Origin of the sequence: Paraburkholderia sp. CHISQ3 (assembly GCF_030464945.1) — a bacterium.
Taxonomy (GTDB): Bacteria; Pseudomonadota; Gammaproteobacteria; order Burkholderiales; family Burkholderiaceae; genus Paraburkholderia; species Paraburkholderia megapolitana.
Window position 1 is genome coordinate 1 of sequence record NZ_JALPRG010000002.1, and the last position, 115,343, is coordinate 115,343.

At 61.8% G+C, this 115,343-nt stretch carries 93 protein-coding genes, 3 tRNA genes and 1 pseudogene (1 of these 97 running past the window's edge); 38 read left to right on the forward strand and 59 right to left on the reverse strand.

The window, feature by feature from the left end; all coding sequences use genetic code 11:
- The 11 genes and pseudogenes from M0D65_RS03690 to M0D65_RS03740 form a co-directional block, all read right to left on the reverse strand.
- Positions 1-655 (reverse strand): annotated as a pseudogene (locus M0D65_RS03690) (ABC transporter permease); the annotation flags it as partial.
- On the reverse strand, positions 609-1,661 hold the full coding sequence (locus M0D65_RS03695; protein ID WP_266251211.1) for a microcin C ABC transporter permease YejB: 1,053 nt from the start codon (positions 1,659-1,661) through the stop codon (positions 609-611). The gene M0D65_RS03695 and the pseudogene M0D65_RS03690, both read right to left, overlap by 47 nt.
- Positions 1,662-1,669: 8 nt before the next feature.
- Positions 1,670-3,604 carry an extracellular solute-binding protein gene (locus M0D65_RS03700; protein WP_245811748.1) on the reverse strand — a complete coding sequence of 645 codons (1,935 nt, stop codon included), beginning with the start codon at positions 3,602-3,604 and terminating at the stop codon, positions 1,670-1,672.
- A gap of 245 nt (positions 3,605-3,849) precedes the next feature.
- Complete coding sequence (locus M0D65_RS03705; protein ID WP_091020205.1) at positions 3,850-6,582, reverse strand: TonB-dependent receptor; 2,733 nt, start codon at positions 6,580-6,582, stop codon at positions 3,850-3,852.
- Positions 6,583-6,933: 351 nt separating this feature from the next.
- Entirely contained in the window at positions 6,934-9,696 is a 2,763-nt protein-coding gene (locus tag M0D65_RS03710) for a TonB-dependent siderophore receptor (protein WP_266251220.1), read from the reverse strand.
- Positions 9,697-10,053: 357 nt separating this feature from the next.
- Complete coding sequence (locus M0D65_RS03715) at positions 10,054-10,629, reverse strand: helix-turn-helix domain-containing protein (protein ID WP_091020201.1); 576 nt, start codon at positions 10,627-10,629, stop codon at positions 10,054-10,056.
- 221 nt (positions 10,630-10,850) lie between these two features.
- Entirely contained in the window at positions 10,851-12,056 is a 1,206-nt protein-coding gene (locus M0D65_RS03720) for a tetratricopeptide repeat protein (RefSeq protein ID WP_266251223.1), read from the reverse strand.
- A 10-nt stretch (positions 12,057-12,066) separates the two neighbouring features.
- Positions 12,067-12,498 (reverse strand): biopolymer transporter ExbD, encoded by a 432-nt coding sequence (locus M0D65_RS03725; protein WP_266251225.1) that lies wholly within the window; start codon positions 12,496-12,498, stop codon positions 12,067-12,069.
- Positions 12,499-12,559: 61 nt separating this feature from the next.
- Positions 12,560-12,985, reverse strand: coding sequence for a biopolymer transporter ExbD (locus M0D65_RS03730; protein WP_091020194.1), 426 nt, complete (start codon positions 12,983-12,985; stop codon positions 12,560-12,562).
- A 13-nt stretch (positions 12,986-12,998) separates the two neighbouring features.
- Positions 12,999-13,943, reverse strand: a complete 945-nt coding sequence (locus M0D65_RS03735; RefSeq protein ID WP_266251227.1) for a MotA/TolQ/ExbB proton channel family protein — start codon at positions 13,941-13,943, stop codon at positions 12,999-13,001.
- An 80-nt stretch (positions 13,944-14,023) separates the two neighbouring features.
- A complete protein-coding gene (locus tag M0D65_RS03740; RefSeq protein WP_091020190.1) occupies positions 14,024-14,719 on the reverse strand; it encodes an energy transducer TonB in 696 nt (231 codons plus the stop codon).
- Between the two features lie 1,291 nt (positions 14,720-16,010).
- On the opposite strand from M0D65_RS03740, the gene M0D65_RS03745 reads away from it, so the two are divergent.
- The 7 genes from M0D65_RS03745 to M0D65_RS03775 all read left to right on the forward strand — a co-directional run bounded on the left by M0D65_RS03745 (position 16,011) and on the right by M0D65_RS03775 (position 27,705).
- Positions 16,011-17,096: a porin gene (locus M0D65_RS03745; RefSeq protein WP_091020188.1), complete on the forward strand. Its 1,086-nt coding sequence runs from the start codon at positions 16,011-16,013 to the stop codon at positions 17,094-17,096.
- A gap of 767 nt (positions 17,097-17,863) precedes the next feature.
- Positions 17,864-21,127, forward strand: coding sequence for an aminotransferase class I/II-fold pyridoxal phosphate-dependent enzyme (locus M0D65_RS03750; RefSeq protein WP_266251230.1), 3,264 nt, complete (start codon positions 17,864-17,866; stop codon positions 21,125-21,127).
- A 215-nt stretch (positions 21,128-21,342) separates the two neighbouring features.
- The gene (locus M0D65_RS03755) at positions 21,343-23,166 is read left to right on the forward strand and encodes a carbamoyltransferase C-terminal domain-containing protein (protein ID WP_266251232.1); all 1,824 of its coding nucleotides are present in this window, start codon (positions 21,343-21,345) and stop codon (positions 23,164-23,166) included.
- Positions 23,163-24,518 carry a cytochrome P450 gene (locus M0D65_RS03760; RefSeq protein WP_266251234.1) on the forward strand — a complete coding sequence of 452 codons (1,356 nt, stop codon included), beginning with the start codon at positions 23,163-23,165 and terminating at the stop codon, positions 24,516-24,518. Before M0D65_RS03755 ends, M0D65_RS03760 begins: the two co-directional genes overlap by 4 nt.
- Positions 24,515-25,300: an SDR family oxidoreductase gene (locus tag M0D65_RS03765; protein ID WP_266251236.1), complete on the forward strand. Its 786-nt coding sequence runs from the start codon at positions 24,515-24,517 to the stop codon at positions 25,298-25,300. The genes M0D65_RS03760 and M0D65_RS03765 overlap by 4 nt, the downstream gene beginning before the upstream one ends.
- Positions 25,301-25,346: 46 nt before the next feature.
- On the forward strand, positions 25,347-26,318 hold the full coding sequence (locus M0D65_RS03770) for an alpha/beta hydrolase (protein ID WP_266251238.1): 972 nt from the start codon (positions 25,347-25,349) through the stop codon (positions 26,316-26,318).
- Between the two features lie 52 nt (positions 26,319-26,370).
- Positions 26,371-27,705 (forward strand): LLM class flavin-dependent oxidoreductase, encoded by a 1,335-nt coding sequence (locus tag M0D65_RS03775; RefSeq protein WP_266251240.1) that lies wholly within the window; start codon positions 26,371-26,373, stop codon positions 27,703-27,705.
- Positions 27,706-27,803: 98 nt separating this feature from the next.
- On the opposite strand, the gene M0D65_RS03780 is transcribed toward M0D65_RS03775, so the two are convergent.
- Positions 27,804-28,121: a hypothetical protein gene (locus M0D65_RS03780; RefSeq protein ID WP_266251242.1), complete on the reverse strand. Its 318-nt coding sequence runs from the start codon at positions 28,119-28,121 to the stop codon at positions 27,804-27,806.
- 315 nt (positions 28,122-28,436) lie between these two features.
- On the reverse strand, positions 28,437-29,354 hold the full coding sequence (locus M0D65_RS03785) for a LysR substrate-binding domain-containing protein (RefSeq protein WP_266251244.1): 918 nt from the start codon (positions 29,352-29,354) through the stop codon (positions 28,437-28,439).
- Positions 29,355-29,544: 190 nt separating this feature from the next.
- On the opposite strand from M0D65_RS03785, the gene M0D65_RS03790 reads away from it, so the two are divergent.
- From M0D65_RS03790 to M0D65_RS03810, 5 genes are all read left to right on the forward strand, one after another.
- Positions 29,545-30,483, forward strand: a complete 939-nt coding sequence (locus tag M0D65_RS03790) for an amino acid ABC transporter permease (protein ID WP_266251246.1) — start codon at positions 29,545-29,547, stop codon at positions 30,481-30,483.
- Complete coding sequence (locus tag M0D65_RS03795; RefSeq protein ID WP_266251247.1) at positions 30,480-31,283, forward strand: amino acid ABC transporter ATP-binding protein; 804 nt, start codon at positions 30,480-30,482, stop codon at positions 31,281-31,283. The genes M0D65_RS03790 and M0D65_RS03795 overlap by 4 nt, the downstream gene beginning before the upstream one ends.
- Positions 31,284-31,332: 49 nt before the next feature.
- Positions 31,333-32,655, forward strand: a complete 1,323-nt coding sequence (locus tag M0D65_RS03800) for an LLM class flavin-dependent oxidoreductase (protein ID WP_266251249.1) — start codon at positions 31,333-31,335, stop codon at positions 32,653-32,655.
- A gap of 72 nt (positions 32,656-32,727) precedes the next feature.
- Positions 32,728-33,228, forward strand: coding sequence for a flavin reductase family protein (locus tag M0D65_RS03805; protein WP_266251250.1), 501 nt, complete (start codon positions 32,728-32,730; stop codon positions 33,226-33,228).
- A 63-nt stretch (positions 33,229-33,291) separates the two neighbouring features.
- Positions 33,292-34,206 carry an ABC transporter substrate-binding protein gene (locus tag M0D65_RS03810; RefSeq protein ID WP_266251252.1) on the forward strand — a complete coding sequence of 305 codons (915 nt, stop codon included), beginning with the start codon at positions 33,292-33,294 and terminating at the stop codon, positions 34,204-34,206.
- A 79-nt stretch (positions 34,207-34,285) separates the two neighbouring features.
- Here the strand turns inward: M0D65_RS03810 and M0D65_RS03815 are convergent.
- The 15 genes from M0D65_RS03815 to M0D65_RS03885 form a co-directional block, all read right to left on the reverse strand.
- A tRNA-Pro gene (locus M0D65_RS03815) sits at positions 34,286-34,362 on the reverse strand.
- Positions 34,363-34,446: 84 nt separating this feature from the next.
- A complete protein-coding gene (locus M0D65_RS03820; RefSeq protein ID WP_091020157.1) occupies positions 34,447-34,848 on the reverse strand; it encodes a MerR family transcriptional regulator in 402 nt (133 codons plus the stop codon).
- A 43-nt stretch (positions 34,849-34,891) separates the two neighbouring features.
- Positions 34,892-35,302 carry an integration host factor subunit alpha gene (locus M0D65_RS03825; RefSeq protein WP_091020155.1) on the reverse strand — a complete coding sequence of 137 codons (411 nt, stop codon included), beginning with the start codon at positions 35,300-35,302 and terminating at the stop codon, positions 34,892-34,894.
- A gap of 68 nt (positions 35,303-35,370) precedes the next feature.
- Positions 35,371-37,803 (reverse strand): phenylalanine--tRNA ligase subunit beta, encoded by a 2,433-nt coding sequence (pheT, locus tag M0D65_RS03830; RefSeq protein ID WP_266251255.1) that lies wholly within the window; start codon positions 37,801-37,803, stop codon positions 35,371-35,373.
- A gap of 76 nt (positions 37,804-37,879) precedes the next feature.
- Positions 37,880-38,893, reverse strand: coding sequence for a phenylalanine--tRNA ligase subunit alpha (gene pheS, locus M0D65_RS03835; RefSeq protein ID WP_266251257.1), 1,014 nt, complete (start codon positions 38,891-38,893; stop codon positions 37,880-37,882).
- A gap of 159 nt (positions 38,894-39,052) precedes the next feature.
- Positions 39,053-39,412, reverse strand: a complete 360-nt coding sequence (rplT, locus tag M0D65_RS03840; protein WP_006052502.1) for a 50S ribosomal protein L20 — start codon at positions 39,410-39,412, stop codon at positions 39,053-39,055.
- Between the two features lie 29 nt (positions 39,413-39,441).
- Entirely contained in the window at positions 39,442-39,639 is a 198-nt protein-coding gene (gene rpmI / locus M0D65_RS03845) for a 50S ribosomal protein L35 (protein ID WP_006052501.1), read from the reverse strand.
- Between the two features lie 252 nt (positions 39,640-39,891).
- The gene (gene infC / locus M0D65_RS03850) at positions 39,892-40,413 is read right to left on the reverse strand and encodes a translation initiation factor IF-3 (RefSeq protein ID WP_091020146.1); all 522 of its coding nucleotides are present in this window, start codon (positions 40,411-40,413) and stop codon (positions 39,892-39,894) included.
- 50 nt (positions 40,414-40,463) lie between these two features.
- The gene (gene thrS / locus M0D65_RS03855; RefSeq protein WP_266251272.1) at positions 40,464-42,371 is read right to left on the reverse strand and encodes a threonine--tRNA ligase; all 1,908 of its coding nucleotides are present in this window, start codon (positions 42,369-42,371) and stop codon (positions 40,464-40,466) included.
- Positions 42,372-42,626: 255 nt separating this feature from the next.
- A tRNA-Val gene (locus tag M0D65_RS03860) sits at positions 42,627-42,703 on the reverse strand.
- 110 nt (positions 42,704-42,813) lie between these two features.
- The gene (locus M0D65_RS03865) at positions 42,814-45,054 is read right to left on the reverse strand and encodes a bifunctional (p)ppGpp synthetase/guanosine-3',5'-bis(diphosphate) 3'-pyrophosphohydrolase (protein ID WP_266251274.1); all 2,241 of its coding nucleotides are present in this window, start codon (positions 45,052-45,054) and stop codon (positions 42,814-42,816) included.
- 53 nt (positions 45,055-45,107) lie between these two features.
- Positions 45,108-45,461, reverse strand: a complete 354-nt coding sequence (locus M0D65_RS03870) for a RidA family protein (protein WP_091020139.1) — start codon at positions 45,459-45,461, stop codon at positions 45,108-45,110.
- A gap of 73 nt (positions 45,462-45,534) precedes the next feature.
- Positions 45,535-46,455 (reverse strand): alpha/beta fold hydrolase, encoded by a 921-nt coding sequence (locus tag M0D65_RS03875; RefSeq protein WP_266251277.1) that lies wholly within the window; start codon positions 46,453-46,455, stop codon positions 45,535-45,537.
- Positions 46,456-46,801: 346 nt separating this feature from the next.
- A complete protein-coding gene (locus M0D65_RS03880) occupies positions 46,802-47,443 on the reverse strand; it encodes a CoA transferase subunit B (protein ID WP_266251279.1) in 642 nt (213 codons plus the stop codon).
- A 2-nt stretch (positions 47,444-47,445) separates the two neighbouring features.
- Entirely contained in the window at positions 47,446-48,150 is a 705-nt protein-coding gene (locus M0D65_RS03885; protein ID WP_091020131.1) for a CoA transferase subunit A, read from the reverse strand.
- Between the two features lie 248 nt (positions 48,151-48,398).
- Between M0D65_RS03885 and M0D65_RS03890 the strand changes: the two genes are divergently transcribed.
- Entirely contained in the window at positions 48,399-48,944 is a 546-nt protein-coding gene (locus tag M0D65_RS03890) for a LuxR C-terminal-related transcriptional regulator (protein WP_096717071.1), read from the forward strand.
- Positions 48,945-48,987: 43 nt separating this feature from the next.
- Here M0D65_RS03890 and M0D65_RS03895 read toward each other — a convergent pair whose 3' ends face one another.
- Together M0D65_RS03895 and M0D65_RS03900 are read right to left on the reverse strand one after the other, a co-directional pair.
- Entirely contained in the window at positions 48,988-49,419 is a 432-nt protein-coding gene (locus M0D65_RS03895; protein ID WP_091020129.1) for a thioesterase family protein, read from the reverse strand.
- 54 nt (positions 49,420-49,473) lie between these two features.
- Positions 49,474-50,253, reverse strand: coding sequence for an SDR family oxidoreductase (locus M0D65_RS03900; protein ID WP_091020126.1), 780 nt, complete (start codon positions 50,251-50,253; stop codon positions 49,474-49,476).
- A 188-nt stretch (positions 50,254-50,441) separates the two neighbouring features.
- Here M0D65_RS03900 and M0D65_RS03905 point away from each other — a divergent pair, with 188 nt between their 5' ends.
- Positions 50,442-52,115, forward strand: coding sequence for an electron transfer flavoprotein-ubiquinone oxidoreductase (locus M0D65_RS03905; protein ID WP_266251288.1), 1,674 nt, complete (start codon positions 50,442-50,444; stop codon positions 52,113-52,115).
- Positions 52,116-52,191: 76 nt separating this feature from the next.
- Here the strand turns inward: M0D65_RS03905 and aroC are convergent, their stop codons facing one another.
- From aroC to M0D65_RS03920, 3 genes are all read right to left on the reverse strand, one after another.
- Entirely contained in the window at positions 52,192-53,292 is a 1,101-nt protein-coding gene (gene aroC, locus M0D65_RS03910) for a chorismate synthase (protein WP_266251290.1), read from the reverse strand.
- 116 nt (positions 53,293-53,408) lie between these two features.
- Entirely contained in the window at positions 53,409-55,346 is a 1,938-nt protein-coding gene (locus M0D65_RS03915) for an MFS transporter (protein ID WP_266251292.1), read from the reverse strand.
- A gap of 204 nt (positions 55,347-55,550) precedes the next feature.
- A complete protein-coding gene (locus M0D65_RS03920; protein ID WP_096718531.1) occupies positions 55,551-56,009 on the reverse strand; it encodes a CBS domain-containing protein in 459 nt (152 codons plus the stop codon).
- Positions 56,010-56,254: 245 nt separating this feature from the next.
- On the opposite strand from M0D65_RS03920, the gene M0D65_RS03925 reads away from it, so the two are divergent.
- The 3 genes from M0D65_RS03925 (at position 56,255) to M0D65_RS03935 (ending at position 58,876) form a co-directional block, all read left to right on the forward strand.
- Positions 56,255-57,586: an O-acetylhomoserine aminocarboxypropyltransferase gene (locus M0D65_RS03925; RefSeq protein ID WP_266251297.1), complete on the forward strand. Its 1,332-nt coding sequence runs from the start codon at positions 56,255-56,257 to the stop codon at positions 57,584-57,586.
- Positions 57,583-58,413, forward strand: coding sequence for an alpha/beta fold hydrolase (locus tag M0D65_RS03930; RefSeq protein WP_266251299.1), 831 nt, complete (start codon positions 57,583-57,585; stop codon positions 58,411-58,413). The genes M0D65_RS03925 and M0D65_RS03930 overlap by 4 nt, the downstream gene beginning before the upstream one ends.
- Positions 58,414-58,555: 142 nt before the next feature.
- Positions 58,556-58,876, forward strand: coding sequence for an Mpo1-like protein (locus M0D65_RS03935; protein WP_266251301.1), 321 nt, complete (start codon positions 58,556-58,558; stop codon positions 58,874-58,876).
- A 49-nt stretch (positions 58,877-58,925) separates the two neighbouring features.
- Here M0D65_RS03935 and M0D65_RS03940 read toward each other — a convergent pair whose 3' ends face one another.
- Positions 58,926-60,278 carry a YihY family inner membrane protein gene (locus M0D65_RS03940; RefSeq protein ID WP_266251303.1) on the reverse strand — a complete coding sequence of 451 codons (1,353 nt, stop codon included), beginning with the start codon at positions 60,276-60,278 and terminating at the stop codon, positions 58,926-58,928.
- A gap of 95 nt (positions 60,279-60,373) precedes the next feature.
- Between M0D65_RS03940 and wrbA the strand changes: the two genes are divergently transcribed.
- The 4 genes from wrbA (at position 60,374) to M0D65_RS03960 (ending at position 63,800) form a co-directional block, all read left to right on the forward strand.
- Positions 60,374-60,976, forward strand: a complete 603-nt coding sequence (wrbA, locus tag M0D65_RS03945) for an NAD(P)H:quinone oxidoreductase (protein WP_091020105.1) — start codon at positions 60,374-60,376, stop codon at positions 60,974-60,976.
- The gene (locus M0D65_RS03950; protein ID WP_266251307.1) at positions 60,973-61,410 is read left to right on the forward strand and encodes a DUF2069 domain-containing protein; all 438 of its coding nucleotides are present in this window, start codon (positions 60,973-60,975) and stop codon (positions 61,408-61,410) included. The genes wrbA and M0D65_RS03950 overlap by 4 nt, the downstream gene beginning before the upstream one ends.
- Before the next feature lie 64 nt (positions 61,411-61,474).
- The gene (locus M0D65_RS03955) at positions 61,475-62,920 is read left to right on the forward strand and encodes an FAD-binding oxidoreductase (RefSeq protein ID WP_266251309.1); all 1,446 of its coding nucleotides are present in this window, start codon (positions 61,475-61,477) and stop codon (positions 62,918-62,920) included.
- 37 nt (positions 62,921-62,957) lie between these two features.
- On the forward strand, positions 62,958-63,800 hold the full coding sequence (locus M0D65_RS03960; protein ID WP_266251311.1) for a metallophosphoesterase: 843 nt from the start codon (positions 62,958-62,960) through the stop codon (positions 63,798-63,800).
- Between the two features lie 34 nt (positions 63,801-63,834).
- On the opposite strand, the gene M0D65_RS03965 is transcribed toward M0D65_RS03960, so the two are convergent.
- Positions 63,835-63,990, reverse strand: a complete 156-nt coding sequence (locus tag M0D65_RS03965) for a hypothetical protein (protein WP_266251313.1) — start codon at positions 63,988-63,990, stop codon at positions 63,835-63,837.
- Positions 63,991-64,121: 131 nt separating this feature from the next.
- Entirely contained in the window at positions 64,122-65,060 is a 939-nt protein-coding gene (locus M0D65_RS03970) for a LysR family transcriptional regulator (RefSeq protein WP_266251315.1), read from the reverse strand.
- Positions 65,061-65,215: 155 nt separating this feature from the next.
- On the opposite strand from M0D65_RS03970, the gene M0D65_RS03975 reads away from it, so the two are divergent.
- From M0D65_RS03975 to M0D65_RS03990, 4 genes are read left to right on the forward strand one after another with little or no spacing between them, the layout of a single operon-like run.
- On the forward strand, positions 65,216-66,787 hold the full coding sequence (locus M0D65_RS03975; protein WP_266251317.1) for an efflux transporter outer membrane subunit: 1,572 nt from the start codon (positions 65,216-65,218) through the stop codon (positions 66,785-66,787).
- Between the two features lie 12 nt (positions 66,788-66,799).
- Positions 66,800-69,004 carry an FUSC family protein gene (locus M0D65_RS03980; protein WP_266251319.1) on the forward strand — a complete coding sequence of 735 codons (2,205 nt, stop codon included), beginning with the start codon at positions 66,800-66,802 and terminating at the stop codon, positions 69,002-69,004.
- Complete coding sequence (locus M0D65_RS03985) at positions 68,994-69,194, forward strand: DUF1656 domain-containing protein (RefSeq protein WP_091020089.1); 201 nt, start codon at positions 68,994-68,996, stop codon at positions 69,192-69,194. The genes M0D65_RS03980 and M0D65_RS03985 overlap by 11 nt, the downstream gene beginning before the upstream one ends.
- A gap of 13 nt (positions 69,195-69,207) precedes the next feature.
- Positions 69,208-70,068, forward strand: coding sequence for an HlyD family secretion protein (locus tag M0D65_RS03990; RefSeq protein ID WP_266251322.1), 861 nt, complete (start codon positions 69,208-69,210; stop codon positions 70,066-70,068).
- Positions 70,069-70,095: 27 nt separating this feature from the next.
- On the opposite strand, the gene M0D65_RS03995 is transcribed toward M0D65_RS03990, so the two are convergent.
- A complete protein-coding gene (locus tag M0D65_RS03995; RefSeq protein WP_266251324.1) occupies positions 70,096-71,775 on the reverse strand; it encodes a methyl-accepting chemotaxis protein in 1,680 nt (559 codons plus the stop codon).
- 325 nt (positions 71,776-72,100) lie between these two features.
- Here M0D65_RS03995 and M0D65_RS04000 point away from each other — a divergent pair, with 325 nt between their 5' ends.
- Positions 72,101-73,354: an MFS transporter gene (locus tag M0D65_RS04000; RefSeq protein WP_266251326.1), complete on the forward strand. Its 1,254-nt coding sequence runs from the start codon at positions 72,101-72,103 to the stop codon at positions 73,352-73,354.
- A 216-nt stretch (positions 73,355-73,570) separates the two neighbouring features.
- Positions 73,571-75,472 (forward strand): propionate--CoA ligase, encoded by a 1,902-nt coding sequence (locus M0D65_RS04005; RefSeq protein ID WP_266251327.1) that lies wholly within the window; start codon positions 73,571-73,573, stop codon positions 75,470-75,472.
- On the opposite strand, the gene M0D65_RS04010 is transcribed toward M0D65_RS04005, so the two are convergent.
- Together M0D65_RS04010 and M0D65_RS04015 are read right to left on the reverse strand one after the other, a co-directional pair.
- The gene (locus M0D65_RS04010) at positions 75,469-76,296 is read right to left on the reverse strand and encodes a 5'-methylthioadenosine/adenosylhomocysteine nucleosidase (protein WP_266251329.1); all 828 of its coding nucleotides are present in this window, start codon (positions 76,294-76,296) and stop codon (positions 75,469-75,471) included. The genes M0D65_RS04005 and M0D65_RS04010 overlap by 4 nt on opposite strands.
- Positions 76,293-78,644, reverse strand: coding sequence for a UvrD-helicase domain-containing protein (locus tag M0D65_RS04015; RefSeq protein ID WP_266251330.1), 2,352 nt, complete (start codon positions 78,642-78,644; stop codon positions 76,293-76,295). Before M0D65_RS04015 ends, M0D65_RS04010 begins: the two co-directional genes overlap by 4 nt.
- A gap of 235 nt (positions 78,645-78,879) precedes the next feature.
- On the opposite strand from M0D65_RS04015, the gene M0D65_RS04020 reads away from it, so the two are divergent.
- The gene (locus tag M0D65_RS04020) at positions 78,880-81,747 is read left to right on the forward strand and encodes a valine--tRNA ligase (protein ID WP_266251332.1); all 2,868 of its coding nucleotides are present in this window, start codon (positions 78,880-78,882) and stop codon (positions 81,745-81,747) included.
- Between the two features lie 46 nt (positions 81,748-81,793).
- Entirely contained in the window at positions 81,794-82,675 is an 882-nt protein-coding gene (gene galU / locus M0D65_RS04025; protein ID WP_266251334.1) for a UTP--glucose-1-phosphate uridylyltransferase GalU, read from the forward strand.
- Positions 82,676-82,807: 132 nt separating this feature from the next.
- Here galU and M0D65_RS04030 read toward each other — a convergent pair whose 3' ends face one another.
- Together M0D65_RS04030 and M0D65_RS04035 are read right to left on the reverse strand one after the other, a co-directional pair.
- Positions 82,808-83,368, reverse strand: coding sequence for a bacterioferritin (locus tag M0D65_RS04030; protein WP_266251336.1), 561 nt, complete (start codon positions 83,366-83,368; stop codon positions 82,808-82,810).
- Between the two features lie 181 nt (positions 83,369-83,549).
- Entirely contained in the window at positions 83,550-83,726 is a 177-nt protein-coding gene (locus M0D65_RS04035; RefSeq protein WP_091020219.1) for a DUF1328 domain-containing protein, read from the reverse strand.
- A gap of 302 nt (positions 83,727-84,028) precedes the next feature.
- Here M0D65_RS04035 and M0D65_RS04040 point away from each other — a divergent pair, with 302 nt between their 5' ends.
- Positions 84,029-84,166 carry an entericidin A/B family lipoprotein gene (locus M0D65_RS04040; RefSeq protein WP_091020066.1) on the forward strand — a complete coding sequence of 46 codons (138 nt, stop codon included), beginning with the start codon at positions 84,029-84,031 and terminating at the stop codon, positions 84,164-84,166.
- Positions 84,167-84,293: 127 nt separating this feature from the next.
- Here M0D65_RS04040 and M0D65_RS04045 read toward each other — a convergent pair whose 3' ends face one another.
- Positions 84,294-85,085, reverse strand: a complete 792-nt coding sequence (locus M0D65_RS04045) for a DUF4397 domain-containing protein (RefSeq protein ID WP_266251339.1) — start codon at positions 85,083-85,085, stop codon at positions 84,294-84,296.
- A gap of 343 nt (positions 85,086-85,428) precedes the next feature.
- On the opposite strand from M0D65_RS04045, the gene M0D65_RS04050 reads away from it, so the two are divergent.
- Positions 85,429-87,459 (forward strand): NADPH-dependent 2,4-dienoyl-CoA reductase, encoded by a 2,031-nt coding sequence (locus tag M0D65_RS04050; protein ID WP_266251341.1) that lies wholly within the window; start codon positions 85,429-85,431, stop codon positions 87,457-87,459.
- 36 nt (positions 87,460-87,495) lie between these two features.
- On the opposite strand, the gene phoR is transcribed toward M0D65_RS04050, so the two are convergent.
- From phoR to M0D65_RS04105, 11 genes are all read right to left on the reverse strand, one after another.
- A complete protein-coding gene (gene phoR, locus M0D65_RS04055; RefSeq protein WP_266251343.1) occupies positions 87,496-88,812 on the reverse strand; it encodes a phosphate regulon sensor histidine kinase PhoR in 1,317 nt (438 codons plus the stop codon).
- Between the two features lie 136 nt (positions 88,813-88,948).
- Positions 88,949-89,650 (reverse strand): phosphate regulon transcriptional regulator PhoB, encoded by a 702-nt coding sequence (gene phoB, locus M0D65_RS04060; RefSeq protein ID WP_091020058.1) that lies wholly within the window; start codon positions 89,648-89,650, stop codon positions 88,949-88,951.
- A 32-nt stretch (positions 89,651-89,682) separates the two neighbouring features.
- Positions 89,683-90,387: a phosphate signaling complex protein PhoU gene (gene phoU / locus M0D65_RS04065; RefSeq protein WP_266251345.1), complete on the reverse strand. Its 705-nt coding sequence runs from the start codon at positions 90,385-90,387 to the stop codon at positions 89,683-89,685.
- 58 nt (positions 90,388-90,445) lie between these two features.
- Positions 90,446-91,294, reverse strand: coding sequence for a phosphate ABC transporter ATP-binding protein PstB (pstB, locus tag M0D65_RS04070; RefSeq protein WP_096717128.1), 849 nt, complete (start codon positions 91,292-91,294; stop codon positions 90,446-90,448).
- A gap of 15 nt (positions 91,295-91,309) precedes the next feature.
- Entirely contained in the window at positions 91,310-92,206 is an 897-nt protein-coding gene (gene pstA / locus M0D65_RS04075; protein WP_091020052.1) for a phosphate ABC transporter permease PstA, read from the reverse strand.
- On the reverse strand, positions 92,203-93,204 hold the full coding sequence (pstC, locus tag M0D65_RS04080) for a phosphate ABC transporter permease PstC (RefSeq protein ID WP_091020050.1): 1,002 nt from the start codon (positions 93,202-93,204) through the stop codon (positions 92,203-92,205). Before pstC ends, pstA begins: the two co-directional genes overlap by 4 nt.
- Positions 93,205-93,319: 115 nt before the next feature.
- Positions 93,320-94,351 carry a phosphate ABC transporter substrate-binding protein PstS gene (pstS, locus tag M0D65_RS04085; protein WP_091020048.1) on the reverse strand — a complete coding sequence of 344 codons (1,032 nt, stop codon included), beginning with the start codon at positions 94,349-94,351 and terminating at the stop codon, positions 93,320-93,322.
- 295 nt (positions 94,352-94,646) lie between these two features.
- Positions 94,647-96,005, reverse strand: coding sequence for a phosphoglucosamine mutase (glmM, locus tag M0D65_RS04090; protein WP_266251349.1), 1,359 nt, complete (start codon positions 96,003-96,005; stop codon positions 94,647-94,649).
- Positions 96,006-96,048: 43 nt separating this feature from the next.
- Complete coding sequence (gene folP, locus M0D65_RS04095; RefSeq protein WP_266251351.1) at positions 96,049-96,936, reverse strand: dihydropteroate synthase; 888 nt, start codon at positions 96,934-96,936, stop codon at positions 96,049-96,051.
- Between the two features lie 111 nt (positions 96,937-97,047).
- Positions 97,048-98,940, reverse strand: a complete 1,893-nt coding sequence (gene ftsH / locus M0D65_RS04100; RefSeq protein WP_091020041.1) for an ATP-dependent zinc metalloprotease FtsH — start codon at positions 98,938-98,940, stop codon at positions 97,048-97,050.
- A gap of 179 nt (positions 98,941-99,119) precedes the next feature.
- On the reverse strand, positions 99,120-99,782 hold the full coding sequence (locus M0D65_RS04105; RefSeq protein WP_266251353.1) for an RlmE family RNA methyltransferase: 663 nt from the start codon (positions 99,780-99,782) through the stop codon (positions 99,120-99,122).
- Positions 99,783-100,017: 235 nt separating this feature from the next.
- On the opposite strand from M0D65_RS04105, the gene M0D65_RS04110 reads away from it, so the two are divergent.
- Entirely contained in the window at positions 100,018-100,554 is a 537-nt protein-coding gene (locus M0D65_RS04110) for a YhbY family RNA-binding protein (protein WP_266251354.1), read from the forward strand.
- A 55-nt stretch (positions 100,555-100,609) separates the two neighbouring features.
- On the opposite strand, the gene M0D65_RS04115 is transcribed toward M0D65_RS04110, so the two are convergent.
- From M0D65_RS04115 to gloB, 6 genes are all read right to left on the reverse strand, one after another.
- Positions 100,610-101,125, reverse strand: coding sequence for a DUF4149 domain-containing protein (locus tag M0D65_RS04115; protein WP_266252021.1), 516 nt, complete (start codon positions 101,123-101,125; stop codon positions 100,610-100,612).
- Positions 101,126-101,133: 8 nt separating this feature from the next.
- Positions 101,134-101,610, reverse strand: a complete 477-nt coding sequence (gene greA, locus M0D65_RS04120; RefSeq protein WP_091020036.1) for a transcription elongation factor GreA — start codon at positions 101,608-101,610, stop codon at positions 101,134-101,136.
- A gap of 152 nt (positions 101,611-101,762) precedes the next feature.
- The gene (carB, locus tag M0D65_RS04125) at positions 101,763-105,017 is read right to left on the reverse strand and encodes a carbamoyl-phosphate synthase large subunit (protein ID WP_096717148.1); all 3,255 of its coding nucleotides are present in this window, start codon (positions 105,015-105,017) and stop codon (positions 101,763-101,765) included.
- A gap of 102 nt (positions 105,018-105,119) precedes the next feature.
- A complete protein-coding gene (gene carA / locus M0D65_RS04130) occupies positions 105,120-106,283 on the reverse strand; it encodes a glutamine-hydrolyzing carbamoyl-phosphate synthase small subunit (protein ID WP_266251355.1) in 1,164 nt (387 codons plus the stop codon).
- 482 nt (positions 106,284-106,765) lie between these two features.
- Positions 106,766-108,460 (reverse strand): transglycosylase SLT domain-containing protein, encoded by a 1,695-nt coding sequence (locus M0D65_RS04135; RefSeq protein ID WP_091020029.1) that lies wholly within the window; start codon positions 108,458-108,460, stop codon positions 106,766-106,768.
- 155 nt (positions 108,461-108,615) lie between these two features.
- Positions 108,616-109,419 carry a hydroxyacylglutathione hydrolase gene (gloB, locus tag M0D65_RS04140; RefSeq protein ID WP_266251356.1) on the reverse strand — a complete coding sequence of 268 codons (804 nt, stop codon included), beginning with the start codon at positions 109,417-109,419 and terminating at the stop codon, positions 108,616-108,618.
- A gap of 19 nt (positions 109,420-109,438) precedes the next feature.
- On the opposite strand from gloB, the gene M0D65_RS04145 reads away from it, so the two are divergent.
- The 6 genes from M0D65_RS04145 to M0D65_RS04170 all read left to right on the forward strand — a co-directional run.
- Positions 109,439-110,269, forward strand: a complete 831-nt coding sequence (locus M0D65_RS04145; protein WP_266251357.1) for a class I SAM-dependent methyltransferase — start codon at positions 109,439-109,441, stop codon at positions 110,267-110,269.
- Positions 110,266-110,712 (forward strand): ribonuclease HI, encoded by a 447-nt coding sequence (gene rnhA, locus M0D65_RS04150; protein ID WP_091020025.1) that lies wholly within the window; start codon positions 110,266-110,268, stop codon positions 110,710-110,712. The genes M0D65_RS04145 and rnhA overlap by 4 nt, the downstream gene beginning before the upstream one ends.
- 91 nt (positions 110,713-110,803) lie before the next feature.
- Positions 110,804-111,556, forward strand: a complete 753-nt coding sequence (dnaQ, locus tag M0D65_RS04155) for a DNA polymerase III subunit epsilon (RefSeq protein WP_266251358.1) — start codon at positions 110,804-110,806, stop codon at positions 111,554-111,556.
- A 47-nt stretch (positions 111,557-111,603) separates the two neighbouring features.
- Positions 111,604-111,678, forward strand: a tRNA-Val gene (locus M0D65_RS04160).
- A gap of 445 nt (positions 111,679-112,123) precedes the next feature.
- Positions 112,124-113,941, forward strand: coding sequence for a type VI secretion system baseplate subunit TssF (tssF, locus tag M0D65_RS04165; protein ID WP_266251359.1), 1,818 nt, complete (start codon positions 112,124-112,126; stop codon positions 113,939-113,941).
- A 172-nt stretch (positions 113,942-114,113) separates the two neighbouring features.
- On the forward strand, positions 114,114-115,343 hold the 5' portion of the coding sequence (locus tag M0D65_RS04170; RefSeq protein WP_266251360.1) for a type VI secretion system Vgr family protein. The gene runs 888 nt beyond the window's last position; only the first 1,230 of its 2,118 coding nucleotides appear in the window; it begins with the start codon at positions 114,114-114,116; the stop codon falls past the right edge of the window.

Below are 115,343 nucleotides of genomic sequence, written 5' to 3' on the forward strand. Positions count from 1 at the left end.
AGGCGAAGATGATCAGCAGGTAGAGGTCTGGCATCGAACTCCAGATCTCGATCAGGCGCTGGCCGATCAGGTCGGTGCGCCCTCCGTAGAAGCCCTGCACCGCCCCTGTCAGCACGCCGAGCAATACCCCTGACACCGTCAGCGCAAGCGCCATCAGCACCGACAGCCGGAAGCCGTACAGCAGGCGCGAGAGCACATCGCGCCCAAACTGGTCGGTCCCGAGCCAGTTGGTGGCCGAAGGCGGCGCCGGAAACGGGTGCGCGGCGAAGTAATCGATGGTGTCGTAGTGGTAGTGGTTCGGCGGATAGATCGCGAAGTTACCCTTCGATTCGAGCCGCGAGCGGATATACGGATCGAGGTAGTTCGCGCGCGCCGGGAAGTCGCCGCCAAACACCAGCTCCGAATAGTCCTTCACGATCGGAAAGTAGTAATGCCCTTCATAGCGCACGACGAGCGGCCGGTCGTTGGCCAGCAGCTCGCCAAACAGGCTGATGACAAACAGCGCACCGAAGATGATGAGGCTCCAGTAACCGAGCCGCTGCTGTCTGAAGCGCCACCACGTGCGCCGCCACGGGGAAGGTGACGGTGCCTGGGTGACGACCGCGGACTCAGTGGTCCATGCGGTTGAACTGGATGCGGGGGTCGACGAGGACATAGCAGACGTCAGCAATAAGTTTGGTTACGAGGCCGATCAGCGTGAACAGGAACAGCGAGCCGAGCACCACGGGATAGTCGCGGCGGATCACGGAGTCGTAGGACAGCTGACCCATGCCGTTGAGCGAGAAGAGCGTTTCGATGAGCAGGTTGCCGTTCAGGAAGGCACCGACGAAGGCGGCGGGCAGACCCGTCAGCAGCGGAATGGCCGCGTTGCGCAGCACGTGCTTCCACAGCACGTCGCGCTCGGCGGCCCCCTTGGCACGCGCGGTCAGCACATATTGCCGGCCGATCTCCTCGAGGAAGGTGTTCTTGGTGAGGATCGTGACGATCGCGAAGTTGCCGACCACCGATGCAGTGACCGGCAACGCGATGTGCCACAGGTAGTCGAGGATCTTGCCCACGACGCTCAGGTCGCTGAAGTTGTCCGAGACGATGCCGCGCATCGGGAACACCTGCCAGAACGTGCCACCGCCGAACAGCATGATCAGCAGCACGCCGAGCACGAAGCCGGGAATCGCGTAGCCGGCGAGTACCAGTACGCTCGTTACCGTGTCGAAGCGCGAGCCGTTGCGCACCGCCTTTGCGATCCCGAGCGGCACCGATATCAGGTAGGTGAGCAGCACCGTCCATAACCCGAGTGTGATCGACACGGGCAGCTTGGAGCGGATTACGTCCCAGACGCTGTCATGCTGGTAGTAGGACTGGCCGAGGTTGAAGGTCGCATAGTTCTTCAGCATCAGCACGTAACGCGTGAGCGGCGGCTTGTCGAAGCCGAACTCTTTCTTGATCTGTTCGATCTGCTGAGGGTCGACGCCCTGGCTGCCGTGATAGCCACCCCCGCCCGCCCCCGCCTCTCCGCCACGGCTGGTGCCGTGGCGGAGTTGCATCATCACCTGTTCGACCGGCCCACCCGGCACGAACTGTGTGACGACGAAGGTCAGTGTGACGACGCCGAGTAGCGTGGGCACCATTAGCAACAAACGTCTGAGTATGTAGGTGAGCATGCTGTTCCTCAGTGAGCAGCGGAGCCAGAAGCGGCGGCGGCTGTGGCCGCGGCGCCCGGCGTCTTTGCCGGCTTCAGGTACCAGTAGTTAATCACCCAGTCTTCATACTGGTACGAATTGGGCACGACTTTCGGAAAGCCCAATGTATTCTTGTAGCCGATCCGCGCGCCCGGCGAGTAGTACTGCGGCACAAGGTAATACGAGTAGATCATCACGCGATCCAGCGCGCGCGTCGCCGCTTCCAGATCGTCAAGCGTGGTGGCGCTCAGTGCGGATTTGATCAATGAATCGACGGCTTTCGACTTAATGCCAGGATAGTTCTCCGAGCCCGGTTGCGACGCCGCTGCGCTGCCGAAGCGGCGCGTCAACTCGATACCGGGAATCGTCACCGGCGGGTAGATAAAGGTGGTCATGTCGTACTCGAAATTGTCGAGCCGCTTCTGGTACAGCGCACTGTCGATTTCGCGGAAGTTCGTCTGGATGCCGAGATTGCCGAGCGCCTGCATGTACGGCAGCGTCAGACGGTCCATCCCGGGCTGGTCATCCATGAACTCGATCGACATCGCTGTACCGTTTGCATCGCGCAGCGCGCCGTCGCGATAGTGCCAGCCGGCCTGCGCGAGCAGATCGCGCGCCTGCTTCAGATTGTCGCGCAGCGAGTGCGGGGGAATCGTGTCGGGCTGCTTCAGCATCGGGCCGAAGGCCTCGGGCGGAATACTGCCGCGCAGCGGTTCGAGCAACGCCAGTTCCTTCGGTCCCGGCATACCGGTCGCGCCGAACGGGCTCGCTTCCCAGTAGCTGTTGGTCCGACGGTACTGACCGTAGAACATCATCCGGTTCATCCAGTCGTAATCGAACGCAAGACCCAATGCGCGACGCACGCGTGGATCCTTGAACATCGGCTTGCGCAGATTGAACAGAAAGCCCTGCATCTGGGCCGGGCCGTCGTCGAATTCGCCCTTCTTCAACAAGCCGTTCTTGAAGTTCTTGCCGACGTATTTGCGCGCCCACTGCGTCGCGCTGTATTCGACATCCACATCGTCGTTGCCCGCCTTGAAGGCTTCGAGCTTCGTGTACTGGTCGAGATAGAGCCTGAAATTGATCCGCTCGAAACGGAACATACCGCGCCGTGTCGGCAGGTCCGACGCCCAGTAGGTCGGATTGCGCCGATACGTGATCGCCTTGTCGTTCTTGCGTGCTTCGATCAGATACGCGCTGCTCGCGATCGGCGGCGACGTTGCGATCTGGTCGAACGGCGGGCGCGTGCCGTCGGCGCGCATGCCCCACTTCGGCGAGAAGACCGGAAGATCGCCGGCGATTAGCGGTCCGTCGCGCTCGGCCTGCTTGAAGTCGAAGCGAATCGTGCTCTTGTCGATCACCACGGCACGCTTGATCACGGAGAACTGCGCACTAAAGACCGGTGAGGCTTGCGGACTTTCCAGCGTATCGAACGAATACTTGACGTCGGCCGCGGTAATCGGATCGCCGTTCGAAAAACGGGCGGCCGGATTGATGTGGAATGTCGCCGAGGTCAGATCGGGCGCGACTTCGACGTCGTTTGCGATCAGTGCATATTCGGAGGCGAGTTCGTCCCAGCTGCGCTGCATCAGCGTGTCGAACATCAAGGTCTTGATGTACGGCGCAGGCGACCCCCGCACCAGATACGGATTCAGCGAGTCGTAGCTTTGCGCTTCGTCGTAGTTCTGAAAATTCAGTGTGCCGTGGACCGGCACGTCGGGGTCCGCGTAGTCGAAGTGGGTGAAACTGGCGGGGTATTTGGGCTGATCGTACTGCGAGATGCCGGAGCTCGCGTGAGCCGCAACTGGTACGACGCCGAGTAGCGCCAGCGCCGTCAGAGCGGTCACCAGCGCCGGGGCAAAACGCCCACGTGCTACGGTTGCAGGCCGCGTGTGTGACGGCCGGAACTTCACGAATTTCATCATCTGCCTGCTTGAAGACGCATACCGGCTTGTGGCCGGAGTGCGGTTCGTCAACGACGCGACGGCAACCGGAGGGTTGCCGCTTGAGTCACTTGGGTGTCCGACTGCGGCACCTTACTGCGGCGCTTCGATCTGCGCGCCATGCTGCTGAAACAAGACGATCGCTCCGTGTCTCAACGCGCGAGACCGGAGCGATCTGTTCATTACACAACTACGCGACTACACAACTACGCCACAAGCTCAAAGGCCTAGAACTTGTAGGTTGCACCGATCTGTACATAACGGCCGATATACGTGTACAACGACTGGTCGTAACCGGTTTGATCGGTGGTGCTGAGCCACAACGGATCGTACGGCGGCGCCCGGTTGAAGATGTTATTGATACCGCCGTAGATCGTCCAGTGTTTGAAGCCGTTGTAGGCGACGTTCAGGTTGAACTCGCTATACGACGCGGTGGAATAGTTCAGACCCAGTGCGTTCGAGTACGGCCCCGTGTATTGCCATTGCAGATCCGCCGTGAACTGATGGTACGCCCAGGACAGATCCGTATTGCCCTTCCAGCGCGGGAACGAACCGCCAAACGGCTGCGAGAGCGTCAGGTCATTACCCGCACCGTCGACCGTTGAAGACAGACCGCCAATCCCATTCATCTTGAAGTGCCACACATACGTCCAGTCAGCCGACAGCTTGAACGTACCTACCTTGGTAGGCAGCGACTGTGAGAACGTCGTTTCGAAGCCGTCCGTATCGAACGAACCGAGGTTCTCGTATGTGTTCAGCATGTACGCGATCGAACCATCCGGGTTGAGAACCGTACCTGCCGGATCGATCGTGGTGCCGATCGCTTTGTCGACGTGAATCTTGTACCAGTCGAAGCCGACGTCGGTCGTACGCGTCGGCGACAGTTCGAAGCCGATGTTGTAGTTCTTCGTTTTTTCCGGTTGCAGCGCCGGGTTGCCTCGGGTCACGACGGTTTCGTTCTGACCGTTCGGGCCGACTGGCTGGATGCCGAGGTTCGACGAATTCGTGTTCTCGAGGAATTCCGGTGCGCGGAAGCCTCGGTTATACGATGCGTACGTGGTCAACTGCTGAATCGGCTGGAACCGCAGAGCAAAACGTGGTGAGAACGCACCGCCAAAGTCGCTGTAATGGTCGTATCGACCCGCCTGACTAAACGTCAGCATCTTGTTGATCAGCGGAATATCGATCTGGTAGTAAGCCGCGGCGATGTTGCGTTCACCGTCGACCGTCTGGAGATTAGGATTGAGAATTCCGCCATTCATCGTGGCGCCGTCTTCTTCGATCAGTTCGCTTTCATGCAGGAACTGCGCACCCAAACCCAGGCCGACATCGCCCGTCGGTATGTGGAACAGGGACGGCGTCGACAGGGTTGCGTCGAACGCATCGAGCTTCGAAATACCGAGGTTGCTCGACTGCGTGAGTGCACCGTTCAGACCGTTCGGCGTCGCGGACGGATTCCCAAAGTTATACGTGCCGTTTTGCAGCACCGCCGTCAAGCCGGTCGGGTTGAACACACCGTTGGTCGTATTGCTGACGGTACTTTGCGAATGGGTGTACCCGGTGTTCCAGTCCCAGTCATCTCCGTACAGCGAGAAGGTGCCCTTCACGCCCGTGCCCGCACGCCAGAAGTTCGAATTCGTCTTGACGTTGATCGTAGTCGGAACAGAACCGAAGAACTCCTGCGGAACGCCGGTCGTGTTGTACGGATTGTTTGCCGGCACCAGCGACGTATACGGGCTGACCGTTTTGGTAACCGGGTTGTACTGGAGAAAGTTGCCGATTGCCGCGTTGAAATCGCTCGTGGTCGTCGTGTTGTAGCTTTCCCACAAGTCGGCGTACGCGGTCGTCTGGTCGTTGATCTTGAAGTCGGCGTGGACCTTGGCGTTATAGCGTTCGGTCATCGGTTGAATCGATGTGTCTTCGGCCGTATTCTTCAGGCAGACATTGCCTGAGCTGACCGAGGCTCTCTGACTCGCGATGATGCTGCTCGTGTACGGCGCAAGCGTGCCGCCGGCGCAACCGAACGGTACCGACGCAGCACCCGTCGTCGGGTTAAGGAAATACGTCGGGTACTGGATACTGCCGCCAAACGGCTTGTTGCTGAAATCTTCGTTCTTTGTCGTGTCGCGATCGGCCAGCGTAAAGCCGTTTGACTTGTAATAGCTGGCCGTTGCCGTGACGTTGAAACCGTCCGACGCCAGGTTGCCGAAGCCGCCCAGAATGCCGAACTTGGTCGTACCCGCACCGCCTTGCGTTGCACCGCCATAGCCGCCGTCGAGCTGCAGGCCCTGGAAGTTGTGCTTGGTGATGATGTTGACGACACCGCCGATAGCGTCCGAGCCGTACTGCGACACCGCACCGGTCTTCACGACTTCGATGCGATCGACGATGTTTAGCGGGAGCGTATTCAGGTCGAAGAACTGGTCGGTGCCGTTGACAGCAAATGCGAACGGCGCAACACGCTGACCGTCGACGAGCACCAGCGTGTACTTTTCACTGAGTCCGCGCAGTGCGATACCGGCACCGCCCGCGGCAAAGCTATCGTCGTTGGCTTCACCCCAGCTATTTGCCGAGTTGGCCGAAATGGAGCGCACATAGTCGGACACACTCTGCGCACCCGAATCCTGGATCTGCTTCGGGGAAATGACCTGAACCTGCTGGAACCCGGTCTTGTCAGCCTGTCGAATCAGCGAGCCGGTCACTTCGAACGTCTTCAACTGCTGGACTTTGCCCGTGGGCGTCGCAGTGCTCGTCGCAGCGCTCGTAGTAGTGTCCGCCGGTGTCGCTGTCCCGGACGAGGCAGCCGATGCGGCCGGTGCAGCCGCCGCGGGCGCAATCGCAGTGCCTGTCGGCACAGCCGGCTGACTCTGCGCAAACACAGGCCCGGCTACTGCAGCCGACAACGCCAGCTCAGCCCAGATTATTCGTTTAACGGCTAACGCCAATGCACGCTGTTTCATTTTTCCCCTCTTGCTTGTCAGTAGGGCCACGCCTATATATGTGAGGAGAGCTCTCGTGGATCTCTCCCATCGATTGACTACGGTCTCGCACTGCACCCATCTACAGCATCTTGCTTACCCGCCAGGCACTACATACCTAAACGCCACCAGAGCGACACTGCTTGCATCCGCAGCGCGACCGCTGGAATTTCATGGTTCTTATTGTTGTTCTGGTCGGAGCATGTCGCGACGACGCCAGTCGCTATCGGCGCGCAGACTCGAGTTATCGTCGGATCAAAAAAAGATCGCTCCGGTACCGCAGACCAAAGACTACGAAACCGGAACGATCGACCCTAAACCTGCCACGACGCCTTAGAACTTGTAAGTAGCGCCAACCTGTGCAAAGCGCCCGATGTACGTGTACAGCGACTGGTCGTAACCGTTTTGATCGAGCGTCGAGTTAGCAAACAGTGGATCGTACGGAGGCGTGCGATTGAAGATGTTGTTGATGCCGCCGTAGATCGTCCAGTGCTTGAAGCCGGTATAGGACATGGTCAGATTGAACTGGCTGTACGAGCCAACGCGGCTTGGCAATGCCGGATCCGGCTGCGCGTTCTGCGCGTACGGTCCTGTGAATTGCCACGTCAATGCCGTATCGAACTTGCGATATTCCCAGTCCAGTGTCGTGTTGCCTCTGAAGCGCGGGAAGCTGCCGCCGAACGGTTGCGTGATCGTGTAGTTGTTGCCGGCGCCGTTGATCGGACCCGAAGGCAAACCGAGCTTGAACTGGTTGACGTACGCCCAGTCGCCCGACAGCGTGAACGTACCGACCTGCGTCGGCAGCGCCTGACGGAACGTGGCGTCGAAACCGTTGGTGTCGAGGTAGCCGAGGTTCTCATACGGGAACACCTCGTAGAGAATCTGACCGTTGGCCGGATTCGTGACGATCTGCTGCGGCGTAAGCGCCTCGCCGATCACGTGGTCGACGCGGATCTTGTACCACTCGAGACCGAGGTCGGTTGTACGGGTCGGCGAGATCTGGAAGCCGAGGTTGATGTTGCGCGTGCGCTCAGGCTGAAGGTCCGGGTTGCCCGACGTAATCGTCGTGACCGGACCGTTCGCAAGCTCCTGAATACCCAACGACCGCGACGTGGCGTTCTCGACGAACGTCGGTGCGCGGAAACCGCGGTTGTACGAAGCGAACATCGTCAGCGCCTGAACCGGCTGATAACGCAAGGCAAAGCGCGGCGAGAACGCACCGCCGAAATCGCTGTAATGGTCATAACGTCCGGACTGGCTGAACGTCAGGTTGTGGATGATCGGAATGTCGATCTGGTAGTACACGGCCGCGACATTGCGATTACCTTGTACATTTTCCAGATCCGGATTGGCGATCTCGCCGGTCAGATATTCGGCGCCCTGACCGAGGAATTCGCTTTCGTGCAGGAACTGTGCGCCGAAACCGAGGCCGACATCGCCTGCCGGCAGATGGAACAGGTTCGGCGTGGAAATCGTTGCGTCGACGGTATCGAGCTTCGAGATCCCGATGTTGTTCGCCGTCGTGTACAAACCGTTCAAGCCGTTAGGCGTCGAGGACGGATTAGCGAAGTTGTAGATGCCGTTCTGAAAGACGTTGCTCAGTACGTTCGCATTCAGGACGTTCGAGTAGGTATTGGACACCTCGCTCTGCGAGTGGCTGTACGACGTCGCCCAGTCCCAGTCGCCATACGGCGCGGTGAACGAACCCTTTACGCCGGTAGAAAACCGGAAGTAGTTGGCGTCCGTTTTCTCGGTCGCGGTGTTCGGGAAGGCATAGGTGAGTGCCGTCGGAACACCGTACGGGTTGTACTGGTTGCTTGCCGGCACCGTATTGTTGAACGGAGTGAGTGCGCCACCCGGCCCGAGCAACAGCGTCGGCGTCTGCGGGCTACCGGTGACGTTGTTCCAGAGGCCGTCGTTAGTCGTTGTCTGGTTGTGGCTTACCCAGATATCGGCGAATGCAGTCGTAGTGTCGTCGATCTTGAAGTCACCATGAACCTTCAAGCTTAGACGCTGCGCTTCAGGAACGATCGACGTGCTGTTCGCCGTGTTGTATCCGCAAACCGTCCCGCCCTTCGTGCTCGAACCGAGGAAGTTGCTCCCTGCCGGTTGCACGGATCCACCGAACGGGCAATTGCTCAGCGCCTGTGCGTTGCCATTAGGCAGGTTCCAGTACGACGGCGCGAGCAGCGAAAAGCCGCCCGGCTGATTCGTGAAGTCCTGGTTCTTCGTCGAGTCGCGATCGGCCAGAGTCGACCCCGCGTCCTGGTACACGCTACCGGCAACCGTGATGTTGTAGCGGTCCGCGTTAAGGTCGCCGAAGCCACCCAGCACGCTGAACTTCGTCGTGCCGTTGCCACCGCCGCTAGCAGCCGTGCCGCCATAGTTGGCGTCGAGTTGCAGGCCCTGGTAGTTGTGCTTCGTGATGATGTTGACGACACCAGCAATAGCATCCGAACCGTATTGCGACACAGCGCCCGTCTTGACGATTTCGATCCGGTCGATGACGTTGAGCGGCAACGTGTTCAGGTCGAAGAAGTTATCCGTGCTGTTCGAAAAGAACGCAAACGGGGCGACCCGTTGACCGTCCACCAGCACCAGCGTGTATTTTTCGCTGAGGCCGCGCAGCGCCATACCGGAGGCGCCAGCGGCGAAGTTGCCGGACTGGCCTTCGCTCCAGCTGTTAGCCGAGTTGGCGGCCGTGTCGCGCAGGAAGTCCGCGACTGTCGAGGCACCGCTCTTTTGAATGTCTTTAGCCGTGACCGTTTGAACCGCCTGGAATCCCGTCTTGTCCGCCTGACGGATCAGCGAGCCGGTCACTTCGAAAGTCTTGAGCTGTTGAACCTTACCGCCACCCGCCGCGGTACTTGTTGTACCGGCTGCCGCTGGTGCGGTCGTCGCGGCGCTTGCGGCCGGAGCCGTTGTCACGCCGGAGGCTGCAGCGGGCGCTGCCGCTGCGGGAGCAGCCGTGCTTTCCGTTGGCGTTGCGGTAGCCGGCTGGCTCTGTGCAAACACCGGTACAGCAACAGCCGCCGATAAGGCCAGTTCGGCCCAGATTATTCTTTTGATGGCCAACGCCAATGCACGCTGTTTCATTTTCCCTTCTCGCTTGTCAGTAGGGCCACGTCAGTATGTGAGGGGAGGCCCATGGCCCCACCACTTGATTGGCGGCGATCGCGCGCCGCGCTTCATTGAAGTTGCCCCACGTACCTGCCGCTTGCCACACCCCTGTGTGCGGAGAGATAAACAGGACACTTCAGTTTTTTAAAATCGCACTACTAAGTTATTACAAAATACCGATTAATTTCTTTCTAATGCATTTCTATATTGCTTAAATGCCAGCTAGCATGAGTCCTTTATCCACGACTTTTCGTAGTGGAAATCGTCACAACATTAAGGAATGCTTTCATGATGGCGTGATACAACAACTGGTTCTGCGCACTTTGGCTAGAACTAGAACAATCCCGGTGTCCCTACCCACACGAGCACGGCCTCTTCGCCGGCAGTATTCGACCACGCGTGCGGCACCGTCGATTCAAAGTGCGCGGTGTCCCCTGCTTCAAGTACGAACGTCGTATGTTCGAGCGTGAGCGATATCTGGCCGCTCATCACATACAAAAACTCTTCCCCTGCCCGCGTCGTCACTTCCGACGACGTTTCTCCGACCGGCATCCTGACCAGAATGACTTCCAGCTGGCTACCGACCGATAAATTCGTCAGCCGTCCAAACAGGTTGCCGGTGCCGGCGAATCCAAACAGCTTTAGTTCTTTGCCCCGACGCACCGATCTCGCTTCGGTCGGTGTGTCGATGAAGTACTGCACCGTAACGCCCAGCGCGTCGGCAATGCCGACCAGCGAGGAAATAGACGGTGTTGCGTGACCGCGTTCTATCTGCGACAGAAACGATTTCGAAATGCCCGCTGCCGTAGCTGTTTCATCCAGCGTCCACTTAAGTCTCTGACGGAGTGCACGGATCTTTTCGCCTAATGCTGTCGTAACTTGTGTCTTGTTATCGAATGGCAAAACCATAGCAAGTCAGAATCCCGTAGTCAAAATTTGTTTGGCATAGCAAAGTAAATTCCATCGAGCGTAATGTCCCGGTCAGACCCTACGAGAGATGCTTTGCACTCGTCTCTGGCAGAAACCGGATGCTCCGGCTGCTGGAGAGACTCACGGGAAATCTGAAGTCGTCTTCCTCCACTCAATAAGCGGGTTGGTCCGCGTAGTCGCGGACCAACAGACCGCCGCTCTTATTTCGATGCGACCAGTATCCACAAACGCGCAAGATCAGCCGAACCGTCGTCGCCCTTGACCGCACGAAACGCCTGGATCGCCTTGGCCTTCTGGCCCGCGATGTAATACGCCACGCCCAGATGCAGTTGCGCCTGATCCGGGTGATCGAGACCGCCCTTCGCAATCGCCGCTTCCATCGCGGCCAGACCCTGTGCTGCCTTTCCTGCGAATACGAGGTTAAAGCCCGCATCGATCGGATCGACCGGGTTGGCAGGATCGGCCGGCGCCGCCGCGCGCTTCGCGGCCAGTGCCTGCAGGCGCTTCTCGCGATCCGCACCGGCGTCGTGGCCGAGTACGCCGGAAGTAAAACCCTGGTCGATGACCTGTTTAGCCTCTGCCGTTGTGCCCGCAACGATCGACAGTTGCGTCATTTCCATGTAGTCGTCGGGCGTCGTCAGCGCATTGGTCGCGCGGCGCAGCCGGTACGTATCGATGTCCAGCGCCGACGCATAGTGCGACTTGCTGCGGATCGCGTGGAACAGATCGTCCCAGTACGACTGCTTCGGGTAATACGCCACCAGCTTTTCGAGCGCGCCGCGATAAGACGTGTCGTCCTTGACGCGCTGCGCGCAGGTCGCGAGCAACTGGAGCTGCGATTCGTCGGGCGCGTGGCCCGCACGCGCCGTCGCGTCGATACCCGGTCGAACCAGATTGACGACGCTCGTGCAATCGTTCGACAGGTAGTAGGACTGCACCAGCAGAACCCGCATATCGGGATCGGTGCCGCCCGCCTTCTGATATCGCTGCGCAACCCTGATTGCCTGCGCGTAGTTCTTTTGCTGGAAGTAGATTCCGGCGAGCGCCGCTTCGGTGCGCTGCTCGTCAGCGCCCTTTAACTGGCCCGAGCTCAGCAGCGACTCATAGGCCTGCGCGGCCGTGGCGTTATCGCCCGCTGCCGCCGCTGCGGCACCGCGCATTTCCTGGACCATGTAGGTTTCGTAGGCCGTCTTGCCCGGCACTGCCGCAGCCTGATCGATCTTCGTCAGCGCATCCCTGTACTTGTGCGCACGGTAGAGATCCTGCGCGGCGTTCAGCGGCTTAGCCACGTCGGGGCGCAGCGTATCTGCCGCAACCGACTGTGTGGGCTGCATGGCAAACGCGCACAGCCCTCCGAAAGCAGCCGCGACGATCGCGCGTCCGAACCGTTGGTGGATCACTCGCATTCCTGCTTCCTTATTGCATGTACTGCTCATTGCCGATCAGGCCGATTTTCGTTGCACCCAGACGCTGTGCCGAAGCCATCACTGCAGCAACATCCTTGTAGGGCACCAGCTTGTTCGGGCGCAGATGGATTTCTGCCTGGACCGGTTCAGCGGCCACTTGCGACAGCTTCGCTTCGAGTGCGGCGCGGTCCGGTACCAGCACACCGTTCCACGTCGTCGTGCCGTCGAAGTCGATATCGATCTGCACCACTTCCGGCTGTACGAGCGGCGGCGGTGGATTGCCGATCGGCAGATTCATCTTGATCGAGTGCATCTGGATCGGAATCGTGATGATCAGCATGATCAGCAGCACCAGCATCACGTCGATCAGCGGCGTGGTGTTGATATCGACCATCACTTCCGGTTCAGCGTTGCGGCTGCCCGAAGATACGTTCATTCCCATACCGACTCCTGTCGACCGGACCTGGCGTTTTCTTTAGCGCCCGGTCCGATCCCATGCAAAGCTAGCCACCGCGCGCGGGCGGCTCCGTGATAAATGAAACCTTCGCGATGCCGGCACGCTCGCAGGCAGTGATCACGCGACCGATAAACTCGTAGCGCGTGTTCTGATCGCCGCGCACGTGAATTTCCGGTTGCGGCAACTGCTCGGAGACACTCTTCAGGTCGGCCAGCAAGGTCGGTGCATCGACCAGCTTTTCGTTCCAGAAGAAATCGCCGTCGCGGTTCACCGCTACCGTGATGCTCTTGGGCGCGGTCTGCAGCGGCTGGATCGTCTCCTTCGGCAATTGCAGCGGTATGTTGTGTGTCACCACCGGAATCGTGATCAGGAAGATGATCAGCAGCACCAGCATCACATCGACGAGCGGCGTGGTGTTGATATTGGAGATGACTTCGTCGTCATCCCCTTCCTGCCCAACGCTCATTGCCATAGCCGACTCCTGCTTATTGGGCCAGCGATGCCTGGCGAGCCTCAGCACGCGTCGAACGCATGCTGCCGGCGAGCAGGACGGTATGCAGCTGCGCGCCGAAGTTGCGCACACGCTCCATCACCGACTTGTTACGACGAACCAGGAAGTTGTAGCCGAGCACCGCGGGAACTGCCACGGCCAGACCGATTGCGGTCATGATCAGCGCTTCACCCACCGGGCCTGCAACCTTGTCGATCGATGCCTGGCCGGCGATACCGATGGCCGTCAGCGCGTGATAGATACCCCACACCGTACCGAACAGACCGACGAACGGTGCCGTCGAGCCGACCGTACCGAGGAAGGCCAGGCCGTCTTGCAGACGGTTCGATACGTTGGTGATGGCGCGCTCGACCGAGGTGTCGATCCAGGTGTTGCGATCGACGGCTTCGAGCAATGCTTCGTCGTGGTGTTCACCGGCTTCGATCGCGGTTTCGGCGATGAAGCGGAACGGCGATGCTTCGTCCAGCAGCTTCGCGCCTTCGACGAGCGACGGTGCGGTCCACAGCTGTTCGTCGGCGCTCTTCGCACGACGGTTAGCGCGGAACTGTTCGAAGAACTTCGTGATCATGATGTACCAGCTGCCCATCGACATGATCACCAGCAGGATCAGCACGAAGCGTGCGACGAAGTCGCCGTTCTTCCAGAGTGCGCCGAGGCCGTACGGGTTGTTGACGGTTTCTGAGGTGGCGGGCTCAGGCGGCGGTGCCGGCTGGTCGGCGGACGGCGCAGCGGTCTGTGCCGTAGCCGTTTGCGACGCAGTTGCGTCAGCCGGTGCAGCCGTAGCTGCCGGGGCCGCCGATGCGGCGGCTGTTGCATCGCTTGCCTGCGCATACGCAAGCTGCGGCGCGACAAAAGTACCCGCCGTGGTCACGGCCATCAACATGCTTGCGGCCAGTGCGGCCAGAGTTCGCTTCTTCATACCTGCTCCAGTTCATGCGTTGAACCTGTAAACCCGGATTAAAAACATCGCTACCGGTACCGTGCGTACAGCCAGTGCGCTCAATTCAAGGTGAATGAGAACGGAACCTGTACTCGGACAGGCTGGCCTTGCGAAATACAACTGAACCGCTTGACCGCGTTGAATGCCGCACGATCCAGTGATGAATCTTCAGACGACTTCGCGACGCGTTCATTCGTAATGTGGCCCTGCGGATCGACTACGAATTCAATCAGCACATCACCCGTGGTGTTGTTTTCCATTGCTTCCTTCGGGTACGGGATCGAACCGCGTATCTGATCGGAGTTCGGGCACACCACACCGACTTCCGTACTCGGCGCCTTCGTCGGCGTCGGCGCAACGGGTGCCGCCACGGCAGGCGCGGATACAACGGGCGCTGACTGATGGGTAATGGTCGCCTGCGGCGGCGCCTGGACCGGCACTTCCGGCGGCGGCACGAACGGCGGCGGCGGCGGCGCGAACTTCGGCGGCGGCAATTGCACTGTGGGAATAGGCGGCGGAGGCGGTGGCTTCACCGGCTCGATGATTTTCGTTTCGATGGGATGCTGGATGACCTGCACCACCTTGGTGGCGAGACCGTTGAGCAATGCGTAGATCAGTACGATGTGCAGCAGAATTACGACGCCGATGCCGCCAAAACGGCGCACGGGGGTTTGTTGCTTGCGCCCAAACTCTCGCGGACGCCCCGGTCGTTCAATCCGGGCTGTGACTGCAGGAAGTTGCCCTTCGACTTTCATACTTGCCTTTGCTCCTCCAGCGTGAACCATTCATTTCGGCGCCGCAGTGGGTTGTCTGCTGCAGATCATGTTCGCCAGGTTCTTCGGTAAAAAACGCCGGCGGCTTGATCTGGAGTCCGAAATTGACGTTGTACTACCTGAACCAGTTGAATCCCGACTGCCTCATCCAATGCACTGCGCATGGGCACGCGATACGCAGCCGGCGCATTGCAGGCTGGAAATCGCGATTTCACATTCCGATCCGTATAAACACTAATAGACCGCACTGCTTATATGTCGCGCCGGTTTCGCGTCCGCTATAGCAACAAACTCATGCACGGAAACTTCGCGTTATCGGCCAATCGGCGTTAACATCTGTGCTGCCTTTCATGGGAGGCGAAGATAGCAGGTCAAAAAATCAAAGGTCAAACTTTTTTTGATGGGAGCAAAAGAAGTTTGCCGGGAATACACTTTGCGACATCTGTGAAAAGGCTGTTATATATTTGAAAGGTTATGCCTCGCAGGTTTTCCGGTGCTGTTCCGAACCTTCTTTCCCCTACCCACCTGGCCCTGACCGACGTGCTGTACACGCACGATCGACGCAGCAGCCAACCCGCAGTACTCGACGAAGCCCGACCCTCCACCGTCCGCATGCGGATTTCCCGCAAGACCGTTGGCAAGTCACAGGGCTGCAAATCACATCGCGACCTCGTAGTAACCCTGGGTACAACGACACGCTGACCAGGTTAACTACGGAAAGAAGGCAAAACTTCAACTTTCCTCAGGCCGGGTTTTGCACGCTTCGAATGAACACTCTAAATCGTCTTTTTCACAACATTACAATTAACAATTTTCAAATTACGTTTATACGACTTCAATAGAAGTAATTTGGAAGGTGCTTCGCGCAACGTCGTTTAACCTGTTGAAAGGAAATGTAATTACGCGTGGGTTCTCGCGATTCGCATTGCGCTGCGGCACATGCGTAGCGCGCCGCACGTCCGGCTTCCTGTGGTGCTTCCTCCCTGACGTGTCTATATCCGGCCGCAGCCGAATCTGAAAACTGCGAACTCAAAGATCGAAATATCGTTCACGCAGCCAGACCGTGAAAATCACGATGAAAATCGTCGCTGCCGGTAAGTCAACTCCATGTTGCGGCCGGGCTACATTCATACGAATTCATCCCAGGTCTTAATTTGTCGGAAATATCATCGCGACTGTTCATGCGCGGGATACCGCTCGCGCAGCGAATTTCACGCTATAGCGGACGCCATACCTTCGCGCACCGCCGGCCCAAGTAACCAAAGGGGATTTCATGAAGAAGACCACCGCGGCGCTCGGCGCCGCTCTGCTTGCACTCTCTGCCCAGTCCGCTTTCGCACAGAGCTCAGTTACGCTGTACGGCCTTGTCGATACCAGCGTGCGCTACCTGACCAACGCCAATGCCGGTAACGACAGCCAGATCGCCATGGGCGAAGGCGTCGAAACGCCGAGCCGCTTCGGCTTGAAGGGCAGCGAAGATCTGGGTGGCGGTACGTCGGCGATCTTCAAGCTCGAGAACCAGTTCCAGCTCTGGTCCGGCAAGTTCGACAACAGCAACAACACGCTCTTCCAGCGCAATGCCTATGTTGGTCTGTCGAACAACCAGTACGGCGCGCTGACCCTCGGTCGTCAGCAAACGCCGTTCTTCGACATGATGGGCAACACCTTCGACCCGTTGACGGTCGGCGATTACTGGCAGGACAGCTGGGTCTATAACCCGGTCGGCCCGTTCCTGTTCACGAACAGCTCGGTCAAGTACAACGGCACGTTTGGTGGCCTGCACGTGGAAGGCATGTACGGCTTTGGCGGCGTACCGGGCAGCACGGGCCAGAACAGCATGTATGGCTTTGCCGCGTCGTATGCGCTTGGGCCGCTCGAGGCCGTCGCCGGCTTCCAGCAGAACGACGTCTCCGGCAAGAAGTTCAACATCGCGAACGTGGGTGCGGTCTATTCGTTCACACCGACGCTCAAGGTGCTGGCAGGCTGGTTGCATTCGCAGGACAACACCGGTCTCGCCGACGTCGATATGCAGCAGTCCGGCGCACCGACTCTCGCGCACGTGAGTCCGAACCGTATCGACGACAGCTTCTACGTCGGTTCGACGTGGCAGGTGACGGCACCGCTGGCGCTTACGGTGGCCGGCTACTACGATCACGCGCGCAACGCGGCGCAGCTCGACGGATCGCTTGGCAACGGTATCAACTATTCGGCTACGGTGCTTGCCGAGTACTCGTTGTCGAAGCGCACTGAGGTGTACGGCACGGTCGACTTCACCCGTGGTAACGGTGCGTTCCTTGCGGACTACCCTGGCCGCAATAACCAGACCGGCGTCGCTATCGGTTTGCGCAATATCTTCTGATCGGGTTCTGTTGCGACGAGAAGCAAATGTCGGAATCTTTTGAACAGTGACGACATAGCGACGGAATAGAACTACGCGGCGGTCTTCGGACCGCCGTTTTTTTTGCAGCCTGGCGATCGACCTCTCTCGCACATCAATCGCAGATATCGGAGAACACTGCTACGTACGTGGCCCGATACTCGAATCCACTCGCTGTGGCGCCAGAATCGGGCAGCTTGTGGTGCACCCCCTCCTCCGCGACTCGGCAGGCGCATGCCGAACACTGCGTCTCATCGACCTGTTCACCACCATGCGCATCCATCGATTCACTTCACGAGTTTGCAGTGGATTTAGATATGGCTGCGATAGCGCCTCGCTATAAGCAGCCATACGCAAACGTAACGCTCCAGCCATTGCGTAGTCTTACCCCGTACTGCCGGGAGAGTCTTACTAACTCTTGTGAATCGTCCATGTCGATTGTTTCCGGGACAGACATCGCGAAACAAGCCGAGTCTAATGGTCGCCAATGTCAAATGACTCTCTGGAATGAGCTCACGAAATCCACGACCAACACACCCGACTCCACGAAACCTACTTTGTGCCACACCGTGAGCAGTACCAGGTTTGCAAACCGACCTTGTTGCGAACCTCGATAGCGACCGTATCTTGTTTAAGAAAATAACGGAATGAATCTGTAGAACTCCTTCATTAATCGCGTTTCCTCCCGAATATTTCAGGGCTGCGGACGCAACCATCGTACACGCAACCATTTCCTGACAGAAATATTCATGAATCCGCTCTCATCAGCCTTGCAATCGCATGCCGCCAGGCGGCCGGACCAATATGCCTTTCGATTTCTCGGCGATGGAGAGAATGAGACAGACGCATTGACGTGGAGCGCGCTCCACCATGGCGAAATGCAGCTGGCCTGGCACCTGCAACAGATATGCGCCGTCGATGACCGGGTCGTACTGATGCTGCCGCAGGGTCCCAATTTCGTACTGGCGATGGCGGCCTGCCTGCGCTCAGGGGTGATTGCCGTGCCGACCAACTCGCCTCGCCCGGGTGGGCGCGGTTGGGACACCGTACAGAACATCATCGCGGACTGTGCGCCGCGGCTGATACTCGCAACCGCCAGCCAGGCCGATGCTATCGAGAAAGCGCTCCATGCAGACGGCCGGCACGCGAGCGTCGCGGTGCTTCCGATCGAGACGCTGCTATCGGGCCACGAGCAGGCCGATCCGCGCGGCGGCGCAACGCTGGCGTTACTACAATACACATCGGGTTCGACAGGCAATCCGAAGGGTGTGATGGTGGGCGTCGACAATCTTGCGGACAACCTCGAAACGATCCGGCTGCGCTTCGATTGTTCCGAACATGCCCAGGGCATCATCTGGTTACCGCCCTACCATGACATGGGCCTGCTCGGTGGCGTTCTGCAGCCTTTTCACAGCGGCGTTCCTGTCGTCATCCTGCCGCCTGTCGCAGTGATCCAGCAGCCGAAGCGCTGGCTGCGCGCGATCTCGAAGTACCGCGGCACGATCTCGGGCGGCCCCAACTTCATCTACGAGCAATGCGTGGAACGCATCGGCGAGGCCGAATCGGATAGCCTGGATCTGTCGAGCTGGAAGAACGCATTCTGCGGCGCCGAACCGGTCCGGGCCGAAATTCTTGAACGTTTCGCCGAACGCTTTTCCACCTGCGGTTTTGCACGCCGTGCGCTCTATCCGTGCTATGGCCTGGCCGAGAGCACGCTGTTCGTCGCCGGTACGCGCGCGAGCGGGGACGGCATGCTGGTCAATCACTTCGACTCGCAGGATCTCGGTGTCGACAAGGCGGTCAGCTGTGAGAAGTCAGACCACACGATCGCACTGGTCGGACACGGTGTACCCGCCGACAACCAGGAAGTCGTGATCTGCGATCCAGTGAGCCGCAGACAACTCACTGCGGGTGAAATAGGCGAGATCTGGATCAAAGGCCCGTCGGTTGCGCGCGGCTACTGGAATAACCCGGTAGCTACTGAAACGACCTTCCAGGCCCACACTGCATCCGGTGCCGGTCCGTACATGCGCACCGGCGACCTCGGTTTCTACCTCGATGAAACGCTGTACCTCAGCGCCAGGCTAAAGGATCTGCTGATCATTCGCGGCCGGAATCATTATCCGCAGGATATCGAGGACACGTCTTGCGCGAGCGACGAAGCACTGCTGTCCGGTGGCACGGCAGCGGTATCCGATGGCGATGCGCTGATCGTCCTGCAAGAAGTCCGCCGCGAATTTATCGCGAAGGTGGATGTCGATACGGTGCTGCGCAAAATTCGACTCGACATCGCGAAGCGTCACGACATTGGTGTCGAGAAGATCGTGCTCGTTAAGCCCGGTACGCTGCTGCGAACCTCGAGCGGGAAAATCCGGCGCGCGGCCATTCTCGATGCGTATCGCGCCGGCAACCTGCCCGCAATCCATGAATGGCAAGCGCTACGAGACGACACCGCGGACGATCTGCCGGAAGTCGTGACGCTGCCGCAGGATGGCGTCGACGAATGGGTCAGGCGCTGGATCGAAAAGAAAGCCGGCGATACGCTGGCCGCCACATCGGCCGAGGTCCGGCTCGACGAGCTGGGACTCGATTCCCTGCAGCAGGCGACGCTCGTTGCCGACCTTTCCACGCTGATCGGCGCACCGGTGCCGGTGGACATGTTCGCGCGTCATACGCAGCTGCAGGGCTTTCTCGACGAAGCGAACGCCGTGTATCGCTTTGCGGCGGGCTACAAGTCGCTCGACCCCAGCATGCGCGAGCGTCTGTATCAGCAGCTTGGCGAAACCCGGCCTGCGCTGCAATTCGAGGACGTGGCCACGATCCCCGCCGAGTACTACGACATCGATCGTCTGTCGGGCATCGCGGACATCGATGCCCGCAGCCGGCAGCTCGAGAGTATCGGCTCGCCGTTCTTCACGACGCATGAAGGTATCAACGGCGCGCAGATGACGATGGGAGAGAAGGCTTACCTCAACTTCTCGAACCACAACTATCTCGGGCTGTCGGGACATCCGGATGTCGTCAGCGCTGCCAAGGCTGCGGTGGATCAGTACGGCACCAGCGTCTCGGCGGCTCGCATCGTTGCCGGCCAGCGCACGGTACACGTCGAGCTCGAGCGGCAGATCGCGGCCCTGACCGGGCATGAAGACGCCCTGACCTTCGTCAGTAGCAACTTCTGCAATGTGACGGTTGTCGGGCACCTGATGGAACAGGACGATCTGATCCTCTACGACGAATACAGCCATGACAGCCTGCTGCAAGGCGCGAAGCTCTCGGGCGCGGCAATGCGCGCGTTCCCGCACAACGACTGGAACGACGTCGACCAGTTCCTGTGCGCAGCACGCGGCAAATACCGCAAGGTAATGATCTTCATCGAAGGTGCATACAGCATGGATGGCGACATCCCGGAGCTCGCGCGTTTCATCGAGGTCAAACTGCGCCACAAGGCCCTGCTGATGGTCGACGAATGCCTGTCGATCGGCGTGGTAGGCAAGACAGGCCGTGGGATCTGCGAGTATGCCGGCGTCGATCCGACGCTGATCGATATCACGATGGGCGGCATCAGCAAGAGCTTCGCGAGTTGCGGAGGATATATCGCCGGCAGCCGCTCGTTCATCAACTACCTGCGCTACACGACCCCTGGCTTTGTCTACACGACCGGCATGCCGCCCGCCAACGCGGCCGCGGCCCGCGCAGCGATCGCGACGGCGTTGAACGAGCCGTGGCGCGTGGAGGAAGTGCAGCAGCTGGCGCGGCACTTCCTCGACAAGGCGCGCTCGCTTGGGCTGGACACCGGCCCAAGTAAGGACACGCCCGTGATCCCGGTGGTGATCGGCGATCAATCCCGCTGCGTCAACGTCTATCACAAGCTGCTGCAACACCACATCAACGTGCAGCCGATCCTGTATCCCGCTGTCCCGGAGAACAAGTCGAGGCTGCGCTTCTTCGTCAACTACGGCCATACCCGGCAGGACATCGACAAGGCGCTCGAACTGGTCAAGGAATTCATGTGACACGCGACCACTTCCCTCTTCACGGTACGACGCCGGGTGTTACGCACGACGCGTTGGCCGCGACGCCACCAAAGGAACGCGGCCGGTATCGCCGGGCGTGTCTGTTCCTCGGGCATAACGCCGCTGCCATGGTGTGGAACGATGCGAACGACCTGTTCGCTATCGAAGACGAAAAAGAAAGTCGCGCGAAGGGCGGCGAGTACGTGCCGCTGCATATGCTGCTGCAACTCAGTCGCTACGACCTCGATGAAGTCGACGTGATCAACTTCCTCGGCGAGGTCGACTATAGCCAGGTGATCAGAGCGCTATGCGGCGGCGATCGCGCGAGATTCGAGGATTTCCGCTCGCGTACCCGTCTGCACGAACTAAAGGTGAATCATCACGCCACCCATGCGATTAATGGCGTTCTCGAGGCGTGGGTGCATGAACGACAAGCCGCTGCGCCACAGGGACGCGCCTACCATGTACTGATCACCGACGGTACCGGTGACGACTACGAGGCGACCTCCGTCTATACCGCCTTCGTCGATCCGCTAGCGCCGCTCGGGCAGTCGATTGCGTCGCTGCAGCGTGTCCGGCGCATTCCGGCCAGCGATCTGTCGTGCGGGCTGCTGTTTGCCCGCCTCGTATGCAACGCGGACACCGGCTTCGCGCCGCTCAAGGACGAATACAAGTCGCTCGGCTACGAAACTGCCATCGACAAGGTGCTCGACCACAACGCTCGCTCCCGGCTCGATCGCATTGTCGATAAGGTCGTAGCCAGTTTTTTCGATGACCGGCCGAGAGGCTTGAAGCGGGCACTGCGGGAAGATATCGCGAGCTTCCTGCCCGGGCTGCACGGCATCGAACCGCCTCAAACGCATCCCGGACAATTCGAGCGCAAGCCCGTGCTCCTCCATTGGGACGCGGATAAACCAGCGCGTTCGATACTCGACATCCGCCACCGCCCCACTCTGGCGTTGCGCGGCAGCGCCGAAGAAACCCAGCACCTGGGGCACGGCCTGTCCGTCAGGACCATGCAGGACATGGCTACCCGGCATGTTCCGATGCCCGCCTGCGTGCGCAGACATCTCGCCTCGTGCGACCGGTTTCAGATCAGGGTGCTGGCGTCCTATGTCGCCAATCGTTTCATCGAGCACTATGCCGCGGCTCTGCTGAAGCGGGAACACGTCGAAAACCTGATCGTTGGCGGCGGTGTCCATTTCAACGTCAAGCTCAACAACGTCATTCTGAACAGTATCGGCGGCAAGCTGTGCTGCGCCCCGCTCGCCGGCGATGTCGTTCATGCGGCGACCGGCGCGGTATTGCTCGACCCTTCTCTCGCCACACGTAGCACGGACCTGCTCCTGCTCAAGCGCGATCTCGCTGCGGCCTATCGCGGCGATTTCCCGGAGAACGTCGTCCACCTCGACGATCCCGAGGCTTTCCTTGAAATCGCGGCGCGGCAGATTGCGGAGGGACAGCTGGTCAATATCGTCAAGGACTGGGGTGAGCTGGGCCCGCGTGCGCTGCTGGCGAACTCGACACTGTGCCTGCCGACCGAGGCGCTGAAGAACCGCGTCAACCTGCTCAACGGACGCGACGACTATATGCCGATGGCACCGGTGCTACGTCAGGAAAGCCTCCGTACGTTGTTCGTCAGCCCGGAGGTGGACCGGATCGTGGGATCGCTGCACGGCATGATCGTCGCGGTCACCTACCGGGACGATGTGCCGCGCGACCGGTACGCAGGCGTGATGCACTTCATGAATGACGGGCGCGTCACCGGACGACCGATGGTGGCGACGAATGCCATCGACCGTGAATTGCTCCGACGTGTCGAAGTACTTTCAGGCCACCAGGCGCTGATCAACACCTCCTTCAACGTGCACGGCAAATCCACCGTACAACGGCTGCGGCACGCCTACGCCGACTTCGACTATCAATGCCGCAACGCAGACGCGCTAGCCCTGCCGCGACCGCTACTGATTGTATGCACGGCGACCCCGCGCATCTTGCGCGAGACGTCAACGGCAATTCATGCCGAGGCGGACCTATGAGCGCGAAGCCTATCCAGACGGTGAAGGGATGGCCGGTGCTCGGTTCCATCATGCACTACAAGCGCGACGCGCTTTCGCTGTTTCTCAATGCCGCGCGCGACCTCGGCGATGTTAGCGCGATCATGATGGGCCCCACCCGGGTCGTGCTGGTGAACAGTCCGCAGCACGTGGCCGAAATCCTGCAGGATCGGACCGACGCGTTCGGTAGAAGCCCGAGCTATCGGGAACTCGAATTGTTGCTTGGCGCCGGCATGCTGACGACCGAAGGCGCGCAATGGAAAGCACAACGCGCACAGGCACAGCCTGCCTTCCAGAAGAAGCAGCTAACCTCGATGATCCCGACCATTCGCGAGAAGATCGATCAGGTCGTCGGCGAGTGGATGCCCGCGGGTCAGACCGGGCTTCGTCGACGCGATCTGTTTGCGGACATGCTCGATATGTCGATGCGCATCACGCTGCGTACGCTGTTCGGACAGGTGCATGAACTAGCCCACCGCAAGATGATCACCGCACTCGAAGACGGGTCGCGCTACGTGATCCAGCGTCTGGAGGGCATCGTCAATCTGCCGCCGCACTGGCCGACGCCTTCGGCAAAAGAGTTCTGGAAGAACCGGGCTGTCCTCGACGCGTCGGTGCTCGACATCATTCGCCAGTACCAGCGTGGTACACAGCCGCCCAACCTGCTCGGCATGGTGCTGGAGGGAGACGGTCCTCAGGATGAGGAAAACATCAAGAACCAGTTGCTGACCCTGTTCATCACCTCCTACGAAACAGTGGCAACGGGCATGACGTGGGTGTTCCATTTTCTATCGCAACATCCCCGCTGGTATCAGGCGGTCGTCGAAGAACTCGGACGGTACGACGAGTTGGGCTACGACGATATCTTCAGCCTGACCACCACCAACGCCGTCATCCACGAAAGCCTGCGTCTGATGCCGCCCATCTGGTCCTTCTCGCGCACGGCGAAGCGCGACGTGACGATCGACGGTTATCCGATCGCTGCGGGAACGATGGTTGTGGTCTCACCATATTGCCTGCAACGCCACCCGTCGCACTGGGACGATCCCGACACGTTCAATCCGGCTCGCTGGACTGCGGGGTCCTCTACGTCGAAGCGTGTGTCGGCCTTCCTGCCGTTCGGCACCGGACCACGCATCTGCGTAGGAATGAACTACGCCATGATGCTGTTACCGCTGATCCTGAAGGGCGCCTGTCGGCGCGGCACGTTCTCGCTCGACTCCGCACATCCGGTCAGGATCAAGGCAGGCGTGACGATCCGCCCGGTGGGCGGCCTGATGGGACACTGGACATCGCACGAGCGGCCACTCGAACAGAAAGGTATCGCGACATGAAACTTGCCGGGAAGAACGTCTGGGTGATCGGCGCATCGATGGGCATCGGCAACGCAGTCGCTGAAGCCTTGCAAAAGAAAGGGGCAAACCTGTTGCTGTCGAGTCGCAGCACGGGCCTGCTCACGGCACTGGCTACGCGGCTCAATCTGCCGCAGGACCGGGTGCTGCCGTTCGACATCACGGATACCGGAGCGGTCGCGCAAACGGTTCGCAAAGCCATCGACATCATGGGTGGTATCGATGCGGTCGTGTTCACCGCCGGCGTCAGCCAGCGATCGATGGTCGCGCAGACCAGAATCGGCGTGTATCGCGATCTGATCAATCTCAACTTCCTGTCGATTGCCGACGTCACGCTGGCACTGTTGCCGCATATGCTGGCGAGGCGCAGCGGGCACATCGTCGTGCTCTCGAGTCTTGCCGGAAAGTTCGGTAGCGGCAATCGCTCGGGCTATTGCGCGTCGAAGCACGCACTACACGGTTTCTTCGACTCGCTACGCGCGGAACACCGGAAAGACCACATCGATGTCACCCTGGTATGCCCAGGCTATATCCGCACGGAGATCACGTTGCGTTCGCTGACCGGCGACGGCAGTCCGCACAACAAGGTCGACGAAGAACTGCTCAAGGGCATGCCCGTCGATCGATGCGCGGAGCAGATCGTAAAAGCTATCGAGCAGCGACGACGAGAGATCTATCCCGGCGGAAGCGAAACACTGGGTGTGTACCTGAACCGTTTCGTTCCCGGTTTCTTCGCCTGGCTCGTCAGCCGGCTAACGACGTAGCGTGAAAGCGCGCGTTCGTTACTCACGTTAATCGGGACATTCATCTATGCCGGTTTCACCCAGCGTCGAGAAATTCCTCAACCACCAGCGGGAGGCGAGCACGGTGAACATGACCGAGCTCGAACCGCCGGCCGCACGTGACTACTTCGACTTCTTCGCGTTGCACTGCGATATCGCACCGCGTCCGCTTCACACAGTCGAGGATGTGCTTATCGATACGCGTGACGGTGCGCAGATCGCCGCGCGCATCTACTATCCCTGCGAACCGAACTGGGCGGATCCGGTCCCTGCGCTGTTGTACTTTCACGCGGGCGGTTATGTGGTCGGTAGCCTGAAGTCAGCCGAGGGCGTGTGCCGGATGCTGGCCGCCGAGGCGCACTGCGCTGTGGTATCGGTCGATTACCGGCTCGCACCCGAGTACCGGTTTCCCTGTGCGGTCAATGATGCAATCGATGCCTTGTGCTGGTTATTTAACAAGGCCCCATCGCTCGCTATCGACACACGCAGACTCGCGATCGGTGGCGAAAGCGCCGGCGCCACGCTCGCGACCGTCTGCGCCGTCTATGCCCGCGACGCACACATCCCGCTTGCGTTGCAGATGCTGATCTACCCAGGGCTATCGGCACGCATCGATACCGATGCTCATCGCCAGTATGGCGAGGGATATTTCGTGTCGCTGCGCACGATTCGCTGGATCCAGCGGACCTATCTGGCAAGCGCCGACGATCTCGAAGACTGGCGTTTCGCACCGCTCGACGGCGAACGCAACGCGCCATCCAGTTGGACCGGTCTTGCGCCCGCATGGATCGCATCGGCCGAATGCGACCCCTCACAAGACATACATCTGGCGTATGCCGGCAAGTTGCGAAGCCACGGAAACCGCGTCGACATTCATCTCTATCCAGGGATGATTCACGGTTTCTTTTCTATGGGCAGCGTGATTCCCGAGGCCGAAATTGCTCATCGGGACGCTGTCGACATGTTGCGTACAGCGCTTGGAACCGCGGAACTGGAATGACTTCGCGGGCGTAGCGTCCGAGCGAGCCAGACCCATCACCAAAGGAAAACCGATGACCGAACGCAAAGAGAAGATGAAGCTAGGCGTCTTTCTCTACCAACCTGGGCACCACGTTGCGGGGTGGCGTCATCCCGAATCGCGCGCGGATCAGGCGTTGAATTTTCAACTCTATGCCGAGACGGTTCAGCTTGCCGAGCGGGCGAAGTTCGACCTGGCGTTCCTCGCGGACACAGCCGGCATCTGGGGCACCGACATCAAGGATCTGAGCCGCGGCGGAAAATTCGTATCGCAATTCGAGCCATTGACGTTGCTGTCCGCGCTATCCGTCGTGACGGACCGCATCGGCCTCGTCGCAACGGCCACGACAACATATAACGAACCGTTTCACATCGCACGCAAGTTCGCATCGCTCGATCATCTGAGCGGCGGGCGGGCGGGATGGAACGTCGTGACGTCGTCGAACGAATCGGAAGCGCTCAACTTCAGCCGCGATGCGCACAGTGCGCACGCCGACCGCTATGTGCGTGCGCGCGAGTTCGTTCAGGTGGTTAAAGGCTTGTGGAACAGCTGGGAAGAAGATGCGTTTCTGTACGACAAGGAGGCAGGCCTCTATTTCGACGAACGCAAGGTGCACGTATTGCATCACCGCGGCGAGCACTTTTCGGTGCGAGGACCGCTGAATGTCGCACGCACGCCGCAAGGGCACCCGGTGATATTCGAGGCGGGTCAGTCGGACGCGGGCAAAGCGCTCGCAGCCGAGACAGCGGAAGCTGTCTTCACGATCCAGCAGTCGCTCGCCGGCGCGCAGGGCTACTATGCGGAACTGAAGTCGGGAGCCGAAGCGGCCGGCCGTTCGCCCCGGGACCTGAAGGTGATGCCGGGCGTCTTTCCAATCGTCGGACGCACTGCCGAAGAAGCGGAAGAGAAATACGCGCAACTTCAGGATCTGGTTCATCCGGACGTCGGGATGACATTGCTTTCCGCGATGCTCGGCGACGTGGACCTGTCGGGCTACAAGCTGGACGAACCACTGCCCGAATTACCCGACACCAACATGAGCAAGAGCCGGCTCGCGTTACTCGTGCGCACCGCGCGCGAGCAGAATCTCACCCTCAGGGAACTGTATCTGACAGTTGCTTGTGCGAGAGGACACTGGATCGTGCGTGGCACCGCGCAACACATCGCAGACCAGCTTGAAGAGCGCTTCGTCAATCATGCGGCCGACGGCTTCATCGTGATGCCGCCGCACTTCCCCGGTGGCTTGATCGACTTTGTCGAACAGGTGGTGCCGGAGCTACAGCGGCGTGGGTTGTTTCGCACCGAGTATCAGGGGCGGACGCTGCGCGATCATCTGGGGTTGCCGCAGCCTGTGGTATGCGTCGGGTGAACGCAGATTTACGTGTGGAGTTCGTCATGGTGCAGCCGTCGGATAGTGCATCTGGATACTGTATCGGCGGCGGCACGTAATTGCGGGTGATCGTTCTGTTAGCGCTTTAACGACTGGTAGACCGGGATCGCAATGTATTTGCCTGCAAGCCACGCGAGCATAAACGCCAGGAACCAGGAAGGTCCGAGCACAAAGATGAGCAGAAGGATTTCCTCGTTCGCAATATAGTTGCCGATAAACCATACAAGAATCAGCGCTAGTAAGAAGAAGGCCCCGAACACGGGAATAAGCGCGAACGGGCTACCCCACAGACTCGGTTTGCCAAGCCATGTGTATGTAAATGCCCACGATATGAATCGATTGGACAAGACTAGCGACGCCAGCAGCACAATCATCGTTTTGATCGCGGTCTTCATCGGACAGTTGGCATCCTCTAGTGGGTAAAAGGCCACGCGCAATAGCGAGAGTTCAGCCGGAAACACGAAGGCAGGTGACGCTCAGGAGTCTCGCCGGATTGTGCTACTCGGCTAACACCAGAGCGGTGCAGATTCGAGCGCTATACGAACAGGACATCATCGACACTCCGTTCGAATCAGCATTCCGACCTTCGGCGATCCAGCGCAGTGCGGTAAATTCGCTTCCTTATTCGCGTCGGCATATTCGCGTTTGTCCGCAGTACCTGTGAGCCCATCGACCTGTCGACGCAAGGCTACGGCTCTTTTTCAGGTCCGCTAGCGCTTCGACGCACGCGCCTCTTTTGCCTCGTTGAATTCGAGCAGCAGCATGTCGCGAAACCCCTTTGCCGCCGTAGACAACGGGCGAGCGGTCGACGTAATCAGATACGCGCGATAGTCGATGCGCGGCTTGAACGCGGCGATGTGATAGCCGAGATGCGCGAGCTCGAGCGCCGATTCGCGGATCACGAGCCCGACGCCCAGACCATGCGCCACCATATGACAGACCGTCGATGCCCACGGTGTCTCCGCGCGAATGCGTCGTTCGACGCCGCTCGAATCGAATACCGCATCGACGGATGTGCGCGCCTTCACGTTGGAAGCCATCGAAATGAAGTCTTCGCCGGACAGATCGCTCGGCTGCAAAACGGGTCGTCCAGTCAGGCGGTGCCCTTTGGGCAAAATGCACACGATCTCCGAACTGGTGACTTCCTCGCTGCGCAAACCCTCGCGATCCGATGCGCGTAGTGCAATGCCGAGGTCGATGGTTTGCCGCGACACGGCTTCGATCACGTTGTCGGTCGACATCGGCTCCAGCGATGTCAGCAGTCCCTCACGCTCCGCGACATAGCGTGTGATGCGCTCGGTGATCCAGCCCTCGGCGAATGCGGGAAATACGCCGACGCGCAAATAGCCGCGTCGTGTCATGCCGATATCTCTCGCCACGTCGTTCAGGTAGTCGAGGCCGCGATATACCTGCGTGACTTCCGCGAAGAAGATTTCCGCTTCCGGCGTCGGCACGAGCTTGCCCCGGCGCCGCTCGAAAGCGACGAAGCCGGCCTCCTGCTCGAAGCGCTCGATCATCCGGCTCACGGCCGGCTGCGATACGTTCAGGCGCTGCCCGGCAGCGGTGATCGAACCGTGCGTCATCACCGCGACAAACACTTCCATCTGCTTGGCATTAAGCCTGGCCACGAGCGTGTCCCCCCGACAGTTGATGCAATGCGGTAGCGTTGAGAACCCACCGAGCAACGATCTTAGGGCATTACATAGAGTAGGATCAAACAAACAAAATTGTAATGGATGTAATAGTTTTGCCTGCCTATAGTCGCTTCATCGACGCATTGCGCACCTTTCGAAACGACTGCTTCACGAGGACAGGCCAGTGGACATTGAAGCTCGCAAAGACATGCAGGACCCCGCTGCGTTTTTCACGGAGACGCCGCTCGTCCACCGGCATAAGGGCGCAGCGCACAGGCACGGCGTGCAGCAGCCCGCGGGCTTGCGCATTCACGCGCGGCCGAAGAAGTCCGACTGGTTCTGGTACGCCATGCTGCTGGTCGTCTTTGTACTATTCGTCGAACTGGTGGTCGACAATCCCCGCTGGCAGTGGGACATCGTCGCCCATTACCTGTTCAACAAGCGTGTGATGAAGGGACTCGGGAATACATTGATCCTGACCCTGCTGTCGAGCGCGCTTGGCCTGTGTTTTGGCGTCGCGATCGCCGCCTGCCGGATGGCGGACAACGCAGTGCTGCGCGCCGCTGGCTACGTGTACATCTGGATCATCCGCGCGACGCCGCCGCTTGCGATGCTGCTGTTCCTGTTCTTCCTGTCTGCGCTGATCCCGCGGCTCTATCTGCCGTTGCCGTTACTGCACGCGAATCTGTTCGACATCGACACCAACCAGATCGTCTCGCGCTTCAGTGCAGCCGTGATCGGTCTCGCGATGTACCTCGGTGGTTATAGCGCGGAAATTTTTCGCGGCGGCGTTTCAGCCGTCGACCGCGGACAGCGCGAAGCCTGCAAGGCGATCGGCATGAGCGATTTCCGCACGATGTGGCATGTGGTCATGCCGCAAGCGGTACGCATCATCATTCCGCCACTCGCCAACGAACTGATCACGATGTTCAAGAACACATCGCTCGTCACGGTGATCGGCTATGTCGAACTCCTGACAACCGTGCAACTGATCTACGCGACCAACTTCGAAACGATTCCATTGCTGACCGTCGCCTGTATCTGGTATCTGGCGCTGACGAGCCTCGCAATGGCGGCGCAGAGTCTGCTTGAACGTCACTTCAGGAAAGGAGTGCGGACGTGAACGCGATTTTCAAGGAAACATCGGAGATGAACGACGCGACACGCTTTCTCGACATGCGCGCCGTTACGAAGCAGTTCGGCGACTTCATCGCGCTGGATGCTGTGGACTTCTCGCTGTCCAAAGGCGAAGTCGTCGCGATAATCGGGCCGTCCGGTTCGGGCAAGAGCACACTGCTTCGCTGCATCAATATGCTCGAATTGATCGACTCCGGCAGCATCACCTTCAAGGGCGAAGTGCTCGGCACGGAAATGCGCGGTACCCGCTGCGTCCGCCTGCCGAATAAAACACTCGATCAGCAACGCCGTTACTTCGGCATGGTCTTTCAGGGCTTCCATCTGTTCCCGCACTATTCGGCGCTCGACAACGTGCTGGCCGGCCCGTGCATCGTCGGACGCAAGCGCAAGCGCGACGCGATGGAGCGCGGCAAGTACTTGTTGTCACGCGTTGGACTCGCAGACCGGATGCACCACTACCCAGCCGAGCTGTCGGGCGGACAGAAGCAGCGCGTCGCGATAGCACGCGCGCTTGCGATGGAACCGGAAGTGATGCTGTTCGACGAGCCGACCAGTGCGCTCGATCCAGAACTCGTCAACGAAGTGCTCAACGTGATCAGAGAGCTGGCGCTCGCGGACACCACGATGATCGTCGTCACGCACGAAATGGAATTTGCGCGCAAGGTGGCAAGCCGGGTAGTGCTGATGGACGGCGGCCGCATCGTCGATGAGGGCACACCGGCCTACATCTTCAACGGCGGCGGAACCGAACGCTGCAAACGCTTTCTTTCCAGCCTGCATACCTAGTGCATGACGGTCAATCGGTAATCTGCAAACTTCAATCGGGATTGGAAAAATGACTGCTACAGACGGAAAAATTCGAATTGGCCTGTCGATGCGCTATCTGGGTTATCACATGGCTGCATGGCGGCATCCGGATGTGCCGTCAGCAGGTGCCATCGATTTCAATTATTTTCTTCGTACTGCAAGGAAAGCGGAAGAAGCCAGACTGGACATGATCTTCTTTGCCGACGGAATCGGTGTCCGCGCAAACGACACGCCTAAAGGATCGCTCGCCCGCGATGCAAAGAATGCCGAACTCGAACCACTGACCTTGCTGGCCGCGATCGGTGCGTGCACATCGCACATCGGCCTCGTCGCGACGGCTTCGACGACGTACAACGAGCCTTTCCATATCGCACGCAAGTATGCATCGATCGACCATATCAGCGGCGGTCGCGCGGGCTGGAACGTCGTCACGTCGTGGTCGCAGCAGGAAGCGTGGAATTTCAGCCGCGACGAGCATCTCGGCTATGAAGAGCGTTATGAGCGCGCGGACGAGTTCGTCGAAGTAGTCAGGAAGCTGTGGGACAGCTGGGAAGACGACGCGTTTATCCGTGACAAGGCGAGCGGTGTTTTCTATGACGAGGCTAAGCTGCATGTGCCGAATCACAAGGGCAAGCACTTCAAGGTGCGCGGCCCGCTGAACTCCGCGCGCACGCCGCAAGGTCGTCCGATCATCGTGCAAGCCGGTGCCGCCGAAGCGGGCCGCGAGCTTGCTGCGCGCTATGCCGATGTCGTCTATAGCAACGCAAGCAGCATGGAAGGCGCCAAGGCCTACTACGACGATCTCAAAGGCCGCCTTGCGAAATACGGTCGCACGCCAGATCAACTTTTGATCATGCCCGGCGTCACGCTGTATGTCGGCAAGACGCGCGGCGACGCGCAGGACAAGTTCGATCAGCTACAAAATCTGATCGATCCGCTTAGCGGATTAGCCATTCTGTACGGCGTGCTCGGCGATCTGTCCGAATACGATCTCGACGGGCCAGTGCCCGATGTCGGCAATCAGCGTGTGCGCAGTATCGCGGAGAATCTGCTTGCGCTGGCGCACAGAGAAAACCTGACAATCCGCCAGATGTACAAACGCGTGGCCTCGGGCAATAACTGGCAGATTGTCGGCACCGCGGAAGACATCGTCGATGAAATGGAAAGGTGGTTCCGGGCCGGCGCTGCCGATGGCTTCAATATCTGCCCTGCGACGTTGCCACAGGGTGTTGACGACCTGACGCAATACATCCTTCCCGAACTGCGCAAGCGCGGGCTGTTCCGCACCGAGTACGAGGCGAGCACGTTGAGAGGCAATCTCGGACTGCGTCCCCTGCACCTTGGCGACTAGATCCCGGTTTCTGAAAAAGTATCGTGCGCCGCTTGCCAAGGAGCGGTGCCTTTCTGACGCGAGGCGTTTCACATGAGCACCGACACGACCGGCGAACTCTTCCGCAACGCGATGGCGCGCTTCACGAACGGTGTCACCGTCATCACGACCGCGAAAAGCGGCACACCGTTCGGCCTGATCGCGACATCGGTGTGCAGCCTGTCTGCCGATCCGCCGACGGTGCTTGTCTGCGTGAATCGAAGCGCGAGCGCACACGACGTGATCCTGCGTGCGAAGGTGTTTGCCGTCAATCTGCTGTCCGCCGATCAGAAGAACGTCGCGCAACGTTTTGCCAGCGAGAAAGGGCCGTCCCGTTTCGATCCGACGCAATGGACAACCGGCAAGAGTGGCACGCCGTTGCTGACCGGCAGTGTCGTCTCTCTCGATTGCAAGGTAATCGCGACGCACAATGGGTACTCGCATACGATCTTTATCGGCGAGATCACCGATTCAGCGACGCACGAAGATCCATCCGCGCACTGTCTGTTGTGGCATCAGCGTCATTTCGCGGCCGCGGCGATGGAAGCGAGATGAACATCACGGCAGAACCTGCGCTTTAGTCCGTCCGGTCAACCCCATTCCAATCATCCCCACATAATGACCAGGCCCATCAGTTGCACCCGGATCGTTGCGCGACTCACCGTTGCCACCGTGCTCGGTCTGAGCGTTGCGCCGTGCGTCGTGTCACCCGCTTTCGCCGAAGACGCGTCGAATATCGACGCCATTCCCGCCGACCACGCGCTTTCCGCGCTTGTCCCTGAGTTCTATCGTCAGAAGCAGCCGATCGCGGTTGCGGTCAATCCAGAGATCGCACCTGTCAAGTTCATCGACGAAGACGGCGACGTGGCGGGTTTCGCGCCCGATCTGATCTCTGCTGCGGCCAAGGTGCTGGGGCTGAAAATCAAGTTCGAGCAGGCATCGTTTGATTCGTTGATTCCGGGCCTCGCCGCGAATCGCTTCGATGTGTTGCTCTCGCTTGGCGATTTTCCGTCGCGTCATGGCAAGGTGACGTTCATCGATTACCTAAACGTGGGCCAGACGATCGTCGCGTCGCGTAAGGCGCGATTGACGCTCAAATCGCTCGACGATCTATGTGGGATGCAAATCGCGCTGCCGCGCGGCACAGCGCCGCTGCAACGAGCCAATGAAGTGAGCAGCAAATGCGTAGCGGACGGTAAGAAAGCAATCTCGATCGCCACCTATCCGGACACCAACATGACGCTGATGTCGCTGACCAACGAAGCGAGCCAGGCTGCATGGGTCGACTCGCCCGCGGCAAACTACAACATCAAGAAGTTTCCAGACAAATACCAGGCGGTGTACTACTACAACCTGTCGTCATACGGAATCGGCTTTGGCGTCGAAGACAACGGCAAGCGGCTCGCTCATGCATTCCAGCAAGCCCTGATCAAGTTGCAGAAGGAAGGGTTTTATCAAGGTGTGATGCAGAAGTGGGGGCTGCCCGCGAAGGACGGACGCCCCACCTTCCCCATCAACGATCCGCAGATGTGAGTCTCTGGCTGGCAGCGAGCAAAATCCACCCCAGACGAAAAAGGCCTTACAAGCGTTGCTTGTAAGGCCTTGATTTCTCTGGTCGGGGCGAGAGGATTTGAACCTCCGACCACCTGCACCCCATGCAGGTACGCTACCAGGCTGCGCTACGCCCCGAAAGCGTGAAAGTATAACAGAGAGTCCTTCCGATTTGAACGCTGATACTTCACACGCGATACAAAACTTGGTGCAACAGAGCAGCTAACGCCCGAGCACATCGAGCACATGAAGCAGTTCTTTGCGCAACGCATCGACATCGACGTTCGCAGATGTCTGCGGCACAACAGTCTCGCTCTCTTCTTCGATCTCAGCGGCCGCATGATGCCCAGAGCCGCCATGTGAATCGAGCCGGTTACGCGCACCGTTGATCGTAAAGCCCTGCTCATAGAGCAACTCGCGAATCCGCCGGATCAGCAGTACTTCATGATGCTGATAGTACCGGCGATTCCCGCGGCGCTTCACCGGCCGCAACTGCGTGAACTCCTGCTCCCAGTAACGCAGCACATGCGGCTTCACGCCGCACAGTTCGCTGACTTCACCGATGGTGAAGTAGCGCTTTGCTGGAATCGGAGGCAAGACGACTTTTTCGATCGTCGCTGTCATCGTCAGTTAGCCGTATGGGTTGCGCAGAAGGCGCGCGAAACGGTCAGCGCGCGTAGCTTGCTTCAGCGCCGTTCTCCACCAGCGCCTTCAGCTTTTGACTTGCATGAAACGTCACGACACGGCGCGCAGCAATCGGAATCGCTTCGCCGGTTTTCGGATTTCTACCGGGACGCTGCGGCTTGTCGCGCAACTGGAAATTGCCGAAGCCGGACAGCTTCACGCTGTCGCCGCTTTCCAGCGCATCGCGAATCACCTCGAAGAACGCTTCGACCATATCCTTCGCTTCCCGCTTGTTGAGTCCGACATTGTCGAACAGCAACTCGGCAAGCTCGGCCTTGGTCAATGTCGGCGCCTCGCCCGATGCGCCCGCGGATGATGTCGGGATATCGCGAATCATGGCGCTGCGTTGCGCCGAAAGAAGGGCTTCGAAATCACTCGAGTTCATTTCATTCATATCTGTCAAATGGCGCGCCACCCATAAACCGAAACATGCGGAAACTGCTGTTTGCAGGTGACCGTGGGTTATCCGCGCAGCCGTGCGCCATATACTCGAGCCAGACGATTCACCAGAGTTTGAATGGCCAGATCGACCGTTTCATCCTGAAGTGTCCCGCCAGTATCTTGCAAGGTTACACGGAACGCAAGGCTTTTCTCGTGTGCAGCCAACCCACCGGAAGTACTTGATTTTGGACGAAATTCGTCGAAAAGCGCAACCCTTTGAACGGTCTTGCAGGCGTCCTCGGAAAGCGCATTCTGCATCTCGTCGAGCAGTGCCTGAACCTCGATTTTCTGATCCACCACGACGGCAATATCGCGCCGAACCGGCGGGAATTTCGACACATCGGTCGGGCTCGGCAACGTACGCCCAATCAGCGCGTCCGTTTCAATTTCAAACAGAATCGGCGCATGCGGTAAATCGTATTTCTGCATCCAGCGCGGATGCAGTTCGCCGATCCAGCCCACTGCGCGACCATTCAATTCGATGCGCGCGCTGCGCCCCGGATGCAGCGCGGGATGCTCCGCCGTCACGAACCGCGCGACAGCCGGTGCCAGCACCGCCTCCAGGTCGCCCTTCACGTCGAAATAGTCGACTGCGCGCGACGGTGCGCCCCACTGCTCTTCGAGTGCCGGGCCGTAGGCGAGCGCGCCAACCATCTTCGGCTGAGCGTAACCTTCCACAGCCAGTTCGCCCGCCTTCATCGCTGCGTCCGGCAGGAACACGCGCCCTGCTTCGAACACACGAACCCGGTCTGCACGGCGATTCAGATTGTGGCGCAGCACACTGATCAAACTGCCGAACAGGGTCGTACGCATGACCGAGAGCTGACTCGCGATCGGATTGAGCAGGCGCACCGGCTTGTCGTTGCCGGCGAAATCCTGTTCCCATTCCGCATCGACGAAGCTGAAGTTCACCGTTTCCGCATAGTCGCGCGCGGCGAGCGCATGACGGATCGTGTGAATCGAGCGCTGCGTTTCATTCGTCGCGCGCATTTCGCTCGTGGCCACGGGCGGGCGCGCCGGGATCTTCTCGAAACCGTAGATGCGCGCGACTTCTTCGATCAGGTCTTCCTCGATCTCGATGTCGAAGCGGTACGGCGGCGGCGTTACGGAGAACGTGTCGCCGTCCCGCTCGAACGTCAGACCGAGACGCGTGAATATCTGCGCAATCTCGTCGGCGCCGATTGCTACACCGATGATCCGGTTCGCCCGCGCAACACGCATCTTCACCGGCGTACGTTGCGGCACGTTGACGATCTGGTCGTCGACCGGGCCCGCTGCGCCACCGCAGATATCGAGGATCAGTTGCGTGATGCGTTCGATATGCTCGACGGTCGTCGAATAGTCGACACCGCGTTCGAAACGATGCGCCGCATCGGTAGAGAAGTTATAGCGGCGCGCGCGGCCACGAATGCTGTCCGGCCACCAGAACGCGGCTTCCAGATAGATGTTGGTCGTGTCGAGCGTGACTGCCGTGCTGTCGCCGCCCATGATGCCGGCGAAGCTTTCCAGGTGCCGGTCGTCGGCGATCACGCCGACGGCTTCATCGACTTCAACCGTATTACCGTTCAGCAGTTTCAGCGATTCGCCGCGCCGGCCCCAGCGCACATCGAGGCCGCCATGAATCTTGTCGAGGTCGAATACGTGCGACGGCCGACCCAGTTCGAGCATCACGTAGTTCGAGATGTCGACGAGCGCGGAAATGCTGCGCTGGCCCGAGCGTTCCAGACGTTCGACCATCCACTGCGGCGACTTCGCGCGCGCGTTCACGCCGCGAATCACACGACCGGAGAAGCGGCCACACAGATCGGGCGCGGAGATTTTCACCGGCAGCTTTTCGTTCAACGTCGCGGCAACCGGCTTGATATCGAGCGGATGCAGCGTCGCACCGGTGATCGCAGCGGTCTCGCGCGCAACGCCGAATACCGACAGACAGTCAGCCTTGTTCGGCGTCAGCTTGATTTCGAAAATCGTATCGTCGAGGTTCAGCGTTTCGCGAATGTCCTGGCCGATCGGTGTGTCTTCCGGCAGGATCAGCAAGCCGCTGTGATCTTCCGACAGCTTCAGCTCCCGTGCCGAGCACAGCATCCCCTGGCTCTCGACACCGCGCAGCTTCGACAGCTTGATCGCGAACGGCGCACCGCCCTCTTCGGCCGGCGGCAACTCTGCACCGACCAGCGCGACCGGCACCTTGATGCCAGGCGCCACGTTCGGCGCGCCACATACGATGTTCAACGTCGTGCCCGTGCCGGCGTCGACCTGGCAAACGTTGAGCTTGTCCGCGTCCGGGTGCTTCACGACTTCGAGCACACGCCCGACGACAATCTTCGAAGTAGCCGGCGCCGCCGGCCGCAGGCTTTCGACTTCGAGACCCGCCATGGTCAGCGCGTGCGACAGCGCGTCCGTCGTCAGTTGCGGATCGACAAAGGTTCTCAGCCAGGATTCCGGGAATTGCATGGTTCTGTGTACGTTCTGATCAGGTTAGGTCCACGTCCGGCGAATGCATCGGCACCTGCCGGCAGCACAGCGCGCGTTACGCGAATTGACGCAGGAAACGCAAGTCGTTCTCAAAGAACAGACGCAGGTCCTGCACGCCGTAACGCAGCATCGCGAGCCGCTCGAGGCCGCTGCCAAAAGCAAAGCCGATGTAACGCTCGGGATCGAGGCCCATGTTGCGGATCACGGTCGGATGAACCTGGCCCGAGCCCGAAATTTCCAGCCACTTACCGGCGTTCTTGCCCTGCTCGAACATCATGTCGATTTCGGCCGACGGTTCGGTGAACGGGAAATACGACGGACGGAAGCGCACGAGAATGTCGTCGCGCTCGAAGAACTTCTTCAGGAAATCCGTGTAGACACCCTTGAGATCCGCAAAGCTGATGTTCTCGTCGATCCACAGACCTTCGACCTGGTTGAACATGGGCGAATGCGTCGCGTCGCTGTCCACGCGATAAGTACGGCCCGGCGCGATCGCCTTGATCGGCGGCTTGTTCATGCGGGCGTAGCGAACCTGCATCGGGCTCGTATGCGTGCGCAACAGCAGCTGGCGGCCGTCGGCATCCTTGCCGTCGACATAGAACGTGTCCTGCATCGAGCGCGCCGGATGATTCTCCGGGCTGTTCAATGCGGTGAAGTTGTACCAGTCGGTTTCGATCTCGGGGCCGTCGGCCACATCGAAACCGATCGAGCGGAAAATCTGTTCGACGCGCTCCCACGTGCGCATCACCGGATGCAGGCTGCCTGCACCGATGCCGCGACCCGGCAGCGTGACGTCGATCGCCTCGGCGGCGAGACGCTGGTTCAGCAACGCGTCGGCAAGCGCCTGGCGGCGCGCCGTCAGCGCGGCTTCCACCTGCTGCTTGGCGATGTTGATGCGCGCGCCTTCGGTTTTACGCGTCTCGGGATCGAGTTTGCCCAAACCCTTCAGCAACTCGGTCAGCGCACCCGACTTACCGAGAAAACGGGCTTTTTCGTTTTCGAGGGTCGTGATGTCGGTGGCCTGTTCGAAGGCTTTTTGCGCGTCGGCGACAATCTGGTCCAGATCCATTGATCCCATCTTTTCAACGTCAGTGTTCTATCGAAACGAAAGTGGCTCGACCAACAAAAAAGGGGCTCGGTGAGGAGCCCCGTTTTTGTTGCAGCGTCACCGAAACCACCGGATCTTCGCTGCAACGAACCACGCAGTACGATGTGCTAACTAGCGCAATCAGGCTGCAACGGCGGCTTTCACCTGCTGAACGATCGCAGCAAAAGCGGCCTTGTCGAACACAGCCATGTCGGCCAGCACCTTGCGGTCGAGTTCGATCGAAGCCTTCTTCAGGCCGTTGATGAACACGCTGTACGTCATGTCGTGCTGACGCACCGCCGCGTTGATACGCGTGATCCACAGTGCGCGGAACACACGCTTCTTGTTGCGGCGATCGCGGTAGGCGTACTGGCCTGCGCGCATGACCGCCTGCTTGGCGATGCGATAGACGTTATTGCGGCGGCCGCGGTAACCCTTGGCCAGCTTGATGATCTTCTTGTGGCGGGCCCGTGCGGTAACCCCACGTTTGACTCTAGGCATAATGAACTCCTGTGAGTTTTAGTTAAGGGTTAGGCGAACGGCAGCATTGCGCGCACGGAGTTCAGATCGGAATCATGAACGGCCGTGGAGCCACGCAGGTGACGCTTGTTCTTGGTGGTTTTCTTGGTAAGAATGTGGCGCTTGAAGGCTTGACCGCGCTTGACGGTACCGCCCGGGCGCACCACGAAGCGCTTTGCAGCACTCTTCTTGGTCTTCATCTTAGGCATGACGAACAACTCCATTATTTGATGGATATGGGTGTGCGGTTGGCGCGAACGCCCTTTACCGCCCTTCGAAACCCACTCCACTTGGTATGCAGCAGACCTGTCCTGCCGGTCGCCGCTTTTTCAGAAGCAGTGCCTGTGAAACCGGCACTGCTTCGAAACCTGCTGCTTCCCGTCACCTGACGAGAAGCCTGATTTTTCCACAACTACTTTTCACAACCGCCGGGCACATCACACGATGCACCCGCTTGCGGCTTACTTCTTTTTCTTCGGCGACAGCACCATGATCATCTGGCGCCCTTCCATCTTGGGCATCTGCTCGACCTGACCGACTTCGTCGAGGTCGGTGCGCAGACGCTCCAGCATGCGCATACCGATTTCCTGGTGAGCCATTTCGCGACCACGGAAACGCAACGTGATTTTCGTCTTGTCGCCGTCTTCGAGAAAGCGCACGAGATTACGAAGCTTGACGTTGTAATCTCCGTCGTCGGTACCGGGCCGGAACTTCACTTCCTTGACCTGGATGACCTTCTGCTTGAGCTTGGCCTCGTGTTGCTTCTTCGCTTCCTGGTACTTGAATTTGCCGTAGTCCATCAACCGGCAAACAGGCGGTACCGCCTGCGGAGCAATTTCGACCAGATCAACGTCCTGCTGCTCCGACAGTCGGAAAGCATCGGCGAGTTTCACGATGCCCAGCGGTTCGTTTTCGACTCCGACGAGACGCACCTCAGGTGCGGTTATTTCGCCGTTGATGCGATGCGGCTTATCCGTAGCGATGTTACGTTTCCTCTAAAAATTAAAAAAACGAGCCGCGCTGCCGAAGTGGTTTACCGGAACGACTGCACGTCCTCGCGCAGGCGTTCAGTAAAGGCTTCGACCGGCATTACACCCAGATCGACGCCACCACGGGCACGCACGGCTACCGTTTGTGCATCACGCTCTTTATCGCCGACCACAAGGAGGTACGGCACCTTTTCCAGCGTGTGCTCGCGTATTTTATAGCTAATCTTCTCGTTGCGCAAATCAACCTCTACTCTAACCCCTTGTTTTTGCAACGTTTGGGCGAGAGCAGCGGCATATTCGGCCTGACTTTCGGCGATATTCATCACCACAACCTGCATCGGCGCCAGCCAGGACGGCATTGCACCAGCATGGTGCTCGATCAGAATGCCGAGGAAACGCTCCATTGATCCGACGATTGCCCGGTGCAGCATGATCGGGCGGCGCCGGCCGTTGTCCTCGGCCACGTATTCGGCGCCGAGGCGCTCCGGCAGCACCATATCGAGCTGCAGCGTGCCGCATTGCCACGAGCGGCCGAGCGCGTCCTTGATGTGATATTCGACCTTCGGACCGTAGAACGCGCCCTCCCCGGGCAGTTCCTCCCAGGTCACGCCGCAGGCCGTCAGCGCCTCGCGCAGGCCCTGTTCGGCACGATCCCAGGTTTCGTCGGTGCCGGCGCGCGCGTCGGGGCGCAGCGACAGCTTGATCTCGACCTGGTCGAAGCCGAAGTCCTTGTACACACTCATCGCGAGCGTGTTGAACGCGATCGACTCGCTGATGAACTGGTCTTCGGTACAGAAAATGTGTGCGTCGTCCTGCACGAAACCGCGCACGCGCATCAAGCCGTGCAGCGCGCCCGACGCTTCATTGCGGTGACACGAGCCGAACTCGGCATAGCGCAACGGCAGATCGCGATACGAACGCAGCCCGTGGTTGAACACCTGCACGTGCCCCGGACAGTTCATCGGTTTGATCGCATAGTCGCGCTTCTCCGATTCCGTCGTGAACATGTTCTCGCGATAGTTCTGCCAGTGACCGGACGCTTCCCACAGCGAGCGGTCCATGATCATCGGCGTCTTGATCTCGAGATAGCCCGCGTCGTTCACACGGCGGCGCATGTACTGCTCGACCTGCTGCCACAACGTCCAGCCACGCGGATGCCAGAACACCATACCCGGCGACTCTTCCTGCATGTGGAACAGGTCGAGTTGCTTGCCGAGCTTGCGGTGATCGCGCTTCTCAGCTTCTTCGAGCATGTGAAGGTACGCGTCCTGATCTTCCTTCTTGACCCACGCCGTACCGTAGATACGCTGCAGCTGCTCGTTCTTCGCATCGCCGCGCCAGTACGCGCCTGCCACCCGCATCAACTTGAACACCTTCAGCTTGCCGGTGGACGGCACGTGCGGGCCGCGGCACAGATCGGTGAAACCGCCGTGCGAATAGAGCTTGATTTCGTCGGTAGCGGGAATCGATTCGATGATCTCGGCCTTGTACTTCTCGCCGATGCTCTTGAAGTACGTGACCGCCTCGTCGCGCGACACTACGCGGCGCGACACCGGCTCGTCTTTCTTCGCGAGTTCCTGCATGCGCTTTTCGATCTTCTCGAGATCGTCCGGCGTGAAGGGACGGCTGTATGCGAAGTCGTAGTAGAAGCCGTTATCGATCACCGGGCCGATCGTGACCTGCGCTTCCGGATACAGATCCTTCACCGCATACGCGAGCAAGTGCGCGGTGGAGTGGCGGATGATATCGAGGCCGTCTTTATCTTTATCTGTGACGATGGCAAGCGACGCATCGTGATCGATCAACGCGGACGTATCGACCAGCTCGCCGTCGATCTTGCCGCCAAGCGCGGCTTTGGCAAGACCCGGACCGATCGATGCCGCTACTTCGGCGACCGTAACCGGATGCTCGTACTGTCGAACAGAACCGTCAGGCAGACGTATCGAAACCATTTCGCTCTCCGTGATGCCGACCGGCGGCGGCACATACGATAACCCGATAAAGACGAAAAAAATGCGGCCCCGCTTTCGAGGGGCCGCATTTCACATTCAGCAAACTACAAGGGCGAAAGAGGTCCTCGACTAGCGTCGTTCCGAAGTGGTTCCGGTCAACGTTCGCGGTGTCATAACCGTATTCGCCTTGATGCGCCGAAGCGCATGCTGCTTCATTATTCAAAAACTCCGGCGAACCGGAGTTTCGATTTTCGTTGGTAGGCTCGATTGGACTCGAACCAACGACCCCCACCATGTCAAGGTGGTGCTCTAACCAGCTGAGCTACGAGCCTAAAGAAGCGAAATTATAAGAAGCCCAGCAAATCTTGGCAAGTACTTTTATGCGGCCACATCACAGGAACTGCTCACGACGGGAAACTGCACGCGCTTGCCGTCGGTCGCGTCACGCCTTGCGCGAGGCACGCACGACGCCGGCCACTTCGCCGAGCAACGCGCACGCGCGCTGAACCTGCGCGGCGCTCGATACTTCGACGGTGAATTGCATGTAGGCCGCGTTGCGACGGCTCTGCGTCTTCACGCCGATCACGTTCATCTTCTCGCGCGCAAACACTTCGGAGATATCGCGCAGCAGTCCTTGTCGGTCGCTTGCTTCGATCGCCAGGTCGACTGGGTACACGGACTGGCCGCGACCGCTCAACACGTCGGCGGACCATGTGGTCTGCAGCACGCGCTCGGGTGCGCGATCGACCATCCGCAGGAACGTCGGGCAATCGCGCCGGTGAATCGACATGCCCTTACCGCGCGTGACGAAACCGCTGATCTCATCCGGCGGCGCCGGGCGGCAGCAACGCGCGAGCTGCGTCAGCAGCGCATCGACGCCGACCACCAGCACACCCGTCGACGCACCGTGCGCGACGCTTGCGCCACTGCTGCGCTTCTCGAACTGCTCGGGTGCTTCGATCTCCGGTTCGGCTGGCGGCGCATCGTGCAGCGCCTGCTCGACGAGCCGCAAGCTGAACTCTTCCTTGCCAACCACTGAGAACAGATCGTCGGTGTCCTTGAAGCCGAGCTTCGCCGCGAGCTGATCGAGATTGACCGAAGTCTTGCCCTCGCGTTGCAAGGTCTTTTCGACCATCGCGCGGCCGGTCGCGATGTTTTCCTGCGCATCGACCGCGTTGAACCACGCGCGCACTTTCTGCCGCGCGCGCGGACTATGCATGTAGCCAAGCTGCGGATTGAGCCAGTCGCGCGACGGACCGCCCTCTTTCACCGCGACGATCTCGACGGTCTGTCCGTTCTGCAGCGACGTGTTGAGCGGGACCATCGCACCGTCGACGCGTGCACCACGGCACCGGTGTCCCAGTTCGCTATGCAGGTGATATGCAAAGTCCACCGGCGTCGAACCCTGCGGCAGCGGAATCACGCGTGCCTGCGGCGTCATCACGTAGATGTGGTCATCGTCGACCGTCGCCTGGCGCAGATGCTCCCACGGCTGACTGACCTGCTCCTTGTCGTCGCCCTCGGACACATCGTCCTTCCACGCGAGCAACTGGCGCAGCCATGCGATCTTCTCGTCGTACTTCTCGTCCGCACTGAACTGGCCGTCGTAGCCGCGCGTGCCGGCTTCCTTGTAGCGCCAGTGCGCCGCCACGCCGTACTCGGCAAAGCTATGCATTTCCTGCGTGCGGATCTGTACTTCGAACGCGCGGCCGTCGTCGCCGATCACGACCGTATGCAGCGACTTGTAGCCGTTCGGCTTCGGTCGCGAGATGTAGTCGTCGAACTCTCTCGGCACCGGTTGCCACAGGTTGTGCACGATGCCGAGCACGGTGTAGCAATCCTTGATATCCGGCACGATCACGCGAAACGCGCGCACGTCGTAGAGCTCGGCGAAATCGAGCGCCTTGCCGTGCATCTTGCGCCAGATGCTGTAGATATGCTTCGGCCGGCCGCTCACTTCCGCGCGGATATGTGCCTCGGCCAGCTCGTGTTGCAGCCGGGTAATCGCTTCATCGACATAGCTCTCACGCTCGACGCGCTTCTCGTCGAGCAGCTTCGCGATGCGCTTGTACGTGTTGGGTTCTTCGAAGCGGAACGCGAGGTCCTCGAGCTCCCACTTCAGTTGCCAGATACCGAGCCGGTTGGCGAGCGGCGCGTAGATGTCGAGCGTTTCGCGTGCGACGTCGGGCGACGGTGTCACCTTCGCTGCCGCGTAGTAGCGCAGCGACTGCAACCGCGACGCGAGGCGGATCAACACGACGCGGATGTCCTGGGCAAACGCGAGCAGCATCTTGCGCAGCGCCTCGATCTGCGCGCGGCGCGCCGCTTCCGCGTCGCGTCCCGCTTCGGGAAACGCGTTCTGCGCGGCGCGCAGGCTGACCGTACCGAGGCGCAACAGCTTGCGCACGTTACCGACGAGCTGCACCACCTCTTCGCCGAACTTCTCCGCGATGAGCTGCTCCGGGTCCTGCAGATGCGGCGTCAGCCCAAACAGCGCAGCCGCGAGCACGGCGGGCGGATCGACGTTGAGCGTGCGCATGATCGACGCCGTACCGATCGCGTGTTCCGCGAGCAGTTCGCCGGAAGACAGCCGCACGTCGCCCGCATGTTCGCGGACGAACGCCAGCGCGTCGTCGAAAGACGGCACAGGTTGAGGCACAGTCGTAACGGTATCGGTATTCATGATGCAGCGGTCCGCCGGCTCCGGCGAACCCGGGTATTCGACAACAAGTTCAGCTAGCTACGCTGCGCAGCCACGACGACCACTTCGACGAGGCACTTCGGGTTCGCGAGGCTCGCTTCGACCGTCGCGCGCGGCGGCGTCGCGCCCTGCGCGACCCACTCGTCCCACACCGCATTCATGCCAGCGAAATGGACCATGTCCGAGATGTAGATCTGCACGGACAGCAGATGCGATTTGTCGCTGTTCACTTCGCCCAGCAGGCGATCGATGTGCCCGAGCACTTCGCGCGTCTGACCGGCGATGTCCTGCTCGGTGTCTTCGGCGATCTGGCCGGCGAGGTAGACCGTGCCGTTGTACACGGCGATTTCGGAAAGGCGCTTGCCGACGTGGTGACGAATGACTGCCATGAAATGTCCTGACGGTTAAGGGTGAACGGACGCACTGCGCATTGCCATGACTGACGGGCCGCGCAACCGCATATTATGACGCGTCGGCATCCGCGCCGATGAAGAAACGTCGCGCGATGTCGATCTGGTCCGCTGACAAAAACGCCGGCGCATGTCCCACGCCTTCGATCTCGACGCTCGACACCGCGCGCCCGCGCTCCACCATCTGCGCCAGCGTTTCACGCGACAACAGATCCGACTGCGCCCCGCGCACGGCCAGCACCGGTCCCGGTGCGGTACCGAGTGCATGCCACAGCGCCGCTTCGCCGAGCGCGGTCTGTTCCGCGGTTAGCGCGGCGAACGGCTCGGCGATGCGCGGATCGTAGCGGAACTGCCATGCGCCATCGCGCTCGTGCAGTAGCGGCGTATTGATCTCGCGCCATTCGTCGGGCGTCAGCGGGCCGAACGTTTTCGCGAGCAGCGCCGCATGATCGATGCCCTGCTGCAGCGTCTCGAAGCGCGCCGGCTTGCCCAGGTAGTCGCCGATGCGCGCAACGGCCGCGGGATCCAGACGCGGACCGACATCGTTGAGCAGCAGCTTGCGGATCGGCGAGCCCGGCAACCCGGCCAGTCCCATGCCGATCAAACCGCCCATCGACGTGCCGAACCAGTCGACCGTTTCGACATCGAGGCGTGCGATCAACGTGATCATGTCCGCGACATACTGGGGCACCGTGTAACCCGCTGGATTGACGAGCCACGACGACAAGCCCCGGCCTACGACATCGGGGCACACCACCCGGTACACGCCCGACAACGCCCGCGCCACCCGATCGAAATCGCGACCCGAGCGCGTGAGCCCATGAACGCAAAGCAGCACGCGCGGATTGGCCGGATCGCCCCACTCGGTATAGGCGACGCGATGCAGGCCGCTTGCGCTCGAACACTGGACGAAACGCTGACGTGGCGCAGAGGAATCGACGGATGCGGCGGGAACGGCGAGCGTGGCGGTCATCAGGGGGTCCTTACGAAGACACGGGCGGAGAATCCGTCGGTGGCGTGGGCTGCGGCGCTACCGGACATTGCAGGCGAGCGGCCCAGCGGCGCAGCCCGAAGAAAGCTGCGGAACAGGGCTAATTGTAAACCGCTTTGTCATGGGGGACCGGCAAACGCGCCGCCATCGGCCAGTGGCTCGGTGATCAGCCCGGCCCAAAAACAAAGCGGGCGAAACCCCGGATTCCTGGGTTCCGCCCGCCTCGTGCGACACCGCGACTGCAACCTGCGCGGCAACTGCCCGTCTCGCTTCGCTTGCGTGTCAGTGCGACTGCCGCCTGTGTAGCAACCTGCCTATACCGTTTCGATTAGTTCACCGCGCTCACGTCGAGCGGCGCGCCGGTCTTCGCCTTGATCTCATCGACGCTCACGCCCGGCGCCAGTTCAACCAGTTTCAGGCCGTCCGCGGTCACGTCGATCACGCCGAGGTCGGTGATGATCTGATTGACGACACCCACACCCGTCAGCGGCAACGTGCACTCTTCGAGAATCTTGTGCTGATCGCCCTTCGCGACGTGCTCCATCAGCACGACGACACGCTTCACGCCGGCCACCAGATCCATCGCGCCGCCCATGCCCTTGATCATCTTGCCCGGGATCATCCAGTTCGCGAGATCGCCCTTCTTGCTGATCTGCATCGCGCCGAGGATCGCGAGATTGATGTGGCCGCCGCGAATCATCGCAAACGAATCCGCCGACGAAAAAATCGACGAACCCGGCAGCGTCGTCACCGTCTGCTTGCCGGCGTTGATCAGATCTGCGTCGACTTCATCTTCGGTCGGCGACGGGCCGATACCGAGCAGACCGTTCTCCGATTGCAGCCACACTTCGACGCCGGCCGGCACGTGGTTCGCCACCAGCGTCGGCAGGCCGATACCGAGGTTCACGTAGAAACCGTCCTGCAGTTCTTTCGCCGCGCGCGCGGCCATTTCGTCACGAGTCCATGCCATGATCACGCTCCTTTCGCGCGGACGATGCGTTGTTCGATGCGTTTCTCCGGATGCGCATTCAGCACGATGCGCTGCACGAAGATGCCCGGTGTGTGGATCGCATCCGGATCGAGCTCGCCCACCTCGACGATCTCTTCGACTTCCGCGACCGTGATCTTGCCGGCCATCGCGCACATCGGGTTGAAGTTGCGCGCAGTGCGGCGATAGATCAGGTTGCCCGATTTGTCGGCCTTCCACGCCTTGACGAGCGCGACATCAGCGGTCAGCGAACGTTCGAGTACGTATTGCCTGCCGTCGAAATCGCGGGTTTCCTTGCCTTCGGCAATCAGCGTGCCGAAGCCGGTGTTGGTGAAGAACGCCGGGATACCCGAGCCGCCCGCGCGCAGCTTCTCGGCGAGCGTGCCTTGCGGCGTGAATTCAAGTTCGAGTTCGCCGGCCAGATACTGACGCTCGAACTCCTTGTTCTCGCCGACATACGACGAGATCATCTTCTTGACCTGGCGCGTCTCGAGCAACTGGCCGAGACCGAAGCCGTCGACGCCCGCATTGTTGCTGATACACGTGATGCCTTTCACGCCGGTATCGCGCAGCGCCGCGATCAGCGCCTCCGGAATGCCGCACAGACCAAAGCCGCCGACGGCGAACGTCTGCCCGTCCTTGACGATGTCTTCGAGCGCGGCAGTCGCGCCTGGATAGACCTTGTTCATCAGTTTGTCCCTTCCTCGATATGAAACCCGAAAACCGGATCGATGCGCTGCGCCGCTGTCGCGGCCCGTCACGTCATTCTAGTCGTCCGCCGTGGGCGTCGTCGCTGGATCGCGCAACCTGCGTCCAGCCCGCTCGCCCGTGCTGCGCGGCCTTGTGATTTGTTCGAAAGGGTACGCTGCGGCAGCGATACGGCACAATACGCAAAAATACATAAGTGTTCGCCATTGCTCTTCACCACCCGCCGCCGATGCCCGCCCTCGATTACCAGACTGCCTTCCACCTTGCGCCGATCGGACTCGTGCTGTCGCGCGAGCGGATCATCGAAGACTGCAACGACCAGCTCGCGGCGATCTTCGGCCGTACGCGCGAGTCGTTGCTCGGGCAATCGTTTCAGGTGCTCTATCCATCGTCCGATGAATTCGAGCGGATCGGCGCGCGCATTCCGCCGATCATGACCGCCCAGGGCAGCTACGCCGACGACCGCATCATGAAGCGCACGAACGGCGAACTGTTCTGGTGTCACGTGACCGGCCGTTCGCTCGATCGCGGCGACCCGCATGCGGCGGGCGTATGGACCTTCGAGGATCTGAGCGCGACCCGGCGGGTCGCCGTCGAACTGACGCCGCGCGAGCGCGAGATCGCCGCGCAACTGGTGACGGGAAAGACGAGCAAACAGATTGGTCGCGCGCTCGATATCAGTTCCCGCACCGTCGATGTGTATCGCGCCAAGTTGATGCGCAAATACGATACGGGCAATGCCACCGAGCTGCTGCAGCGGCTGCTCGGGCATTGACGCGTGACGGCGTGACAGAAGGGAGATGGGGTGCTGGCTACGCTCAGCCGAGCTTGACGAGCAGCGCGTTCTCGATCGTCCCGCGCAGCAGGTCCGGCAGCGGCGTCGACTTGCCGGCTGCATAGTCGATCCACACGCAGCGTGCGGCGCCGCGTGCATAAAGCGTCTGCGGATCGTCGGCGCGGAACAGTTCGAAACCGGTATCGAAGCTGCTGCGCCCGGGTTTGCCGACCGTCATCCGGCCAATCACGTCGCCGGGATAATGCAGCTGCCTGAGAAACTCCATCGATGCATTGACGAGCACCGGTCCCTGCCCCTGGCCGTTGCCGCCTGCAATGCCGATCTGCTCAAACCAGGAGAGCCGCACCTGCTCCATGTAGCGGAAATAGATCGTATTGTTGACGTGGCCGAACGCGTCCATATCGCCCCAGCGGATCGGCATCGACATCTCGAAGACTGCGTGGTATTCGCTCATCGTACTTCTTCTGCTCGTTAAAACCGGCACGGCGCGCGCCGTGCCGAGTGGCCGTCAGGCGAGGCCGAAGCCATCGTCGGCGGCAATGATCGAACCGTTGATGAACTGCGATTCGTCGGCGGCGAGCAACAGCAGCAGGCCGTCCAGATCCTCCGGTTTGCCCACGCGATGACGCGGCAGCAGCGACACGAGCTTCTGCCCCTGCTCGGTCGACCAGTGATGGTGATTGATCTCCGTATCGATGTAGCCAGGGCAGATCGCGTTCACATTGATGCCGTGACGGCCCCATTCCTGCGCCATCGCCTTCGTCATATGGACGACAGCGGCCTTGCTCATCGAATACAGGCCAATTTGCGGAAACGCCCGCAGCCCCGCCACCGACGCAATGTTGATGATCCGGTAAGCGGGCTTCTGGCCACCGTTGTTGCTGCGCATGATCATCCGCTTCGCGACTTCCTGGGCGACGAAGAAAGCGCCGCGCGTGTTCGTGTCGAACACGTATTCGAAATCGGCGGGCGTGACTTCGGACAGCTTCTGCGTAGTCGACACGCCGGAGTTGTTGACGAGGATATCGATCGTGCCCGCTTCGGTCTCGGCGTGCGCCACTGCCGACTTGATGCTCTGATAATCGGTGACATCGAGCGAGACGACGTGCGCCGCGCCGCCGGAGGCTTCGATTTCCGCGCGTAGTTCCTTCAGGCGTTCGGTACGGCGGCTGGCCAGCACGACCTTCGCACCGGCCTGCGACAGCACTTGCGCAAAGCGCTTGCCGAGTCCGCTCGACGCGCCTGTAATCAGCGCGACCTTGCCTTCCAGATTGATCGAACGGCCCATTGTCTTTCCTTGTTTTGATGAGGGTTGCAGGCGCGGCGATACCGCCAATGACCTCGATTGCGCGCGTCGCCACCGTACCACATAAATAGAACGATCGTGCTAATCTCTGTTCATCCGGTTGCAGCGCAGGTATCGTTCGCTGACAATACGAACCCGAAAAAAGCATTCTAACGGTAAGAGGAGCTTCAATGACCCCCACAAGTCTCATTGAGCAATATGGCCCGCGCGAGTCAATGGAATACGACGTGGTAATCGTCGGCGGCGGCCCTGCTGGCCTGTCCGCGGCGATCCGGCTCAAGCAGCGGGCGCAGGAGAAAGGCGTCGAGATCGGGGTCTGCGTGCTCGAAAAGGGCTCGGAGGTCGGGGCCCACATCCTCTCCGGGGCCGTGATGGACCCGCGAGCGATCACCGAATTGATCCCCGACTGGAAGGAAAAAGGCGCGCCGCTCAACGTCGAGGTGAGCGAAGACCGCTTCCTGTTCCTGTCCGAAACCGGCGCGAAGGCCGTGCCGAACTGGATGCTCCCGGACAACTTCAAGAACCACGGCAACTACGTCGTCAGCCTCGCCAACGTGACACGCTGGCTGGGTCAACAAGCCGAAGCGCTCGGCGTCGAAATTTTCCCGGGCTTCCCGGCCGCGGAAATCCTCTATAACGATGATGGCTCGGTCAAGGGCGTCGCGACCGGCAACATGGGCGTCGGCAAGGACGGCGAGCCGACCGAGAACTTCCAGCTCGGCATGGAACTGCACGCGAAGTACACACTGTTCTGCGAAGGCGCGCGCGGGCATCTGGGCCGTCAGCTGTCCGACCGCTACAAGCTGCGCGACGGCGTCGATCCGCAGGTGTACGGCATCGGCATCAAGGAGCTGTGGGAAATCGATCCGGCGAAGCACAAGCCCGGCCTCGTGATCCACTCGGCCGGCTGGCCGCTCGAGAGCGATACGTACGGCGGCTCGTTCCTCTATCACATCGACAACAACCAGGTGATGGTCGGCTTCATCGTCGGTCTCGGCTATACGAACCCGTACCTGTCGCCGTTCGAGGAATTCCAGCGCTACAAGACGCATCCCGCGATCCGCGCGTTTCTCGAAGGCGGCAAACGTGTGTCGTATGGCGCACGGGCCATCACGGCGGGCGGTTTGCAGTCGCTGCCGAAGCTGGTGTTTCCGGGCGGCGCCCTGGTCGGCGACGACGCGGGCTTTCTCAACGTCGCGCGGATCAAGGGCAGCCACGCTGCGATCAAGACCGGCATGCTCGCCGCCGACGCCGCATTCGACGCCGTGCAGGCCGGCCGTCAGTCCGACGAACTGGCCGCCTTCCCCGACACCTTCAAGACCTCCTGGCTTTACACCGAGCTGCATCGCGCGCGCAATTTCAAGCAGTGGATGAGCAAGGGCCTGTACCTCGGCACGCTGATGGTGGGTATCGAGCAGAAGGTATTCAGCGGCAATGTGCCGTGGACGCTGCATCACCAGCACTGGGATCACGAGATGCTGAAGCCGGCGTCGCAGTGCAAGCAGATCGAATATCCGAAGCCGGACGGCAAGCTGACGTTCGATCGGCTTTCGTCGGTGTTCATCTCGAACACGAACCACGAGGAAAACCAGCCCGCGCATCTGACGCTGAAAGATCCGACGGTGCCGGTCAACGTCAACTACCGCACTTACGCCGGGCCGGAAGGTCGCTACTGCCCGGCCGCCGTGTATGAGTTCGTCAAGAACGACGACGGCAGCGAGCGGCTCGTGATCAATGCGCAGAACTGCGTGCACTGCAAGACCTGCGACATCAAGGATCCGACGCAGAATATCGTGTGGGTGACGCCGGAGGGTGGCGGCGGTCCGAATTATCCGAACATGTGACGCTACGGCGCATGCCGTTTCGGACGTAAAAAAGCACCGCGCGCGGTGCTTTTTTCGTTGCTGCGCGCTGCGTACGCTACGGTGCGCTTGCCGCGATCTTCGGTGTATCGACCGTCACGTCGCCGCATTGCGCGCGATAACGCAGCGCATGATCGATCAGCACCAGCGCGAGCATCGCTTCGGCGATCGGCGTCGCTCGAATACCGACACACGGATCGTGGCGCCCGAACGTTTCGACGACCACCGGTTGTCCGCTTCGATCGATCGAACGGCGCGGCGTACGGATGCTCGAAGTCGGCTTGATCGCGATCGACACCGTGATGTCCTGCCCGGTCGAAATACCGCCGAGCACCCCACCCGCGTGATTGCCGACGAACCCTTCCGGCGTCAACTCGTCGCCATGCACCGAACCGCGCTGCGCAATGCTCGCGAAACCAGCGCCGATCTCGACGCCCTTCACCGCATTGATGCCCATCATCGCGTGCGCGATGTCGGCGTCGAGGCGGTCGAACAGCGGCTCGCCGAAACCGACCGGAATGCCCGACGCCACCACGTTGATGCGTGCACCGATCGAATCGCCGTCTTTGCGCAGCGCATCCATATACGCTTCGAGCTGCGGCACGATGTCCTGATTCGGCGCGAAGAACGGGTTCTCGCGCACATGTACCCAATCGACGAACGGCACGTCGATCTCACCGAGCGCCGCCATATACGCACGAATCTCGGCGCCGAAATGCTCGCGCAGCCACTTCTTCGCCACCGCACCGGCGGCCACTGTCGGCGCGGTCAGACGTGCGGACGACCGGCCACCGCCACGGTAATCGCGAATGCCGTATTTCTGCCAGTAGGTGTAGTCGGCGTGGCCGGGACGGAACGTATCGGCAATGTTGCCGTAGTCCTTGCTGCGCTGATCGGTGTTGCGGATCAGCAGCGCGATCGGCGCGCCGGTCGTGCGGCCTTCGAAGATGCCGGACAGGATCTCGACCTTGTCCTCTTCCTGGCGCTGCGTCACGTGGCGCGAGGTGCCGGGCTTGCGGCGATCCAGTTCGAACTGGATATCGTCTTCGGCGAGCGCCATGCCCGGCGGACAACCGTCGATCACGCAACCGATAGCCGGTCCATGCGACTCGCCGAACGTCGTGACGGTGAAAAGCGTACCGAGAGTATTGCCGGACATGAGCGGAGTCCAAAGAAATGCGGGAGACCGTTATTATGCCAGCCCGCTCCTGGCTACGCGGGACGGACCGCGGGCCCGTCATGTGCCGCGGCTTTGCTTGCCGCGACCCGCGCGCTTCACTTACGCGCGCCGCGCAACTCGCTAACGATCTGCTGCAGCCGTTCCGGCGTCGCTTCCTCGGCGCTGAGCGGCTCGCCCACCGCCAGCGTCAGGCGGCTCATCACGCCTTTGTTTAGCGGCCGGGGCACGCGTGCTTCGGCGGCCCGCGAGAAGTAGCTGCCCCACAGCCCGCGCAGCGCCATCGGCACGACCGGCGCCGGTGTGCGGCGGATGATCTCGGTCACGCCGTGGCGGAACGGGTTCATATCGCCGGTCTTGGTCAGCTTGCCCTCGGGGAAAATGCACACGAGATCGCCATCGGTCAGCGCCGCCGCGCAGGCATCGTACGCGCGCGCCAGCATGTCGGGGTCTTCGTGCGCGGGCGCGATCGGAATCGCCTTGCCGTGCCGGAACACCCAGCCTGCAAACGGTGTGCGGAAGATCCGGTGATCCATCACGAAGCGGATCGGCCGCGGGCTCTCCGCCATGATGACGATCGCATCGACATAGCTGACGTGATTGCACACCAGCACCGCCGCGCCTTCTTCCGGGATGCGTTCGGCATGCACGAGGCGAATCCGGTAGAACGTGTGCACGAGCATCCACGCGATAAAGCGCAGCAGAAACTCCGGCACCAGCGAATAGATGTATGCGGCGACTACGATGTTGAGCAGCGCAGTGGTCAGGAAGATGCCCGGAATGCCCACCCCGAGCGCCGTCAACCCGACGGCCATCAACGCGGACACGATCATGAACAGCGAATTGAGAATATTGTTCGCCGCGATGATGCGCGCGCGGTGAGTCGGCTGGCTGCGGCTCTGGATCAACGCGTACAGCGGCACGCTGTAAAAGCCGCCGAACATCGCCAGCAGCAGCAGATCGACCAGCACGCGCCAGTGCGCCGGCACCGCGAGAAACTCGCCGACCGACAGCAGATGTGGCGCGGCCGGCAGCGCATGGCTCGCGAAAAACAGATCGATGCCGAACACGCTCATGCCGATCGAGCCGAGCGGCACGAGGCCGATTTCGATGCGCCGTTTCGACAGCCGTTCGCACATCAACGAGCCGCTACCGATGCCGATCGAGAACGTCGCGAGCAGCACGGTGACGACATCGGGATTCGCGGACAGCACTTCCTTCGCGAAACGGAAAAACGACGACAGGAAGGTCGCGCCGAAAAACCACAGCCACGAAATACCGAGCAGGCTCAGAAACACCGTGCGATCCTCGCGCGCCAGCTTCAGATTGCGCCACGTTTCGCTGACCGGGTTCCAGTTGATGCGCAAGTCGGGCTGCAGCGCCGGCGTGGACGGCACCGCCACCGACACCGCGCGTCCCGCCAGCGCGATCACGACGCACATGCCCGCGAGCACCACCGCGCCATGCTCGACGAAACCGGCCGCGGCGCCCCCGGCGATCGTGCCGATCAGGATCGCAACGAAGGTGCCCATTTCGATGAGCCCGTTGCCGCCGACCAGCTCCGCCTTCGACAGATGCTGCGGCAGGTACGCGTACTTGACCGGGCCGAAGAGCGTCGAATGCACGCCCATCAGGAAAGTGCCGAGATACAGCAGCGACGCGTTGTGAAACCAGAACCCCGCCCCGCCGATCAGCATCACGCCGATTTCGAACGTCTTCACGAAGCGCGTGAGCGTCGCCTTGTCGTACTTGTCGGCGATCTGTCCCGAGGTCGCGGACAGCAGCACGAACGGCAGGATGAAGATTGCGGAAATCAGGAACGCCGCGGTCTTCGCGTCCACACCGGAAAAGCGCGCGGTCTGATACGTGACAAGCGACGTAAAGCCGATCTTGAACACGTTGTCGTTCATCGCGCCGAGGAACTGGGTCCAGAAAAATGGCGAGAAACGGCGTTCGCCCAGCAGGGCGAACTGGGATTCGTGTGCGTGCGCGCTCTGGGCGGCAGGAGTGGCGGCAGGTAGCGGGCGGTCGCTCATGAGAGTTGGATAAACGGCAAGGGGCGCATGGATATGGACACATGCGGGGACAGGTGTCGCGAGCAAACGCGTGGGCGCAGATTCATCTCACTCTCCTGCGTACGCAAATAGACACGCGAACAAAAAAAGCGCCCGCTTTCGCGCGCGCCCTGGTATGGCTCAACCGCATGGCGACATGCACAGCATGCCAGCGCGACGCGCCGGCTAGCGGGCCTGCTGCGGTTCCTGCTCTTCCGGCCAGTCGCGGATATAGGCCTTGAGCATGCGATTCTCGAAACCCTGCTCTTCGACCACCGCCTTCGCGACGTCGTAGAACGAGATCACGCCCATCAACGCGCGGCTTTCGAGCACCGGCAGATAGCGCACGTGATGCTCAAGCATCATGCGGCGCACTTCGTTGACGTCGGTTTCCGGTGTGCAGGTGATCGGATGGTCGTCCATGACCTTGCGGATCGTCGATGTACCGACGCTACCGCCGTTGCGGCGCAAGGTCAGGATGATCTCGCGGAACGTCAGCATGCCCACCAGATCGCCGTATTCCATCACCACCAGCGAACCGATGTCGTGCTCCGCCATCGCAGTGACTGCGTCGTGCAACGATGTGTCGGGGGTAACCGTGAAAAGGGTGTTGCCCTTGACCTTGAGAATGTCGCTGACCCGCATGATTTGTCTCCTGATGACGCCGGTATCGCATGACTGATTTTCGATGCTAGCGGAAAGGCCCATAAAAGGAAAGCGCGCGGAAGGGGCCCGGAAAGCCCGCCATCGCCCGGCGGACGGGCGCAGGGCGCACCCCGATGGTCCCCTGGAAGGCCTCAAAAAGGCGCTTCGGGGCGCCCCGCCCGGGATGATAGGATGGCCGCCACCTTCACCCTTTGCGCAGGCCGTGCGCGGCTGCGCCCGCCAGGATGTCCGCCAACCGTTTCGATACGCTCGCGCTGCACGCTGGCGCCGCCCCCGATCCCACGACCGGCGCGCGCGCCACGCCAATCTACCAGACCACGTCGTTTTCGTTCCGCGACACCGATCACGCGGCTTCGCTGTTCAATATGGAGCGCGCCGGGCATGTCTATTCGCGGATCTCGAATCCGACCGTGGCCGTTTTCGAGGAACGCGTCGCCGCGCTCGAAAACGGCGCGGGCGCGATCGGCACCGCGAGCGGCCAGGCCGCGCTGCATCTGGCAATCGCCACACTGATGGGCGCCGGCTCGCACATCGTCGCGTCGAGCGCGCTGTATGGCGGCTCGCACAACCTGCTCAACTACACGCTGCGCCGCTTCGGCATCGAGACGACCTTCGTCAAACCGGGCGATCTCGCCGCCTGGCGTGCGGCGCTGCGGCCGAACACGCGTCTGTTGTTCGGCGAAACGCTCGGCAACCCGGGGCTCGACGTGCTCGACATCGCCTCGGTTGCGCAGATTGCGCACGACCACCGCGTGCCGCTGCTGGTCGACTCGACTTTCACGACCCCGTACCTGCTGCAGCCGTTCGCGCACGGTGCGGATTTCATCTATCACTCGGCGACCAAGTTCCTCGGCGGGCACGGGACGACGATCGGCGGCGTGCTGGTTGACGGCGGCACGTTCAACTTCGACGCATCCGGCCGTTTCCCCGAATTCACCGAACCGTACGACGGCTTCCACGGCATGGTGTTCGCCGAGGAAAGCACCGTCGCGCCGTTTCTGCTGCGGGCACGGCGCGAAGGTTTGCGCGACTTCGGCGCGTGCCTGCATCCGCAGGCGGCGTGGCAGTTGCTGCAAGGTATCGAAACGCTGCCGCTGCGCATGGAACGCCATGTCGCCAATACGCGCCGGATCGTCGAGTTTCTCGTGGCGCACGCAGCGGTTGAATCGGTGGCGTATCCGGAACTTGCGTCGCACCCCGACCATGCGCTCGCACAGCGCCTGTTGCCGCGTGGCGCGGGCGCGGTGTTCAGCTTCAACCTGCGCGGCGATCGCGCGGCCGGTCGACGTTTTATCGAAACGCTGTCGCTGTTCTCGCATCTCGCGAATGTCGGCGATGCGCGCTCGCTTGTCATTCATCCCGCATCGACCACGCACTTCCGCATGGACGCGGCGGCGCTGGCGGCAGCCGGAATTGCCGAAGGGACGATCCGGCTGTCGATCGGTCTCGAAGATCCCGACGATCTGATCGACGACCTGAAACGTGCGCTGAAAGCGGCGCAGAAGGCGCCGGCTGCGCCCTCGGGCGGTGCTGCCCGTAAGGAGACGTCCGCATGATTATCGACGTTCGCGGAACGCCTGCTTACGCCTATACCGGCGGCAAATCTTTCGATCCTGCTCTGCCGTGCGCGGTTTTCATCCATGGTGCCGAGCACGACCACAGCGTATGGGCGCTGCAAACCCGCTACTTTGCTCATCACGGCTTCAGCGTACTCGCCGTCGATCTGCCAGGTCATCACCGCAGCGCAGGGCCCGCACTGTCGAGCGTCGCCGCGATGGCCGACTGGCTCGCCGCGCTGCTCGATGCCGTGGGTGTGCAGCGTGCGTTCGTCGCCGGTCACAGCATGGGGTCGCTGATTGCACTCGATTTCGCCGGCCGCTATCCCGCCCGCGCAACCCATCTCGCACTGCTCGCGACCGCGGTGCCGATGGCCGTGTCCGCCACGCTGCTCGACGCGGCGCGCGAGCGCGAGCCGGAAGCGATCGAGATGGTCAACCAGTGGTCACACTCGACGTTCGCTGCGAAACCGTCGTGCCCGGGGCCGGGTTTCTGGCTGCACGGCATGAATCAGCGCCTGATGGAACGCGTCTCCGCAACCGGTGAACCGCAGTTGTTCCATACCGACTTCGCCGCCTGCAACGCATACACGGACGGGCTCGAACGGGCTGCGCAGGTGCGCTGCCCGGTGCGTTTTATCGTCGGGAATCGCGATGCAATGACGCCGCCGCGCGCTGCGCGGGCGCTCGCAGATGCGTTCGTGGCCGCGGGCGCGGCAGTGGACACCGTCACGCTCGACGCCGGCCATGCATTGATGACCGAGCAACCGGACGCGACGCTCGACGCCCTGTTCGATTTCGCCTCGCGCCCGCTTTCCGGTGGCTGATTCGCCGGTTGATCCGCAAGCCCTTGCCGCCACGCAACACCGGGCCTCAGCCCGGTTGCACGCGCCGGTCGATCGCAGCACAATGGATCAAGCCGGGCGCCGCGAACGGCGCCGGCAAGGGAAACGGAACAGGGAGGCGATCATGCGCCAAACTACTCACACCGAGCACTTCGCGAGCTTCGCGGAGTTCTATCCGTTCTATCTCGACGAGCATCGCAACCTGATCTCAAGGCGGCTGCATTTCATCGGGTCGCTGGGGGTAATCGGCTGCTTCGCGATGGCACTCGCAATGGGTGACTGGCTCTGGCTGCCGGCCGCGGTGGTCTGCGGTTACGGGTTCGCGTGGGTCGGCCATTTCTTCTTCGAGAAAAACCGGCCTGCGACGTTTCGTCATCCGGTTTATAGCTTGATGGGGGACTGGGTGATGTTTAAGGACATCTGCATCGGCAAGGTTTCGTTGTAGCCGGTGGTTCCAGCGACTTCTTCACCCAGACCGCCCCGCTATCGCGCCCTCACGCCGCCTGGTGCGAAGTCTCCGGCGCATCGTGCCCGGCGCCCTCGGCAGCCTGAGCCGCCCTCGCCGCCGCACGCACCGACAGCAGCGTAGCCAGCGTCACATGCAAGCTGTCGTTTTCCAAAGCACCAAGCAGCGTGTCCCGATCAAGCCGCGTCGAACTCAGATTGAGCTGATACGCCATTTCCTTCCGGTCGATCACGAACAGATCGAAGAGCCGTTCGACCGTCACCTGTCCGGGATTCGCGAGCATCAGAAAGCACGGCTGCGCGCCGTGTTCCTCGAGCCGCGCCACCCACTCGAGTTCTTCCAGCTCATGCAGCAACCGCGTCGCGGTATCGAGATCGCGTCGCAACATCCGCGCAAGCTGCTGCGCGGTGTAGCCGCGCTTGCCGGCATCGCGAGCCTCGCAAAGCCGCCCCAGCAGTTCGAGCGCATCGAGCAGATCGCTGCCCGCAAACTGCGGCCGATGGAACTGCCCCGTGCGGATCACCGGTAATGCCGACGTCACCATCGCACCGCCGAGCGTAATCAGCCACGTCAGGTACATCCACAGCAGAAACAGCGGCACCACCGCGAACGCGCCGTACACCGCCGTATAGGTCGGCATGCGGCGGATGTAGTAGCCGAAGCCGCGCTTCGCGAGTTCGAACGCGATCGCCGCACAGATACCGCCCACGACCGCATCACGCCACTCCACCCGGCAGTTCGGCAGATAAACGTAAAGCAGTGTGAACGCGAGGATGGTGAGCGGCAGCGCCGCGCCCGTGAGCGCCCATTCGATTACCGGCGTGATGCTTTGCGCAGCATGCAGCGCCATCGACTGGGTGAACAGATACGACGAGATCGACAGGCTCACGCCGATCAGGATCGGCCCGAGCGTCAGGATCGCCCAGTACACGAGCACACGCTGCGCGAACGGACGCGGCTTGCGCACACGCCAGATCACGTTGAACGCCGACTCGACCGTCATCATCGTCATCACCGATGTGACGAACAGGATGATCATCCCGAGCGTGGTGAGACCCTTCGCCTTCGATGCGAACTGGTTCAGGTAACGGAAGATCTGGCTGTTGAACTGCGCGGGCATCAGGTGATCGGCGAGGAAGCCCTGCAGCGATGCCTGGAACGACGCGAAGATCGGAAACGCGGTGAACAGCGCGAACGCAACCGTCGCCAGCGGAACGAGCGACAGCATGGTGGTGAACGTCAGACTACCCGCCACCTGGGGAATGCGATCTTCGCTGCTGCGCTGCGCGGCAAACTGCGCGAAACGCCTGAGCATGTCGAGATCGATACGCACTCTGGACAACGACAACCCTCCCTCTTGCTGCTTTCTTGCGACTTTCATGCTGCTCGATGCGCCCGCGCAGGCAAGGCGTGTAGCCCATTGCCGGGCGCGGCCGCAGACGTAGCCCCTATAATAACCGCTCACCGATAAGGCCCATGAAAGACATTCTCGTCCTCTACTACAGCCGTTACGGCGCCACCCGCGAGCTCGCGCTGGCGATCGCACACGGCGTCGACAGCGTGGCCGGCATGCAGGCGCGTGTGCGCACCGTGCCTCCCGTCTCAACGGTCTGCGAAGCGACCCAGCCCGATATTCCCGCCGAAGGCCCGCCCTACGCCGAGCTGCGCGATCTCGAAGAATGCGCGGGCCTCGCGCTCGGCTCGCCGACGCGCTTCGGCAACATGGCCGCGCCGCTCAAGTATTTCCTCGACGGCACGACGCCGCAGTGGCTGTCGGGCGCGCTCGCCGGCAAGCCGGCCGGCGTGTTCACGGCGACCGGCAGCCTGCACGGCGGCCAGGAAACGACGCTGCTGTCGATGATGCTGCCGCTCCTGCACCACGGCATGTTGATCGTCGGCATTCCGTACACCGAGAGCACGCTGACCACGACGCTGACCGGCGGCACGCCGTACGGCGCCTCGCACTTCGCACGCGCCGATTCCGCGCAGCAAGGCATCTCCGCCGACGAACGCGCGCTTGCCGTCGCACTCGGTGCCCGCATCGCGCGCACCGCGGCTGTCATGAGCGAGCGGCCATGAGTGCGCCGCGCGTGCCCGCTTCTTCTACAGGTAATCAAGCGCCCGCTGCTGATTCCGTCGCTGGAAACGCGACTGCCGCGCTCGGCGCGAACGCCGCGCTGTTGGCGCTGATCGTGTTGTGCGTCGCATGGGAATGGTGGCTTGCACCGCTGCGGCCCGGCGGTTCGGCGCTCGTGCTGAAGGCGCTGCCGCTGCTGTGCGCTGTGCCTGGCGTATGGCGTCGCCGACTGTACACGCTGCAGTGGGCGTCGATGCTGGTGCTGCTGTACTTCGCGGAAGGCATCGTGCGCGGCATGTCGGACCCGGGCTTCAGCGCGCGACTCGGCTGGCTCGAAGTGGGTCTCTCGCTGGTCTTTTTCGTTTGCGCGCTCGTGTATGTCGCACCGTTCAAGCGTGCGGCCCGGCGTGCGAAGAAAACCGCGCAAGCTTCGTAAATAATCGGCAAACCGCGCTGTCCCGTTCATCCGCACGTCGCACACTTACTCGTACGATTTCATCATGACTCAAGCCGCTGTCACTACCCCCGCCTCTGTCCAGTCGTTCGTCGACGCCTGCCGCGCTGCCATCGGCGCCGCACACGTGCTCACCGATCCACACGACACCGCGCCGTTTCTGACCGACTGGCGCCGCCGCTACACCGGCACCGCCTGCGCGGTGCTGAACCCGTCGAACGCACAGGAAGTCGCCGCACTCGTGAAGCTCGCCGTCGAACACGGCATCGCGCTCGTGCCGCAGGGCGGCAACACGGGGCTTGTCGGCGGGGCGACGCCGGACGAGAGCGGGCACCAGGCCGTGCTGACGCTGCGGCGCCTGAACCGTGTCCGCGACATCGATCCGCACAACAACACGATCACCGTCGAAGCCGGCGTCGTGCTCGCCGAAGTGCAGGCACGCGCCACGGAAGCAGGCCGTCTGTTTCCGTTGAGCCTCGCCGCCGAAGGCAGTTGCACGATCGGCGGCAATCTCGCCACCAACGCGGGCGGCACCGGCGTTCTGCGCTACGGCAATACGCGCGAGCTGTGTCTCGGCCTCGAAGTCGTGACGCCGCAGGGCGAACTGTGGGACGGCCTGCGCGGGCTGCGCAAGGACAACACCGGCTACGATCTGCGCGATCTGTTCATCGGTGCGGAAGGGACGCTCGGCATCATTACGGCTGCGGTGATGAAGCTGCATCCGCAGCCCGCTGCACAAGTCACGGCACTCGCCGCGCTGGCATCGCCGCATGCGGCGCTCGATTTTCTCGCGCTCGCACAGCGCATGGCCGGACCGCTCCTGACCGGATTCGAACTGATGTCGGATTTTTGTCTGCGCCTTGTTGGCCGGCATTTTCCGCAGCTGCGCTATCCGTTTGCCGATACGCATCCGCAGGTCGTGCTGCTCGAACTGTCGGACAGCGAAAGCGAGGCACACGCCCGCGCGCTGTTCGAGCAACTGATGGAAGCCGCGCTCGAAGCCGGCATCGTCGACGATGCAGTGGTCGCCGAAAGCCTCGCGCAATCGCAGGCATTCTGGGATCTGCGCGAACATATTCCGCTCGCGCAGGCCGAGGAAGGGTTGAACATCAAGCACGACATCGCGGTGCCGATCTCGCGCATCGGTCACTTCATCGACGAAACCGATGCCGCAATTGCAAAAGCGCTGCCGGGCGTGCGGATGGTCACATTCGGGCATCTCGGCGACGGTAACCTGCACTACAACGTGCAGGCACCGGAAGGCGTCGATGCGAAGGGTTTTCTGGCGGAGCACCAGGGGCCGATCAACCAGATCGTCTACGACAGCGTGCATCGGCATCGCGGCAGTATCAGCGCCGAACACGGCCTCGGCCAGTTGAAAATCGACGAAGCGGCGCACTACAAGTCCGACCTCGAAGTGCGCTTGATGCAGGCGGTCAAGCACGCACTCGATCCGCTCAATCTGATGAACCCGGGCAAGGTGCTGCGCTAACCGCACGCCGAACCCCACTCCTGCAGGAGTCGCCGCCGTGAAAGTCCGCATCCTGTCCGATCTGCATCTGGAATACAACGAGCCGGCGATCGTTCCGCACGCGGATGCCGACCTGGTGATACTCGCGGGCGACATCCACAATCACGCAGAAGGATTGCGCTGGGCCGCCGAAACCTTCGACGGCAACGTGCCGGTCGTCTATGTGCCGGGCAATCACGAGTACTACGACGGTGAGTTCGGCGCGCTCGAAGCAGCGATGCACGATGCCGCCGCTTCAGTCGATAACGTGCACTTCCTGAACAATGCCGCGCTCGTCGATCCGGCCGGCCGCTGGCGCGTGCTCGGCACGACGCTGTGGACCGATTTCGCGCTATACGGGGCAAGCACCGACGAGCGCGCGGAATCGATCGCGGCCGCGAAACGAGTCATGCTGGATTTTCTGGGATTGATTCAGGTGACGTGGCCGGCGCAGCGCGATGAAACCGCTCTGTCGGCAGCGCAGCAGGCAGGTAGCGCCGCTGCGCGCAACTTCACACCTCAAGACAGCCTCGCGCTGCACGAACGCGCGCGAGCGTGGCTCGAAACGGAACTGGCACGACCTTTTGCCGGCAAGACAATCGTCGTCACGCATCATGCGCCGCATCGCCTGAGTCTCGCTGCGCGCTACGCGGAAGATCTCGTGTCGGCGGGATTCGTCAGCGATCTGTCGACGCTCATCGGTACGCCGGCCGTGCTATGGGTGCACGGCCACACGCATACCGGATTCGACTACACGGTCAACGGCACACGCGTCGTGTGCAACCCGCGTGGCTATTTCGACCGGCGCACGGGCCAGTTCGAAAACCCCGATTTCGCGTGGGACCGGACCGTCGACGTCTGAAGCGACGTCGCGCGCCGATCTCCGGCAGCGAAGCCTAGCGATTGCGCTCGTCGCGCGTAGTCCGCGTCGGGCGGATGCGGACCGGCACGAGTTGCTGCTTCTCACGCAGGCGTTGCAGCAGGTCGCGCGATGCGGCGATCGCGATCAATCCGAACATGACGGCGACGCCGATCATCACTTGGGTATCCATGAGTGCCTCTTCATTGCTGAGTTACCAGATTGCTTCGTTGTTTCGCTACTAGACGTTAACAGGTCAATTCGCCCACAGAAGTAAGGAAGTGTTGCGGCGCGCCACATTTGTAACACGCCCGCCGCCCCCGCTCAGCTACGCGCGAACTGCCGCAATTCGGCCTGATCGGCGGCTAGCGTGGCTGGCACTTCGTCGCGCAGAAACTCCACCCACGTGCGGATTTTCGCGTCGAGATACTGGCGCGACGGGTACAGCGCGTAAATATTCATCTCCTGCGCCGTGTACTCGGGCAGCAGCCACACGAGTTCGCCGCTACGCAATCCGCTGATCGCCGAGTAAAGCGGGATCAACCCGATACCCATGCCTACGCGCGCCGCCATGGCCGCCGCCTCGGCGACATTGACCTGAAACGTCGCCGGACCGAGCGCGATAGTGTGCTGGCCGTCCGGCCCGTTGAAGCTCCATTCGTCGGCCGGCGATATCGGCGTGACCATGCGCAGGCATACGTGGTTCTTCAGATCGTGCGGTGTCTGCGGCACACCGTAACGCTCCAGATAGGCGGGCGATGCGCACGGAATGCTGAACGCCGCGCCGATCCGCTGCGACACGAGCCCGGAATCCGGCAGATCGATGGCGAGCGTCAGCGACACGTCATAGCCTTCGTCGAGCAGATCGGGCAGGCGCTGAGCGAGCGTCAGTTCGATCTGCACATCCGGATAGCGCTGCTGGTAGCGGCCGACCGCCGGCACGACGTACTGCTGGCCGAAACTCGCCATCGCGTGCACTTTCAGCTTGCCGGACGGGCGCGCATGCGCGTCGCTCGCCTCGGCTTCCGCCTGGTCGACATAGGCAAGGATCTGCTCGCAGCGCTGCAGGTAACGCTCGCCGGCTTCGGTCAGCGCAATACGGCGCGTTGTGCGGTTCAGCAGACGCGTGCGCAGATGTGCTTCGAGGTCGGACACCGCGCGCGATGCGTAAGCCGTCGTCGTATTCAGGTGCTGCGCCGCACCGGTGAAACTGCCCGCTTCTACGACACGGACAAATACGCGCATGTTTTGAAGCGTATCCATACGAATCCCTTCCTGAGACGGCTCGATTGTTACACGTATCGTGAAAGCGATTATCTCAAGATCCGTAAGAATGCTTCGCATTTTTACGGGTTATTCGCCAATCAGCCGAAAAATATAATGATGCACAGGGTTCTATCGCATTCAGGGAGGCAATCGTGCAGTTTCCGGTACAGAAAGGGATCGCCGCGCTCGCGGTTCTTACGATCTCGTCAATAATCGCCGGCTGCGCCAGTACCGGAGGCATCGCGCCGCAAACGCATGCGGTCGACCCGGCGTCGCTCGATGCGGGCGCTGCAATTCGCGCCGCAAACGCCGACGCGAAGTGGCCCGCCGCCGACTGGTGGAGCGCCTACAACGACCCGCAACTGAATGCATGGGTGACTTCGGCCGAAGCCGGCAACCCAACTCTCGCGGCCGCGCAGGCTCGCGTGCGCGAAGCACGGTCGATGGCAGGCGTGGCCGCCTCGGCACTTTCACCGCAGATCAACGGCAATCTGTCGATCGAGCGCCAGCACTGGCCCGACAACGTCTACTACGGCCCCGGGCCGCTCTCGAACGCGAACACCTGGGACAACACGGGCACGATTGGCCTGTCGTATCACCTCGACCTGTGGGGCAAGGACCACAACAGCGCCGAACAGGCCCTCGACCTCGCTCACGTGCGCGCCGCCGATGCCCGCGCCGCGCAGCTCGAGATCGAAACGAACGTGGTGCGCGCGTATATCGACATGTCGATGAACTACGCGCTGCTCGACATCGCGAAGGCGACGCGCGACCAGCAGCAACAGATCCTCTCGCTCGCGCAGCGGCGCCTGAAAGGCGGCCTCGGTACGCAGCTCGAAGTGAGCCAGGCGGAGACACCGCTGCCCGATTACGAACGGCAGATCGACGTGCTCGAAGAAGCGATCGCACTCAATCGCAACCAGCTCGCCGCGCTGGCCGGCAAGGGGCCAGGTGCCGGCGATGCGATCACGCGCCCGCAGCTCGCACTCGATGCGCCTGCCGGTCTGCCGTCCGCACTGCCCGCCGAGTTGATCGGCCATCGTCCCGACATCGTCGCCGCCCGCTGGAGCGTCGCCGCGCAGGCGCGCGGCATCGACGTCGCGAAGGCCGGTTTCTATCCGGACGTCAATCTGCTCGGCTCGCTCGGCGGATTTGCTGCGGCAGGCCCGCTGTTCCAGTTCCTGCGCTCGGCAAACGGCGGCTGGACCGCGGGCCCGGCGCTGTCGCTGCCGATCTTCGACGGCGGCCGGCTGCGTGGAGAACTCGGTGCGGCATCGGCGGGTTATGACGAGGCGGTGAGCGCCTACGATCAGACGATCGTCAGCGCGCTGAAACAGATCGCCGACCAGGTCGTGCGGATGCGCTCGCTTGCTACGCAGCAGAACGATGCGCAGCGTTCGGTCGATGCCGCGCGCAAGAACTACACGCTGGCGCGTGAAGGCTACCGGCGCGGCCTGACCGACTATCTGAACGTACTGGTCGCGCAGAACCAGTTGCTGCGCGCACAGGAAGGTATCGCGCGCATCGAGGCCGCACGGCTCACCGCACACGCGACGCTCGTCGCGGCGCTGGGCGGTGGTCTCGGCGATCCCTCCGACGGTCCGCCTGCCGCAGATGCACTACCTGCGCACGGTCGTGGTCATGCGAGTGTGGCGGCTGCAGCATCGAGCGCAGCGGCGGCGACAGAACCCACGGTCAGCGCCGCCGTGCATCCGGGCCAATAAGCGGAGCCGCCCATGTCCACCTCCACTACCGCCCCCACCAGGTCGCTCAGCGGCTTCCTGAACACCGCCGCCGACTGGGCCCGCACCGACGGCCGCACCTGGCTCTATATGTTCAAGGCAATCGCCGCCGCGCTGCTCGCGCTCGGCATCGCGATGAAACTCGACCTGCCGCAGCCGCGCACTGCGATGACAACCGTGTTCATCGTGATGCAGCCGCAAAGCGGCATGGTGTTCGCCAAAAGCTTCTACCGGATCTGCGGCACGCTGGTCGGGCTCGTCGTGATGCTCGCGCTGATCGGTCTGTTCGCGCAGCAGCCCGAACTCTTCATCGTCACGACCGCGATCTGGGTCGGTATCTGCACGGCCGGCGCCGCGCGCAATCGCAACTTCCGCTCGTACGGTTTCGTGCTCGCCGGTTACACCGCCGCGTTGATCGGCTTCCCGGCCTCGCAGCACCCGGACGGCGCGTTCCTGTCGGCACTCACGCGGGTCGCGGAAGTGGTGCTCGGCATCGTCTGTGCGGGCGCGGTCAGCGCGCTCATCTTCCCGGAGCACGCAGGCGAACAGATGCGCACGACGATCCGCGCGCGTTTCTCGTCCTTTGTCGAATACGTGTCCGCGTCGCTGGCGGGGCGCGCCGACCGCGCCCACATCGAAGCGACCAACGCGCGCTTCGTCGCGGATATCGTCGGCTTCGAGGCAACGCGCAGCGTCGCCATCTTCGAGAGCCCCGATTCGCGGATGCGCGGTGGGCGCCTTGCGCGGCTCAACAGCGAATTCATGACGGCGTCGACGCGCTTTCACGCGCTGCATCAGTTGATGAACCGGTTGCACGACAGCGCCGCAACCGGCGCGATCGCAGCGCTCGAACCGTACTTCAAGGAAATTGCGCCGCTGCTGTACAAGTCGGGCGAACCGGTGCTGATGGCGGCCGACGCCGCACACGTCGCGAACCAGCTCGAAGCGTACCGGGCGGAGTTGCCGAAGCGCGTGCGCGCGACGCGCGCCGAACTCGAAACGCGCGCCGACGTGCCATTGCTCGATTTCGACACGGGCGCCGAACTGCTCTACCGCTTCGTCGACGATATGCATGCGTACGCGGCAACCTACGCCTCGCTCGCCGTCGATACGCACGAACGCGAACGCTGGATCGAGCGCTACGAGCCGAAGACCAATCCAATCGCCGCGGGCGTTGCGGGTGTACGCGCCGCTATCGTGATCATGGTGCTCGGTGCGTTCTGGATCGCGATCGCGTGGCCGAGCGGTTCGACGCTCGTGCTGACGGCCGCCGCCGTGTGCGCGCTCGCATCGTCGTCGCCGTATCCGACGCGCACCGCATTCCAGATGGCCGCAGGCACGACGCTGTCGTCGGTGATGGCGATCATTCTGGTGTTCGGCATTTATCCGCGTATCGACGGTTTTCCGCTGCTGTGCGCCGCGCTGACGCCGTTCCTGCTACTCGGCGTGTTCATGACGACGCGGCCGAAACTCGTCGGCTATGGCGTCGGCTACTGCATCTTCTTTTGCTTCCTGGCCGGCCCGGACAACGTGATCCAGTACGAGCCGACCGGCTTCATGAACGACGCGCTGGCGCTCGTGCTGTCGATGCTCGTATCGTCGCTCGCGTTCGCGGTGTTGCTGCCGCCGTCGACGCCGTGGCTGCGCAAGCGCCTGTTCGCCGATCTGCGCAAGCAGGTTGTGTTCGCGTGCCGGGCGCCGCTCGCGCGTTTGCGCACGCGCTTCGAAAGCGGTGCACGCGACCTGATGTTCCAGATCAACGCACTTGCGGAAGGCGAGCCGGAGCTCAAGCGCGACACGCTGCGCTGGCTGTTCGCCGTGCTCGAAGCGGGTAACTCGATGATCGATCTGCGGCGCGAAATCGACGCGCTGCCGGCCGATGCGCGCTACGCGGAAACCACGCCGTGGCGTGTCGCCATCCGTACGATGCGCCGGCACGTCGCGGCGCTGTATCGGCAGCCGGATGGCTCGCGACTGAATGCTGCATTTGCGGCCAACGTCGATGCGATCGCGGCAGTCCAGCAACTGCTATCGAGCTTCGAGCCGCCGCGCGAAGAGCGCCACCAGTTACAACGCATCCTGAGTCATCTGCATTTCATCCGTACCGCGCTGCTCGACCCGCAATCGCCGTTCGCCGAACTCGTGAGCGGCGGACGCGCCGGCAGCACACCCTCCGAAGGAGTTCGTCATGCCCCGTGAGATCGCCGTTTTCGATGCCTACGTGCCGGCTGTCGTGCTGCTGTTCATCCTCGGCGCCGTGCTGACCTGGATGCTCGACCGGCTGATCGCCGTGACTGGCATCTACCGCATCGTGTGGCATCCCTCCCTGTTCCGGGCGAGCCTGCTCGTCTGTGTGTGCGGCCTGCTTGGCCTCGCCGTTTACCGTTGATCCGAGTCGAATCATGACCATCCGAAATCTCCTGGGCTTTGTCGCGACAGCCGTCATTTTTATCGTCGCGATCCTGATCGGCCGTGCGCTGTGGGTGCACTACATGGACGAACCATGGACCCGCGACGGCCGCGTGCGCGCTGAAGTCGTCAACATCGCGCCCGACGTGTCGGGTGCCGTCGTCGAACTGCCAGTCGGCGACAACCAGCCGGTCAAGAAAGGCGATCTGCTGATGCAGATCGATCCGTCGCACTACCAGATCGCCGTCGAGCAGGCGCAAGCCGCCGTCGCCGCGCGCAAGGCCGAACTGCAGATGCGGCGCGACGACGCGCAGCGCCGGGCGGATATGGACAGCCTCGTCGTATCGAAGGAAAGCCGCGACAACGCGTCGCATTCGGCGAATGCCGCGGAAGCGGAATACGAGCAGGCGCTCGCCGCACTCGATGCCGCGAAACTGAACCTCGAACGCACGCGAGTCGTGTCGCCGGTGGACGGCTATGTGACGAACCTCAGCGTGTATCGCGGCGACTATGCGATTGCGGGGACGCCGAAGCTCGCGATCGTCGATAGTCACTCGTTCTGGGTGTACGGCTACTTCGAGGAAACCAAGCTGCCGCACGTGAAGGTCGGCAACAAGGCGGAGATCCGTCTGATGAGCGGTGGCGAGTTGCGTGGACACGTCGAGAGCATCTCGCGCGGCATTTACGATCGCGACAATCCGCAGAGCCGCGAACTGCTCGCCGATGTGAACCCGACGTTCAACTGGGTGCGGCTTGCGCAGCGCGTGCCGGTGCGGATTCACATCGACAGCGTGCCGGACGGGATGGTGCTGTCGGCGGGGACGACGTGTACGGTGGTGGTTTCGCCGAGTTAGGTGAGGTAGCTGGGCGGGCGGGACGGCTCAACCGCCCAGCGAGAACTTCCCCACCATCTGTTTAAGCGCCCGCGCCTGATCGTCGAGCGAGCGCGCTGCCGCAGTCGCCTGTTCGACGAGCGCCGCGTTCTGCTGCGTGCCGGCGTCCATCTGCGTGACCGCGAGATTGATCTCCTCGATGCCGGCACTCTGTTCCGCCGACGCCGCCGAAATCTCGCCCATGATGTCGGTGACGCGCTTCACGGCCTTCACGACTTCGTCCATCGTCTGACCGGCATCCTGCGCGAGCGTCGAGCCGTTACTCACGCGTTCCACCGACGCGTTGATCAACGTCTTGATCTCCTTCGCCGCGGCAGCGCTGCGCTGCGCGAGATTGCGCACCTCGCCCGCGACCACCGAGAACCCACGCCCTTCCTCGCCCGCACGTGCCGCTTCGACCGCCGCATTCAGCGCGAGGATATTCGTCTGGAACGCGATGCCCTCGATCACCCCGATGATGTCGCCAATACTTTTCGCACTCTCGTTGATCTTGCCCATCGTCTCGACGACGCGGCCCACCACCGCACCGCCCTTCTCCGCAATCGCCGACGCGTTGTAGGCAAGCGTGCTGGCCTGCTTCGCGTTGTCGGCGTTCTGCCGCACCGTCGACGTCAGTTCTTCCATGCTGCTCGCCGTCCGCTCGAGCGCCATCGCCTGTTGCTCGGTGCGCTGCGACAGATCGAGATTGCCCATCGATATCTCGCCGGACGCCGATGCAATCGCCTCGGCACTAGCGGCAATGCCCGACACCGTCGACGACAGCCCCGACTGCATATCGCGCAGCGCCGACAGCATGCTCGACGTATCGTGCCGACCGAGCGAGATCTGGTTCGACAGATCGCCTGACGCAATGCGACTCGCGATCTCCTTCGCGTAAACCGGTTCCCCGCCGAGCTGCCGCGCGAGTCGCCGGACCACCCATTCGCTGATCGCGAACGCGAGCACGATCAACGCGACCGTCATCCCCGCGATCATCACGAACGACGAATGAAAGATGAACGCGGATGCGTCGATGGTCGCCTTCGCGGCGGTACCGCGCTGCGCGACGAGGTCGTCGACGAGTTTTTCGAGCTTGCCGGTTTCGACGAGCAGCGACACGTCCTGCGTGCCGACCTGCCAGTTCATCTGCGACAGGTCGAGCGGCTGCGCCTTCACGAGTTTCACGAAATCGCGCAGATGGCCGCTCCAGACGCCAACCGACGCCGTGAAGGTTTTCTGCAATGCGACAGCCTTCGCATCGGACGGGTCGCCGTAGCGCTGCAACGTGTTCAGTTCGGTGCCGATCGCCGTGAGCCCCTTGTCGATGTCGGAGCCGAGGTCATCGCGCTCTTTCGCGGTGGTCGCGGTCAGCAGCATCTTTTGCGCGCGGCTTGCGCGCAGCACGTAGCCGCGCACTTCCTCGGCGGCACGGCTCGCGACGTGCCCCTGGTCGTAGATCGACCGGCTCGCGCCGTTCAGGCGGCTGATCTGCGTCAACGAGAACACGCCGATCGCGAGCGTGCCGACCAGCAGCACGGCAAACGCAAGACGCAGCGTCGTCTTGACCGACATGCCCTTCGTCTGCCCGCTGCGAACGCGCGGCTGGCTCACTTGCGACGCGCCGACGGCCGGCTCCCCTTCCGGAACGAACCCCGCGCCCGGCTGGCTGCCCAGCGAAACTGCTTTCATATGGTCTACCCTCAGGTATCGATGCCGGAAAGGTCGGTTCCAGCATTGCGGCTTCATTGCAACTTCATGGCGGCTTCATTGCGCCGTGTCTCTCCGGTCTACGGCAATTCCGGCCGCGATCTTTAATCCCGGCCGCGGCACGGCTGGAAGCGGCTGCTGGCACGAGTTCCATGCTGGCCATGTCCGATTCGCGACAAAAGTTGTCCGGACAATTCATGTGAGCCACATTACACTGCGTCAATAGATTCAAAACCACCGGTCAAGGCGTCGTGTTGTCGCAGGCAGTCAATGCCGGTCTCCCATTACTTTTCTCTCACACGAACGTATGGAAACGAGTCTCGACAAACGCGCGATGGCAAGCGGTGGCACCGCTCCCGCAAGCGTGCCCGCCGGCGGCCCGGCGGCGAAGGTGCAGCGCACCGTGTATTCGGTGCTCGGTGCGATCAGCTTCTCGCACCTGCTCAACGACATGATCCAGTCGCTGATCCTCGCGATCTACCCGATGCTGAAGAGCAACTTTTCTCTCTCGTTCGGGCAGATCGGCTTGATCACGCTGACCTACCAGATCACGGCATCGATGTTGCAACCGCTGGTTGGCAGCTACACCGACAAACATCCGAAACCCTATTCGTTGCCGGTCGGCATGGGCTTCACGCTGGTGGGGCTGCTGCTGATGTCAGTGGCGCCGAGTTTCGGCGTGCTGCTGATCGCGGCGGCGCTGGTCGGCTGCGGGTCGTCGGTATTTCATCCGGAATCGTCGCGGGTGGCGCGCATGGCGTCGGGCGGACAGCACGGTCTCGCACAGTCGCTGTTCCAGGTGGGTGGCAACGCCGGATCGTCGCTCGGACCGCTGCTCGCCGCACTGATCGTGATTCCGCATGGTCAGCGCAGCATTGCGTGGTTCTCGCTGGCGGCGCTGGTCGGCATGGTCATCCTGACGCAGATCGGCCGCTGGTATAAACAGAATCCGCTGGTCAAGAAAGCGCGCGCGCAGGTCGGTCACGCGACGCTGTCGCGCAGGCAGGTCATGCTCGCCATGAGCGTGCTCGTGATGCTGGTGTTTTCGAAGTACTTCTACCTCGCGAGTATCAACAGCTACTTCACGTTCTATCTGATCGACAAGTTCCATCTGCCGGTGCAGGCGGCGCAGATTCATCTGTTCGTGTTCCTCGCGGCGGTGGCGGCGGGTACGATCATCGGCGGTCCGATCGGTGACCGGATCGGGCGCAAGTATGTGATCTGGGTGTCGATTCTCGGTGTCGCGCCGTTCACGCTGCTGCTGCCGTATGCGAATCTGTTCTGGACCGGTGTGTTGACTGTCGTGATCGGTGTCGTGCTGGCCTCGGCGTTCTCGGCGATTCTCGTGTACGCGCAGGAACTGATTCCGGGCAAGGTCGGGATGATCGCGGGGTTGTTCTTCGGCTTCGCGTTCGGGCTCGGCGGGATTGGCGCCGCGGTGCTTGGGCAGCTCGCCGATGCGACCAGTATCGAGTACGTCTACAAGGTGTGTTCGTTCCTGCCGCTGCTCGGCATGCTGACGGTGTTGCTGCCTGATCTCGAGAAGAAGGCGAAGGCTTAACCGTTTAAATTCAGGTTTTGGCCAGGGAGGCTGCTCCTGATCGCTTCGTCTTTCGATAGACGCTGCGATCTGAAGCAGCCTCTTTTTTACGCCGCTCGCCCAAGCGGACAGATCGCCACGCATTGCCCGCCCCTCCCGCCTGCTCTATGCTGCCTGAAGAGACCCGCAGAACACGCTCTGCGCGACAGCTTCAATCACATAAAGACAGGATCGCCGATGCCCTCGTACCGCGATTTCCACCGCCGCTCGATCGAAGACCCTGAAGCGTTCTGGCGCGAAGAGGCCAAACGCATCCATTGGGAAACGCCATTCGATACGGTGCTCGACCGCTCGAATCCACCGTTTGCGCGCTGGTTCGTCGGCGGGCGCACCAACCTCTGTCATAACGCCGTCGATCGCCATCTCGCCGATCGTCCGCAGCAAAACGCGCTGGTCTACGTATCGACGGAAACCGGTATCGAGCGCCGCTATACGTACACGGAACTGCACGCCGAAATCAACCGGATGGCCGCCGCGATGCGCTCGCTCGGTGTGAAGCGCGGCGACCGCGTGCTGATCTATCTGCCGATGATCCCCGAAGCCGTCTTCGCGATGCTCGCCTGCGCGCGGCTCGGTGCGATTCATTCGGTCGTGTTCGGCGGGTTCGCTGCGCCGAATCTGGCCGCGCGCATCGACGACGCGCAGCCCGTGCTGATCGTCACCGCCGATGCCGGCGCACGCGGCGGCAAGGTGATCGACTACACGCCGCTCGTCGACGAAGCGCTCGCCCGCGCCACGCACAAACCGCCGCACGTGCTGCTGATCGACCGGCAGCTCGCACCCGAGCGTCTCAACGCCAGCTACCTCATCGACTACGAACCACTGCGCGAACAGTTCTTCGATGCGCATGTGCCGTGCGAGTGGCTCGAATCGAATGAACCGTCGTACGTGCTCTATACGTCGGGTACGACGGGGCGGCCCAAGGGCGTGCAGCGCGATGTCGGCGGTTATGCGGTCGCGCTTGCGGCATCGATGGAATACATCTTCGAAGGCCGGCCCGGCGACACGATGTTCACCGCGTCGGACATCGGCTGGGTGGTCGGCCATAGCTACATCATCTATGCACCGCTGCTCGCGGGGCTCACCACCGTGATGTACGAAGGCACACCGGTGCGTCCGGACGGCGGCATATGGTGGCGGCTCGTCGAGCAACACCGCATCAACCTGATGTTCACCGCGCCGACCGCGATCCGCGTGCTCAAGAAACAGGACCCGGCGCTGCTGAAGCAGTCCGATCTGTCGAGCCTGCGCACACTGTTTCTGGCCGGCGAGCCGCTCGATGAACCGACTGCCTCCTGGATCGGCGACGCACTTGGCAAGCCGGTGGTCGACAACTACTGGCAGACCGAAACCGGCTGGCCGATGCTCGCGATCCAGCGCGGCGTCGAAGTCCTGCCACCCAAGCTCGGCTCACCGGGCGTGCCGGTGTATGGCTACGATCTGACGCTGCGCAACGAAGACACCGGCGAGCCTTGCGCACCTGGCGAAAAAGGCGTCATCACGCTCGGCTATCCGCTGCCGCCCGGCTGCATGGCAACGGTATGGCACGACGATGCCCGCTTCGTCGATACGTACTGGTCGAGTGTGCCGAATCAGCACGTGTATTCGACCTTCGACTGGGGTGTGCAGGATGAAGACGGCTACGTGACGATCCTCGGCCGCACCGACGATGTGATCAACATCGCCGGTCACCGGCTCGGCACGCGCGAAATCGAAGAGGCGCTATCGAGCCATGCGGCCGTCGCGGAAGTGGCTGTAGTTGGCGTAACGGATGCGTTGAAGGGGCAAGTTGCGCTCGCGTTCGTGGTGCTACGCGACGCCGGTGGTTACGCAACCGACGAGGCACGCCGCACGCTCGAAGCCGATCTTGTGAAAACCGTGGATCGTCAGCTTGGCGCAATCGCGCGGCCGGCACGCGTGCACGTCGTGGCGATGCTACCGAAGACGCGCTCGGGCAAGCTATTGCGCCGCGCGATTGCGGCGCTCGCTGAAGGCCGCGAGCCGGGTGACTTGCCGACCATTGAAGATCCGGCCGCGCTACAGCAGGTGCGCGAGGCGCTCGATACGCAACGCAGTTAGCGCAACGTCAAACCGCGCGTACTCGCGAAGTCCTGCAAAAACCGCTGCAGGATGCCCGTCGAATACGTGCCGGCAATCTCGCTCAGAAAACTCTCGAACGACGCCGGCGCGTGATCGTCGGCGGTATCGGAGATCGTGCGCACCACCGCGCACGGCACGCCGTACTCGTAGCAGACCTGGGCGATCGCCGCCCCTTCCATTTCGACGGCGAGCGCAGCGGGTTGCGCATCGCGCAGCGCTTCGACGGCCGCCGCGCTCGCGACGAACTGGTCCCCGCTGATCACGAGACCGCGGTGCACGCGCGGCATCTGCGTCCCGAAGCGGGCCGCGAGCGCGGCGCCTTCCTGCGCGACGAAGCGCTCACATGCCGCAGCGAGCTGTGCGGCAAGCGCGGGATCGGCAGCGAAGCGCGCGATGCCGAGCAACGGCACCTCAAAACGCGGAAACAGTGGTGACGCGTCGAGGTCGTGCTGTAGCAGCGCATCCGACACGACGATATCGCCGATCTTCACCTCGCGTCCCACTCCACCAGCAACGCCGGCGAACACGATCGCTTCGACATTGAATGCGTGGATCAATGCGCTCACGGTCGCCGCCGCCGCGACCTTGCCGATGCGCGCGAGCGTCACGACGCAACGCACACCGTGCACGGTGCCGACGTGATACTCGCGTCGTCCATGCGTAACCGTCTGCACGCCGGAACCCGCGCGCATCGTTGCGAGCAGATCGCCGAGTTCTTCCGGCAGCGCGGCAAGGATGCCCAGCGGTCGCAGCGCACCGGCAGCCTCTTTAGACGAAACCGGCAACGTATCGAGCGCGCTCATTCGACCGCCTGCAGTTTCGCCACCGCCAGCGCGAGCCACTTCTCGCCGTGTCGCTTGAATTTCACCTGAGCCCGCGCATCCGGACCGCCGCCTTCGAGCGCCGTGATCGTGCCTTCGCCGAACTTCGTATGGAACACCGGCTGACCGATGCGAAAACCGCTCTCGGCGGCACGCTGTGCGTTCGCAAAAGCCGGCAACGGCGCCGTGACCGCCGGGTCCGAATATTCGCTCTGACGATCGGATCGACCAAACCAGTCGCGCCCATAGCCTGCATTGTCGGACCGACCGCCCCAACGCGAACCGGCCTCGACCTTCGGCGTGAGCCACTTCAACGTGTCCTGCGGCAGTTCATCGAAAAACCGCGAGCGGATGTTGTAGCGCGTCTGGCCATGCAGCATCCGGCTCTGCGCAAACGACAGATACAGCCGCTCCTTCGCACGCGTGATCGCCACATACATCAGACGGCGCTCTTCTTCGAGCCCGTCCGCTTCGATCGCGCTGTTCTCGTGCGGAAACAGCCCCTCTTCAAGGCCAGTGATGAACACCGCTGTAAATTCGAGCCCCTTCGCCGCGTGCACCGTCATCAACTGCACGGCGTCCTGGCCGGCCTGCGCCTGGTTGTCGCCCGCTTCAAGCGACGCATGCGAGAGGAAACCGGCCAGCGGCGTCATCGTGTCGGGATTCTGCGCGGGGTCGGTCACGTCCACGGCGTCGAGCACCACCACGCTGTCGCCCTGCGCTTCGAGTTCGGGCGCGGCAGTCGCGCCGGGGCGCAGCGGAATCGAACGAGCCGGGGTATCGAGCCCGTAGCCCGCTTCGCTGACAAACGCTGCCGCCGCATTGACCAGTTCCTGCAAGTTCTCGAGTCGGTCCTGACCTTCGCGTTCGTTCTGATAGAAATCGGCGAGGCCGCTTGCGCGCACCACGTACTCGACGGTTTCCGGCAGACTCATCTGCTGCGTTTCGGCGCGCATCTTCGCGATCAGCGTGGCAAACGCGCTGAGGCTCGAGCCGGCCTTGCCCGCCACATACACGATCGCCGCCGCCATCGAGCAGTTGTACTGGCGCGCCGCATCCGCCACCTGTTCGATCGAGCGCGCACCGATGCCGCGCGTCGGGAAATTGACGACGCGGGCGAACGAGGTATCGTCGTTCGGATTGTCGATCAGCCGCAGATACGCGAGCGCATGCTTGATTTCCTGCCGCTCGAAAAAGCGCAACCCGCCATACACGCGATACGGAATGCCTGCGTTGACGAGCGTGTGCTCGATCGTGCGCGACTGCGCATTGCTCCGGTACAGCACCGCGACTTCGCTGCGCGCGTGCCCTGTGTTGATCAGCGCACGGATCTCCTCGACGATCCAGCCGGCCTCCTGGGTATCGGTCGCGGCTTCGTAGACGCGCACCGGTTCGCCGTGTCCGGCGTCGGTGCGCAGATTCTTGCCCAGGCGCCGCGCGTTGTTCGCGATCAACTGGTTTGCCGCGTCGAGAATGTGGCCGTGCGAGCGGTAATTCTGTTCGAGCTTGATCAGGTTGCGGACGTTGAATTCATTTTCGAAGTCGCGCATGTTGCCGACGTTCGCGCCGCGAAACGCGTAGATCGACTGGTCGTCGTCGCCGACCGCGAAGATCGCGTTGCTCTCGCCGGCCAGCATCTTGAGCCACGCGTACTGCAGCTTGTTCGTGTCCTGGAACTCGTCGACGAGGATGTGCTTGAAGCGCGCCTGGTAGTGCGCACGCAGCGGCGGATTATGCGCAAGCAACTCATAGCAGCGCAGCAGCAGCTCGGGAAAGTCGACCACGCCTTCGCGCTGGCACTGCTGGTCGTAGGCCTCGTACAGCTCGACGAACTTGCGGTTGAAGTTGTCGGTGGCATCGACATCTTTCGGTCGCAGCCCCTGCTCTTTCGCGTTGTTGATGAAGTACTGCAGGTTTTTCGGCGGATATTTTTCGTCGTCGATGTTGAGGCCCTTCATCAGGCGCTTGATCGCCGACAATTGATCGGCCGTATCGAGAATCTGGAACGTCGACGGCAGCGCCGCGTCGCGATAGTGTGCGCGCAGCATGCGGTTGCACAGGCCATGGAAGGTGCCGATCCACATGCCGCGCGTATCGATCGGCAGCAGCGCCGAGAGGCGCGACATCATCTCGCGCGCGGCCTTGTTCGTGAACGTGACGGCGAGGATGGTCATCGGCGAGGCGTAACCCTGCTGGATCAGCCACGCGATCCGGGTAATCAGTACCCGTGTCTTGCCGCTGCCGGCCCCTGCCAGAATGAGGGCCGGTTCGTTGGGTAACGTGACGGCGGCGTGTTGTTCAGGATTCAGATTGGCGAGCAGATCGGGCATGTGAGCTGGGGAAAACGGCAGAGGGCGGCGCAATACGGACGCGGTGTGACAGATCGTTCGACATTATATGTCCGGTGTCGCGATCGGCCGATGAGGCTTGTGCACGCCCGGTGGTAACCGCTGCGCACCCCACCGTCCCACCGCCTCGCGCACCCGACAGCCGGTTTACCCCCCACTCCCTTTATAATTCAAGGTTCACAGCATCTTTCCACGCATTTTGAGCAGACCGCCACCCATGAGCGACAGCACGCTTGCCAAGAGTTTCGAGCCCCAGACCATCGAGGCCCAATGGGCACCCGAATGGGAAAAACGCGGCTATGCCGCCCCTGCGTTCGAGCCGGGCCGCAAGAATTTCTCGATCCAGTTGCCCCCGCCGAACGTCACGGGCACGCTGCATATGGGCCACGCGTTCAATCAGACGATCATGGACGGCCTGATCCGCTATCACCGGATGCTCGGCGAGAACACGCTGTGGGTGCCCGGCACCGACCACGCGGGGATCGCCACGCAGATCGTGGTGGAGCGGCAGCTCGACGGCGCAGGCGTCTCGCGTCACGACCTCGGCCGGGAGAAATTCGTCGAACGCGTGTGGGAATGGAAGCAGCAATCGGGCTCGACGATCACCGGTCAGGTGCGGCGCCTCGGCGCGTCGATCGACTGGTCGCGCGAATACTTCACGATGGACGACAAGATGTCGGCCGCCGTGCGCGACGTGTTCGTCAAGCTGTATGAACAGGGCCTCATCTATCGCGGCAAGCGGCTCGTGAACTGGGACCCGGTGCTGATGACGGCGGTCTCCGATCTCGAAGTAGCCAGCGAGGAAGAAAACGGCTTCCTGTGGCACATCCAGTATCCGCTCGCCGACGGCTCCGGCCATCTGACGGTAGCCACCACGCGTCCCGAGACGATGCTCGGCGACGTCGCCGTGATGGTGCACCCCGAAGACGAACGCTACGCGCACCTGATCGGCAAACACGTCAAGCTGCCGCTCACCGACCGCGAAATTCCGGTCATCGCCGACGACTACGTCGACCGCGAATTCGGCACCGGCGTCGTGAAGGTGACGCCCGCGCATGACTTCAACGACTACCAGGTCGGTCAGCGTCACAAACTGCCGCAGATCGAGATCCTCACGCTCGAAGCGAAGATCAACGATAACGCGCCGGAAAAATATCGCGGCCTCGACCGTTTCGTCGCACGCAAGCAGGTGGTCGCCGATCTCGAAGCGCTCGGCGTGCTCGAATCGGTAAAGCCGCACAAGCTGATGGTGCCGCGCGGCGACCGCACGGGCGTCGTGCTCGAACCACTGCTGACCGACCAGTGGTTCGTCGCGATGAGCAAGCCGGCGCCAGAAGGCACGTTCAATCCGGGTAAATCGATTGCCGAAACGGCGCTCGACGTCGTGCGCAGCGGCGAAATCCGCTTCGTGCCCGAGAACTGGTCCACGACTTACTACCAGTGGCTCGAGAACATCCAGGACTGGTGTATTTCACGCCAGCTGTGGTGGGGCCATCAGATTCCCGCGTGGTACGGCGAAAACGGCGAGATCTTCGTCGCGAAGAACGAGGAAGACGCCCGCGCCCAGGCTGCCGCAAAGGGCTACGCCGGCGCGTTGAAACGCGACGAAGACGTGCTCGACACGTGGTTCTCGTCGGCGCTCGTGCCGTTCTCGTCGCTCGGCTGGCCGAACGACACGAAGGAACTGCAGGCGTTTCTGCCTTCGTCGGTGCTCGTCACCGGCTTCGACATCATCTTCTTCTGGGTCGCGCGTATGGTCATGATGACCACGCACTTCACGGGCAAGGTGCCGTTCGATACCGTGTATGTGCACGGCCTCGTGCGCGATGCCGAAGGCCAGAAGATGTCGAAGAGCAAGGGCAATACGCTCGATCCGATCGATATCGTCGATGGCATCGACATCGAAGCGCTGGTCGCGAAACGCACGACCGGCCTGATGAATCCGAAGCAGGCCGCGACGATCGAAAAGAAAACCCGCAAGGAATTCCCTGACGGCATCGCGGCATTCGGCACCGACGCGCTGCGCTTCACAATGGCATCGATGGCGACGCTCGGGCGCAACGTGAACTTCGATCTCGCGCGCTGCGAAGGCTATCGCAACTTCTGCAACAAGCTGTGGAACGCCACGCGCTTCGTGCTGATGAACTGCGAAGGCCACGACTGCGGCTTCAGCAAACCGGGCGACTGCCAGCCCGGCGACTGCGGCCCCGGCGGCTACACCGATTTCTCGCAGGCCGACCGCTGGATCGTGTCGCATCTGCAGCGCACCGAAGCCGATGTCGCGAAGGGCTTTGCCGACTACCGTTTCGACAATGTGGCAAACGCCATATACAAGTTCGTCTGGGACGAATACTGTGACTGGTATCTCGAGCTGGCCAAGGTGCAGATCCAGACCGGCACGCCCGAGCAGCAACGCGCGACGCGACGCACGCTGTTGCGCGTGCTCGAAACCGTGCTGCGGCTCGCGCATCCGGTCATTCCGTTCATCACCGAGGCGCTGTGGCAGAAGGTAGCGCCGCTTGCCGACCGCTATCCGGCGGGCAAGACGGACGGCGAAGCGTCGATCATGGTGCAGGGTTACCCCGTTGCGGAGCCGGCGAAAATCGATACGGTAGCCGAACAGTGGGTGACGGACCTGAAAGCCACCATCGACGCATGCCGCAACCTGCGTGGCGAAATGAGCCTGTCGCCGGCGGTCAAGGTGCCGCTGCTCGCCACCGGCAACGCAGAGCGCCTGCGCGCGTTCGCGCCGTACGTGCAGGCGCTCGCGCGTCTCTCGGAAGTGCAGATCATCGCCGACGAATCCGCCTTCGATACCGCCGCTCATGGCGCGCCGTTTGCTATCGTAGGAAGTGACAAGCTCGCGTTGAAGGTCGAGATCGATGTCGCGGCCGAACGCGAACGGCTGTCGAAGGAGATTGCGCGACTGGAAGCAGAAGTCGTGAAATGCAATGCGAAGCTCCAGAACGAGAGCTTTGTGGCAAGAGCACCAGCCGCCGTCGTCGAGCAGGAGCAAAAAAGGCTGGCAGATTTTCAGACCACTCTCGGCAAGCTGGGCAGCCAGCTCGCTCGTCTGCCGGCTTGAAGGCCGCCGGGCGACAGTAACGTAACCAGAGGATCAGGGTAATCACATGCTAAAAGTTACAAAGGCAGTCTTCCCGGTAGCAGGTCTCGGCACCCGGTTCCTCCCCGCCACGAAGGCGAGCCCGAAGGAAATGCTGCCCATCGTCGACAAGCCGCTCATTCAATACGCGGTCGAGGAGGCGATGGCCGCGGGCATCACTGAAATGATCTTCGTGACGGGCCGCAGCAAGCGCGCGATCGAAGATCACTTCGACAAGTCCTATGAGATCGAGGCCGAACTCGAAGCGCGTGGCAAGACCAAGCTGCTCGATCTGGTACGCAGTATCAAGCCGAGCCATGTCGATTGTTTCTATGTGCGCCAGCCGGAAGCGCTCGGCCTCGGGCACGCAGTGTTGTGCGCGGAGAAACTGGTCGGCGACAACCCGTTTGCGGTGATTCTTGCGGACGACTTGCTGTACGGCACGCCGCCCGTGATGGCGCAGATGATCGACGTGTTCGACCACTATCACAGCTCGGTGATCGGCGTGGAAGAGATCCCGCCCGCGGAAACGAAGTCGTACGGGATCGTCGACGGCAAGGAGTGGGAAGACTCGATCATCAAGATGTCGGGGATCATCGAAAAGCCGGCGCCCGAAGTCGCGCCGTCGAATCTCGGCGTGGTCGGCCGCTACGTGCTCAAGCCGCGCATCTTCGAACACATCCGTGCGTTGAAGCCGGGTGCGGGCGGTGAACTGCAACTGACCGATGCGATCCAGTCGCTGCTCGCCGACGAACAGGTGCTCGCGTACAAGTATCACGGCACGCGCTTCGATTGCGGCAGCAAGCTCGGGTATCTGAAGGCGACAGTCGAATTCGCGCTGCGGCATCCGGAAGTTGCCGCCGATTTCGAAGCGTATCTGCGCAACCGGCCGGGCGTACTGGAAGGTTAACTAAAGTCTTTGCAGGCGCTTTGGCTTCGGCCTTATCGCCCCTGTCATTCCCGCCTTATCCACACGGCGCAGCGCGTTTCGCGACTGCGCCGTGTGTCTCTCAGGCCCACGTTATTGCTGCCCCTGCCCTCATCATTCGCGACCGTCGAGCAGGTCGGCCATGTCGTCGGCATGTTCTTCCTCGACGGCGAGAATCTCCTCGAAGATGCGCCGTGTCGTCGTGTCCTTGTCGCCAAGGTAGCGAATGATCTCGCGATATGAATCGATTGCGATACGCTCGGCAATCAGGTTCTCGCGAATCATGTCGGTGAGGTTCTTGCCTTCCTTGTATTCGGAATGCGCGCGGGCCTTAAAACCCGCGGGATCGAAATCGGGTTCACCGCCTAGTTGCACGATACGCTCCGCGAGCAGATCGGCATGGCCCTGCTCTTCCGCTGCGTGCGTGGCGAATTCCGCGGCAACGGCTTCCGAGTTGATGCCCTTCGCCATGAAGTGATGGCGCTTGTAGCGCAGCACACAGATGATCTCCGTCGCGAGCGAATCATTGAGCAGTTTCAGCACGGTGTCGCGATCCGCGCCATACGTCTCGGTAACCGCACCTTCCGACATGTGCTTGCGGGCCTGTTCGCGCAAATGCTGCACGTCCATCACGAACGAATCGTTCGACTGCTGTGCATCGGATGATTTCGACATTGACCACTCCTTGAACGGTTTGCAGAGACTCCGCGCGCACGAACCAGATATGGAGTACGCTCGGACAATGCAGTGAGGGCGCAGGCAGGCGGCCCACGACGCGATTCACCTGTGACTGGATGAACCACGCGGGCAGCAATCCCGCGATAACAAGACCATCGGCTGTGCCATGTCGACAACGCTAATCGACGATCTTCTTCGTCACGACGAAGCCGAGCACGAGAAATACGACGCACAGAATCAGAAACAGCACGAACAGGAACTTCGCGATCACAGCGGCGCCCGCCGCGATGCCGGTAAAACCGAGCAAGCCGGCAATCACAGCGATGACGGCAAAGATGAGTGCCCATTTCAGCATGATGTTTTCCTCCGGGACCGTTGGACTGCATGTGTCCATGTAGTTAGCACGCAGCGGGCCTGGGTTCGGCGCGAGCCTGTCTTCACATGAAACGCAGCCTGTCTTGCCGCACACGGACGTGCAGGCACGGCGATTGCTGGCCGATTTCGATACTGTAAGCACCTCGGCGACAGCGGCGACCTGCATGACATTCGCAGCATCGCCAACAGCATCTGCATCATCGCTTTCTTGACACGCAATCGGACCGGACCGGTCGGCAACATGCCGCCAGCCGGATACTTTTTTCAACGGGAGAACACACCATGACTCGACTCATCGCTCTGCTTCTGATCGCCGGCACCGCCGTGCTTGCTGGCTGCAACACCGTGGCGGGTGCCGGCCAGGATATTTCTAGCGGCGGCCACGCGATCACCAATACGGCTGACAAGGTCGCGCAGTAAGCGGGCTCTTTCTGCTCGCAGCATTTGCAGAAGCAGTAAATAACGGCGGCCCGCATAAGCGGGCCGCCGTTTCTTCTTATGCGCCTTCCGGCTAACCGCTACTGAAGTCGTTTGTCGAAGCCGTGTATTACTGACCGTTCAACGTATTCGTCAATTCAAGCGCCGGTTGCGACGTGTTGCCACCCTGCGCCACGAGCAGATGAATCTGGTTCGGCAGCAACTGGCTCAACGCACCCGCGATCGGCACCGACGTCACAAGCCAGTCCGCGTTGTTCTGCAAATCGAACGAGTTCGACTGAAAAATCGGCGTCTTGCTGCCGGCCTGCGTTGCGATCAACTGGTAGGTTCCGCCCGATACATAGATCGAATCCTGACCGCTGGCCGGAACCGCGTTCTTGAACGACACACCCGCCATCGACGGACTGACGCTGCTCACGTCGGTCGTGCCGGCCGACACAAGATAGAGGTCGATGTTCGACGCGTTAACCGATGCATTGAACGCACGAAGTCGCGCGCTGTTCGACAGCAGCCCTTTATCGAACGGATCGTCGATCAGGCCGATATCCGGCGCGGTGAGCCCCGGCAATGCCAGCACCGTGTATTCGTGACCCTTGGCGACATCGGGAAACGCTCCGCTCGCGAGCAATGGCGTCGTCGTGCCTGTCGCCGTGTAGGCGACCGCGGTCTGCCCATTGCCGATATTCGTGAAGTTGGTCACGTTCTTGTAGCTGATGCCTTTCTGCAGCGCTGTGTTGTTGACGAGAAAGTCCACCGTCGGTCCACCCGGTATCGCGTGAACGAAATGGATTTCTGCATCCTGCAGCCCGAGTTCCTTGCCGAGATCGTGTCCTCCGCCGCCGCATGCAGCGACTAAGGACGCTGCGCCGACTACCGCCGCCATGGTCCGGATAAATTTCATGTTTCCACCTCGTTAGTATTGGGCATCTACCCATTGAGCTATGCGGTCGCCGCGCTGCCCGGAGTGAGTGAGGCAAAGCACCGGCTATATCGCCATGCATGGCGGCAACCTGTCGTATCCCTGTACGTGCCGTGCGACACCAGCGAGGTGTTGCAAAAAATTGCACGCGTCTTTCGGACGATCGCATTCAGCAATCGGTGTGCCGTCGAAGGATGTGGGCGACCGGAGGGCCGATAACGCCTGACAGCGCAATGCACTGGGCGGATTAGAATTTTTCTTCGGAGGTTTGGCGCAGATCGCGGTGTATTGTTCGTGCGCACCCAAACTTTACAAGGGTCCCTGCATGTCTTACCAAAATTTGCTCGCGGAGCTCGATCTCGGCTTCACGACGCTGCGCAACCGCGTCGTGATGGGTTCGATGCACACCGGCATGGAAGACCGCTTCTGGAATTATCCGAAGCTCGCCGCCTATTTTCGCGAGCGCGCGCGCGGCGGCACGGGCCTGATCGTCACCGGCGGCATTTCGCCGAATCGCGAAGGATGGCTGTTGCCGTTCGGCGGCACGCTCAATTCGGCGTTCGATTTGCGCAATCACCGGTTGCTCACGCAAGCGGTTCACGAGGAAGGCGGCAAGATTGCGCTGCAGATTCTCCATGCGGGGCGCTACGGCTATCAACCGTTCGTGGTGTCGGCGTCGGCACTGAAGTCGCCGATCTCGAAGTTCAAACCACGCGCGTTGAGCGAAGCGGGCATCGCGCGAACCGTGCGGGCCTACGCGCGCTGCGCGCGACTCGCGCAACGCGCAGGCTATGACGGTATCGAGATCATGGGTAGCGAAGGCTATCTGCTGAACCAGTTCCTGTCTCCGCGCACCAACCAGCGCAACGATCAATATGGCGGCAGCATCGAGAACCGCATGCGGTTACCGCGCGAAATCGTCGAGGCGGTGCGGGCCGCATGCGGCGAGCGTTTTATCGTCATCTACCGGCTGTCGTTGATCGATCTGGTCGATGGCGGCACTACGTGGGATGAAACCGTGCAGGTTGCCCAGGCGCTCGAAACAGCCGGTGTGACGATGTTCAACACCGGCATCGGCTGGCACGAAGCACGCGTGCCGACGATCGTCACGTCGGTTCCGCGTGCCGCATTCGCGCCGCTCAGCGCGCGTTTGAAAGCTGCCGTGCGCGTGCCGGTCATTGTCTCGAACCGGATCAACACGCCCGAACTCGCGGAGCGTCTGATCGCCGAGGGCGCCGGCGATCTCGTCTCGCTCGCGCGGCCCCTGCTCGCCGACCCCGAGTTCGTCGTCAAGACCGCGGAGAACCGCGCGCACGAAATCAACACGTGTATCGCGTGCAATCAGGCCTGTCTCGATCACACGTTCCAGAACAAACGCGCAACCTGCCTCGTGAATCCGCGTGCGGGTCGTGAAACCGAACTGGTCTATCGTCCGCTGGCTGCCGGCAGCACACCGCGCAAGGTGGCCGTGGTCGGTGCGGGACCGGCCGGGTTATCGGCTGCGAGCGTCGCGGCGGCGCGCGGTCATCGAGTGACGCTGTTCGATGCAGCATCCGTGGTGGGCGGCCAGTTCAATCTGGCGATGCGCGTGCCGGGCAAGGAAGAATTCGCCGAAACGATCCGCTATTTCAGCAGCCAGTTGCAGCGGCATGCTGTAGATATCAGGCTCGATACACGCGTCGATGCAGCATTGCTCGCAGCGGGTGGTTACGACGACGTGATCGTCGCTACGGGCATCGTGCCGCGCAAGCCGGGCATTGCGGGTATCGATGGGCCGAACGTGCTGTCGTATGTGGAGGTGCTGCGCGGCGCGCCCGTGGGGCGTACGGTTGCTGTGATCGGTGCGGGCGGCATCGGTTTCGATGTCAGCGAATTCTTGCTGCATCCGCCCGGCGCGCCACTGCCGATGCCACGCGATGCATGGCTCGACGAATGGGGCGTGGATCTGTCGGTAACGACACGCGGCGGCCTGAAGCGCGCCGATGAACCGCACCCACCGCGCGAAATCTGGCTGCTGCAACGCAAGGCCGGCAAGCTCGGTGCGGGGCTCGGCAAAACGTCGGGCTGGGTACATCGCGCGACGCTGACACGCAACGGCGTGCATATGCTCGACGACGTGACGTATGACGAGATCGGCGCGCGCGGACTGAAGATCTCGCGCGGCGGCGAAACACAGTGGCTCGAAGTGGAAACGATCGTGGTCTGCGCGGGACAGGAGTCGTTACGCGAACTCTATCCGGCTACCCAGGCGGCAGAGGGAACGCGTTATCACCTGATCGGCGGTGCGGCGCTTGCAACCGAACTCGATGCGAAGCGCGCCATTCGCGAAGGCGCGGAGCTCGCTGCGCGGTTATAGCGAATCCTCTGTAGCAATGCAGTGCGGCGCTCAGACTCAGACCGGCGCCGGTTGCCGACGCGCCGTACGTGCAGCCGGAAAGCGCACGGAAAACGTACTGCCGCGCCCTTCTTCGCTCTTCACTTCCAGTTGCGCATCGTGCCGCTGCAGCACGTGCTTGACGATCGCGAGGCCGAGCCCGGTGCCACCGGTATCGCGCGACCGGCTGCGGTCCACACGATAGAAACGCTCGGTGAGCCGCGGGATATCGGCGGCGGGAATGCCAAGGCCGCTATCGATCACCGAGAACACCGCGCACTCGCCCTGCGCGTGCCAGTTCACATGGATCGTGCCGCCGTCGGGCGTGTAGTGAATTGCGTTGGTCAACAGATTGCCGAACGCGCTCATCAGCTCGGTCTCGACACCGGTTACCGTCAGCGCCTCGTCCACGTCGAACGAAATGCGGTGCCGGTCGCCGGACAGACTCTGCGAGTCCTCCTTCAGATGGCGCAATACCGCGCGCATATCGATCATCTGGCTGCTGCTGGGCGGTTTGCCGTCGCCTTCGAGCGTCGCCAGCACCAGCAGGTCGCTGACGATATGCCGCATGCGCGACGCCTGCTGCTCCATCAGTTCCAGGTAGCGCGTGCGCTCCGCTTCGCCGAGCGGCAGTTCGCGCATCGTCTCGAGAAAACCGGACAGCACGGTGAGCGGCGTTTTCAGTTCATGCGAAACGTTCGCCACGAAGTCGCGCCGCATCGCGTCGGTACGCTCGAGCTCGGTGATGTCCTGCGACAGTACGAGCTTGCGATTCTCGCCGTACGGAAACACCTGCACCGACAGCACGTTCTGCCGCTTGTCGCCCATCCCGCGCATGATCAGCATTTCGTCGTACTGATGCGAGTTCAGGTAACGGACGAAATCGGGCTGCCGCACGAGATGGGTAATGTGTTGCCGCAGATCGCGCTTCGCATCGAGTCCGAAGTGAACCTCGGAGATCGCGTTGCACCACTCGATCTGATCGTGATCGTCGAGCATCGCCACGCCGTTCGGCGACGCCTGGATTGCCTGGATAAAACGCGAATGCTGCTGTTCGACCTGGCGCACCTGTGCATGCCAGCGCTTCGCGAGCTTGTGTAGCCGGTAATAGATTTCGCCCCAGATGCCGGGCGCACTCGGCACCTCGCCATACACCGGAGCATCGAGCAGGCGCCACAGGCGCTGCTTGTGAAACGTACTGAAGATGCTCTGCACGAGCAGCACGAGTATCGCGAGGACCAGTGCCGCCTTGACGCTGAACAGCACGCCAAGCGCCGCGCACAGAACGGCAAGCAGCACGACCGACACGATGGAGCGCGTCCAGATGACGTTCATGTTCTAGCGATCGAAGAAAGGATGAGGCACGCTGCACGCACGACGGTTCGGCGACGCACGCAGCAAGCGCGCCAGACTGAGCGCACCGCGCCACCGGCGGACCGGCTGGACATCGCCACCTGCGGTGAATGCTGCGTTATGCGGCCCGCGCCAGCCGGTAACCGCTGCCGCGAACCGTCTCGATCATAGCATCGCACCCGGCGGGCTTGAGCGCCGCGCGCAAACGTTTGATGTGCACGTCAACGGTCCGCTCTTCGACGAACACGTGATCGCCCCACACCTGATCGAGCAGTTGCGTGCGGCTGTGCACACGCTCCGGATGGGTCATGAAGAAATGCAGCAGACGGAATTCCGTCGGCCCGAGATCGAGCTTGACCTCGCTGCCTTCCGCATGCGCGGCGACCCGATGCGTAGCGGGATCGAGCTTGAGACCGTTGATCGCGACGACATCTTCGGTGAGCTGCGGCGCACGGCGGCGCAGCACCGCCTTGATACGCGCCATCAGCTCTTTCGGCGAGAACGGTTTCGTCACGTAGTCGTCGGCGCCGATTTCGAGGCCGAGCACCTTGTCCTGTTCATCGCCACGTGCGGTCAGCATGATGATCGGGATGTGCTTCGTACGCTCGTTGTTGCGCAGGTCGCGTGCGAATGCGATGCCGGATTTCCCCGGCAGCATCCAGTCGAGCAGAACGAGGTCGGGCAGCACATCGCTGATCAGGTTCTGCGCCTGTTCGGCGTTGTACGCACGGATCGGGCAATGTCCCGCGTGTTGAAGGTTGACCGAAATCAACTCCGAAATGGCGGGCTCGTCTTCGATGACGAGAATGCTGCTAGGCATCGGCACCTCTTGACCTTAATAAAAAGCGGGAATCAACTAAGCGCTTCGCGCTCGAGCGCGTCACGCGACTTGTGCCGCACATCCGTACCTTTGACGATATAGATGATGAATTCGGCGATGTTCTTCGCGTGGTCGCCGATCCGCTCGATCGCCTTCGCGATGAACAGGAAATCGAGGCCTGCAGAGATCGTGCGCGGATCTTCGGTCATGTACGACACGAGCTTGCGCACGAACGCGCGGAATTCTTCGTCGATCGCCTTGTCGTCGCGCACGATCTGCGCGGCGGCCACGGTATCGAGACGTGCAAACGCATCGAGCGCGCGGCGCAGGATCGACACGGCCATTTCGCCGGACAGCTTGATTTCCGCGATGTTGATGGTGCGCGACGAAGTCTCTTCCATCAGACGCTTGGTGCGCTTCGCGATCTTCTCGGCTTCATCGCCGGCGCGTTCGAGATTCGTAATCGTCTTCGAGATCGCGATGAGGAGGCGCAGGTCGCGCGCGGCCGGCTGACGGCGCGCGATGATGTTGCTGCACTCTTCGTCGATTTCGATTTCCATCGCATTCAGACGTTCTTCGGCGGCGATCACCTGGTCGGCGATTTCGCCATCGAAGCCGTTCAGCGCCAGCATCGCGTTCACGATCTGCGATTCGACGAGGCCGCCCATTTCGAGAACCTTCGACGATACGAGGTTCAGGTCGGCATCGAACTGACTGGAGAGGTGTTTGTCGGACATGTCATGCTCCCTTCTGGTACTGCGTGACGCGGGCCGCTTGCGTGGCATCGAGCGGCGCTCAGCCGAAGCGGCCGGTGATGTAATCTTCGGTTTCCTTGCGGACCGGCTTGATAAAGATCTTCTCGGTATCGCCGAATTCGATCAGTTCGCCCAGGTACATGTAGGCAGTGTAGTCCGAACAACGCGCCGCCTGCTGCATGTTGTGCGTGACGATCACGACCGTGTAGTCGCTTTTCAGCTCCGCAATCAGTTCTTCGATGCGGCCCGTCGAAATCGGATCGAGCGCCGAGCACGGCTCGTCGAGCAGCAGCACTTCCGGGCGGATCGCGATACCGCGTGCGATACACAGCCGCTGCTGCTGGCCGCCGGACAGACCGTAGCCGCTCTGGCCCAGCTTGTCCTTCACTTCGTTCCACAGCGCGGCCTTGGTGAGCGCCCACTCGACGCGGTCGTCCATCTCCGAGCGCGACAGCGATTCGAACATCTTCACGCCGAATGCGATGTTGTCGTAGATCGACATCGGGAACGGCGTCGGCTTCTGGAACACCATGCCGATGCGCGCGCGCAGCAGCGAGATGTCGCGCTTCGTCGTCAGCAGGTTCTCGCCGTCCATCAGGATTTCGCCTTCGGCGCGCTGCTCCGGATAGAGCGCATACATCTTGTTGAAGGTGCGCAGCAGCGTGGACTTGCCGCAGCCCGACGGCCCGATGAACGCGGTCACCTTGCCTTCGGGAATCTTCAGATTGACGTTCTTCAGCGCGTGATACTTGCCGTAGAAGAAGTTGAGGTCGTTGACCTCGATCTTCGGCTGCGTCGGCGCGTGTGTGCGCTCGCTCGCGGCCGGATCGAAGCCAGCAGGCGCTGCGGGGCGCTCGACGGGGTTGAGGTGACTCTCTGCCATATTCATCGGATTGCTCCGCCCTTACTTTTTCGAAAAGATCGAGCGCGCGAGGATATTCAATCCCAGCACCCCGAGCGTAATCAGGAACACCCCGGCCCACGCGAGCGACTGCCATTGCGAGAACGGGCTCATCGCAAACTTGTAGATCGTGACCGGCAGATTCGCGATCGGCTGGTTCAGGTCCAGCGAGAAAAACTGGTTCGACAGCGCGGTGAACAGCAGCGGCGCGGTCTCGCCTGCGATCCGCGCGATCGCCAGCAGTACACCGGTCACGATGCCCGCGATCGATGCCTTCAGCGTGATCGACAGCACCATCTTCCACTTCGGCGTGCCGAGCGCGAAGGCGGCTTCACGCAGTGCGTTCGGCACCAGCTTCAGCATGTTCTCGGTCGTACGGATCACGATCGGGATCTGCAGCAACGCCAGCGACATCACCCCCGCCCAGCCGCTGAAGTGGCCCATTCTCGGCACCATCAGCGCGTACACAAACAGGCCGACGACGATCGACGGAGCGGACAGCAGGATGTCGTTGATGAAGCGTGTGATGCTCGCAAGCCAGCTCTTCTGACCGTATTCCGCGAGGTAGACGCCCGCCAGCACGCCGATCGGCGTACCCACGAAGGTGGCAAGCACGACCATCAGCAGGCTACCGACAATCGCATTCGCGAGGCCACCGCCATCGGTGTTCGGCGGCGGCGTCGACTGCGTGAACAGCTCGATCGACAGACCACCGATGCCGAGGTGCAGCGTCGTGTACAGAATCCAGACCAGCCACAGCAGCCCAAACGCCATCGCGGCCAGCGACAGCATGAGCGCTACCGCATTGATGCCGCGGCGACGCCGTTGCAGGCGGTTGCGCGTTGCTTCGAGTGCGGCCGGATCGGCAAGACCCGGCATGTTCAGGATCGGCTCGCTCATTTCGCGCCCTCCCCGCGTTCCATACGCAGCAGCATGATCTTGGAGATCGCCAGAACGATGAAGGTGATCACGAAGAGAATCAGGCCCAGTTCCATCAACGCGGAGATGTGCAGCCCCGGGTCCGCTTCGGCGAACTCGTTGGCAAGCGCCGACGTGATGCTGTTACCCGGCGAGAACAGCGAGACGTTATCGAGCAGGTTCGTATTGCCGATCACGAACGTCACAGCCATCGTTTCGCCGAGTGCGCGGCCAAGGCCGAGCATGACGCCGCCGATCACACCCGACTTCGTGAACGGCAGCACGATCTTCCACATCACTTCCCACGTCGTGCAGCCGATGCCGTAGGCCGATTCCTTCAGCAGCACCGGCGTCACTTCGAACACGTCGCGCATCACCGCGGCGATGTACGGAATGATCATGATCGCGAGAATCACACCGGCGCACAAAATGCCGATACCGATCGGTGCGCCCTGGAACAGCGCACCGACGATCGGCAGGCCGCCGAGCAACTGACCGAGCGGCTTTTCGAACCACTCGGCAAAGATCGGCGCGAACACGAGCAGGCCCCACATGCCGTAGACGATCGACGGAATCGCGGCGAGCAGTTCGATCGCGATGCCGAGCGGCCGGCGCAGCCAGGCGGGCGAGAGTTCAGTGAGAAACAACGCGATGCCGAAGCTGACGGGCACCGCGATAACGAGCGCAATGATCGACGTCGCAATGGTCCCGTAGATCGGAACGAGCGCGCCGAATTTCTGGCTGGGAGGATCCCAGTCGGAGGTCCAGAGGAAACTGAAACCGAATTGATGAATGGACGGCCAGGAGGCCACGACCAGCGAAACGATGATGCCGCCAAGCAGCAGCAGCGTCACGATCGCGGCAAGCCAGGCGAGTGCCCCAAAGATCACGTCGCCGGCGCGGCTGGGCGCCTTCTGCTGCGCCGCGCTGCCGGGCGGACGGGCGCCGGGCGTATTCGACACGAGATGGATGTCGGACATGAGAACCTGTTTCCAGATGCGGGACGGCACGACGCCTCCCGCCAGTACTGCGGCCGCCCGACCACGCGCTAAACGCGTGGCCGGGCGGCGGGTCACCCTGCTAGACGGATGAAGCTTACTCGGCGATCGCCTTGCCAGCCGTATCCTTCACCTTGTCTTTCCACTGCGAACGGATTTCGCTCACCACCGACGACGGCAGCGAGATGTAGTCCAGTTCGTCGGCAGCCGAACCGCCGTTCTTGAATGCCCAGTCGAAGAACTTCAGCGTTTCCTTGCCTTGTTCCGGCTTGTCCTGCGCCGTGTGCAGCAGCACGAACGTCGCGCCGACCACCGGCCATGCGTCCTTGCCCGGCTCGTTCGTGAGGATCTGGTAGAACGACTTCTTCCAGTCCGCGCCAGCAGCAGCCGCCTTGAAGCTTTCCGTGCCCGGCTCGACCACGGCACCCGACGCATTCTTCAGCGACGCGTACGTCATGTGGTTCTGCTTCGCATACGCCCATTCGACGTAGCCGATTGCGCCCGGCAGACGTTGCACGAATGCCGCCACGCCGTCGTTACCCTTGCCGCCCGTACCGACCGGCCAGTTCACCGTCGTGCCTTCGCCGACCTTCGACTTCCATTCCGGGTTCACCTTGGACAGATAGTTCGTCCAGATGAAGCTCGTGCCCGAACCGTCTGCACGGCGCACGACTGCAATGTCCGTATCCGGCAGCTTGACCTTCGGGTTCAGCGCGGCGATGGCCGGGTCGTTCCACTTCTTGATCTTGCCGAGGTAGATGTCGCCGAGCAGTTCGCCCGACAGCGCCAGTTCGCCCGGCTTCACGCCCGGCACGTTGATCGCCGGCACGACGCCGCCAACCACTGTCGGGAACTGGAACAGACCGTCTTTCGCGAGGTCGTCATCCTTCAGCGGAGCGTCCGAACCGGCAAAATCGACCGTTTTTGCGATGATCTGCTTGATGCCGCCCGACGAGCCGATACCTTGATAGTTGATCTTGCCGCCGCCCGACTTTTGATAGGCGTCAGCCCATTTCGTGTAGATCGGTGCTGCGAAGGTGCTGCCCGCGCCGGTTACGTCGGCGGCTTGTGCTGCGATCGCGAAAAGCGCGCCAGCCACGCCAGCGAACACGGTTTGCATCAATTTCATGAGACCTCCAGTGGTGTGAGCGGATTGCAGGACACCGCGAAGCTTATGGTCTCTTTATGACAGTAACGTGACTAACCGTGAAGGAGGTGTGTCAAATCTATTACGGTGATGAAAGGCAAAGCGCATCTGGAAACGCAGCGGGCGCGACGTTTTTACCGTATTGGTAGAGATTAGGCGAAAAAATGCGGACGCGAACGTTTGCTTTGTTCGCATCACACGGTTTTTCTGGGGAAAAGTGCAGTGAGCATCGGAAGGCTTTAGCCGCCGATGCAGTCGTTGCGGTCGCTTCAGCCGGTCAGGCCGTGGCCTGCTTCACCACGGCTGCGATCGCTTCCGCGTGCTTTGAGGCGTCGCGCTCATGCTCGGCCTCGACCATCACGCGTAGCACCGGCTCGGTACCGGAGGCGCGGATCAGCACACGACCCTTGTCGTCGAGCGCGCGCTCGGCATCGGCGATCGCGTGACGGATCGCGTCGCTGCCCTTCCAGTCGGCGCCCGGTTTCATGCGCACGTTGATCAGCTTCTGCGGAAACAGCGTCACCCCATCGAGCAGTTGATGCAGCGACTTGCCACTGCGCTTCATCGCGGCCAGCACGAGCAGCGATGACACGATGCCGTCGCCGGTCGAATGGCGGTCGAGCGACAGGATGTGGCCCGATCCCTCGGCGCCGAGTTGCCAGCCGTGCTCGCGCAACTGTTCGAGCACGTAGCGGTCGCCGACCGCGGCCCGCACGAACTTCACGCCGGCACGCCGCAGCGCGACTTCGACGGCCATGTTGGTCATCAGCGTGCCGACTGCGCCTTCGACCTTGCCGTCGGTGGCGACACGGTCCTTGACGAGCACATACAGCAGTTCGTCGCCGTTATAGAGTCGCCCCGTCGAATCGACCACCTGCACGCGATCGGCATCGCCATCGAGCGCAATACCGAAGTCCGCGCGATTCGCCCGCACTGCGCGCACCAGCGCGTCCGGCGCCGTGGCGCCGACGCCATCGTTGATATTGAAGCCGTTCGGCGCAACGCCGATCGGTATCACCTCGGCGCCGAGCTCGTGGAATACGTGCGGTGCGATGTCGTAGGCGGCGCCGTGCGCGCAATCGACGACGAGTTTCATGCCGTGCAGATCGAACGCGGCGGGAAACGTGCTCTTGCAGAACTCGATGTAGCGGCCCGCCGCGTCATCGAGCCGGCGTGCCTTGCCCAGTTGCTCCGACGATGCGCACGCGAGCGGCTTGTCCAGTTGCTCTTCGATCTTGTGTTCGATCTCGTCGGGCAGCTTGTTGCCGTCGGCGGAGAAGAACTTGATGCCGTTGTCGTAGTAAGGATTGTGCGAGGCGCTGATCACGACGCCCGCAGCGAGGCGCAAAGCACGCGTCAGGTACGCCACCCCCGGCGTCGGCATCGGACCGGCCAGCATCACGTCTACGCCCGCCGCCGAGAAGCCCGATTCGAGCGCGGCTTCCAGCATGTAGCCCGAAACGCGCGTGTCCTTACCGATCAGCACCGTAGGTCGCGTGCCGGTCTGCGCCCAGCGGTCAGCGCCCGCCAGCACCTTCCCTGCGGCATAGCCGAGCCGCAACACGAAGTCGGGCGTGATCGGCGCATCGCCGACCTTGCCGCGAATCCCATCGGTACCGAAATAGCGACGTGCCATTGTGAGTTCTTCCTTTCTTGCTTGAAGGGTTCAACTGAGAGGTTCAACCACGACGCACGGCATCGCGCATCGCGGTCCAGATTTTTAAGGCATCCACGGTCGGCGCGACGTCATGCACGCGCACGATCGCGGCGCCGCGCTCGGCCGCGCAGACCGCGGCGGCGAGGCTCGCCGCCAGCCGGTCGGGCGCGGCGCGCCCGGTCACTGCGCCGAGCATCGATTTGCGCGACATGCCTGCGAGCACCGGCAACGGTGGGTCAAGCTGCGGCGCCGATTCCAGTAGTTGCGCGAGCAACGTGTAGTTCTGCTCGATTACCGTCTTGCCGAAGCCGAAGCCGGGGTCGACGGCGATGCGTGCCTGGGCAATGCCCGCCGCGCGTAATGCGTCGACGCGCTCCGTCAGAAAACGGCGCACGTCGCGCACCACGTCTTCGTAAGCCGGCTCGCCGGTCTGCATCGTGCGCGGCTCGCCGAGCATGTGCATCGCACATAGACCGCAGTTGCTGTCACGCACGGCCTCGATCGCGCCAGGCATGCGAAAGCCCCAGACATCGTTGATCAGATCCGCACCGGCCGCGAGCGCTGCGCGCATTACGCCGGGTTTGTAGGTGTCGACGGAGAGCGGCACGTTCGCGCCGTGCAGCGCTTCGACCAGCGGGATCACGCGTTCCAGTTCTTCGTCGAGCGACACCGGGGGCGCGCCCGGCCGCGTCGATTCCCCGCCGATGTCGAGCATGTCCGCGCCGTCGAGCATCATCCGCTCGGCCTGCCGCAGCGCGTCGCCGTACGCAGCGTAGCGGCCGCCATCGGAAAAGGAGTCGGGCGTGACGTTCAGGATGCCCATCACGAGCGGCCGCTCGAACGAGAGCGTGAAGCGCCCGCATTGAAGCGGACCGGGGATGGGGCGAGACAGCAAATCGATGTTCGACACGAAACTGGACTAGCAGGGCTGCGTAAAAGAAGAATACAAAACGAAGAATGCAAAACGGGCCGGTGCGATATCACACCGGCCCGTACTTAACGTACGTAGAGGCAGTTCAGGTCAGGCCGGTGCAGTTGCGCTGCCCGACTTGACTTCGGTACCCGTGCTGCCACCCGACGACGCATCGCCTGCCGGCGGGGACGAACTGGTCTTCGGCGAGCGCGGCGGCCGGCCGTCCATGATGTCGTTGATCTGATCGGCGTCGATCGTTTCCCATTCCATCAGGGCGGCGGTCATCGCTTCGACCTTGTCGCGGTTCGCGTCGAGCAGACTGCGTGCGAGGTTGTACTGCTGGTCGAGCACGCGGCGGATTTCAGAATCGACCTTTTGCTGCGTCGCTTCGGAGATCGTGCGCGTGAACCCGCGACCGAACGGCGTCGCATCGTTTTCATCGTCGACGTAGACCATCGGTCCGAGCGCGTCGGTCATGCCGAAGCGGGCAACCATGGCGCGCGCCGTAGCCGTCGCCTTGTTGAAGTCGTCCGATGCGCCGGTGCTGATCAGGTTCAGGAACAACTCTTCCGCGACACGACCGCCAAACAGAATGGCGAGACGATCGAGCAGGTAGTCCTTCGAATACGTTTCGTTGTCGTGTTCCGGCAACTGCCACGTCACACCCAGTGCGCGACCGCGCGGAATGATCGTGACCTTGTGCACCGGATCGGCCTTCGGCAGCAGCTTCGCAATGACCGCGTGGCCCGACTCGTGGTACGCAGTTGCGCGCTTCGATTCTTCACGGATAACCGCGGACTTGCGCTCCGGTCCCATGAAGATCTTGTCCTTCGCGTCCTCGAAGTCCGCCATTTCGACGATGCGCTTACCGCGACGTGCGGCAAACAAGGCCGCTTCATTGACGAGGTTCGCGAGATCGGCGCCCGAGAAGCCCGGCGTGCCGCGTGCAATCACTGCTGCGTCGACGTCGTTGGCGATCGGCACCTTGCGCAGATGCACCTTCATGATGTGCTCGCGACCGCGGATGTCCGGCAGCCCCACATACACCTGACGGTCGAAACGGCCCGGACGCAGCAGCGCCTTGTCGAGCACGTCGGAACGGTTTGTCGCAGCGATCACGATGACGCCGGAATTGGCCTCGAAGCCGTCCATTTCCACGAGCATCTGGTTCAGCGTCTGTTCGCGCTCGTCATTGCCGCCGCCCATGCCGGCGCCGCGATGACGACCGACCGCATCGATTTCATCGATGAACACGATACACGGTGCATGCTTCTTCGCCTGTTCGAACATGTCGCGCACGCGGGCCGCGCCCACGCCGACGAACATTTCAACGAAGTCCGAACCCGAGATGCTGAAGAACGGCACCTTGGCTTCGCCCGCGATAGCGCGTGCGAGCAAGGTCTTGCCGGTTCCCGGCGGGCCGACCAGCAGCACGCCGCGAGGAATCCGCCCACCGAGCTTCTGGAACTTCTGCGGATCGCGCAGGAAATCGACCAGCTCGGACACTTCTTCCTTGGCTTCGTCGCAGCCGGCGACGTCGGTGAAATTGATAGCGTTGTTGTTTTCGTCGATCAGACGTGCACGGGACTTGCCAAACGAGAACGCACCGCCCTTCCCGCCCCCCTGCATCTGCCGCATCATGTAGAACCAGAAGCCGATGATCAGGATGGTCGGTCCGAGGTAATACAGCGCGGACATCAGCGCGCTCGGTTCGTCGTCAGCTTTGCCGCTCACCTGAACGCCGTACTTCATCAGATCGCCGACCATCCAGATGTCGCCAGGCGACACGATCTGGTACTTCGGACCGTCTGCGGGAGTGACCGTGAGGTTCCGCCCCTGAACGATGACGTTCTTGACCTTACCGGTCTTGGCGTCGTCCATGAACTGCGAATAGGAAACGCCTTCCTGGACACGGGGCTTGTCGAACTGCTTGAACACCGTAAACAGCACCAGTGCGATAACCAGCCACACTGCTGCCTTCGAAAACATGTTGTTGTTCAAAGCACCACTCCTTCACTCATTGACGGGCGCCTACATTTTCCTTGCGGCACCACTCAGGCATTCTAATCCAGTCCGCAGGGGCCTGCCATAACCAATCGCTACTGCACAAATAGCGCTCGGCCGCTCCGGCGGGGACTTCCGGCGATTCCGGGATATGCAGACCCGGACTTCGCACGCCGTTATCGGGGATGTTTCAAATGCCTACCCAAAATAAACGTTTCAGACGATTTATCCCGCGATGCTTTCGGCTTGCGGGCCGCAACCGTTTTAAATTGTTGCTTGAACTTTTCGACAATCTGGCTGTATCCGCTGCCATGAAAACATTTGACTAAAAGGGCGCCATCTGATTTCAGGTGGTTTTGCGAAAACTCCAGCGCGAGATCGCATACATGCTCGATTCGCGCGGCATCCGCGGACGCCACTCCCGACAGGTTGGGCGCCATGTCCGAAATTACAAGGTCCACCTGGCGCTCTCCGACCATTTCTTCGAGCTGCCCAAGCACACTGTCCTCGCGAAAGTCGCCCAGGATGAAGTGCACGTCGGCGATCGGCTCCATCGGCAGAAGGTCGAGCGCAATCACGGTGCCGTCGATGCCGCCCTCGCGCGTCGCATCGCGCTGCGCGCCCTGCGCGAGCTTGTTGCGCGCGTACTGGCTCCAGCTGCCGGGCGTCGAGCCGAGATCGACGATCACCTGGCCAGGCTTGATCAGCTTGTCCTGTTCGTCGATTTCCTTGAGCTTGTACGCCGCCCGGGCGCGGTAGCCTTCCCGTTGCGCCATCTTCACGTACGGGTCGTTGATATGGTCGTGTAGCCACGAGTGGTTGAAGCGGTTTTTTGCCATTAACGATGAACTCTTGCTGCGTGATACCGCACTTTTAGCGGATAATACGCGTTTAATTAGCGCGGCAGCCGTCCATCAAAGTTGGCTGTTACCCGCGTTTTCGTGTTCTGGCGTGCCGTTCGCCGTTACTGCCAGGCATCGCCGGATATCCCGGACGTTGTCGAAATCTGTCGAACACCAAGGCCCAGCCCTCAAGCTGCAGGCGCCGCCATTTTAGTCGAGTCTCCCAAACCCCATGCCAGCCCTTAACGTTTCTTCCGATCAACGCGCCGAATTGCGCTCCCAGGCCCACGCGCTCAAACCGGTCGTACTGGTCGGTGCCGAAGGGCTGACTGACCCGGTACTGGCCGAGATCAAGGTCCACCTGGCCGCCCATCAACTGATCAAGATCCGCGTGTTCGGCGACGAGCGCGAAGAGCGGATCGCTGTCTATGAACAGATCTGCGACCAGTTGAATGCCGCGCCGATCCAGCATATCGGCAAGCTGCTGGTGATCTGGAAACCGGAGGGCCCTGCTGCACCGGTCGTCAAGGGTCGCCGCAGCACGATGCCTCCAAGCGCCCGCGAAGCCGCCGAAGCCGAAACCAAACCGGGCAAGGGTCGTGCGCCGCGCGTGGTCAAGGTCGTCAAGCCGACCGACAGCCCGGTGCGCAAGCCGAAAGCACAAAAGATGGTGGTCCGCGGCAACGAACGCGTCACGGCGGGCGGCAACATCAAGCGGGCGAAAAAGCGGCAGACGGGCGCAAAGCGCCAGCATCAGACCAGCAAGTAAGCGGCGCGCCCCTAGCCTCGGGTTACCCGCCACGCGCGAACCCGGGGCGGGCCGCCTACCGGTCGCGTCCGCCCGGCGGCGGCACGGCTAACGCAACAGGGTTCGCGCCTGCCGGCAACTTCCAGACAAGCGCAAGACCGAGCAGGCTCTCGATCAGATAAAACAGACTGGACACGCCGTGCAGGATGCCAAAACGCATCGCATATGCGGAGTGCCCCACGTCCACGCCTTCATTCAGCGCGTCCATGCGCAGCGCATTCATGAACGGCTGCAGCGCGAAGTAGCCGATCAGCACGCAAACAAGCATCCCGGCAACCAGCCAGCGCAACCGCCGATAGCCATCTTCGCCGGCGCGTATCAGCCGGTTGCCGAGCACGAGCAGCAACACGCCGCACACGACGCCCATCAACCCTTCGATATGAAACAGCTGCGCGGCGACCGCGCCGGCGCTCATCCGCTCAAGCGATGCGAATAGCACGGGCGCGACGACATAACCGATGGTCAGCAGGCTGCCGACCCAGAACACGGTAAGCAGCCGGAACACGCGATGCGGTAGCGGCGACGGCGACACAGCGACGCTCAAACGTAGCGCACCGAGATGATCTCGTACTTGCGCACGCCGCTCGGCGCCTGCACCGATGCGACGTCGCCTTCCGACTTGCCGATCAATGCCCGCGCGATCGGCGAGCTGATCGAGATCAGGCCGTGCTCGAGGTCTGCTTCGTCGTCGCCGACGATCTGATAGGTCACCGATGCGCCGGACGCAAGATCTTCGAGTTCGACGGTCGCTGCAAACACGATGCGGCCTTCTGCGTCGACCCCAGACGGGTCGATGACCTGCGCGGCGGCAAGCTTCGATTCGATGTCCGCAATACGGCCTTCGATGAAGCCCTGCTTTTCTTTCGCCGCGTCGTATTCGGCGTTTTCCGACAGGTCGCCCTGGGCACGCGCTTCCGCGATCGAATTGATCACAGCCGGGCGTTCAACCGATTTCAGGCGTTGAAGTTCGTCGCGCAGCTTGTCTGCGCCGCGCTTCGTCAAGGGAATAGTGCTCATAAACAACTCTGGTGGCAAAAAACGGCCATAAAAAAAATCACCGCGGTTAAGTGCATCCCCGGAGGAGCTGGCTGCAGTAAAACTGACTGGCCGGTGCCCTGAGGGACGCCGCTTAACCGCGGCACTTACGTCTTTGACTGGTAGTCGAAGCCTTAGTTTAGGCGAGCATGCAGCCCTTGTAAATCATAGACTTCGAGGTCCTTCAGGTAGCGCAACCCTTCAACCGCGGCGCGCGCACCCGACATCGTCGTGTAGTACGTCACCTTGTTCGCCTGCGCGCTCATGCGGATCGAACGCGAATCGGCGATCGCGGCGCGCGTTTCGTCGACGGTCGTGAACACGAGTGCGATCTCGCTGTTCTTGATCATGTCGACGATGTGCGGACGGCCGTCCTTCACCTTGTTCACGACCTTCACCGGCACGCCGGCCGCCTCGATTGCCGCCGCGGTGCCGCGTGTTGCGACGAGCGGATAGCCGAGTTCGTGCAGCATGCGCGCGACTTCGACGGCCTTCGGCTTGTCGGCATCCATCACGGTCAGCAGCACCGTGCCCGACTCGGGCAGACGCGAACCGGCCGCGAGTTGCGACTTGAACAGTGCTTCGCCAAATGTTTGGCCGACGCCCATCACCTCACCCGTCGAACGCATTTCCGGTCCGAGCACCGGGTCGACCGTCGGGAACTTGATGAACGGGAACACCGCTTCCTTCACGCTGAAGTACGGCGGCACGACTTCCTTCGTCACGCCCTGCTGCGCGAGGGTCTGGCCGACCATCGCGCGGGCCGCGATCTTCGCGAGCGGCAGGCTCGTTGCCTTCGATACATACGGCACCGTGCGCGATGCACGCGGGTTCACTTCGAGCACGTAGATCACGTCTTCTTTCGAACCGTCGGCCTGGGGCACCTGCTGGATCGCGAACTGCACGTTCATCAGGCCGATCACGTTCAGCGCCTTCGCCATCGCAGCGGTTTGCCGCTTCAGTTCGGCGACCGTCTGCGCCGACAGCGAGTACGGCGGCAGCGAACACGCCGAGTCGCCAGAGTGCACGCCGGCCTGCTCGATGTGTTCCATCACGCCGCCGATGAACACCGCCTCGCCATCGGAAATACAGTCGACATCGCATTCGATCGCATCGTTCAGGAAGCGGTCGAGCAGCACCGGTGAATCGTGCGACACCTTCACGGCTTCGCGCATGTAGCGTTCGAGATCGCGCGGCTCATGCACGATTTCCATCGCGCGGCCGCCGAGCACGTACGACGGACGCACCACGAGCGGATAGCCAATTTCATCGGCGAGCTTAAGCGCTTCGTCTTCCGCGCGCGCAGTGCGGTTGGGCGGCTGACGCAGATTCAGCGTTTGCAGCAGCTTCTGGAAACGCTCGCGGTCTTCGGCTGCATCGATCATGTCCGGCGAGGTGCCGACGATTGGTACGCCGTTCGCTTCGAGATCGAGTGCGAGCTTCAGCGGCGTCTGGCCGCCGTACTGGACGATCACGCCGAGCGGCTTTTCCTTGTCGACGATTTCGAGCACGTCTTCGAGCGTCAGCGGTTCGAAGTACAGGCGGTCCGACGTGTCGTAGTCGGTCGATACGGTCTCGGGGTTGCAGTTGACCATGATCGTTTCATAGCCGTCCTCGCGCATCGCGAGCGCGGCGTGCACGCAGCAGTAGTCGAACTCGATGCCCTGGCCGATGCGGTTCGGTCCACCGCCCAGCACCATGATCTTCTTGTTGTTCGTCGGTTGCGCTTCGCACTCTTCTTCGTACGTCGAGTACATGTAGGCGGTTTTCGTCGCGAACTCCGCCGCGCACGTGTCGACGCGCTTGTACACCGGGCGCACGTTCAGTTCGATACGGCGTTTGCGCACGTCCGTCTGCGTCGCGCCGACGAGCTTCGCGAGACGCCGGTCCGAGAAACCGCTCTGCTTCAGGTAACGCAGTTCTTCCGTCGACAGGCTCGCGAGCGTGCGGCCGGCCAGCGCCTTTTCTTTCAGCACGATCTGTTCGATCTGCGCGAGGAACCACGGGTCAATTGCGGTTTCTTCGAAAATTTCCTGCTGCGTCATACCGGCGCGGAATGCGTCGCCGACGTACCAGATGCGATCCGGACCGGCTTCGCCGATCTCGCGGATGATCTCGTCGCGGTTCGTCGTCTTCTCGTCGAGACCATCGACGCCCACTTCGAGACCGCGCAGCGCTTTCTGGAACGACTCCTGGAACGTGCGGCCAATCGCCATCACTTCGCCGACCGACTTCATCTGCGTGGTCAGGCGCGAGTCGGCTTCGCGGAATTTCTCGAACGCGAAACGCGGAATCTTCGTGACGACGTAGTCGATCGTCGGTTCGAACGATGCCGGGGTCTGGCCGCCGGTGATTTCGTTCTTCAGCTCGTCGAGTGTGTAGCCGACGGCGAGCTTCGCCGCGACCTTCGCAATCGGGAAGCCGGTCGCCTTCGACGCAAGCGCCGACGAACGCGACACCCGCGGATTCATTTCGATCACGACCATCCGGCCATCTTGCGGATTGATCGAGAACTGCACGTTCGAGCCGCCGGTGTCGACGCCGATCTCGCGCAGCACCGCGAGTGACGCGTTACGCAGGATCTGATATTCCTTGTCGGTCAGCGTTTGCGCCGGCGCGACGGTGATCGAGTCGCCGGTGTGGATGCCCATCGGGTCGAGGTTTTCGATCGAGCACACGATGATGCAGTTGTCCTTCTTGTCGCGAACCACTTCCATCTCGTACTCTTTCCAGCCGAGCAGCGACTCTTCGATCAGCAGTTCGTGCGTCGGCGACAGATCGAGGCCGCGCTTGCAGATTTCTTCGAACTCGTCGCGGTTATACGCGATACCGCCACCCGAGCCGCCCAGCGTGAACGACGGCCGGATCACCACCGGATAACCCCCGCTGCCGGTTTGCACGGCGATTTCGCCCTGCACCTGCAACGCTTCTTCCATCGAATGCGCGACGCCCGACTTCGCCGAGCCGAGGCCGATCTTCGTCATCGCGTCCTTGAACTTCTGACGGTCTTCGGCCTTGTCGATCGCTTCCGGCGATGCCCCGATCAGCTCGACCTTGTACTTTTCCAGCACACCGTGGTGATGGAGATCGAGCGCGCAGTTCAGCGCAGTCTGGCCGCCCATGGTCGGCAGGATCGCGTCCGGGCGTTCCTTCGCGATGATGCGCTCGACCACTTCCCAGGTGATCGGCTCGATATACGTGACGTCGGCCGTATTCGGGTCGGTCATGATCGTCGCCGGGTTGCTGTTGACGAGAATGACCTTGTAGCCTTCCTCACGCAGCGCCTTGCACGCCTGGGCACCCGAGTAGTCGAACTCGCACGCCTGGCCGATGATGATCGGACCCGCGCCGATGATGAGGATGCTCTTGATGTCTGTCCGCTTGGGCATAACGCTCTCGCTAATGTATTCCTGAATTCTTCCGTTGGCGCGCGTCGGCCGGCCGTCTGCCAGGCCGCGCACGCTCTTTGTTGCAGCGCTCGTCGCGAGCGCTTATGCCGCTGCCGATGCTGTCGCCGTGCGGCCCTGCTTCGCGTCCATCAGCGCCGTGAAGCGATCGAACAGGTAACCGATGTCGTGCGGCCCAGGCGATGCTTCCGGATGACCCTGGAAGCAGAAAGCCGGCTTGTCGGTCAGTTCGAACCCTTGCAGCGTGCCGTCGAACAGCGAGATGTGCGTCACCTTCGCGTTGGCGGGCAGCGAGTCGGCATCGACTGCGAAGCCGTGGTTCTGCGACGTGATCACGACACGACCGTCGCGCAGATCCTTCACCGGATGGTTGGCGCCGTGGTGACCGGTCTTCATCTTCAGCGTCCTGGCACCGACGGCGAGGCCCATGATCTGATGGCCGAGACAAATGCCGAAAGTCGGGATGCCGCGCTCGATGAACGTGCGGGTCGCCGCGATCGCGTAGTCGCACGGTTCCGGATCGCCGGGACCGTTCGACAGGAACACGCCATCCGGATTGAGCGCGAGTGCTTCTTCGGCGCTCGCCTGCGCGGGTAGCACGGTGACGTGACAGCCGCGTTGAGCCAGCATGCGCAGGATATTGCGCTTCACACCGTAGTCGAACGCGACCACGCGATACTTCGGCGCATTCTGCGTGCCGTAGCCTTCGCCGAGACGCCATTCGGTCTCGGTCCATTCATACGGTTTGTCGACCGAGACGACCTTCGCGAGGTCCATGCCGGCGAGCCCCGGGAACGAACGCGCGAGTTCGATAGCCTTCGCCTCGTCCACTGCGCCGGCGACGATCGCGCCGTTCTGCGCGCCCTTGTCGCGCAGCACACGGGTCAACCGGCGCGTATCGATACCGGCGATCGCCACGATGCCTTCGTCAACGAGGTAATCGGAGAGCGTGCGTTCCATACGGAAGTTCGACGCGAGGACCGGCAGGTCGCGAATGATGAGGCCGGCGGCATGGACTTTCGTGGCTTCGACGTCTTCGGCGTTAACCCCGACGTTGCCGATGTGCGGATACGTCAGCGTGACGATCTGGCGCGCGTAGCTCGGATCGGTCAGGATTTCCTGGTAGCCAGTGATGGCCGTATTGAAGACGACTTCGCCGATCGTTTGACCGGACGCGCCGATCGAGTAACCACGAAAGACCGTGCCGTCGGCGAGCGCGAGCAGAGCGGGAGAAAAAGACGGCAACACGGGAGGCTCCTTGGGAACACCCTGTTGCCGACCTGTCTATCCGACCGTGCGGGCCGCGGCGAGGCGCATCGTCGGGATGCGCGCGCAGGCTCGCTCGCGCGGGTCGCTGTCAACGTTGCACTGGCGCGATGGACCCGTTGTGCGGGTGGTTCGGCGGGTGCGGGGCGTTGGCGGCGCGCGGCGGATGAACGGTATGGGAGCGGTAGGCGCTAGGGTGCGGGTTGATAAGCTCAAACCTTCGAATTATAGCCGGAAAACACCCTTTTCTTCAAATCCGGTAGGGGCCGGACGGCCCGAGCCTCGGCCCGTAAGGGTTTGCGGACGGGGCTGACAACGAGGACAACCGGATCAACCAAGCGGACCCACCAATGAAAACGCCGTCACGCGGGTGACGGCGCCGGAAAACGCGGGGTGATCGGAGCGCACTTCCATGCGCTGCCCCCGCAACGCATGTGGTCACCCCCGTGGGAGCCGCTTTTGGTCTAGTCGCTCTTCTTCGCGCGGGCCGCAGTCTTCTGGCGGCTTGCTGCCGCGGCCTTGGACGCCTTGCCGGTCGTTCCCGCGGGCGCCGCCTTGCCTTTTGCTGCGTCAGGCTTGCTGGCTTTACCCACCGGGTCCGCTACCTTGACGACAACGCTGGAGCGGCTCCGACCATGTTTCTTATCGTAGCGCGGTTCGTTCTTCGTGTCTGCCACGCGTGTACCGATCTTCTCGACGCTGCCGCCCTGCACGTTGGTGGCGAGGCGCTGCGGCCCGGGCTCGCTCGGCATTACCTTGCCGACCGGCACGTGCAGCACGATGACCTGCCCCGGTGTGACGAGGTCGCGACGCGTCCTGTTCCAGGCCTTCAACTGTGCGATCGATACGCCATAGCGGTCGGCAAGCGCGCCCATCGATTGTTTGCGGCGCACGCGGATCAGCATCTTGCGCGTGTCCGGTACGTCCGGTTCCATTGCGAGCACGGCGCTTTCGGCGACGTCCGCGCTGATGTCTTCATCGTCGTCGTCATCGCCGCGCGGCACGACGATCGTCGAGCCGGGCTTGAGTCGCATCCCCGCCGGAATCTTGTTGACGCTCATCAGCGTGTCAGCATCGACGCCGATCTTTTCCGCGATCGCCGCAGGACGCGCGCGCTCGGTCACCGTGTAAGTGGTCCACGACGACAGCTGGCCGGAATACGACTTCAGATTGCGCTCGAAGGCGCTCGCGTTATCGAACGGCAGCAGGATCTGCGGTTGCGTCGCACCGAGAATGACCGGCTTCTTGAACGACGGATTCAGCGACCGGAACTCGTCGCCGCTCATGTTCGCAAGCTTCGCCGCCGTGTCGACGTCGATATCGTGCGCGGTCGTAACGGTAACGAAATACGGGTGATTCGGGATGGACGGCAGCGTGAGCCCGTACGTCTGCGGGTTCGTCACGATGTTCTTGACCGCCTGCAGCTTCGGCACGTAGTTGCGCGTCTCGCCAGGCATGCGCAGGCTTTGATAGTCGGTCGGCAAGCCGGCCGCCTGGTTGCGCGCAATCGCGCGCTGCACGTTGCCCTCACCCCAGTTGTACGCAGCCAGTGCGAGATACCAGTCGCCGAACATGTCATGCAGACGCGACAGGTAGTCGAGCGCGGCGCTCGTCGACGCGAGCACGTCGCGGCGCTCGTCCTGCCACATGTTCTGCTTGAGGTTGTAGGTGCGGCCGGTACCCGGGACAAACTGCCACATGCCCGCCGCCTTCGCGACCGACAGCGCCTGCGGGTTGTACGCGGATTCGATGAACGGCAGCAGCGCGAGCTCGGTCGGCATGTGCCGTGCCTCGAGCTCTTCGACGATGTGGTACAGGTACTTCTGCGAGCGCTCGGTCATGCGCTGCACGTAGTCGGGTCGCTCCGTGTACCAGGTCACCTGCATGTCGACGAGGTCGCTCTGCAGATCGGGCATCTGGAAGCCGCGGCGAATGCGCGCCCAAAGATCGGAATCGGCCGTTGTCAGCTGATCGACCGAGCCTTGATCGACGTTGATCGTTTCTTTCGCAGAAGCGGTTTTACGGAGTTCGTCGGCGACGGCTTGCTGGGTGGCGTCAGTGGCGGGGGTGGAAGCGGTGGGGGTATTGCTCGTTGTCGGTCCCTTGCTGGCACAGGCGGCAAGCATCAGGACCAGCAACGCACTCAGGATAAATCGCATGAACGTCTCGGCTTCCACAGGACTGGAATTTGCAGCCGATAGTACGAAAGTGCATCGCCTCCGTCAATGGAAAATATAGGGAAAACCTAACCAAATCCGGGCCTTGGCGATTTTTTTGGACTTTCTCGGTGAGCATGCCCCCACCCGGCGGCAGGTTAGCGGAACTTATTTTTCCATTCGCGCATCAGCGTGAAGGCAGTCAATCGATCCGGCACCGTTTCGTGAAGCTGCTCGTTGAGCGTCGCGCGAATCGCCGGGCTGTCCGGGCGCAGGAACGGATTGACCGCGCGCTCGTGAGCGATGGTGGTAGGCAGCGTCGGCACGTGACGCGCGCGCAGCGCGGTCGCTTCATCGCGCCAGGCCTGCAGTTCGCGGTTCTCCGGCTCGCAGGCGAGCGCAAAACGGATGTTCGACAGGGTGTACTCGTGTGCGCAGTGGACTTCGGTGGCACCGGGCAAGGCGGCGAGCGCATCGAGCGATGCGAGCATCTGCGCCGGCGTGCCTTCGAACAGACGCCCGCAGCCGCAGGCAAACAGCGTATCGCCGCAAAACACGTGCGGCGTGCCGCGCGGATCGGTGGCCTGGAAATACGCGATGTGGCCGCTCGTGTGACCCGGCACGTCGAGCACGGTGAATTCAAGCGCGGGGGCTGCGATCCGCACCCGGTCGCCCTGCTTGAGCCGCTGTGTGAGATGCTCGATGGCCTCGCCTGCCGGACCGAAAACCGGTATCGGCGCGCTTGCATCCTGGTCGTTCAGCAGATCGGCTACACCGCCGACATGGTCGCGATGATGGTGCGTGAGTAAAATAGCGCTCAGCCGCCAGCCCCTTTGCGCCAGATACGCGCGAACCGGAGCGGCTTCGCCGGGATCGACGGCTACGGCGTGTACGCCGTCCGACACGAGCCAGATGTAGTTGTCATCAAATGCCGGAACCGGCACGTATTCAAGCGTATTCATGGGGCGCGCATTCTTCGACATGTCTGACCGACCGATTATAGACTGGCCCGCCTGGACCGATTCGCCACCCGGACGCTATGTGCTCGAGTGGGAACAGGCACAGCTCGACCGCGTGGTCTCCGATGTGTTCGGCTACCACGCGCTGCAGCTTGGCCTGCCGCAACTCGATGCGTTGCGCGAAAACCGTATGTCCTGCCGCGGGCTCGTGCTCGATGCGGCGAGCGGTGCGAGCGCGCCGTATAGTTTTCCGCCGGGCGGCTCTGCGCCTCTTGCGTTGCCCGCCTCCCCCACTCTCCACGCACCCGAGGGACGCAGCGCAGTGTGGTGTGACCTGCTCGACCTGCCGTTCGAAGCCCAGAGCGTCGACCTGATCGTGATGCCGCACACGCTCGAATTCACGAGCGATCCGCACCGGCTGCTGCGCGAAGCCGAGCGCGTACTGATGCCGGAAGGCCAGTTGATCATCCTCGGCTTCAACTCGTTGTCGCTGTGGGGTGCGCGGCAGTCGGTCGGCAAGATGACCGGTCGGCCGTTCGTACCGGCCGCGGTCGACCTGATTGCGTTCACGCGGCTGAAGGACTGGATCAAGCTGCTCGGTTTCGATCTTGAACGCGGACGCTTCGGCTGTTATCGTCCGCCGCTCGCCACCGATCAATGGCTGTCCCGCTATGCCTTCATGGAAGCGGCCGGCGACCGCTGGTGGCCGATCTTCGGCGCGGCCTACATGGTGACGGCGATCAAGCGCGTGCGCGGCATGCACCTCGTCGGCCCGCTGAAAGTGAAAAAGCCCGTCCTCAAGGCGGGCCTCGCTCCGGCCGCGACACCCCATTCACGCAACCCGAACTCATGACCTCCGAACTCATCGAAATCTTCACCGACGGCGCCTGCAAGGGCAACCCGGGCCCTGGCGGCTGGGGCGCACTACTGCGTTACGGCGCGCAGGAAAAGGAACTGTTCGGCGGCGAAGCCGACACGACCAACAACCGCATGGAACTGATGGCCGTGATCGCTGCGCTCGAAGCGTTGAAGCGCCCCTGCAAGGCCGTCGTGCACACCGACTCGAAATACGTGCAGAAAGGCATCAGCGAATGGATTCATGGCTGGAAAAAGAACAACTGGATCACGTCCGCAAAAACACCGGTGAAGAATGCCGACCTGTGGAAGCGGCTCGACAAGGCTGTCCAGCAGCATGAGATCGAATGGCGCTGGGTGAAGGGACATGCGGGGCATGTGGAGAACGAGCGTGCCGACGCGCTGGCGAACCGCGGTGTCGCGTCGCTCGCCGAGCTTTAAGTATTCGCAGCGCGCTCTTTGTGCGCCATTTGCGCGCTCTTTACGTATTCTCATTCGTTATTCCGAAGTTTCTGAAGCAGGCCAGACCGACATGCGTCAAATCATTCTCGACACCGAAACCACCGGCCTCAATGCCCGTACCGGCGACCGCATCATCGAAATCGGTTGCGTTGAACTGGTGAACCGCCGCCTCACTGGCAACAACCTGCACTTCTACATCAACCCCGAACGCGACAGCGATCCCGGCGCGCTCGTCGTGCACGGGTTGACCACCGAATTCCTTCGCGACAAACCGAAGTTTGCGGAGATTGCCGCGCCGCTGCGCGACTTCATCTCCGATGCCGAGCTGATCATCCACAACGCGCCATTCGACATCGGCTTTCTCGATGCCGAATTCGCGCTGCTCGGCCTGCCGTCGTTCAGCAAGAACTGCGGCGAAGTGATCGATACGCTCGTGCGCGCGAAGGCGATGTTCCCCGGCAAGCGCAATTCGCTCGATGCGCTATGCGACCGCTTCGGCATCAGCAATGCGCACCGCACGCTGCACGGCGCGCTGCTCGACTCGGAACTGCTCGCCGAGGTTTATCTGGCGATGACGCGCGGCCAGGAAAGTCTCGTCATCGACATGATCGGCGAGAGCGCGGCCAGCGGCGATGCGCACGCGCCGGGCGTCGCGCTCGATGCGCTCGAGTTGCCGGTGATCGTCGCTAGCGACGAGGAGTTGGCGGAGCATCAGGCGCTGCTCGATGGGCTCGACAAGTCGATCAAGGGAACCAGTGTGTGGCGGCTCCAGGCAGTCGATGCTCCCTCTGGTGCCTCTGCCGATTCTTCGCAGCCCGCCTAAAAAGCACTTTACGAAGTTTCGAAGCTCTGACATAATCGCCGCTCTTCGGGTGGTTAGCTCAGCGGTAGAGCACTGCCTTCACACGGCAGGGGTCACAGGTTCAATCCCTGTACCACCCACCAGGATCGGAAGGGCCGGCAAATGCCGGCCCTTCTTCCTTTCCGGGTCAGCACTTGGCGAAATGCTTGCTAAGTGTCCTCTCGTGGAACCGGATTGTTGGCACATTCTTGCCACACTTCTTCTTCGAGGTGTCTGGTGCCAACCATTCGCAAACGCGGCGACCGCCAATTCCAGGCGATCATCCATCGCCGCAGCTTTTCGACCCAGTCGAGAACCTTCATTACACTCCACAACGCCAAATACGATTGCGCAGGGCCACTGACGCGCACGCTGCTATTTCATCAGCGCATCACAACGACGAAAAAAACCCGCCGTAAGCTTCGACACGTGCCTGTCAGGGTCTGAGCTTTCGCATAGGCGGCTCCGCGACGGAGGCCAGCTACAATTGCCGGCCGTGATCCTTGACCGTCGGGAACAAGCCTTGAATACTCCGAAGCGAGCGTACTGATGGAGCCGGAAGATCTGCTGCCTTATTACGAACGGGAACTGGGACTACTGCGCGCGTCGATGCAGGGCTTTGCCGGGCAGTTTCCAAAAATCGCAGCGCGCCTGAGCATTGCGGGCGAGCACTCGGACGATCCGCATATCCAGCGAATGCTCGAGAGTGCGGCGTTGATGAACGCAGGAATAGCAAGCCGGCTCGAGGACGACGTGCCGGAGTTCGCCCGTGCGTTGATAGAGTCAATGCATGGTGCGTTCTTGCGACCCTTACCGGCCTGCGCTATCGCCCAGTTTCAACCACGGATGCAGACTAAAACGCTCGCCATTGCGCGTGGCGCCCTGTTCACAACCCCTGGTGATCAGTTCAGGTTCTACTCGACAGCCGATGTGACGCTCGCCCCACTCGCAATCACAGCGGTGCGCTACGGACCGTCGACGCTTGCACCGACTGACGCGCGATTGCCTGGCGACACGACCGGGTTACTGTCGATCACGCTCGCTCCTTCTTCGCCTAAGGCGAGCCTGTCGGACACGCCGGGCAAGGTAAGGCTTTTTCTGGCCGGTCAACGTGAAATCGCCGCAGCGCTCGCCGACAGTGTGCTGCTATGTGGCACGCAGGCATTTGTCGAGCCGGATAGCACGGGACGCTGGAAAAAGCTGCCACAGATGCCACTTGCGGGTGTTGGTTTTACCGAGGCGGACCGCGTGACACCTGGCCCGGACGGGGATGCCGCGACGATCGCCCCGGTTCACCTCCTGATGGAATACTGCGCATTTCCCGAGCAGTTCGATTTTCTCGACCTGGACATGGCGCAACTCAGACGGAGCGCCGGCCCATGCACCCGAATCACGCTCCATCTGGCAATCGCCGGCGTACATGCGGACTCGGCCATGGGCCAGCGGCTCGCATCGGTAACTGAGGAACATCTGCAGTTGTTCTGCACACCGGTGGTCAACCTGTTCCCGCACGATGCGGTGCCGGTCGAAACGGTCCCCGGAGTCGCCTCCTACCCCGTCGTGCCATTCGAAGCCGCGCCAGGCACGCAGGTCTGGTCCGTCGAGGCGGTGCAGCAGCAGACCCCGGACGACCACTCCGCCATGCCGCCATTTCATTCCCTGCAGCATGGTTCGATCGTCTCGGGTCGGGAATCGACCTGGATGGTGCGCCGTGGCGGTGAGTTACCGCTGTCAGGCCGGGCCGGTGACCTGCCCGAGCTTGTGCTCGTCCAGCACGACCGCCAGCCTGCTGACGCGGGGAAGCGAAAACTGACGATCGATCTCCTGTGCACCAACGGAGATTTGCCGGCTGGCCGGTCCTACGGTGCTCCAGGAGGCGACCTCGCGCTGAAGAATGGCGACGCGAAGTGCCCGATTGTGCTGTTGCGCCGGCCGACGAGAAGTCATTGGCCAATATTCAGCCACGGTGAACTATGGACGCTACTGTCACTGTTCGTGCCGCATCCTACCCGGCTGGGGCCTGAGGGTATCGAAGAGATCCGGCAGGCATGCCGGCAATTCGCGGCCCGTTCGGGCGCGAGTGAACGACCGTTTGACGCCTTCGTGTCGCTGGCCGTCAAACGAATCACACGATGGATTCCCCTCAAACCGCTGCCCGGGTTTGTGCATGGGCTGGAAGTGACGTTGATACTGGACGAAACCCTGTTCATCGAGCGCGGCGTAGCCACTCTGATCGAAGTGATGGACCGTTTTTTTGCGGCCTACGCCTCGGCAAACAGTTTTGTGCAACTGGTGGTGGTATCTGCGTCAACGGGCGCATTGATCCGGCGTTGCCCGCCCCGGACCGGCCTCACCCCCTTGATATGACGTAATCGCTGAAAACTCCCGCGATTTGCAAAATCTAGTTCATAGACTGTCGCGTTCTTTCGTTTTACTCAATGTTGTCCTACATTATCGGCTCCGTATATCCGGACCGCTTAATCGGCCGCCCGGCGAAATCTGGAAGCACGACGCACCGGCGTCTGAAAGGAATTGAACCATGAGTTTCGGCTCCAGTAACGATGCGTCGGGCGGCAGCCCGCTCGGCATAGGCAGTGCACTTGGTGGAGTGAGCTCACTCGCCTCGGGTCTCGCCAGCCACCTAGGTCCGCTGGGAGCGCTGGCCGGCCAGATCAATACCGTGCAGCGCGCGGTCCAGCTGGCACACACGGGCTTCTCACTGCTGGGCAAAACGCCCGAATCAATCGCAGGCGCTATCAACAGCGCAGCTGGCGGCCCTGCCCGACTGACACAGCGAAACCGCTACGTCACACTCGAAACGCCGCTTGGGCCTGACGCACTGCTGGTCAGCGCGGCGGTCATTGATGAAAACGTCAATGCGTTGCCAACGATGCACCTTGACCTGCTAGCGCACAAGCACGACCTGTCAGGCGACGATCTGATCGGCCAAAGGGTCAAGGTCAAGCTTGACCATCAGACCAAACAGTCCGCGCTCGGGCAAATCATCGCATCGAGCACAAGTGATGACGACTTCCGGTACTTCGATGGCTATGTCATGTCGTTCGACCGCGTCGGCAATCCGGGCAAGGTCACGCAATACCAGATGACGGTCGTACCGTGGTTTGCGCTACTCACACGTTCGACCGATTGCCGGATTTTCCAGAACTCGACCGCGCGCGAAATCCTGACGCAAATATTCCAGGAGCACGGCTTTTCCGATTTTTCTTTCGACCTGCGGATCACTCACAAGCCGATCGAATACATCGTGATGTACCAGGAGTCGTACTACAACTTCTGTGCTCGATTGATGGAGCAGGAAGGACTGATCTGGACGCACAGGTACGAGAAAGACAAGCACATCCTCGCGATCGGTGACATGAACTATCTGTTCCAGCCGATCGACGGTCTCAAGACGCTGGAGTACTCCACCAGCGACGCCAGCAAGCTCAACAACTGCATCGACCGGCTCAACGAAAGCCGTCACTTTGGCGTCGGCAAGGTCACGTTCCAGGACTTCAACCACCAGAACCCATCGTCGCCATTGATGATGGTCAACGCCTCGCCGCAGAACAGCAAGCATGCCCTGCTGGATCAGACGGAGCGCTACGAGCATCAGTCGCTGTACGATCACGGCGACGACGGCAACCGGTATGCGCGCTACTCGATGGAAGCGGAGGAAGCACAGGCCCACCGGTACACCGGCAGTGGTTACGCATGGCGACTGACGACGGCTGGCACCACGACAGTGACCGGCCACCCTGTGGAAGCG

Coding starts and splice junctions, on each gene's coding strand:
- M0D65_RS03695 (WP_266251211.1), bottom strand. CDS start 1,661: ATGCTCACCTACATACTCAGACGTTTGTTGCTAATGGTGCCCACGCTA.
- M0D65_RS03700 (WP_245811748.1), bottom strand. CDS start 3,604: ATGATGAAATTCGTGAAGTTCCGGCCGTCACACACGCGGCCTGCAACC.
- M0D65_RS03705 (WP_091020205.1), bottom strand. CDS start 6,582: ATGAAACAGCGTGCATTGGCGTTAGCCGTTAAACGAATAATCTGGGCT.
- M0D65_RS03710 (WP_266251220.1), bottom strand. CDS start 9,696: ATGAAACAGCGTGCATTGGCGTTGGCCATCAAAAGAATAATCTGGGCC.
- M0D65_RS03715 (WP_091020201.1), bottom strand. CDS start 10,629: ATGGTTTTGCCATTCGATAACAAGACACAAGTTACGACAGCATTAGGC.
- M0D65_RS03720 (WP_266251223.1), bottom strand. CDS start 12,056: ATGCGAGTGATCCACCAACGGTTCGGACGCGCGATCGTCGCGGCTGCT.
- M0D65_RS03725 (WP_266251225.1), bottom strand. CDS start 12,498: ATGGGAATGAACGTATCTTCGGGCAGCCGCAACGCTGAACCGGAAGTG.
- M0D65_RS03730 (WP_091020194.1), bottom strand. CDS start 12,985: ATGGCAATGAGCGTTGGGCAGGAAGGGGATGACGACGAAGTCATCTCC.
- M0D65_RS03735 (WP_266251227.1), bottom strand. CDS start 13,943: ATGAAGAAGCGAACTCTGGCCGCACTGGCCGCAAGCATGTTGATGGCC.
- M0D65_RS03740 (WP_091020190.1), bottom strand. CDS start 14,719: ATGAAAGTCGAAGGGCAACTTCCTGCAGTCACAGCCCGGATTGAACGA.
- M0D65_RS03745 (WP_091020188.1), top strand. CDS start 16,011: ATGAAGAAGACCACCGCGGCGCTCGGCGCCGCTCTGCTTGCACTCTCT.
- M0D65_RS03750 (WP_266251230.1), top strand. CDS start 17,864: ATGAATCCGCTCTCATCAGCCTTGCAATCGCATGCCGCCAGGCGGCCG.
- M0D65_RS03755 (WP_266251232.1), top strand. CDS start 21,343: ATGCTGCTGCAACTCAGTCGCTACGACCTCGATGAAGTCGACGTGATC.
- M0D65_RS03760 (WP_266251234.1), top strand. CDS start 23,163: ATGAGCGCGAAGCCTATCCAGACGGTGAAGGGATGGCCGGTGCTCGGT.
- M0D65_RS03765 (WP_266251236.1), top strand. CDS start 24,515: ATGAAACTTGCCGGGAAGAACGTCTGGGTGATCGGCGCATCGATGGGC.
- M0D65_RS03770 (WP_266251238.1), top strand. CDS start 25,347: ATGCCGGTTTCACCCAGCGTCGAGAAATTCCTCAACCACCAGCGGGAG.
- M0D65_RS03775 (WP_266251240.1), top strand. CDS start 26,371: ATGACCGAACGCAAAGAGAAGATGAAGCTAGGCGTCTTTCTCTACCAA.
- M0D65_RS03780 (WP_266251242.1), bottom strand. CDS start 28,121: ATGAAGACCGCGATCAAAACGATGATTGTGCTGCTGGCGTCGCTAGTC.
- M0D65_RS03800 (WP_266251249.1), top strand. CDS start 31,333: ATGACTGCTACAGACGGAAAAATTCGAATTGGCCTGTCGATGCGCTAT.
- M0D65_RS03805 (WP_266251250.1), top strand. CDS start 32,728: ATGAGCACCGACACGACCGGCGAACTCTTCCGCAACGCGATGGCGCGC.
- M0D65_RS03810 (WP_266251252.1), top strand. CDS start 33,292: ATGACCAGGCCCATCAGTTGCACCCGGATCGTTGCGCGACTCACCGTT.
- M0D65_RS03820 (WP_091020157.1), bottom strand. CDS start 34,848: ATGACAGCGACGATCGAAAAAGTCGTCTTGCCTCCGATTCCAGCAAAG.
- M0D65_RS03825 (WP_091020155.1), bottom strand. CDS start 35,302: ATGAATGAAATGAACTCGAGTGATTTCGAAGCCCTTCTTTCGGCGCAA.
- pheT (WP_266251255.1), bottom strand. CDS start 37,803: ATGCAATTCCCGGAATCCTGGCTGAGAACCTTTGTCGATCCGCAACTG.
- pheS (WP_266251257.1), bottom strand. CDS start 38,893: ATGGATCTGGACCAGATTGTCGCCGACGCGCAAAAAGCCTTCGAACAG.
- rplT (WP_006052502.1), bottom strand. CDS start 39,412: ATGCCTAGAGTCAAACGTGGGGTTACCGCACGGGCCCGCCACAAGAAG.
- rpmI (WP_006052501.1), bottom strand. CDS start 39,639: ATGCCTAAGATGAAGACCAAGAAGAGTGCTGCAAAGCGCTTCGTGGTG.
- thrS (WP_266251272.1), bottom strand. CDS start 42,371: ATGGTTTCGATACGTCTGCCTGACGGTTCTGTTCGACAGTACGAGCAT.
- M0D65_RS03865 (WP_266251274.1), bottom strand. CDS start 45,054: ATGAATACCGATACCGTTACGACTGTGCCTCAACCTGTGCCGTCTTTC.
- M0D65_RS03870 (WP_091020139.1), bottom strand. CDS start 45,461: ATGGCAGTCATTCGTCACCACGTCGGCAAGCGCCTTTCCGAAATCGCC.
- M0D65_RS03875 (WP_266251277.1), bottom strand. CDS start 46,455: ATGACCGCCACGCTCGCCGTTCCCGCCGCATCCGTCGATTCCTCTGCG.
- M0D65_RS03880 (WP_266251279.1), bottom strand. CDS start 47,443: ATGGCATGGACTCGTGACGAAATGGCCGCGCGCGCGGCGAAAGAACTG.
- M0D65_RS03885 (WP_091020131.1), bottom strand. CDS start 48,150: ATGAACAAGGTCTATCCAGGCGCGACTGCCGCGCTCGAAGACATCGTC.
- M0D65_RS03890 (WP_096717071.1), top strand. CDS start 48,399: ATGCCCGCCCTCGATTACCAGACTGCCTTCCACCTTGCGCCGATCGGA.
- M0D65_RS03895 (WP_091020129.1), bottom strand. CDS start 49,419: ATGAGCGAATACCACGCAGTCTTCGAGATGTCGATGCCGATCCGCTGG.
- M0D65_RS03900 (WP_091020126.1), bottom strand. CDS start 50,253: ATGGGCCGTTCGATCAATCTGGAAGGCAAGGTCGCGCTGATTACAGGC.
- M0D65_RS03905 (WP_266251288.1), top strand. CDS start 50,442: ATGACCCCCACAAGTCTCATTGAGCAATATGGCCCGCGCGAGTCAATG.
- aroC (WP_266251290.1), bottom strand. CDS start 53,292: ATGTCCGGCAATACTCTCGGTACGCTTTTCACCGTCACGACGTTCGGC.
- M0D65_RS03915 (WP_266251292.1), bottom strand. CDS start 55,346: ATGAGCGACCGCCCGCTACCTGCCGCCACTCCTGCCGCCCAGAGCGCG.
- M0D65_RS03920 (WP_096718531.1), bottom strand. CDS start 56,009: ATGCGGGTCAGCGACATTCTCAAGGTCAAGGGCAACACCCTTTTCACG.
- M0D65_RS03925 (WP_266251297.1), top strand. CDS start 56,255: ATGTCCGCCAACCGTTTCGATACGCTCGCGCTGCACGCTGGCGCCGCC.
- M0D65_RS03930 (WP_266251299.1), top strand. CDS start 57,583: ATGATTATCGACGTTCGCGGAACGCCTGCTTACGCCTATACCGGCGGC.
- M0D65_RS03935 (WP_266251301.1), top strand. CDS start 58,556: ATGCGCCAAACTACTCACACCGAGCACTTCGCGAGCTTCGCGGAGTTC.
- M0D65_RS03940 (WP_266251303.1), bottom strand. CDS start 60,278: ATGAAAGTCGCAAGAAAGCAGCAAGAGGGAGGGTTGTCGTTGTCCAGA.
- wrbA (WP_091020105.1), top strand. CDS start 60,374: ATGAAAGACATTCTCGTCCTCTACTACAGCCGTTACGGCGCCACCCGC.
- M0D65_RS03950 (WP_266251307.1), top strand. CDS start 60,973: ATGAGTGCGCCGCGCGTGCCCGCTTCTTCTACAGGTAATCAAGCGCCC.
- M0D65_RS03955 (WP_266251309.1), top strand. CDS start 61,475: ATGACTCAAGCCGCTGTCACTACCCCCGCCTCTGTCCAGTCGTTCGTC.
- M0D65_RS03965 (WP_266251313.1), bottom strand. CDS start 63,990: ATGGATACCCAAGTGATGATCGGCGTCGCCGTCATGTTCGGATTGATC.
- M0D65_RS03970 (WP_266251315.1), bottom strand. CDS start 65,060: ATGGATACGCTTCAAAACATGCGCGTATTTGTCCGTGTCGTAGAAGCG.
- M0D65_RS03980 (WP_266251319.1), top strand. CDS start 66,800: ATGTCCACCTCCACTACCGCCCCCACCAGGTCGCTCAGCGGCTTCCTG.
- M0D65_RS03985 (WP_091020089.1), top strand. CDS start 68,994: ATGCCCCGTGAGATCGCCGTTTTCGATGCCTACGTGCCGGCTGTCGTG.
- M0D65_RS03990 (WP_266251322.1), top strand. CDS start 69,208: ATGACCATCCGAAATCTCCTGGGCTTTGTCGCGACAGCCGTCATTTTT.
- M0D65_RS03995 (WP_266251324.1), bottom strand. CDS start 71,775: ATGAAAGCAGTTTCGCTGGGCAGCCAGCCGGGCGCGGGGTTCGTTCCG.
- M0D65_RS04000 (WP_266251326.1), top strand. CDS start 72,101: ATGGAAACGAGTCTCGACAAACGCGCGATGGCAAGCGGTGGCACCGCT.
- M0D65_RS04005 (WP_266251327.1), top strand. CDS start 73,571: ATGCCCTCGTACCGCGATTTCCACCGCCGCTCGATCGAAGACCCTGAA.
- M0D65_RS04010 (WP_266251329.1), bottom strand. CDS start 76,296: ATGAGCGCGCTCGATACGTTGCCGGTTTCGTCTAAAGAGGCTGCCGGT.
- M0D65_RS04015 (WP_266251330.1), bottom strand. CDS start 78,644: ATGCCCGATCTGCTCGCCAATCTGAATCCTGAACAACACGCCGCCGTC.
- M0D65_RS04020 (WP_266251332.1), top strand. CDS start 78,880: ATGAGCGACAGCACGCTTGCCAAGAGTTTCGAGCCCCAGACCATCGAG.
- galU (WP_266251334.1), top strand. CDS start 81,794: ATGCTAAAAGTTACAAAGGCAGTCTTCCCGGTAGCAGGTCTCGGCACC.
- M0D65_RS04030 (WP_266251336.1), bottom strand. CDS start 83,368: ATGTCGAAATCATCCGATGCACAGCAGTCGAACGATTCGTTCGTGATG.
- M0D65_RS04035 (WP_091020219.1), bottom strand. CDS start 83,726: ATGCTGAAATGGGCACTCATCTTTGCCGTCATCGCTGTGATTGCCGGC.
- M0D65_RS04040 (WP_091020066.1), top strand. CDS start 84,029: ATGACTCGACTCATCGCTCTGCTTCTGATCGCCGGCACCGCCGTGCTT.
- M0D65_RS04045 (WP_266251339.1), bottom strand. CDS start 85,085: ATGAAATTTATCCGGACCATGGCGGCGGTAGTCGGCGCAGCGTCCTTA.
- M0D65_RS04050 (WP_266251341.1), top strand. CDS start 85,429: ATGTCTTACCAAAATTTGCTCGCGGAGCTCGATCTCGGCTTCACGACG.
- phoR (WP_266251343.1), bottom strand. CDS start 88,812: ATGAACGTCATCTGGACGCGCTCCATCGTGTCGGTCGTGCTGCTTGCC.
- phoB (WP_091020058.1), bottom strand. CDS start 89,650: ATGCCTAGCAGCATTCTCGTCATCGAAGACGAGCCCGCCATTTCGGAG.
- phoU (WP_266251345.1), bottom strand. CDS start 90,387: ATGTCCGACAAACACCTCTCCAGTCAGTTCGATGCCGACCTGAACCTC.
- pstB (WP_096717128.1), bottom strand. CDS start 91,294: ATGAATATGGCAGAGAGTCACCTCAACCCCGTCGAGCGCCCCGCAGCG.
- pstA (WP_091020052.1), bottom strand. CDS start 92,206: ATGAGCGAGCCGATCCTGAACATGCCGGGTCTTGCCGATCCGGCCGCA.
- pstC (WP_091020050.1), bottom strand. CDS start 93,204: ATGTCCGACATCCATCTCGTGTCGAATACGCCCGGCGCCCGTCCGCCC.
- pstS (WP_091020048.1), bottom strand. CDS start 94,351: ATGAAATTGATGCAAACCGTGTTCGCTGGCGTGGCTGGCGCGCTTTTC.
- glmM (WP_266251349.1), bottom strand. CDS start 96,005: ATGGCACGTCGCTATTTCGGTACCGATGGGATTCGCGGCAAGGTCGGC.
- M0D65_RS04105 (WP_266251353.1), bottom strand. CDS start 99,782: ATGGCAAAAAACCGCTTCAACCACTCGTGGCTACACGACCATATCAAC.
- M0D65_RS04110 (WP_266251354.1), top strand. CDS start 100,018: ATGCCAGCCCTTAACGTTTCTTCCGATCAACGCGCCGAATTGCGCTCC.
- greA (WP_091020036.1), bottom strand. CDS start 101,610: ATGAGCACTATTCCCTTGACGAAGCGCGGCGCAGACAAGCTGCGCGAC.
- carB (WP_096717148.1), bottom strand. CDS start 105,017: ATGCCCAAGCGGACAGACATCAAGAGCATCCTCATCATCGGCGCGGGT.
- M0D65_RS04135 (WP_091020029.1), bottom strand. CDS start 108,460: ATGCGATTTATCCTGAGTGCGTTGCTGGTCCTGATGCTTGCCGCCTGT.
- gloB (WP_266251356.1), bottom strand. CDS start 109,419: ATGAATACGCTTGAATACGTGCCGGTTCCGGCATTTGATGACAACTAC.
- M0D65_RS04145 (WP_266251357.1), top strand. CDS start 109,439: ATGTCTGACCGACCGATTATAGACTGGCCCGCCTGGACCGATTCGCCA.
- rnhA (WP_091020025.1), top strand. CDS start 110,266: ATGACCTCCGAACTCATCGAAATCTTCACCGACGGCGCCTGCAAGGGC.
- dnaQ (WP_266251358.1), top strand. CDS start 110,804: ATGCGTCAAATCATTCTCGACACCGAAACCACCGGCCTCAATGCCCGT.
- tssF (WP_266251359.1), top strand. CDS start 112,124: ATGGAGCCGGAAGATCTGCTGCCTTATTACGAACGGGAACTGGGACTA.